Genomic DNA, 103,168 nt, shown 5'->3' on the forward strand with positions numbered 1-103,168 from the left:
CTTTGGCAGCGGCGACACCGGGGACGCGGCTCGTCGTCAACGGCCCGGCCGCGGCTTCGGAGCTCGTAGCGGCGTTGCTTTCGGACGTCGGCGTGCCGTCACGGGCGACGGAAGCGCGGCACTGCGCGGTGTCCGGCCTGCTGAGCCTGACCGAGCTCGTCGACGGCGGGCCCACGCTGCTGGTCTCGGTTTCCGAACACGGCCACCTCGCCGCACTCGCGATCAAATAAACTGAGCAAAAGGTTACGCACTATGGCGAAGGACATTTTGACCGCGTCATTCGCTGACGGATAAGCTGGCTTTATGACCACAACACTGGCCCCGGCGAAAACGCGACCGGCGCTGCTGCGGAAAATAGGCGGCTACGGTGCCGCCATCTCGGTGACACCGTATCTCGTCATCAAGATCGCGTGGACGTTCGGGCTTTTCCTGCCGACCGAGCAAATGGGCCAGGCGAATTGGCGCGCGATCAACGCGACCACCGCGCTCCTCACCCTCGTCGGGATCATGCTGGCGCTGGCGTTCAGCAGGCCCTGGGGTGAGCGGCTGCCCGCGTGGCTGGTGACCCTGCCGGTGTGGGTCGGCACCGGCCTGCTCGTGCCGATGCTGTTCCTGGTGCCGATCCTCGGCCCGGCGGCCGTGGTGCGCGACAAACAAGCGGGTGCCAGCACTGACACCTGGGCCTACGAACAGGTCTTCGTCATCGTGTCGCTGGTCGGCATCGGGATCGGCCTGCCGCTCGCGCTGGCCGGGTACGCCAGGGTCCGCTGGCCCGAGGCGCTGAGCGGGCCGCTCGACCGCGGCACCCCGCCCGGCGACACCCGCGAACTGCAGGTTCCGCTGGCCAGCCTGACCGCGGTGGGCTGTGTCCTGCTGGGCGTCACCAAGGTCTTCTGGACGCTGGGCGGCACGATCGGCCTCGACCCCTCCCGCCTCGGCAGCCGCGACCTCTGGTGGCGGCTACTGAGCCTGAGCACCGGCCTCTGGGCACTCGCCGGCGCCTGGGGCCTGCTCACCCTGGTCGCCCGGCGCGGATCGCGGCGGTTCCTGCCGCCGATGGCCCTGGCGTGGGTCTCGTCCGGAATGCTGTTCGCCTACAACCTGTTCTTCGCGATGCGCGCCGACTCCCAAGCCAGCCCGGAGCACCCGCTGGCCCGTGTCCTGACCACCGACGCGGGAATAGTCCTCGGCGTGCTGATGGCGATGCTCATCCTGCTGGTCCTCCACGACCGCCGCCGCGCCACCCACGCCGAATGACCCTGAAGGCCACCCTTGATGGCGCCCCCACGCGACGGCGTTAAACGCCGTCATGGTGGCCTTTCAGGGTCAGTCACGAAAGGCGGTGGCCGGGGCAGGCAGGGCGGAGATACGCCGGGGCAGCCGGTCCCACACCTCGGGCTCGTAGAAGTGCCCGCCGGGCAGCTCGGTCGCCTCGAAGTCGTTGTCCGCCAAGGCTTTCCACCCCTGCTCGATCTCCGCGAACGGCTCGGGCTCGGCGGTGCCGTAGAGGACTTGCAGCGGTACGGTGACCCGCCTGCCCGGTGTGTACCGGTAGGACTCGGTCACCACGAGGTCGGCCCGGAGCAGCTCGACCGCCAGGCCCCGCAAGTCCGGGTCGTGGGCGACCACCGGGGACATCTGGCCGAACTCCCGCATCCAGCGCACCAGCTCCACGTCGGAGTCACGCGCGTGCGGTGTCCGCGAGCCGGCGGGTTCGCGCAGGTTCGGGGCGGCGCCGCCGGACACCACGAGAGCCGCGGGCGGGGTGACGCCGAGCCGCTCGAGCCAGGCCGCGGTCTCGAACGCCACCCACGATCCCATGCTGTGGCCGAAGAGCACGTACGGCCGCTCGGCCAGCGGCGCGACCGCCGCCACGACGTCCTCGCACAACGCGCGCCAGTCCCGGGCGAAAGGCGTGGTGAACCGCGCCTCCCGGCCCGGGTAGCACACGAGGGCCAGTTCCACGTCCGGCGGCAGCTGGGTGGCCCACTTCCGGTACGGGGCGGTGCCGCCGCCGCAATAGCTCAGGCACACGAGCACCCGGCCGGCTTCCGGCCGCGGCGCCGGCCGGTGGATCGCGGCGGTGGCCCCCGTCTTCATGATCGTCCTCTCCGTTCGCCGGGTGCTGGGCCGTCCGATCAGGACGGCTGGGGGCTCGCGTCCATCTGGCGCACCAGACTCAGCGGCCGCATGTCGGTCCAGTTCTCGTTGATGTGGTCCAGGCAGGCCTGCCTGGTGTCCTGGCCGTGCGCCACGGTCCAGCCCGCCGGGATCTCGGCGAACGCCGGCCACAGCGAGTGCTGGTTCTCCTCGTTGACCAGCGCGTAGTAACTGGCTTCGTTGTCCTCGAAAGGATTGGTGGTCATACCCGTAGTCTCCATTCCTGTTCATGAAACACGACTCGCCCGGTCCACAGAATCAGTTCGGCCGACCTGTGTCCAGCCAAGAAATTTCATATAAGAATTCTCGATGTCCGGAGGAATCGTGAACCGCCCACACGGTCACGCTCCGGCGGTCCGCGCTAGACCGCGGACTGGCGGACCAGCGGCACCGGCGAGGAGCCAAGCTGGCCGCCGTACTGCTCGTCGGGCAGGTCCCGGATGTTGTCCATCAGCATCAGAACCGCGCGGACGGAGGACAGCACCATGCGTCCGTCGCCGGTCAGCCGCGCACCGCTGGGATGCCGGGTGAACAGCTTGAAGCCGAGGGACCGCTCCAGGCACTTGATCTGATAGGTGATCGCGGGCTGCGAATAGCCGAGCTGGCGCGCAGTGACGTCCATACGCCCGGTTTCCGCAATGGAGACGAAGGCCCTGAATTCACGTTCGTGCATTTTAACCCCCAGGTTAGAATGTTTTATGCGGCAAATATTTTAATAATCTTAGCAACCGGCAAGATACGAATACCTTGTTTTCAGGAAGCTGCATCCGCGCCGAATCAGATCAAACCCATTTGCGCGGCCAGCATCCCGGCCTGGAATCTGCTGCGCGCCTGCAGGGTGACCATGGACGAGGCGACGTCGTTGCGCACCGTCCGGACACTCACCCCGATCCGGCGGGCGATCGCCTCGTCGGTGAGCCCGTCGGCGAGCAGCCGCAACACTTTCTCGTTCCGCGCGCCGGACTGGTCCAGCAGCACCGGGCAGGTCGCGTGACGAAACTGCGTGCCACGTTCCCACAGCCGCAGGGCGTGCTCGACAAGCGAGTCGCGCTCCGGCGTGCGGCCCTGCACCACCCGGGCGGTGCCCCGGGGATCGATCATCACGACGACGCTGCGGTCGACGATCACCATGCGGTACGGGACATTCGGCAGTGTGCGCGGCGCGGCGTGGCGCGCGGCCAGCCAGCGTGCGTGCGTGACGACGTCCAGTCCGTCGAGCACCGCGGGCCCCCACACCTGACGCAGCACCGCCCCACGGCGCAGCGCCGCTTCGGCGATGTGCGGCGCGAACTCGAAGGAGCCCGCACGCCACCGCGGCACCACGAGCACGATCTCCCGCCGGACCGTGGCGACCAGCCGCTCGACGAGCGAGGTCACGGCGTCGGCGCTGTCGAGGTGGGCCTCGTCGCCCGTCCACTCGACGGCCCGCTCGTGCAGCGAGATGAACCGGGCCACCGCCGCGGGCTGCGGCATTTCCGCCGCACTCGCGTTGTCGCGAAGCCGCCGGATCGTCAGTGTCGGCAGCGCGAGACAAGGCTCGACGGCCCGGATCGCGTCAGTGTCGTCCGCCGACTGCGCCAGGACCCGTTCCCGGCGCAACTCCTCGGCGAGTTCACGGGCCGCGGGCTCGGGCATGGCCAGCTCGGCGGCCAGCTCCCCGAGCCGCCACCGCGGCCTGCTCAACGCCACCCGGTACATCAGCTCGGCCACCGGGTGCAGGCCGATGGCCCACTCCGCGACCGTCTCGACGCCCGGCTTGGACCTTTCTACTGCTGTTAGAACATTACTGACCATCGTCCCCATCCGAAGTCTTGAATGCTCGTACCACGAAAAGTGGTTCTGGAAGAAGATTACAACAGTAATAGATGCTAGGGAGCGTGGTGACTGAAGTCAACAGGTCTCCGCAAGCAAGTTGACTCCGGTCAACATCTCTGACCTGCAGGAATACAGAGAGGAGCGACCAATGACCAGTCAGTGAAGACTGCTGACAGCAGTCATGACAAGGTGGTGACGACACGGTGATGCTGGCACGGCGGTCATGGCACAGCGGCGCTGGCAGAACACTCAGTGCGAGCGGACCTCGTCGATCTCGCGCCAGATCTGCGACGCGAGCCGGTACAGGTCGAGCTCCTCGCAAAGGTTCGCGGCCGACCGGAAGGCCGTCACCGCCTCCTCGATCCGCTCGAGCCGGCACAACGCGCGGGCCCGGGTGATCCGGAGCCTGACCAGCGCCGAACCCGGCAGGTCGGCGGGCTCGCGGGTGCTGAGCTCCAGCGCCTTCGCCGGGTCGCCGACCGCCAGCGCGAACCGGGCCTCGACCAGCTGCATCTGGCTGGCCTCCCCCGGCACGTCGACCACGGAAAGCGTGGCCTGGGCGCCGCGCATGAACTGCTCGATCTCGGCGAGATCGGCTTCGGTGTCGGCGTCGAGCAGTGCCGACGCCGCGGCACGGGAGAACTTGGCCCACTCCCACAACGGCGTCGCGGGCGTCGCGAGCATCTCCTTGGCGTACCGGAAATGCCGCTCGGCCTGCTTGGGCTCGCCGATCCGCGCGAACGCGACGCTCGCGGCCCAGTGCGCGCGCCCGAGTACGGGCCGCCGGTCGAGCTTTTCCGCGATGTCGATCATCTGGTCGATGAGCTTCGGCAGCTCCGAGACGGCGCCCGACTCACACCGGATGGAGACCAGCACACCCAGCGCGCGCACGTGTTCGCTGGTGGAACCGAACGAGGTGGCCTTGATGTCCTCAGCGGCCTTCTCCGCGAGCTCGGACGCGTCACTCATCCGGCCGCCGTCACGGGCGGCCGAAGCGCGGTCGACCGCGACCTTCACCATCACCTCCGGTACGCCCACCTGCTCGGCGAGCACGGCGACGTCGGCGAGCAGGCGGCCCCGCTCCTGGTGCTCGGACTTGAGGACCAGCACCTCGTGCAACGCGATCCCGTACTCGAGCGCCGAAACGGTCGCCCCGTCCCGGTTCGCAGCCTCGTAGGCGTCACGGAACCGGACCTCGGCGTCATCGAGATCACCGAGGTCAAGCGCACTTTTGGTCATGATGTCGAGGACGAGCCGCCCAGCCAGGTCGCCGGAGTCCTCCGTGAACGGGGTCGTCGACCCGACCAGCTCCTGGAGCGGCACCTCGAGCGACTGCGCCAGCCGGACCGCCACCTCGAGGGTCGGCACCCTGGCGCCGGACTCGAGCAGCGAGATATAACTGGGGTTCACCACGCCGTCAGCGACGTCCCGCTGCGAGAGGGAGCGTCGTTCCCGCAGCTGACGCAGACGCTGACCAAACTCGGGCTGGCGAATGCTGCCCAGGCCCATCCTTTGCGCCCCCTCTGTAGACGTGAGAAACCTTCGGTCATGCGGCTCTTACTGTAGTCATAGCTGTCAACTCCGCCGACGCCCCTCACCGGTCACAGACCAGCTCGCGGCACTGTTCGCCGTCGAAGCAGGTCAGGACACCGTGCCCGAAGGCACGGAGCGGCCACCCACGGTCATGGGAAGCGCTCGGGAAAGGGGCCCCGGCCGGAGCGAGCTCAAGTTTCGTTCGGTGGCACGTTATTGGCCGGGACGTTCTTCGTCCCGGCCGGTAACGCCGCCACTTGAGGGTATCGGGTGGTCGTGGCTCTGTCAGCAGGAGATCTTCGACGAACACAGCCCCCAGGACTTGTTCGAGAAGGTGAGCAGGAACCGCGAAGATTCACGCCCCAGTCAACCGCACCGGGTTCCCGCTCGCTGTGCTGATCCCGCCGCCGACAGCCCCGTCGATCCACCGTTGAGCAGCGGACGAACGCGAGCCAGGTCATCACTCGGGTGATGACCGGTGGGTCAGTGCCCCCAAGGCCAGTCGCTGCCGGGTTGGTCCACGGACAGGGCCAGGGTCGCGTGCGGGCCGGGCTGCACGATCCACGGCCAGTCACTGCCCTCCACCTGGGCCACCACGTGACCGGCGGATGCCGCCGAGTGCGCGGCGGCCGGGCTCGCGGCGGCCGAGGCCGTTCCGGCTGTCCAGCTCAGGCCGGTCACCAGCAGAAGGGCCGCGGCCGTCGAGAGGGTGGCCGTGACTCCCCACATCGCGACGCGGCGGAGTGACTTACTCGGGTCATTTTCAATGTTTACTGAAGTCATAGTCATAGTTCTAGCCGACCGTTCCCCCGGTGGCAACACCTCTGCCGATCTGGCAGAAACTGTTGCGTGATTACCTGTTCAGCCGCAGATCCCAGCTGCACCGGGCAGCCAGGTTGAAACGCGCCGTACGGACGATCGGCACGTCGCCCGGCGACGGGCGGTGACCGGCTGTCAGCATCTCGACCGCGCCCAGCTCGTGCAGCGTGGCGACCACGCTCTCGGCACGGGCCGGCGTCATGCCCGGCCCCGGCTCGGACTCGGCGAGCGCGGTCACGCAGTCGTCCACTTGGCGGCCGCCGTCAAGACTCCGCCAGAGCCGGACGACCTCCTCGGTCGTCTGATAGCCCTGACCAGGGCCCAAGAGCGTCCAGGCGTCCGAAAACCGGACCGCGGTGAAGTAAGGGCTGCGGCGCGGGGCCCCCTCGGGCAGCACGCCGGTCGTCGCCGGGGGCGCGGGCAGCGTGGACGGTTTCTGCTCCCAGCCCTCGATCGAGCACCACGAGATGAGCAGGTTGGCCACCATCAGGCGTTCCTCGATGATGGCGCGCACCCGCGCGGGCGGGGGCGGCTGGTCGACCGGGAAGGACCAGTTGACCAGCCGCCACAGGTACGGGAACCACGGGACGGTCACACGGGATCTGGCGAGCATGCGGAACAGGAAATTGCCGTCGGTGACGAAATCGCCCGTCGCGGCGAGCGCGGCCTCGCAGCCGCAGAGCAGACCCGCGGTGGACATCGTCCATGCGGTGAAAAGATCACCGGAAAGCATCGACCGGAACGCGTCGGCGGCACAGGCCGCGAACGCGAGGGCACGGCGCGTGATCAGCATCTGCCGGACGGTGTCGTGGTCGATCGCGTCGAGTTCGGCCTGCCAGCGCGACGAGACGACCAGCCGGTGACCGGTGACCAGCTGGATGAGCTCACGCACCCGGTCGCCGTCCACGGCGAGCTGCGGGCTGCTCGTCGTCGTCGCGTGATAACCGGCCGTCAGCGAGACCAGCTCCGAAACCCGCGACTCGGAGAGCGCGGTGAACCGCAGCGGCATGCCGTCGACCTCGTACACGACGTCGGCCACGGGCAGCGAGTCACCGACGACGTAGAGGTCGATCGTCTCGTTGACCAGCCCGAGCCCCGCCGCGCGATCGCCGCCCACGAGCACCAGCTCGTCCATCCCGGACAGGTCCCGCACCGCGTGCGCGGCCGCGTCGAGCTGGGCCTGGGTGAAACCTACGTAGGGCGAGTGCCAAGGGTAACCAGACATGGAGAAGGGTGCATACCCCATCCGTAAAGCCCTCCGCTCGATCAACTAGACCAGGAGGCGGACGGCATGAGCCGCCCGCCTGATCCACCCCCAGGTGGAGATCTGGCGTGGTCCCTGCTGAGACCTGCCGGGCGAGCACCGGACGACGTGCTGGGTCGACGTGACGGCGGTAAACGGGGCGATCCGTAGTCGAGCATTTTGTTTGAAAAAGCAACAAAAGAACAAGACCTGAACGGAGTTATAACGGATTCATTCGTTGCCGTGCCTTACCAAACTGTGCCTTTACCGAACTGCGCCTTACCAAAGAGTGCCCCATGTCGCCGCCTTGCCGACTCAAAAACTCGCCAACACCAACCGACAGGGGCATGCTAGCACCCGATCAGCGCGGAGTCCGGCGGGCGGACGAAATACGCCACAGCCCTGCCCGTGCGGTGATGATCCGTGATCGGACGGGCACCCGGAGCCAACCCTGACCGGGGACTTCCTTGACTGTTCAACGATCACGGGCCGGCTCTTTACCGAGACGATATCCCGGCACGATGTATCGTTCCTTGCCGCCGGAAATGTGAAAGCAGTTCGCCGGTCGGCAAACACCTCTCCCCCGCACAAACGGGAACACCACACCGGCTCTCGGAATACACTCCGCTGCCACAAATCGGCCACTCGGCCGAAAGCGACGGGCGACGAGAACCCACGAATGGCCTACTCGGATCCGCTCCGCCGCTCGGGCACCGCGATCTCCACTACCCGCAGCAACCTGCCCGGCCACCGGATCACCCGGACGCCGGATCACCCGCCACGCTTGATCTTGCGCCAGCCACCGGCCCGGTTGTCGGCGATGATGTGCCGGAGCATCGCGGTCAACGCGGGGGCGTTGACCGGCTCGTCCCGCCGGTAGGCAACCGTCCTGGCGGTCTTGTTTTCGTGGCCCGCGGTGATGATCCCCTCCGGGTCGGGGACGATCGCGCCGTCGTAGAGGAACACGTTGACGTGGTCTTTCGCCGCCAGCAGGGCGCAGACGTTGCCCTGCAGCACAAAGTACGGGCGGTTGGTGCGCTTGATGGTCTCGACGACCTCGGGATCGGCGGCGTGCACCAGTTCGCGGACCTGACGGCAGAGGGCCTGCTGCCACTCGGGCAGGCCGTCGATGTAGTCGTCGACGCGCGGATCAGGGGTGTAGGTCACGGTGTTCCTCCTGACGATGGCGGGCCTGCCCGTGGTGGACATCCTCACCCAGGACGTCGCGGCGGGCCTGCCGGATTCGACATCCCGCCCCAGGAACCCGCCCCAGGAACCCGCCGCCAGGAAACCCCCGCCGGTTCAGCGCACGGCGGCCAGCACGTGGTCGTCGCCGACCTGCCACAGCGGCGCGACACCGCCGAACCCCGCGGACCGCAGCAGTTCGACGTGGTCGCCGACGGTGCACCCGTTGCCGTGGTGGCTCTGCTGCCCGCCCTCCCCCGCGGCGCGGGCGGCGCCCACGCGCTCGGCGCGGGCCCGTGCGAGGCCCGCGACCCGCGGGTCGGCGAGGACACCGCTCCACCAGTCGCGCCATTCCTCGTTGTCCTGGACGCCGGCCCTGGCGGCCCGGCGATCGCGGACGGTCGTCGCGAGCCGGTCCATCCGCTCGTCGCCGAACCCGAGGTGGTCGCCGTTGACCAGGACACCGCCGCGGGTGATCAGGGTCCCGAGCGTGCGGTAGAGCGCGGCCAGCCGGTCGGTCGGCAGCCAGTGCAGGGCGGTGGTGGACACGGCGGCGTGGACGGTCCGCGGCACCGCGTCCGGCCAGGTGGTTCCGCCGAGATCGGCGTCGACCCACTCGATCCGCTCGCCGTAGTGGGCGCGCGCCAGGCCGAGCAGCAGCGGATCCGAGTCGATGCCGATGATCCTGGCCGAGGGAAGCCGCTCGTGCAGGCGGGCGGCCAGCGAACCCGGGCCGCAGCCGAGGTCGAGCACGACCGGTTCGGGCACTTGCTCCAGCGCGGACTCGACGACGTCGCAGAGCACGGTGAAGCGCTCCTCGCGGTCGGCGACATAGCGCTCCTGCTGCACGTCCCAGCGGTGCAGCCAGGTCGCGGCCGCTTCACTCGATACGGTTGTGACGTTGACGGTGTCCACCATGACCACTCCAGTCACTGTCTATATGATGATTGCCAGTGACGACGCTAGAGCCCGATGAGGTAACTGGTCAAGTGAACTTCGACAGTCACACGAGCGACGTGGTCGCGACCACGGTCCTGGCGGTGAACCTGGTGACCCCCGGGCACGCGCTCGGCCGCGAGTACCGCCCCGCCGCCGCCGACGACGAGCTGCGAGAGCTGACGCGGGATTCCCGGCAGGTAGCGGAGGTGTCCGCGGACGAGCTCGACCGCTTCCGCGACTACGCCGTCCACCTGCGGTCGGTGTTCGCCGCGGTGGACGCCGGGCGGGTCGACGACGCCTGCGCGCTCACCAACGCACTGCTGCGGGAGACCCGGGCAGCCCCGGTACTGGCCAGGCACGACGACGAACCCTGGCACCTGCACTTCCACGCCACGGACGCCGGCTGGGCCCGCAGCTGGGCCGCGGCGATGGCGACCGCGCTCGCGGTCGTGCTCGGGAACCCCATGCAGGACAGGCTCGGGGTGTGCACCGCCCCCGCCTGCGACCGGGTGCTGGTCGACACCTCACGCAACGGGACCAAGCGATTCTGTTCCACCGCCTGCCAGAACCGCGTCAAGGCCACGGCTTTCCGGGCCCGGCGCCGGGACTGACCCGCCGCTCACACGGCCTAGACTGCGGGCACCGAAGACAGGGGTTCCGGATGGCTGTGCGCAGTGCCGTGTTCCACCGCGTGGTGGATGCGCTCGACGAGGTCGAGCGCGCGGAGGGCAACGAGTACACGGCGTTCAGCGTGCGCGGCAAGCGGTTCGGGTACTACTGGCCGCGGACCGAGACTGTCGGGCTGAAGCAGACGTTGACCGAACAGCAGGCGCTGGTCTCCGAGCGTCCCGCGGTCTTCGAGGAGCAGTTCAGCTCGGGCGGGTTCGGCTGGGTTGTCGTCCACCTGGCCGGAATCGACGCGGACGAGCTCGCCGAGCTGGTCTACGAGGCGTGGCGGCTCTCCGCGCCGGAGGAACTGGTCGCCGAGGCACCGTTCTCCCGCTGACACCGTCCCGCTCACTCGGAGCTAGCGCAGCCGGGTGAGATATCCGTTGTCCAGCAACCACAGCACGGTGAGCCGCGCCGGCGCGCCGGGCACGAGCGAGCCGACCAGCTGGTACTGCACACCGCCGCCGGTCTGGTAGAACCACGGCGCGATGGGCCCGGCGTCGACCTGGAACGCCTTGGCCACCTGGTAGACGTGGTAGTTGCACCCTTCGGCGGGGGTGCCGACGAGGTTCTGCGGCGGGATCGACCGGGTCGTGTACGGAAGTCCTTCCGGCGCAAGGAAAGCGCCGAATTCACTACCATAGCGGTCGATCCGGCGTCCCAGCCGCAGTGTCCGGTGCGCCTTGACCGGGTCGCCTGCCGGTGTCAGCACGTACCCGTCCTGGGGCGGGTACTTCCACGAACCCGCGACCGCGTCGTAGTAGACGGTGAAAAACTGTTCCGCGGGGCGGTTTCCCGTCCGGCTGTAGCCGAAGAGTTGCCTGCCGACCGGGCCTGCGACAGGAGTCTGCTCCGGGCCGAGTCTGCGGTCGCCGTGGTACAGCGAGGCGGAACATTCGTCGAGGCTGGCGGGCGCGGCCTGTGCGGGCGTGAACCCCACGAGGGTCGCGGTCAGCACCACGGCGGCCAGTGAGGCCAGTCGACGAGTCCATCTCATGGGAGACCTCCGGAGTCAGGCAACCTTGACGGTCGCTGACGTTAGCGTCGCCCGGCGTCTGCCCGGAATGCCCTCGAAGGCGGTTCACCTGTTCGTATTTCACGCGGGAACCGTTGGTAACACTGAGGATTCGCGACCGAGGGCCGGCTCACTCCGTCGAATGATCCACTGCTGCACCCGGGAAGACCGGGGTGAGGGCGCGCTCGCGGATCAGCTGCAGCGCGCTGGTCAGATCGTCGACCCAGGGAACGGCCAGCTCCGAGAACCGCGCCCAGCCGGGACCCGCGACGCAGACCTCGAACCCGCGGCGCTGGAGCCGCTGCACGAGCAGGTCGTCCGCGCTGTTCGCCGACATCGACCACAGCACCACCACGGCCGGGTCGAGCTTCAGTGCCATCCCGATCGTCGTCTCGGGCGGCACCATCTGGCGGAGGAACACCGCGGGCACGCCCTGGTCGACCAGGGCGGCCCGCAGCACCTCCATCGGCAGCGAGTGGCGCTCCTCCGGGCAGCAGGCCAGCAGCACGGAGCGCCCGGCCATCGTCTCGCGGAGCGGGCCGAGGTAACGCTCGAGCGCGCACGAGATCTCGTCGGTCAGCGCCCAGTCGGCCTCGAAACACAGGTCACCGCGTATCCAGCGCTCACCGAGGTTCCGCAGCACCGGCACCAGGACCTCGCTCCAGGTGGCGACCGGCCCGTTCATCGCGAACGACTCGTCGAGCAGCCCGGCCATGGAGGCGAACCTGAGCTCCTGTGCCGCGTCGGCAAGCTCGATGACGCTCTCCGAGGCCGACACGCCCTCGACCACGCGGCCCGCGAGCGCGACCGCGGCCGCCTCGCGTGCCTTCGCCCCGCGTTCGATGAGCCGCTGCATGTGCTGGAGCCGCTTGACGTCGACGTCGGAGTACCGGCGGTGCCTGCCGTCCGAGCGCACCGAGGGGCCGATCCCGTACCGGGCGTCCCAGCTACGCAAGGTGACCGGGGAGACGCCGAGCAGCTCGGCGACCTTCCCTGGCGTCCACAAACCGGGTACCGCGGTGGTGGCGGCATCGACGTCCATGAGCACCTACGATCCCTGACAGCTGGTCCACGGTGTGGCCAAGGTAGGAGCGTACCTCGGGTTTTGCCACCCGAGGGCGTTCGGTGCTCTGTGTCAGATGACGCAGACCACCGAGGCCGGACTCGGCATCGTGGACACATGAGCCCGACTTCGGCGAATCGCCCCGCGACGAAGCGGACCCGTTCTGTGCCCATGATTCCGGAGCACGGCCTGTTCGCGCTGCTGCTCGACCTCCTGCTCACCGTGGTCCCGGCGATGGCCGTGGCGATCGCGCTGACCACCCCGGGCGGTTTCCGCCTCAAAGAGAGTTCTTTCCTGATCACCGCGGTGATCGCCCTGCTCTTCGTGTCGTTCGTCCACCACGTGCTGGTGCAGCGGCTCCTGGGGGCGACCGTGGGCAAGACGCTGTTCGGGCTGCGGCCGATCGACCGCTACTTCGGAGACCGGCTGAAGCTCGGCGAGCTGGTTCAGGACGCGGGCGAGGGTGAGCCCGCCGAGTCCGGCGCCGACGATCATGATGGGGCGCTGGGTGGCCATGTGTCGCTCCTCGCGGGTGGCAGGGGGGTGTGCAGGATGCCGGTGATCAGCGTGTGGAGGCCCCACGAAAGCCGGTCCCCCGGCGCGCCCGAGATCAGCTGGGCGGACAGGGCGGCGACGTGCGGATGGGTGCGGGCGGACGCCTCGTGCAGCGTGCGGGCAAGGGTGTCCCACTCGTCTTGAGTGTCGGCGGACCGGTCGTGGCCGGCATGCTCGGCGGCCGTCGCCGTGGCGAGCTGCAGGAGCACATCGACGCCCCAGGCCGCCTGGTCGCCGGGGACGCCGCCCTCGGCGAGCAGCGCCAGCAGCGTCTCGATCAGGTTCAGGTAGTGCTCGCCGCTGGGACGGGCCGTGAGCGCGGCGCGGGCGAGGCCGGGATAGGCGAAAAGCATGGCGGTGTAGGCGGTGAGCAGCTTCTCGAGACGGACGCGCCAGTCACCTTCGGCCGTCACGGGCTCGACGGTGCCGAGCAGCTCGTCCAGGATCGCCGCGTGCAGCTGGGCGGTGTTGCGGAAGTAGACGTACAGCGAGGCCGGTCCCGTGTCGAGCTCCTGCGCCAGGCGGCGCATGGTCACCTTCTGCAGGTCCTCGGCCCGCAGCAGGTCAACGGCGGCGGCCACGATGCCCGCCCTGGTCAGCGCTGGTTTGGCAGGCCGCTCGCGGCGGCTGCGGGGGGTGGAAGGACCTGTCATGCCGCCAGTCTAGCGAACATGTTCGTGACGAACATGTTCGTCACTTCTCGCGCCGCGACGGGCCTACGATGCGAGCCGGGCAGTCACCAAGCCGAGGACCACACGAATGAGCGACGAACGGGCCGCCGCGCGGCTGCGGCCGTTGTACGCCGCCGGTTTCGTGACCGCGTTCGGCGCGCACAGCATCGCCGCCAGCCTGGGCACCTACACCCATGGCGAACACGCTTCCCTGCTGACGCTCGGCCTGCTGCTGGCCGTGTACGACGGCGTCGAAGTCGTCCTCAAACCCGTGTTCGGCGCACTGGCCGACCGCGTCGGCCCACGGCCGGTCCTGCTGGGCGGACTCGTCGCGTTCGCCGTCGCGTCCGCGGCCTTCGTGATCGCGGGGAACCCCGCCGCGGTCGGGCTGGCCCGGTTCGGCCAAGGCGCGGCGGCCGCGGCGTTCTCCCCGGCGGCGGGCGCGCTCGTGGCGCGACTCTCGCCGAAAACGGGGCAGGGACGGGCTTTCGGCGGCTACGGCGCGTGGAAGAGCATCGGGTACACCCTGGGTCCGCTGCTGGGCGGAGTCCTCATCACGCTCGGCGGATTTTCGTTGTTGTTCGGCACTCTCGCCGTACTCGCGTCGGCCGTCGCCTGCTGGGTGCTGCTGGCGGTCCCCGCGGCGGCGCCGTTGCCCCGCGCCCGCCAGACCGTGTTCGACCTCGCCCGCAGGCTGGGTCACCCGAGCTTCCTGCGGCCCACCGCCACGCTGGCCGGAACCACCGCCGCACTGGCCGCCGGAGTCGGTTTCCTGCCCGTGACCGGCGCCGCGACCGGGCTCGGCCCCGTGTCCACCGGCGCGGCCGTCTCCTTGCTGGCCGTGTGTTCCGCGCTGGTCCAGCCCTGGTCAGGACGCGCTCGCGACGCGGGACGCCTCCACGACGGCGCGGGGATGGCCACCGGACTCGCGCTCACCGCCGCCGGGATGGCACTGGCGGCCTTCGTCCCCGGCATCGGCGGCGTCCTGGCCGCCGCGGCGTTCATCGGCGTGGGGGTAGGCCTGGCCACCCCCCTCGGCTTCGCGCACCTCGCCACCGTCACCCCGCGGGAACGGCTCGGCCAGACCATGGGCGCCGCCGAGGTCGGCCGCGAACTCGGCGACGCCGGCGGCCCCCTGCTGGTGGGCGCCCTCGCGACGGCGGCGACCCTCGGCACCGGCTTCCTCGGACTGGCCGTGCTGCTGCTGGTGACAGCCGCCGCCGCGTCGGGCCTCCGCACACCACCCCGACCAGCCGACTGACACCCCGGTCTCGCCGTGGTCCCAGAAGTCCCTGAAGGCCACCATGAGGGCGTCTAGGTCCCTCATGGTGGCCTTCAGGGACAACCGCCAACGGCCGTGTCTCGTTCACCCGGTTCCAGCGGCGAAGGTTTAGGATCGCGGGGCCGGGGCTATCCTCACTGCGGCCCGCGCAACCCGGGATCCCGGTGGACGGCACCCGGAACGAACTGCCATCAGGAGCAGTCATGAGCACTGTCGAACCCGTGACAAACCCCTCGAACGGACGAGAGTTCACCTGGCTGTCCGCGGACCAGCCATCACCCGAAGCGGTGGCGGACCGGTGACCGGCGCCGCGCCTCGGTGGGTGTCACAGGACGTCGAAGTGCCCGAGCGGATGCTGACCCTGACGTACCGGGTCGCGACGAGCCTCGGCCGGTCACCCCGGCAGAGTGCCCGCTTGTACCACCGCGTCGTCGGCGCGCGGACCGGCCTGGCGACCGAGCGGGCCGGAACGGACTCCGGCCGCCGGACCCGGGCGCGGGTGCTGGTGGCCCTCGAGGCGGAACTGGCTCCCCACACCCAGCGTTCCCGGCTGGACGCGGCGTTGCACGACGCCGTCCTGCTCGACGAGCTGACCCTGCTGCCCCCGCGACAGCGGTTCACCCTGTGGTCCGCGGCGCTGGCCCACGACACGGTCGCCGACATCGCCACCCGCACCGGCTGGACCCCGGCCCAGGTCGCCCGCCTGCTGCGATCCGCGCTCAAGACCGTGACGGCGCACGCGCAGCCCTGAAGCAGCCTCAGGCGGGCGCGTAGACGTGCGCCCAGTCCACTTCGTATACCGCGGACCGCATCCCGGAGCCGAAGAAGTTGTCCAGCTGGATGGTCTGGTGCATCGACGGCGCGCACTGGATGCAGTCACGGACGCCGTTCGCACCACCGGCGAAGGAGAACCACTGCCTGCCGTCGACGAAGCCCTTGATACCCGCGGCGGTCCACTCGACCGCGATGTTGTGCCACTGGGTCAGGTCGACGCCGCACGACTGGGCGAACTCCTGCTGCACCGCGACGTCGGCATGGTGGGGATAGTGGATGTAGGCCTCCGTGCAGCTCTCCCCCGGCGCGCCGTTCTCCAGGTAGTCGTACTCCCCGTCCTGCGGCCACCGCTCCGAGTCGGGCCACAGGATCAGCAGCGGGTGGTACTGCCTGCCGTTGTCGCCGCCGGTCGCCTGTGACCGGACCCTGGCCTCCCACCGGCCGTACCGCTGGCCGAACTTGGAGGACAGCCAGCCCGAGTCCCCGGAGGAGGCACCGGTCTGGCGCAGCACGCCGCCGACGACCCTGGTGTTCGCGTCGCACCGGCGGCCGTTGCCGTTGTGGCCAGGCCAGCACTGGCCGACGCCGTCCCCTGCCAAGCTCCATTTCGCCTGGTCGGGGACGGCGGGGCTACTCGCAGTCCCGTAGTCGAACTCGTCGGACCACTGCGCCAGCGGAGCGCCCCAGTCGAACCGCGCTGCCGCGGTGCCCGCCGGGGCCGCACCGGCGTCGCCCCCGCAGATCGTGGTGGTCAAAAGCATCGCGACGGCACCCAGCCCGGCCATCGTGTGGCGCAATCCGCTCCGCATGTGAATCTCCCGCTCGTCGTCGTCCCAGTCCGTGAACCACTCTCACGCACACCGGGGTGACCGGGCCACAGCCTTGTCCGCTTGCTGCCGCCGGCGGCGCACGACCCTGGCTTCGGCCTGTCCGGCCCGCGGATTCCCGCTGGCTACGATGGGGCCGGTGACCGCAACGACCGACCTGCGTCTCCCCCCGTCCCGCCGCAGGACGGCAGGCAGGCGGGTGACGGTGTACTTCACCCTCGCGACGGTGTCGCTGATCAACCTCATCTCCTACGCGCCGCTGGAGCTCAACGCGCACGAGAAGGCCTGGGGCGACGCGCTGAACTACTACGCGATGTCCGAGCACACCGGCGCGCGGGTGGACAACCCGTTCGCGCTGCGGCTGCTCAGCCCGTGGCTGGTGCACGCAGGCAACCAGCTGACCGGGATCTCGCTGGACACGCTGTGGGTCGCGTTCACCTTCGTGGTCACGCTGGCCTGCACGATGGTGTTCTTCGAGTTCTGCTGGAAACACCTGAAGCTGCAGCTGTTCACGTCGGTGGTCGCCGCGATCGCACTGGCCTGCACCTTCTGGTACGCCCCCTACGCGTTGAGCAACCCGTTCCTGGTCGACCCGCTGAACAACCTGCTCTACCTCGTCGCGCTGTGGCTGCTGCTGCGGCGCAAGCTGGTCTGGTTCACCGTGGTCGTCGTGCTCGGCGCGGTCAACAAGGAGACCACCCTGCTGCTCGCGCCGCTGTACCCGCTGCTGGCCTGGACGCGCACGCGGTCGTTGCGTGACCGCGAGGTGCTCGGCGGGGTGGCGGCGGTGGTCGTCGCGGCGGTGGCGTACCTGGGGTTCCGGTTCGGCGCGCAGGCGTTGATCGGCGGCCACTACGCGCTCGGCGCGGGACAGGGCAACAAGGGCCTGCTGTCCAACATCTACTTCGCGCTGTCGTCGAACAAACGGGGCGAGCACGCGGCGTTGTTCGACACCTTCCATTTCTTCTGGTTCATCTTCGGCTACGGGCTCTACCGCCAGTTCCGCGAGCGCGGCCTGCGCGGCGACCTGTTCGTGACGGGCGTCTGGCTCACCCTGTGCTGCCTGGCGGGACGGCTGGTGGCGACCGACACCCAGCGGGTGTTCGTCATGCTGGCCCCGCTGGTCATCGGCCTGGTCGCCGTCGTGCTCGACGGACGGCGCTCGGAGGCGCGGCGGCTGTGGGCAGGCGTGCTGGCCTTCCTCTACGTCGCCCTCAACCTCCAGTTCGTCCCGGACGGGACGAAGTTCCTGGTCGAGGCGGGCGGGCTGATCCTGTTCGCGCTCCTGATGTCCCCGCCGTCGTGGTTGCCGCCGCACCGGCGACCGGACGGCAACGGCGGCCCGGCGACCGGGGAGTTCATCCCGCACCGCGATTCGCTCGAAGGGAACCGAAACGCACCAGTGGGCTGACGCTCCGCAGGAGGTCCCGTCGCCTGTTCACGCGGACCTTGCCCGGCCGCACGGGCTTCCGGCGCGGAGGCGTGATCAGCCCGGCCGCCCAGCGGTCGGCCCAGCCGGACGGCTGCTCGCGGGCGCCCGGCCTCATCGCTCGGCCAGCTGTTCCCGCAGTACCCGCAGGCCCGCGGTGATCCGGCTGGAAACGGTGCCGCGCGGGATACCGAGTTCGAGGGCGATCCTGGTGCGCGTGTACTCGTCGAAGTAGGCCAGCACCAGGGGTTCGCGCTGCTCGTCGGTCAAGTTCGAGAGCGCTCGGCGCAGCTGCGCGGCCGTCTGTTCCCCCTCGACGACGGCGTCCGGGGCGCCGCGCTGCTGCGGCAGGACCTGCGCACACAGCCGGACATAGCTCCGCTCACGATCCCGGGCCGCCTGCACCGATCGGACGCGGTCCACGGCGCGGCGGTGCGCGATGGTCATCAGCCACGGCAGCACTTCGCCGCGCGCGGGCACGTAGCGGCTCGCGGCGGTCGTCCACACTTCGATGAGGACCTCGTCGGTGGTGTCCTCGGCCCAGTGGTGGTCGCCCAGCACGGCCTGCGTCACCAGGTACACCGGCCGCCGCACCTGGGCGTAGAAGCGGGCGAACGCCAGCTCGTCGTGGCGGGCCACCGCGGCCAGGGCTTGACGCAGCTCCCGATCGCGCTCGGGCGCGGTGGTTCGGGCGAAAACGTCTGATGTCGTCACGGCTGCTCCCCCGAGGAGTAGGCCACCAGGTTCTGGAGCGGCTCGGATCATGTCCACGGTATTGCTCAAGATGATCATGGCAACTCGGCGCGCGGGCGAACTCACCCGTTCCGGGCGTCCCCGGAGGTTCTCCGGCTGTCACCGGTGGTTCGGCGGCCCCACCCCCGGCGGATTGCCCGGCCGGGAGCGGCCCCGGGCCCGGCCTTGTCGGCCGCGATGGCGCCGACCTGCGCTTCCAGCCCTCCCAGGCGTCGTAAGCCCTCGAAAGGACGACGACCACGTTCACCCGATCAGAGCAACGCCGCCGAGCCCCGCGGATGCGGCCCGGGTTTCCCGGAATGAAACCGGCGTGACTGGGTACCCGGGGTTCCCGCCATGTTCCCGCAGGAGGTCTCCATGCGTCTGCCCCAGTCCCGAGGGCCGGTGAGCGCCGCGATCGTCCACTTGCTGCGCCGGGCACCGTCCGAGGTGGACACCGCACCCGTCCCGGCGGGCCCGGCCGTGGTGCCGGTCCTGCACGACGAGGATCTGCAGCTCTCCCTGTGGTTGTGCTACGAACTGAGCTACCGCGGCTTCGACGACGTGGACGACGGGTGGGAGACGGCGCCATCGATAACCGGCGCGCGCCGCGGCCTCGAACGGCGCTGGCTGGCCGGGCTCGAACAGCTGGTTCCCGCCGCGGACGTCGACGCGCGGCACGTGCCACGGGCGCTGGCCGAGCTGGTCGCGGCCGACGACGGCCCGCCGCTGGCGAAATACCTGCAGCGCAGGGCGAGCCGGGAGCAGTTCCGCGAATTCGTCGCACAGCGATCGGTGTACCACCTCAAGGAGGCCGACCCGCACAGCTGGGCCATCCCCCGGCTCAGCGGCCGCGCCAAGGCCGCACTGATCGAGATCCAGGCCGACGAGTACGGCCACGGCCGCTTAGAGCGGATGCACTCGGAGCTGTTCCGCGCCACCATGCGCTCGCTGGGGCTCGACTCCTCCTACGGCCACTTCGTCGGCCAGGTCCCGGCAGTCACGCTCGCGGTGAGCAACCTGATGTCGTTCTTCGGGCTCAACCGCCGCTGGGTCGGTGCCGCGATCGGCCAGCTCGCCGCGTTCGAAATGACCTCCTCACTGCCGAACCGCCGCTACGGCAACGGGCTGCGCCGCCTCGGCGGGGACGCCGGCGCGACCAGGTTCTACGACGAGCACGTCGAAGCGGACGCCGTCCACGAGCAGGTCGCCGCGCACGATCTGTGCGGCGGTTTCGCACTCGAGAACCCGCACGCCGCGAACGACGTCATGTTCGGCGCGGCCTGCGGGCTGGCGGTCGAGGCGGAATTTGGCAGGTACCTGCTCGGGCAGTGGGAAAACGACGCGTCGAGCTTGCTCGCCGCGGTCGACACCGCGGCCTGACTCCGACACCGCGGCCTGACGGCGGACGTCAGGCCCGGCTCGGGGCGCGGAAGCCGCGCACCTTGTGGGTACCGTCGCAGAACGGTTTCACCGCGGACAGCCCGCACCGGCACAACGCGACGGTGTCGCGCCCCGGCTCGATGAGCCCGCCATCCTGGGCACGGATCTCGAAGGACCCCCGCACCAGGAGGGGACCGTCTTCGTACGGGGTGATCGTCACGGGTCGCGCGGCATCGTCGGTCATCCGGCCCGGGTACCCACTCACCGGGATCCCAAGCAGGATCCGCCCTTGACCTTGATCACCCGAAGCCGGACATGGGAGCGATTTCTCCTTGCCAGGCAAGGGAGGTGCCGATCATCGGGACATTCCGAACACCGCGCCGCCGAAGACTGTTCCCGGGAAAGGGAAAACCCTGTCCTCTCGACGGATCGGCCGGCGGCCGATCGGCGTGTTCACCGCGCGAGCGGCTACGTTCCCATCGCGCTCAGCAGGTCCGCCACGCCCGCGGCCGGGCCCGCTGCCCTGACCCGCTCGGTCAGTCCGGCCAGCTCCGGATGTGGGCGGGTGAGCAGGGAATCCACCGCGGCCGCGGCCAGTTCCGCGGTGAGCCGGTTCGGGTCGAGGCAGACACCGGCGGCGGCGAGCACCAGGTCGTGGGCGATGGAAAACTGGTCGCTGGAGAACGGCAGGACGAGCGCGGGCACACCGGCCGCGAGCGCCTCGGTGAACGAGTTGTTGCCGCCGTGGTGCACCATCGCGTCCACGTACGGCAGCAGCGCCCGCTGCGGGACGGTCGCCTCGACGAGCACCCGATCGGCGGCTCTGGTCAAGTCGGCCAACTCCGGTGCGCGGTCGCCCGCCGAGACGATCAGCGCCACGTCGTCCAGCAGCAGGATGCCCTCGGCGACCGTGCGCAGGACGTCGTCGCGGGCGGAGAGGAAGGTCCCGAAGGACACGAGCACCAGTTTCCGGCGGCCGCCGCCGGTGAGCCGGTCGACCTGGTGCCGCCAGGTTCGGGCCAGGGGAAGCGCGCCGCGGCGGTACGGACCGGCCGTGCCGCAGTGACCGAGGAAGATCTTGACCGGCTTACCCGGGAGCTCGGGAAGCCAGGGGAGATCAGTATAGTTGAGCACCACGGCCCGCGACGAGGTCAGCGCGAACGCACGTTCAGGGCGCGGCCGTCGCGGTGCGCACTCGGCGGCGACCTCGGCGAACAGCTTCGTGAACGCCCGGTCGTTGTCCCGCGCCGCCGCCTCGACGGCGGCCAGTTCCCCGGCACCGGGGCGAACCGCGTCGGGCCAATAGGCGGGCAGGCCGAACAGCTGGTCGTCACGGTGGACGAGGTAGCTCGGGTGGCCGGGGCAGAAGGTCGCCCACGGCCGGTCGAGGCAGTACAGCGCGAGCGTCACCGCGTAGGCCAGCTGATCCACCAGATACCAGTCCGGCCGGTAGCGCTCGTCGAGGACGCGCACCGCCCGCAAAGTGGCCTGTGGCTCGGAAAGCATGTCCGCGCCGCGGTGGCGGGCCTGGGTCAGCAGCGCGGGCCCGGCCCCCCGCCGGGTGGCGTCCAGGAACTCGGTCAGCCGGTCGCGTGCGTCGCCCGATTGGGTGGTGCGCTGCGCGATGCCGGTGTTGGCGCCGTCCCCGAACGTCAAGGCGGTGAACGGCACCCCGGCCGCCGCCGCGACCACACGGAACTCGGGCGCACAGGCGAAAACGACGTCGACACCCCGCGACGCCAGCGCCGCGGCGAGGGTCGCCATCGGTGTCGCGTGCGAGGCGAACGGGGGGCTGATCACCACGACCCTGGTCACGACGATCCGCCGGCGGTGTCCGCGGCGAGCCGGGCGTAGACCCCGGCGAACTTGGCCGCCACCTGCCGGATCCCGAACCGCTGCCGGACGGTTTCCCGGCCCGCTTCGGCGATCGCGCGATGCTCGGCGGGAGCTCGACCCGACCGCAGGACGAAGTCGCCGAGCGCGGGCGCGAGCGTGGCGGCCGAGGTCGTGTCGAGCAGGAAACCGTTGTGCCCGTCACGGATGTAGTGCCCGAGGCCGCCGCGCCGCGGCCCGCCGATGAGATAACCGGCGTCCATCGCCTCGAGCACCGCGATGCCGAATTCCTCCTTGGCACTGGGGCACACGTACAGATGGGGTGAGGACGCCGGCAGGAAGTGCTGGATACCGTGTTCCAGCATCCGCACCCCGGCGTTGCTCAGCGCGGGAATCACCGCCAGGCTGCCCGCGGCCGCGGGGTGGGCGGCGGCGAGCCCGAGAATCCTCGACAGGATCCGCGCCTCGTCGTCGTCGGGTTCGTCGAGCGCGCCGCCGATCAGGACCAGCGAGCAGTGGTCCGGCAGCTTCGCCGACAGCCAGGCCTCGACGAGCAGGTCCTGCTGCTTCACCGGATGCAGACGCCCGACGCAGAGCAACACCGGCAGCCCGCGGGCCGGGTCACCGAGCCGGGGCAGCACGGCGTGCGGCGCGAACAGGGAGGCGACCAGCTGACGCCGGGCCGGTTCGTCGGCGGGGACCCCGCGATAGGAGGTGATGCCCTCCTCGATCGGCAGCACCGGGCGGGAAACGCCGTCCGGGCGCAGCTGCGGGAGATAGGTCTCGAGTTCGTCGTCACCGCGCCGCCCGGGGATGGCGACGACCTGGTCGGCCAGCTCGATCAGGCGGTCGCCGACGTACATCCGGTGCAGATCGACGTCGAGGGCGTCGTGGTCGAGGGCGTCGTGGTCGATCTCGTCGGGGTCGTGGGCGTAGCGCGCCGCGATCGCCCGGTGGGGATCGGCGGTGGCCGTGAACACCAGCTTCGAGCCGCCCGCGCTGGCGGCCTCGGCCACCGCGAGCGCACCGTCGTCGGCGAAGCGCAGGTGGGTGACACCGGGAGTGAGGCCGGTCGCGGTGAGCAGCGCCGTGGTCCACCAGCGGAGGGCGGACCGGTGCTGTGCCATGCCTTCCAGCCGGGGCGGCGCCGCGGCGTCCACCGGGATCCGCAGGATGAGGTGCTCGCGCTCGTCGCCAGGTGACGCGGGGGCGACAAGCGTGCCGAGCGTCGCGAGTCGCGTCGACGGGCACAACACGATCGTGACGACCCTCGCCACCGAGTCGACCTCGGTCAGCGCGTCACCCAGCGACAGGAGCAGGACGCCGAGCCCGCCGCTGGCGCCCGCCCCCGGCCGGTCGGGCAGCCCGAGCAGCATCGGCTGCGCGACAGTACAGCCGGGCCCGGCCGGCGGCGCGACGGGTTCCGGCCACAGCGGATGGGTGGCGGACGGGTTCGCGCCCAGGCGGTGTAACGCGGCCGTGAGCAGCAGCTGCTCGTATCGGTCGGCGGTGCGGGAGCGATGTTTCACCAGCAGGGCCCTGGCGCCCGGATCGCCGGGGCGGCCGGACAGGTAACGCCACGCGGCGTGGCGGGCCACCCGATCGGAGTCCACCAGCTCGGCCAGCTCGACCGCCTTGGCGACGTCGAGCCCGTGTTGGTCGGCGAGGTCGAACAGGAAGGCCAGCAGCCCCTGGTCCGCCCGGGACAACGCCGCCCTGATGGCGGTCGCGGCCATCGACGTCGAGTTGTCGGCACACAACGCGAAGGCGTCCGCGACGGCGGTCCTCGCCGGACTGTCCAGCAGGCACCGGTATTCGGGCTGGGTGAGCATCGTCAGCAAAGTGGCCGGATGGCGCGGCAGCCGCCGCCGGACGTCGTGGCGGAGTGCGGCCGCCTTCCGGCTGTGCGCCCCGGCCACGCCGGGGCCGGGCAGCGGCGGCCCGCCGTACTCGCCGATGAGCAACTCCCGCAGCTCCGGGCGGATGGTGGCCAGGACGCTCTCGTCGGGACCGCCGGTCGCGCCCTCACCGAGGATCGCTCGCGCGCCGGCGACCGCGTCCAGGAGTCTCCGCCGGGTCAGCAGCGTCCGGCAGTGCCGGTGTTCGACGTCGTCAGTCATGGTTCTCCTGGGAGTTCACCGAAACCGCCGGCAGCGGGGGCTGGAACCTGCACGGACCATCCTGCGGGACCTGCATCGATTGCGCAACGGTTAGCCGGGGAATCGGCGGCGATATCGATGCAGCGGGGTAGCCTCGGACGCCGGTATCGTCACTTCGGTGTGGCATCCGCGCCCCCTATCCGCGAAACTCGCTCCGTGAGCAAGCTCAACGCGGAAGAACAGGCCATCGTCGACACCGTGCGCGAGTTCGTCGATCGGGACGTCCGCCCGGTGGTCCGCGAGCTGGAACACGCCGACGCCTACCCCGGGAAGCTCATCGAACAGCTGAAACAGCTGGGCGTCTTCGGACTGGCCGTCCCGGAGCCCTACGGCGAGGTCGCCGTGTCCACGCCCTGCTACGTGCAAGTCACCGAGGAGCTCGCGCGCGGCTGGATGAGCCTGGCCGGCGCCATGGGCGGGCACACCGTCGTCGCGAAACTCCTGCTCGCGTTCGGCACCGAGCAGCAGAAGCAGCGCTACCTGCCGAAGATGGCGACCGGCGAGATCCGCGCCACCATGGCGCTGACCGAGCCCGGCGGCGGCTCCGACCTGCAGGCGCTGACCACCCACGCCCGCCTCGACGGCGAGCACTACGTGGTCAACGGGTCGAAGACCTGGATCACCAACGCCCGCCGGTCCCAGCTCGTCGCACTGCTGTGCAAGACCGATCCGGGGGCGCGGCCGAGGCACCGGGGCATCAGCATCCTGCTGGTCGAACCGGGCGACGGGTTCACCGTGTCCAGGGACCTGCCCAAACTCGGCTACAAGGGCGTCGAAAGCTGCGAACTGTCCTTCGACGGCTACCGCGCCCCGGCCGAAGCGCTACTCGGCGGCGAAGAGGGCCGCGGGTTCACCCAGATGATGAAAGGCCTCGAAATCGGCCGCATCCAGGTCGCTTCCCGCGCGCTGGGCGTCGCCCGCGCCGCGCTGGACGACTCGCTGCGTTACGCCCAGGAACGCGAGGCCTTCGGCAAGCCCATCTGGAAACACCAGTCCATCGGCAACTACCTCGCCGACATGGCGACCAAATACACCGCCGCCCGCCAGCTCGTGTTCATGGCCGCCGAGCGTTACGACGCGGGCGAGCGGTGCGACATGGAGGCCGGGATGGCCAAGCTGTTCGCCTCCGAAACCGCGATGGAGATCGCCCTCGACGCGGTGCGCATCCACGGCGGTTACGGCTACTCGACGGAATTCGACGTCGAACGCTATTTCCGCGACGCCCCGCTGATGATCGTCGGCGAGGGCACCAACGAGATCCAGCGAGGCGTCATCGCCGCCCAGCTCGTCGCGCGCGGCGGGGTCGGCCGGTGAATCGGGAACCGGCGCGCTGATAACCTCGTTGTCCTCAGAGGTGGTGCCGCCCGCGAATGACGGGGAACAGTGTGATGAAAGACGACTCGCGGGTCGCCGAGGAAGTGACCGGCGAGAATGCCGACCAGCCCGGAATCGAGATCTACCGGCAGCTCTCGCGGTTTCTCCTGGTGTACAAGTTCGCCGTCGAGGAACTGATGACGAAACTGCGCATTCTCAGCGAGGAGTTCGACTTCGTCCACCGGCACGACCCCATCGAGCACATCGCCAGCCGGGTCAAACGCCCCGAGGCGATCCTGGACAAACTGCGCCGCAAGGGCCTCCCGGCGCGGCTCGAGGTGATCGCCGAGCAGCTGGACGACGTGGCCGGGGTCCGGGTGATCTGCCCGTTCGTCTCCGACGTCTACCGCGTCGCGGAAATGCTCAGCGGGCAGCACGACGTGGAGCTGCTCCTCAGCAAGGACTACATCGCCGAACCCAAACCCAACGGCTACCGGAGCCTGCACCTGATCCTGCGCATCCCGGTGTTTCTGTCCGACCGCGTCGAGCACGTCAAGGTCGAGGTGCAGCTGCGCACGATCGCGATGGACTTCTGGGCGACGCTGGAGCACAAGCTGTTCTACAAGTACGACGACCAGGTCCCCGCCGACTTCGCCGCCGAACTGGCCGGCACCGCGGCCATCGCCGCCCAGCTCGACAGCCGCATGCAGGCCCTGCACCAGCGCCTGCACTGAGTCACCCGCACTGAGACTTCGCGCGCGGGTCAGGCCAGGCAGTCACGCAAGGAAGTGGTCACGTTGCGTTCCGCGACGGGCAGGTTGTGCCCCGCCGCGGCGGTGTACGTCGACGACGAACTACCGCCGTAACCTGCATTGCTGTAGAGACACCAGAACGACGTGGCCCGCCGGTTCCACACGCTCTCGATCGTGTTGTTGAGCCCGGCCGGACCGGACGAGTCGGCCAGGTTGCCGTCACCGACGGTGAAGGCGCCGATCAGCCCGCTGCCGTTGAGACCGCTGAACACGCACATCCGAGCGGCCGGGCACCGGGCGTACCCGGTCGCCGCCGGCGCGGCCACCGCCGTGCCGGCCAGTGTCAGTGTGGCCGCAAGCGTGGCTCCCGCCAGCAAAACCGAACGTTTCCGCAGCACAGCACCGAACCCCATGTGGACCTCCTCGTTCCGCGCCACCCCCATGGACGCCGCGTGCGGGAATCCTAGCGGGTTTCGCCGCCGCGTGACTCCACTATGGACAGAACTGTGGACTCGACTGCGGACCCGACGAGCAGGGCCCCGTCAGCTGCTGCCGACGTGGATACCGGGACGGCGGGCCGGGTCCTCCTCGCTGGCGCGCAGGATTTCGCGGACGACCGGCGCGGTGTCGCCCCGGCCGAGGATGAGGTAGCGGAACAGGTGACCCAGCGGATTTCCCTCGGCCCACTCGAAGTGACACTGCGGCCGGACCCCGGTGGTGTCCCGCAGTGCCAGCAGGATCGCGGCGATCGCGTTCGGCGCGGCCGGGCTCTGCGCCCGCAGGATCCGGTAGCCGTCGATGTCGACCCCGCGGACCTGCAGCACGTTGCTGAACTCCGAGGGGTCGATGACGTCGATCTCCAGGAACAGCACGTCGGCCGAGCCCGGCACCGGGTTCATCCCGCGCTGCTCGACCTCCTTCGCCGAGTACTCGGCGAGGTCGCCGCCCTGACGGCGGTTGGCGATGATGTTCAGCGCGCCGTCGTTGGCGAGCGAGTCGGTGACGAACCGGCGGGCCGTCTCGTCGAACTCGATCCGGTCGGCTCGCAGCTCCGTGGTCCTCGACACCCGGGAGATCAGGGAAACGACCACGATCCCGAGGATGAACAGCGCGGAGATGGCGATGCCGTCGGGCTTCTCGATCACATTCGAGACCAGCGCGTAGAGCAGCACGAGCGTCAGCACCGAGAACGCGACGGTGGCGAACCGCTGGCGGCCGCGCAGCACCGAGATGGTCACCGCGACGGCGCCGGAGACCATCATCGCCAGTATCCCGGTCGCGTAGGCGCCGGCCTGCGCGTTGACGTCGGCGCCGAAGGCGATCGTGATGAGGATGCTGATCACGGTGTAGACCAGCACGACCGGCCGCACCGCGCGGCCCCATTCCGGGGCCATCCCATAGGTGGGCAGATACCGCGGCACGATGTTGATCAGCCCGGCCATCGCGGACGCACCGGCGAACCAGAGGATCAGCACACTGCTGACGTCGTAGACGGTCCCGAACGCCTCACCGAGCCGCTCGTGGGCGAGGTAGGCCAGCGCCCGGCCTGCCGCCCTGCCACCCTCCTTGAACTCGTTGGCCGGGATCAGCACGGTCGTGATGAAGCTCGTGGCGAGCAGGTACACCGACATGATCAGCGCGGCGACGGTCAGCAGCTTGCGGGTGTTCCGGATCCGCGACTCCAGCCGCTGCTCTGCCGTCTCCCCCTCGGCCGCGACCAGCGGCATCATGCTGACCCCGGTCTCGAACCCGGACAGGCCCAGCACGAGCGCGGGGAACGCGATGACCGCCGGGCCGAGCGCGCCGAAGAAACCGCCACCGCGCGACGTCAGCGCGTCGGTCCAGCGCGAAAGCGCGGCGGGCTCCGCGATCAGCTCGACGACCCCGGCCACCACGACGGCCGCGTTCAGCAGCAGGAAGATCGCGACGAGCGGGATCGCGACCTTGACCGCCTCGCTGAAGCCCATCAGGAAGACCCCGCCGAGGATCAGCAGCAGCACCACCGTGATCAGCACCGCCTGCCCGTGCAGGAATCCCGGCAGGTAAGGGTTTTCCAGCATGTGCACGGTCGCGTCCGCCGAGGACAGGGTGATCGTGATGATCCACGAGGTCGCGACGAAGCCGAGCAGGACGAGCACGAAGACCTTGCCGCGCCAGAACGGCAGCAGGTTCTCCAGCATCGCGACCGAACCCTGGCCGTGCGGGCTCTCCCTGGCGACCCTGCGGTACATCGGCAGCATCCCGAACAGGGTGAGCGCGACGATCAGCAGCGTCGCCAGCGGGGACAACGCCCCGGCGGCGAGGGCGGCGATGCCCGGCAGGTACGACAACGTCGAGAAGTAGTCGACGCCGGTGAGGCACATGACCTTCCACCAGGCCTGCGGTTCGGCGTGTGCCTCGGCGCTTTCCGGGCCGACCGGGGCGACCCGGTGCTCCAGCAGCCACCGGGCCAGGCCGGAGCCGGGTGCCTTCGGCTGGACCGGACTCTCGACACTGGCCGGAACGGCAAGCTCAGGTTCGGTGCTCATTGCGCCCTATCCCCCGCTGGATGATCTCGTCGGTACCCCTGGCACCGGCAAGAATGCCCGATCGGCCGGATCGGGTGACCGTCACCCCCGCTCGGTCGCGATCCGGCCGGGGAGAGCGGACACTGTCGCCATGGGCAGCGACTACGAGGACAACGCCGGCGGCGGTCAGCTCGACCCCGACGACACCCTGGAGGACCGGGGTGTCGAGGACGCACTGGACGAGGGCTACTCACCGCCGGAGCGGCCGTGGGCGGTCCAGGGCTGGGGCACCACGGAGCGGGAGGAGCGCGTCCGCGAAAGCTGGGACGGCCGTCTCGCGCGGGAGGTGCCCGAGGACGGCGAACCCGGCGGCGACCAGCTCGGCGACGTGGTGGGGGCCGAGGGCGAGCTCGTCGACCCCGAAGCCGGGGATCGGCGGGCGGGCAGGCTGATCGCGTTCGACGGCGGAGGGTGGTCCGCCTCCGACATCGGCATCGACGGCGGCGCCGCGTCGGCCGAGGAAGCGGCGATCCACATCGTCGGCCCACCAGACTGAGCGCGCTGCCGCCCCTCCGGTCCTGAAGTCTCTGAAGGCCACCATGAGGGCGTCTAAGTCCCTCATGGTGGCCTTCAGAGACTTCTGTAATCGGGCAAGCTTAAATCCCTGGCATTGGCGTCTGACGCCGTGCTGAAGGCCTTCCGAGCGTGACGGTCCCTGAAGGCCACCATCACGGCGTTAGACGCCGTCATGAAGGCCTTCAGGGGCAGACGACGACTGAGTGCAGCTCGCCCCACGTCGGGACGCGCGGTGCGAAGCGGAGCCGCATACCGGCTTCCTCCGGCAGCTTGTCGGCCTTGCGGGCGTTGCAGCTGCGGGAGGTCCCGCCGCACGCGGCGACGGTGTTGAGCCAGCAGGTGCGGGCGCCGCCGCGGCTGAGCGGCTTCACGTGGTCGATGGTGGTGGCGTGGCGGCCGCAGTACGCGCAGGTGTGGTCGTCGCGCTTGAGCACGCCGCGCCGGGACCAGCGGGGCTGGCTGCCGTAGCGCCATTTCATCACGACGTACCGCAGGAGGCGCACGACCCGCGGCCGGGGGAACAGCCCGAAATTGCTGTCCTGCTCGGCTTCGTGGATCTCCGCGACGTGCCGGACGAGCATTCTGATCGCGTGCGGGACGGAGACGGTGTGCAGGGGTTCGTAACCGGCGTTGAGCACGAGAACGGTCATGGCGGTGCGCACCTCCTTTCGAGTGTTCGCGGGTACAAAGGGTGAAAGAGAAGGAAAACGTTGCTTTTCCAGCATCACCGAAGACGGCCCGCGACGTCAAAAGAATTAGCGGCGAAGCGCAGGTGACGAGCTCAGTCCGCGTCCGCGGCGAGCCGGTCGCGCAGCCGCTCGAAGACCGCGCCGAGCAGGTCGAGCTCTTCGTCCGACAGCGGGTCGGCGAAGTAGCGGCGAACCGTCGCCACGTGTTCGGGGGCGGCGTTCTCGATGGCGGCGCGCCCGGCCGCGGTCAGCCGCACCATGGCTCCCCGCGCGTCGTCGGCGCAGTCCTCGCGGACCAGCAGGCCCCGCTTCGCCATGCGGCGGGCCTGGTGCGAAAGGCGGCTGCGGTCCCAGCCGATCCGCACGCCGAGGTCCCGCATCCGCAGCACGTCCCCTGACGCCTCGGACAGCGGCACCAGCAGCGCGTATTCAGCCGCGGACAGACCGGCGTCGCGGACCAGCTGCCGATCCAGCGCGGCCTGCAGCTCCTGCCCGAGCCCGCGGTAGGACCGCCACACGCGCGCTTCCCGCTCGTCGAGCCGCTGTTCCTCGAGCCGCTGTGGATCCGCCATGGCGGCAGCCTAGCAAAATATTTGTTGACACATCACTAAAGCTGGATGACCGCGCCGCCGGCTGATGGCCGCTCGTCAGGGTGCGACCACGCGGTTGACGGCCGCCGTCCAGCGCACCTGGGGCCGGAGCCGGTCGGGATTGACCCGCTGCTTGTTCGCGCCGACCAGGTCGAACATCGACTCGATGAGGGTCTCCGAAAGCAGGTGCGGTTCGAGGCCGAGGCCGACGAGGCCGGTGTGCTTGACGTTGTAGTAGTGCTCGGGGGCCTCGGTCCGCGGGTTGTCCAGATGCTCGATCTGGACCGGGCCGGGGAACCGCTCGGCGACCAGCTCGGCGATGCCCCGCACCGACCTGCTCTCGGTCATCTGGTTGAACACCCGGAACTCGCCCCGATCGGCGGGGTGCTCGACGGCGAGCCGGACGCACTCCACGGTGTCACGGATGTCGATCAGGCCGCGCATCTGCGTGCCCTGCCCGTAGACGGTCAGCGGCTGGCCCAGCACCGCCTGGATGACGAAGCGGTTCAGCACGGTGCCGAAAACGGCGTCGTAGTCGAACCTGGTGTCCAGCCGCGGGTCGAGCGCGGTCTGCGGGGTCCGCTGCCCGTAGACGATGCCCTGGTTGAGGTCGGTCGCCCGCAGGCCCCAGGCGCGGCAGGCGAACTCGATGTTGTGCGAATCGTGCACCTTGGTGAGGTGGTAAAACGACCCCGGCCGTTTCGGGAACAGCACGCGGTCGGTGCGCCCGTTGTGCTCGAGCTCGAGCCAGCCTTCCTCGATGTCGATGTTCGGCGTGCCGTACTCACCCATGGTGCCCAGTTTGACGAGGTGGATTTCCGGATTCGTCTCGGCGATCGCGTACAGCAGGTTGAGGGTGCCGATCACATTGTTGTGCTGGGTGTACACCGCGTGTTCCCGGTCGATCATGGAGTACGGCGCGGACCGCTGTTCGGCGTAATGCACGATGGCGTCGGGCGCGAAATCCGTGACCGCGTCAAACAGGAATGCGGCGTCGAGAAGATCGCCTTCGTAACAGCCGATCCGCTTTCCGGAGACCTCCCGCCAAGCCGCGACACGCTCGGCCAGTGTTCCGATCGGCACCAGGCTTTCGACCTCGAGTTCGACGTCGTAGCCTCGCCGTGCGAAATTGTCGAGGACGGCTACCTCGTGCCCTTTGTCCGATAAGTGCAACGCGGTGGGCCAGCCAAGATAGCCGTCACCGCCGAGAACCAGCACTCGCATTGTGCCGCCTTTCTTGCCTGTGTACGCGACTGAACAACGCTGATTCCACTGGGCACGTTGTTGCCTACTTTGCCGACGCTATCGACAAAGTACTGATAAAGGCCTGGCAACGAGCTGTGAATCTCCTATGCGTCCGGGGGCCGGACGGCGGGAGCAACGGCCGGAGTGGAGACTGGGGACATGTCGACGGTAACCAACGCGGTGAAACCTCGCACGACGGAGGAATCGCCCTGGCGCCGCCGCCTCGTGAGGCTGGCCCGCGCCGCCGCGAGTTCGGTGGTGGCCACCCTTGTCAGCCAGGCCGCACTGCTCACGATCCTGTGGGCCGGTGGTGCTCCCGCGCTGGCCAGCGCCGTCGCGTTCGCCGCGGGCGCGGTGCCCAACTACCTCGTGACACGCCGCTGGGTATGGGGCAGGCGGGGCAGGCCGCGGGTCCGGCGGGAACTCGCGCCGTATCTCGTCGTGATCGCCGTGTGCGGGCTCGTCGCAGTGGGGCTGACAACGTTGGCAGGGCACCTGATCGCGCCCTTGACACTGCCGCACGCGCTGTGGGTCGTCCTGCTCGACGGCGCGTACGTGGCCAGTTACGCGCTGGTGTTCGTCGTCAAGTTCACCCTGCTCGACCGGCTCGTGTTCGGCCGCGGCGCAGCACGTACCCCCGCCACCACGTCCCCGTCATGACGCGGGCGTAGTTCGCGCCGTAGACCAGGCTGCCGCCCTTCTTGCTCTTGCCAGCCTTGCGCAGCCGCATGCTCATCGGCAGCTCCAGCACCCGCGCGCCGTGGGCGGTCATACCGAGCATCAGTTCCGATGACTGGTACTGCGGTTCGCCCAGCGGGACGGCGCAGGCGAGCTCGGCGCGCATCGCGCGGAACCCGAACGACGTGTCGGTGATCCGGCGCCAGGTCAGCACCGAAGCCAGCGCGGCGAACACCCGCACACCCAGCCAGCGGACGCGGCTGTCGGCCTCCTCCTGCCCCAGCCGCCGGGAACCGGTGACGAAGTCCGCGGTCCCGTCCAGCAGCGGCGCGACGAGTCCGGCCAGCTCGCTGTTGTCGTACTGACCGTCGGCGTCGGTGGTCACGAGGTACTCGGCCCCGGCTCCGGCCGCCAGGTGGTAGCCGAGCCGCAGCGCCGCCCCCTGCCCGCGGTTGCGAGGCGCGACGCAGACGTAGGCGCCGTGGGCGACGGCGATCTCGGCGGTGTCGTCGGTGCCGCCGTCGACGACCACCAGGACGTGGACCGGCAGGCCGACGCACTCCCCCGGCATCTCCGCCAGTACCTGCCCGATCCCGCCGGCCTCGTTGTAGGCCGCGATGACCACCGTGAGCGGGGCCAGGCTCGCGCCGGGGTAACGCTCGTCGAACTCCCTGACCGCCTCCACGTCGACAGCGTCGGGGTACGCGGCGAGACGACGCCTGCTCGCGGCCGTCAGCGTGGTAAAGCCGAGCGCGCCGGCGAGCGGGAGCAGGACCAGCGCGGGCAACTGGTAGCGCCAGGAGAACTCGAACACCGCCGACGCGAACAGCAGGATCAAGCCGGACGCCGACGCGAACAAAGCTCCCGTTCTGGCTCTGTCGCGGGGTTTCCGGCGCCGGAACACGGTCAGCAACCCGAGCAGCGCGCCGAAACCGAGCACCGCGCCCGGCACGTATCCCCCACCGAGCTGGTAGCCACGCAGGAAAGACGCCAGCGGCGGGTTCACCTTCGGCGTCACGCCGTCGTACTGGACGGTGAGCTGGTCGACGATGCCGGTGTCCGCCCACAATGGATACGTCGGCTGGAACTGCCAGCGGTCGAGCGCGACGTCGGTCGGCGACTGCTGCCTGGCGAAGGCGAAGCTCTTCGCGAAGTCACCGAGGATGGCCTTCGGCACGTCCCACGGCTGCGCCTTGAGCACCGCGACGGCGAATTCGTGCGCCAGCTTCTGCCTGTCCGCGCCCGGGGGGAGCGGTCCCGGCCAGTTCGGATCGAGGTCGGCGTGGGTGTAGTTGTCCACGAGCCGCTGCTCGACGGGCTCGACGGGACAGAACACCCGCAACTCGGGCTGGAGGTCCAAAGTGGCGCAGTCCGCAACAGCCGCCGCGCGGCCGTAGAGCATGCTGCCGGAAGGGCCCGCCAGCGCCCAGTTCCCGGTTTCCGCGTGCAGGACCAGAACGTTGGGCAGGAGCACCACGACCATGCCGAGCACGCCGATCCCGGCTCGCAGCCACCCCTTCCAGTGCCGCCAAGCCCCGCCCGCCACGAGCACGTACCCGAGGAACGGGACGGCCACCGCGACTCCGATGAACCGCACGAGCACGGTCGCGCCGACGAGCAGACCAGCGGCGGCGACCCGTTTCCAGCCGGGTGCGCCGCGACGGGCGAGCAGCAACCACAGCAGGCCGAGCAGGAGGGCCTCGAAGACCACCTCGGACATGATGGTCTGCTCGATCTGCAGCTGGTACGCGTCGAGCAGCACCGGCGCCGCGGCCAGCGCGCCTGCCCACCGGCGGGCGCCCAGCTTCAGCGCGAGCGCGTACACGCCGACGGCGATCGCCAGCCCCGCCAGGTGCTGCACCGCCGCGACGAACGCGAGCCCGCCGAGCGCGAGCAGGGGCCGGAGCACGAGGTCGTAGCCGATGGGGTTGAGCTGATCCGCGCGCAGCGCGTGGAGGTTGTCGAGGTAGCGGAACGAGTCGATGTACAGCAGCGCGGGCCGGTAGGCCAGCCAGGTCACCACGCGCAACGCCGCCCCGGCGGCCAGCAGCAGGAGCAGGAACCCGTGGCGACGCAGGAAAAAGCTCACCTGGCGGGCCGCGCCAGCTCGGAGAAGTACTTCCACACGGAGGCGAGGCCGTCGGCGAGCGGGACCTCCGGGCGGTAGCCGATGGTCTCCGCGCTGGCGGCGATGTCGACGACCACCGCGGGCATCTCCCCCGCGGGCGCCGCGACGTGCTCGACCGGCAGCGCGGCGCCGGTCACCTGACGCACGGTCTCGACGAGGTCCAGCACCGAAACCGAATGCCCCGCGCCGACGATCGCGCGGCCGGAGTACCCACTGTCGAAGGCGAGCCCGATCGCGCGGACGACGTCGTCGAGATGGACGAGGTCGCGGCGCTGCTCGCCGTCGCCGTGGATCCGGACGCCGGTCCCGGCGAGCGCGGCACGCATCAGGCGGGGCACGAAACTGTCCTTATGGGACATTCCGGGACCGTAGACGTTGGTGAACCGCAACGCGCAGGTCGTCATCCCGTACGCGCCGGAGTAACCGGAAAGCAGCATCTCGCACGCCGCCTTCGTCGCACCGTAGGGCGTCAACGGCCGCGGCGGCAGGTCCACGGAGATCGTCGCGGTGCCGACGTCGCCGATCACCGCGTTGGTGGAGGCCAGTACGAACCGCGGCACCTCGTGGCGGCGGGCCAGTTCCAGCAGGTCCTGGGTCACCGCGACGTTGTCCGCGTAGGTCTCCACTGGCCGCTCGACCGAGCGCAGCACGGAGGTGAGCGCGGCGAGGTGGATGATGCCCGCGGTGCGCGCGGTCACCGCCGCTTCCCGGACCTCCGCGTCCCGGAGCTCGCCGACGACAACGTGGACGCCATCGTGGACGCCGTCGTCCCCGTCGTCCCCGGAAGCTCCGATGGGGAACGGAACGCGGTCCACCACGGTGACGGCCACACCCCGCGCGCGGAACGCGCGCACGACCGCACGGCCGATGAACCCGCTGCCGCCGGTCACCACCACGGATGTCCGTTCAGGACTGTGCGGGCCCCTCGGGCCGTCGGAAGGCATGGCGCCCAACCTACCGTCGCGGGGCTACTGGTTCCGTGAAGCCAATCCGGCGGGCGCGGCGGCGAGCGCGGTCTGGATCGCCGCCACCAGCGCGAGCGCGTCCTCCTCGGTCAGCTCGACCGCGACCCTGGCCGAGGGGCCGATCGCCGGGTTGAGGAAGTCGATGTTGACGGTGTGGGCGTAACCGGCGTGGACCGGGTGGTCGACGTAGACCGTCGCGTGGCTGAGCCCGAACCAACCCTGCGCGCCCTTTCCGCTGCCCTCGATGGCGATCTTCTCGGTGAGATAAGTACACATTTCCGGTGCTCCCGTTGAGCTCAGGCGGCGAGGTGGCGGCCGTAGAAGTCGAGGATCCTGGCCCAGCCGTCCGTCGCGGCCTCCGGCCGGTAGCTCGGCCTGTCGACGGAGAAGAACGCGTGGCCGGCGCCCTCGTAGGTGTGGAACTCGTGCGTCTTGCCGAGTTTGTCCAGCTCGGCCGCGAGTTTCGCGGTCTCTTCCGGGCCGGGGTACTGGTCGTCGCCGCCGAAGAGCCCGAGCAGCGGGCAGGACAGGTCGGGAGCGAGCCCGAGCAACGGCTTCATCGAGGACGGCATCCCCGGCGGCGGGTCGTTCACCACGAACGCGCCGTAGCAGTCGACGGCCGCGTCGAGCCGCAGCGAACACGCGGACAGGAACGTCTGCCTGCCACCGGAGCAGTACCCGATCACGCCGACCTTGCCGTTGGCGCCCTCCAGGCTCTTGAGATGCCGGGCCGCGCCGTCGACGTCGCCGACCAGCCGCTCGTCCGGGACACCGCCCGCCGCGCGCACGGCGGCCGACGCGTCGTCCGGGCTCGCGTCCGGCGCCTCGCGGGAGTACAGATTCGGGCACAGGGCGGCGAACCCGTCGACCGCGAACCGGCGGACGATCTCCTTCGTCGCGGCGTCGTAGCCGGGCATGTGGTGGATGACGACCACACTGCCGTGCGGGGCCGGGTCCAGCGGCCGTGCCAGGTAGGCCTCGATCTGGTCGCCCCCGTGACCGGTGATGGTCACGGACCCGGCGGTGATCGCGTCGCTCATGCGCTCCCCTTCAGTTGGATCAACCAGGCCAAGCTATACCGGAAGCCGGGATTCCGCTTGTACCCCCGCGGTGTTCTGGCCGCTAGGCGAGCTGGGTCGCGACCATCGTCACGCCGAGGGTCGTCATGGTGACGGCGATCAGGACGTCGAGCACGCGCCAGGACGCCGGACGCGCGAAGAGCCCGGTCAACCGGCGCGCGCCGAAACCCAGCGCGCTGAACCAGACCGCGCTGGCGAGCACCGCGCCGAGCCCGAACAGCCAGCGTCCGTCGCCGTGCCCGGCGGCGACGGAACCGAGCAGCAGCAGGGTGTCGAGGTAGACGTGCGGGTTGAGCCAGGTGAGGGCGAAGCAGGTGAGGACGGCCTTGCGGGGTGAGGTGTTTTCGGCCGCGCCGACCTGCAGGAAGGCCGGGCGGAACACCCGGCGTGCGGCGAGAAAACCATAGCAGATCAGGAAAGCGCCGCCGCCCAGCGCGATCACGCCGACCACGGCGGGCCACCGGTGCAGCACGGCGCCGACCCCGCTGACGCCCGCCACGATGAGGACCACGTCCGACAGCGCGCAGATGACGACCAGGTGCACCACCGCGCCGCCGCGAAGGCCGTGCTGCAGCAGGAAGGTGTTCTGGGCGCCGATCGCGACGATCAGGGAGAGGCCGGTGCCGAATCCGGCGGCGAGGACAGTCAGGACGTCAAGCACCCGTCCGACGGTACGGTCGCGCGCATCCTGAATCCAGCTAATGATTCTCAGGTATCATTAGCGATTGTGATGTGGGATCTCCCGCTGGACCAGGTCAGGACGCTGCTCGCCGTCGTCGACGAACAGTCCTTCGACGCGGCCGCGGAGGTACTGCACGTGACCCCGTCCGCGGTCAGCCAGCGGGTGAAGGCCCTCGAACAGCGGACGGGCCGGGTGTTGCTGCTGCGGTCGAGGCCGGTCCGGCTCACCGAGTCCGGCAAGGTCGTCGTCCGGTTCGCCCGCGTGCTGACCCGGCTGGAACAGGACACGCGCGCCGAGCTCGGCCTCACCGGCTCGCCAGAGCCGACCACGCTGCCGATAGCGGTGAACTCCGACTCACTCGCGACCTGGTTCCTGCCCGCGCTGGCCCAGGTCCCTGAGGAGCTCAAGATCTGTTTCGACCTCCGCTGCGACGATCAGGACCACACGACGGCGCTGCTGCGGGAGGGCCTGGTGATGGCGGCGGTGACGTCATCACCGGAACCGGTGCAGGGCTGCACCGCGCGCAAACTGGGCCGGATGCGCTACCGCGCGATGGCCTCCCCCGCTTTCGCCGAACGTCATCTCTCCGGCGGCCCCCTGCGGCAGACGCTGCCGGACGTGCCCGCCGTGGTCTTCGATCGCAAGGACGACCTCCAGGACCGGTTCCTGCGGGCCCTCACCCGCCGCCGCCGGTTCGGCCAGGTCCGCCACCACGTGCCTGCCTCGGAGGCCTTTACGGACGCGATCGCCGCGGGCCTCGGCTGGGGCATGGTCCCCGAGGCGCAGGCGGCGCACCGGCCCGGCGCACTGATCGACCTCGCCCCCGGCCGCCCGGTCGACGTCGAGCTCCACTGGCAGCAGTGGAAACTCGACTCGCCGGTGCTAGCGGCCGCGGCCGACGCGATCAGCCGAGCCGCGGCCCAAACACTAAGACACCGAGACACCGAGACACTAAGACACCGCCTTCGGCTGACTGCCCCTGAAGGCCACCTTCACGGCGTTTTACGCTGTCATGGTGGCCTTCAGGGACCTCACCGCTGCCGGACGATCGGCGAGCCGTGCCAGCGGCTGTGTCCCGGCACCGACTCGGCGGCCATCACCAGCGAACCGGCGCCCACGGTGGCCGAGACGCCGACGCGGCTCCCCGGCAGCAGGATGCTGCGCGGCCCCAGTGTGGCGTGTCGTTCCAGCCGGATCGGCTCGAGCCGCATCACGCGGTCGTGGAACAGGTGCGTCTGCAGCACGCAGCCGCGGTTGACGTTCGCGCCCGCCCCGATCTCGATGAGGTCGGGTTCGGGCAGCCAGTGCGATTCGCACCAGACGCCACGGCCGATGCGCGCGCCCAGGCTGCGCAGCCACCAGTTCAGCACGGGCGTGCCGAGGAACGGCTGCACGAGCCAGGGCACGGCCAGCGTCTCGACGAAGGTGTCGAACAGCTCGTTGCGCCAGACGAACGAGCTCCACAAAGGATGCTTCCCGGCCCGGAAACGCCCGATCAGCACCCATTTCGCCAGGGTGGTGATCACACCGGCGACAATCCCGGCCGCGAACAGGACCACTCCCCCGGCGGCCGCCGCCGGCCAGAAACCGGCTTGGTCGTAGACGGAGGCGAACGCGGCGAAGATCCCCGCGCCCAGCACACCGGCGACGAACAACGGCACCAGGCGGCACAGTTCGACGGCCGCGCGAGCCAGCCGCAGCCGAGGCCGGGGAGCGTATGTGCGGGCGGGATCGTGGTCCTCGGCCTCACGGCGCAGCCGCATCGCCGGACGGCCCAGCCACGACGAACCGTCGGGGACGTCGTCGGGCGCGTCCGAAAGCACCCCGATCAGCGCGCCTTCACCGACACCGCGGCCAGGGCCGACGATGCCGGAGTTGCCCACGAACGCGCGGGCGCCGATGTCCACCCGGCCCAGCCGCACCCAGCCGTCCCGCAGCTCGTAGGGCGCGGCGAGGACGTCGTCGGCGAGGAACGCCGAATCGTCCACCCGCAGCATCTTCGGCAGGGTGAGCACAGTGGACAGTTCGACCGAACGGCCGACCTTGGCGCCGAGCACCCGCAGCCACACCGGCGAAAACAGGCTGGCGTAGAAGGGAAAGAGCGTCTTCCGTGCCATGTTCAGCAGATCGTGCACGAGCCAGGCCGCCCAGCCCGAGCGGCTGTGCACCGGGTGCACGCCCGGTTCGATCGCGAGGCTCGCCAGCCGCACCCCGGCGGCCACCAGCAGCGCGTGGCTGACGACGCCCGCCACCACCATCAGCGGCATCCACCGCAGCACGTCCCCGGTCGCGCTGAACAGCGTCGTACCACTGGGCAGCACCAGGAACGCGATCACCGTCGCCGGCAGCGCGGCGGCCGCGAGCAGGACGCCACGCAGGGCCGCGCTCACCGCGTACAGCGCCGCCCAGGTCCGCGAACGCGGCGGCCGCGCCGAAGGCCAGCCCTGCCCCGAAAGCGCGGCAGCCGCGGGTGAGCCGCCCCAGGTTTCGCCGTCAGGCACGGCCCCGCCGAGGCAAGAACCGGGCAGGAGTTCCGCCCCAGCACCGAGTTCGGCACCCGGCAGGAGCGTGCTCCGGCCGCCGACGCGCGCACTGGCCCCGATCCGCACCTCGCCGACGCGCAGGACGTCGCCGTCCAGCCACCAGCCGTTCAGGTCGGCCTCGGGCTCGACAGCGCAGCCGTCGCCGAACGTCGCGAGTCCCGTGACGGGCGGCAGTGTGTGCAGGTCGATGTCCTTCCCCACCACGCAACCGAGCAGCCGGGCGTAACGGGCGGCGAGCGGGGTACCGACGATGGCACCCGGCCCGAACGAGACGACGAACCGTTCCGCCGCCCAGAGCCGCAGGTGCGTCCGGCCGCCACGGGGATACGCACCCGGGGCGATCCGGCCGCGCAGCAGCCGGGCGACGGCCGCCGCGACGAAGATCCGGCACGACGGGGTGAACAGCAGGAGCCACGCCGGGACCAGCACCCACCACGACATCGTCGGCAGCCAGCTTTCCGGCAGGAACAGCGAGAGCACGTTGCCCAGCAACGCGATCACCAGCAACCAGCGGATGCCGGAGAAGCAGAGCAGCAGTAGTTGCGCGGGCACCTGGATCCACCCGGCTCGCCGGGGCGTGGGCTTGCCCTCGGCAGGCGGCTCGGCGGGTTCGGCGCCACCGGCGGTCAGCACCGAGCGCAACGCGGCCGGGGTGGGGTTCCGGTAGACCTCGGCCACCGAAACGCCGGGATACCACTCGCGCAGGAGGGAAACGAGCCTGGCCGCAGCGAGGCTGGTGCCGCCGAGGTCGAAGAAATCGTTGTCCGGGCCGACGTCCGCGCCGAGCAACGTGCCCCAGATGTCCAGCAGCCGCGCCATTTCCTCATCGACGTCAGTGTTGACGTCAGTGTTGACGTCAGTGTTGACGTCAGTGCGGATCGCCGGTTTCGCCGGAGGCAGCGGCCACGGCAGCGCCTCGCGGTCCACCTTGCCCGAGGCGCGGGCCGGGAACTCGGGCAGCACGGCCAGCCGGGGCACGAGCGCGGCGGGCAGCCGGTCACGCAGGAGACGCGTGGCGGCGGCCCGGTCGAACCGCCCGGGATTCCCGTCCACCGGCACGAGATAGCCGATCAGGACGTCGATGCCGCCCGCGGTCCGGCGGACCATGCTGGTGGCCGCGGCCACCGACGGCAGGCTGAGCAGGGCCGCGTCGATCTCACCGAGCTCGACGCGACGCCCGCCCAGCTTCACCTGGTTGTCCGCCCTGCCGACGAATTCGAGGCCGCCGGGCAGTGCGCGCACCAGGTCACCGCTGCGGTACGCCCGCGACCAGCCGAGACCCGGCAGCGGCACGTACTTCTCGGCGTCTTTCACCTGGTCCAGGTAGCGGCCGAGGCCGACCCCGCCGATGACCAGCTCCCCGACCGCGCCCCAGCGCACCGGGATCCCGGCCGGGTCCGCCGGGTCGACGACGGCGAGCCGCCAGCCGTCGAGCGGCCGCCCGATCCCGACCGGCTCACCCGCGCGCAGCCGCGTCGCGCAGGCCACCACGGTGGCCTCGGTCGGGCCGTAGGTGTTCCACACCTCGCGTTCGCCATCGTCGAAGCGCCGCACGACCTCCGGTGGGCAGGCCTCGCCGCCGACGATCAGGAGCCGGACGGCGGCCAGGCTTTCGGCGGGCCACAACGCGGCCAGGGTGGGCACGGTCGACACCACGGTGATCCCCCGCTCGCGAAGCCACGGCCCGAGGTCGGCGCCGCTGCGCACCAGCGAGCGCGGGGCGGGCACCAGGCAAGCGCCGTGACGCCAGGCCAGCCACATCTCTTCGCAGGAGGCGTCGAACGCGACGGACAGCCCGGCGAGCACCCGATCGCCCGGCCCGATCGGCTCGTCGCGCAGGAACAGGCGGGCCTCGGCGTCGACGAAAGCCGCGGCAGAACGATGGCTCACCGCGACGCCCTTGGGCTTGCCCGTCGAACCCGAGGTGAAGATGATCCAGGCGTCGTCGGCGGGGTCCGGCGGGCCGGAACGGCCGGTCGACGAGACCTCGGGGCGGAGCGAGAGCTTCGCGTCGGCGCCGATCACCGCGCGGACACCGGCTTCGCGCCAGACCAGCTCGGCTCGCTCCTCCGGGTCGTCGGCGTCGACGGGGACGTAGGCGGCGCCCGCGGCGAGGACCGAGAGCACGGCCAGGTGGAGGTCCACCGTCCCGGCGGCGACGCGCACGCCGACCCGGTCACCGGTGCCCACCCCCGAGGCGCGCAATCCCGCCGCGCGCCTGCGCACTTCGGCGTCGAGTCCGGCGTAGGTCAGCGCGCGTTCGCCGTCGTCGAGCGCCGGCGCGGCCGGCCGGCGGGAAACCGAGTCTTCCAGTATTCGCAGAAGGGTGCGTGCCGCCGGAGCTTCGACTGCCGGGAAAACGGCGAGGCCGAGATCCGGTTCGAGACCGTCGCTAGGTTCACGCAGCCTGATTCCGCGCGCGTCAAGCGTCACGGATCACCTCCTATAACTCGGATTTACCCGGGAACCGAGTACGCCGTGTCCTTATCGGCGAAGACCGGATTTCACCGGGAATACATCTGGCGGAACAACCACTAATTTCACGGTAGCACCGGTTCCTGTGTCCGCGGCGGCGCGAAGTCGCCCGCGTCCGGCTCACACAATCCTTACTATGCACAAACGGGACCACTCAACGGATTACGCGGCGTAGACCGCCAGGTCACCCTTCCCCGTAGACGTGACGACGATCTCTAATAAGGTTCTCATGAGAATCGAAAGAGTGAACACACAGGTATCTCTCAACATTCTCACAGGAACGGCGTGAGATGCTCTCGGCGAGCACCTCAGAATCGCCACGCCAGAATCGCTGAACCCGTCTATTCGGTCAGCGCGCGGGTCATTCGTTCGATGGTGCGCAGGCCTTCACTCAGTACCGAAGCCGCGTCCCCGGCGTTTCCCCGCACGGCCATCAGATCGGCCAGGTCGAGCAAGGTCCTGGCCAGATCATGGCGTGGGCCGGTCCGCTCGAACACGCGCGCGGCCGTGTTCAGCCGGACTTCGGCGGTGCCGAGCTCACCCTCGTCCGCGGCGAGCAGGCCGAGCTGGCGGTGAGCGCGGGCGGCCACCCGGGATTCGGCCTCCCCCTCGGCGAGGACGTCGGCCAGCAGGGCTCGCGCGCTCGCCGCGTGGCCGAGCAGGCGGTGCACCCCGGCCAGTTCCGTGGCGACGTCGGCCGCCTCCGGCCGCCTGCCCTCGGCCGCCAAGATCGTCCGCGCCTCGTCGAGGTCCGTGACGGCGCCGGCGAGATCACCGGCGTCCCGGCGGACGTGGGCCCGCGCCTGGTGACACAGCGCGAGTTCCGGCCGCAGGCCGAGCTGCCGGTGCGCCGCGCGAGCCTGCGCCACGGCGAGCGTCGCGTCGTCGAAGCGGCCGTCCCGCACCAAGGTGCGAGCCAGCCGGAGGTTGAGCTCGCGGACGAGCTCCGGGCTCCGCATCGCCAGCGCGAGTGCCTCGACCGCCGCCGTGGAACCGTCATCACCGACCTGGACGTCGCACGCGGCAAGATGCGCGTCGACGAAGAAAAGCGCCGCCGGATCGGGATGGCCGGACCCGTGCAGCTCGTCCCGGACCGTGCGCAGCAGATGCCGGGCGTAGCGGAACTCGCCCGACCGCCGCAGGCAGACCGCGCGCCCGGCACTCGCCTCGACAGTCAGATGCGGCGGCTCCCCGGCGAGCAGGACGCCCGCCCGCGCGTACAGCTCCGCCGCCTGCTCGAGATCCTCGGTGAGGACGGCGAGGTCGATGATCGCCCGTGCCCGCAGCCGGGGCGGCCCCACCGCGGCCAAGGCCAGCCGTGCCCGGTCACCGGCCACGGCGGCTTCGAGCAGGACGAGCTCCTGCTCGACGACGTGATCCGAGCTCCGGCCGGTGGCCAGCTCCCCCACCCCGAGGCCGAGCCGGAGGGCGAAATGCTGCAGCGCCTCCGCCGACGGGGTGCGCCGGTCGCTTTCGACGGCGGAGATGTAGCCGGGGGTGTACCGGGGCTCGGCGAGCTCGCGCTGGGTCAGGCCGAGGCCGGTGCGCAGCCGGTGGATCCGGCGGCCCACCGTCTCGTCGTCCCGCTGCTTCATCGCCCGCTCCGCCCCGGCTAACCTGGTGGTTTCTCCCGCGCAGGATAACGGTGGTGACCATGGAGGGCTTGGGGCAGCGGCTCCAGCGGCTGCGCGTCGAGCGCGGCCTCACCCAGCAGCAGCTCGCCGCGCCCCAGTACACCCGCGGGTTCCTCGCGACCATCGAAGCGGGCACCCGGGTGCCGTCGGTGGAGGCGCTGGACTACTTCGCCCAGCGGCTCGGCGCCCAGGGGGACGACCTCCGGCACGGCAGGCCGGCCGGTGCCGCCGAGGAGCTGACGGCCGAGCTCGAGCGTGGCCGCAGGTTGTTGTCACGCGGGCAGATCAAGGCCGCGGTGGAGCTCTTCGCCGCGACAGAGCGCGTCGCGAACGGCTATCAGCTGCCGGTCGTGGAGTGCTACGCCCGATACTGCGCCGCCGAGTCGGAGTTACACCAAGGCAAGCTCCCCGAGGCCTTGCGCGCCTACGAGCACGCCGAACTGCTGGCGGCCGGAGCCCCGATCGCCCTGCGTGCCACGCTCGTCCGCCGCCGCGCGCAGTGCCTGCTGAACCTGGAGTCCGTCGCCGCGGCGATCACGTTGCTGGAGGAAGGGCTGGCGGAGGTCAGGGCGGGCACGCCGGTCGATCCCGACGCCGAGCTGCGGCTGCTCGCGGGACTGATCACGCCCTATCACGAACTGGGCGCCCTCGGCCGGATGCTTGACATCGTCGACGAGGGGCTGGCCGTGGCGCCGCGGGCCACCCGGCAGGAGTGGGTCGCCACCTTCTACGACCTCGCCGGGCAGCGTGTCCTCGAGAGCAAGGGTTTCGCCGAGGTCGACCGCTGGTGGGAAAGCGCGCGGCAGACCTTCGCCGCACTGGGCCTGGACAGCGACGCGGGCAGCGTCCACTGGTCCCGTGGCTACGCGCTGAGCCAGGCCGAACGACTTTCCGAGGCGAGGACCGAACTGGGTGAGGCGCTGGCGACCTTCGACGCGGTCGGCCGGGTCCAGGACGCCGCGGGGGTGGCGCTCGAACTGGCCGACGTCTGCCGCAGGCTGGGGGAAACGGCCGAGGCGACGGAACTGGCGAACCGGGCCGCGAAGGTCTGCGCACGGCACGACCTGCTGGCCTGGCTGGCCGAGGCCGACCGGATCCTGGGGCTGCTCGCCGGGGAGGCGGGCGATCTGCCCTCGGCCGGACGACTACTGGAACGCTCCATCGACCGCTATTCCCGCGCCGGGAGCGTGTACGACACGGGCAAGACCTGCCGGCTCTACGGCGATTTGCTGCTGCGCAACGGAAAGACCGACGAAGCCCTTCGGGTTCTCCGCCTCGGCGCGCAGAACATAGCTTCGCAGACCCGCGCGTAGAACGAACCCTCCGAAGGTCTGTTGACGAGTCCGTGCGGCTTGACCTTTACTGCGTATGCATCAACTTGGTTAACACGAGTCAACATCAATGCTGCTTTTTCTGACGGCGAACACGTTAACAGTTAATACGGTTTCGGCGCACCCGTTTCCATGCACATTGACCGAATTGCGGTTTTACGACACAAAACGGACTTTCCACCATTCCCCTTGCCACGCCCTCGAACCAGTGCGCGGCCGGTGAACCCCACAGGGAGCAACCCGATGAGGAAAAGATTCCAGGTACTGGCACTGGCGGTAGCGCCGTTGCCGATACTCGCCACGGCGTTCACCGGTTCGGCGCAGGCCGCCGACCCGCAGGTGGCACTGACGGACAATGTCAGCCCCGCGGTGGCGCACAGCCAGCGCGTCGGTGACCTGCCCGCGGCCCAGCAGGTCTCGGTCGCGGTGGCGCTGAAGCTGCACAACACCGCGCAGCTCGACCGGTTCGTCGCCGACGTCGCGAACCCGCGGTCGCCGATGTACGGCAAGTACCTGACCCCGCAGCAGTTCGCCGCGCAGTACGGCGCGACCAAGTCCGAGACCGACCGCGTCACGGCCTTCTTGCGGGACAAGGGACTCACGATCAACTCGGTCTCCGGTCAGGTCGTGGACGCCACCGGCACGAGCGCGCAGCTCGCCGGCGCGTTCTCCACCTCGATGGGTCTCTACGACGACGCCGCGCAGCACCGGCAGTTCTTCGCCAACGACCGCGCGCCGCTCGTCCCGGCCGCGATCGCCGGTGTCGTGCAGGGTGTCTCTGGCCTCGACAACTTCGCCGTCCGCCACCACAGCGCGGTCTCGGCCCCGAAGGCCAACCCGAACGTCTCGGGCCTCGGGCCCGACGCGCTGCGGTCGATCTACAACACCAACCCGATCGGCGCCGACGGCAGCGGCCAGACCGTCGCGCTCTACGAATTCGACGGGTACAAGCAGTCCGATATCGCCGCATACGACAAGAACTACAACCTGGGTTCGTCGGCGCCGGTCACCGTGCCGGTGAACGGCCAGAATTACGACTCCAACCCCGGCGGCGGCGAGGCCGAGGTGGATCTCGACATCGAGATCGTGCAGGCGATGGCGCCGAAGGCCTCGACCCTCGTCTACGAAGCCGCCAACGACGACAACGGCGAGCTGAACATGGTCAACCAGATCGTCAAGGAGAACAAGGCGCCGGTCGTCTCGATCTCCTGGGGCATCTGCGAGAAGGACATCTCGTCTTCGCAGATGACCAGTGTGGACAACGGCTACAAGCAGGGCGCGGCACAGGGCCAGAGCTTCTTCGTCGCCACCGGTGACGACGGCTCCAAGGGCTGCGCCCGCAGCCAGTCCGGCTCGGGCGTCGTGGCCGCGGGCTGGCCGGGCACCTCGCCCAACGTCACCGGCGTCGGCGGCACCACGCTGACCGTGGGCAGCAACAACAGCTACGGCTCCGAGCGCGGCTGGAGCGGTTCCGGCGGCGGCACCTCGATCCAGTTCAACGCCCCGACGTGGCAGACCGGCGTCAACGGCAAGCGCACCGAACCCGACGTCGCACTCGACGCCGACCCGCAGACCGGCTACGCGGTCTACACCGGCGGCAAGTGGGCGCAGTACGGCGGCACCAGCTGCGCGGCCCCGATGTGGGCGGGCTGGGCGGCGTTGTACAACCAGAAGGCCAAGGCCAAGCTGGGCAACCCCGACGCGGCGATCTACGGCATCGGCAAGGGCAGCAACTACGGCTCGGCCTTCCACGACGTCACCTCGGGCAGCAACGGCGACTTCTCGGCCAAGACCGGCTACGACCAGGTCACCGGCTGGGGCTCCTACAACGGCAACGGCCTGTACACCGCCCTCAACGGCACCCCGACCGGCAACACCGTGTCGGTGACCAACCCGGGCGACCAGACCAACAAGGTCAGCGAAGCGGTCAACCTGCAGGTCAAGGCCACCGACTCCGCTCCTTCGGCGAAGCTGACCTACTCGGCTTCCGGCCTGCCAGCCGGGCTGTCCATCGACTCGGGCAGCGGCCTGATCACCGGCACCACGACGACGCAGGCAGTCTCCAACGTGACCGTCACGGCCACCGACGAGACCAACGCCTCGGGCAACACCGGTTTCAAGTGGACAGTCGGCACCCCGCCGACCGGCACCGTCACGGTGACGAACCCCGGCAGCCAGTGGGGCTTCCGGAACTTCGCCCTGTTCCAGACGATCCAGCTCTCCGCCACGGCCAGTGACGGCGGCTCGGTCACCTTCTCCGCCACCGGCCTCCCGCCGGGCCTGTCGATCAGCGCGTCCGGCGCCATCACCGGCACGCCGAGCACGGGCGGCAACTACTCGGTGACCGCGACGGCCACCGAAGCCAACGGCGCACACGGCTCCGCCACGTTCGCCTTCCAGATCTACGGCTAAGTCCCCACCGGGAGGGGGCAACCCGGACACACCGGGCTGCCCCCTCCCCGCACGCAAACCGTCACCACCGTAGAACTCAGGCCCCCGAGCGTGGAACTCGCGCCCGCCAGTGTGGGACTCGCCGAGTCGCCCCGACCCCCCCGGCGAGTCCCACACTCGGGGGCGCGAGTTCGGCGGATGGGGGGTCCGTACCAACGCAACTCGTCGACGAGTTGCGGGAGGGGGGCGGCGGGCCGGGGCTCCTGACGACGGTGTCAGGAGCCCCGGCCCGCCTTTTTCAGTACCGCACCCTGGCCAGCGACTCGGCCAGGTGCGACGCGATGACCTCGACGTTGGGCGGGTCGAGGACCGACAGGTGGTGGCCGGAGACGGTGACCACCTCCAGGTCACGGCACACCGCGTCCCAGCCGCGCGCCGGATCGGTGCGGTCGAAGCGCGGATCGCGCAGGCCGCCCGGCACCTGCTGTGCCGCGCTGTAGAACACGGCCGGTCCGGAATACTCCTGCGGCCGGTAGCGCTCCAGCAGCCGGGCATCGAGGAACGAGCTGCGCTGGTGTTCGAGGATCGCGCCGCTCACCCGCTCGTCCACCAGCCCCGCCGCGAGGATGGTCGCGACCAGCAGGTCCGCCTGTCCCTCGTCGTCGAGCCTGGCCAGTTCGGCGTAGGGCAGCTCGACCGACCGGCCATAGCTGGTCTCCAGGAACTCGCCGAAGCGCTGGAAACGGTGCTCCAGCAGGTCCACTTCGGACAGTCCGGTCTCCTGCGGCAACGGCAGTGGCAGGATGGGGTCGACCAGGCCGAGCAGCTCGACCCGCTCGCCCGCGAGGTCCAGCTGCCTCGCCACCTCGAACGCCAGGAACCCGCCGAACGACCAGCCCGCCAGCCGGTACGGCCCGCTCGGCTGGATCCGCCGCAGTTCCGGCAGGTAGCGCTGGACGCGCTGCTCGACGGTGCCGGTCCCGTTCACCCGGTCGAACCCGTAGGCCGGGATGTCCTCGGGCAGCAGGTCGACCAGCTGACGGAACACCGCCGTGTCCCCGCCACCGGGGTGGAAGAAGAACAACGGCGTCCCGTCGCCGCTCTCCCGCAGCGACCGGACCGGGCCCCGCACCGCGACGAGCTCACGGACGAGGCCCGCCATCAGCTCCACCGTCGGCCGCTCGAACAACGTCGCCCGGTCCAAGGCCGTGGCGGTGCGGGTACTCAGAAGTCGCGTGACATGGTCGGCCTTTCCTTTGTTGCCACCGTAGGCGGCGAATTCCTGTGTGACGCCCACCGGCACCCCCAGCACCTCCTCCCAGGCCGCGGCCACCAGGCGCTCCGCCGCGTCGCGCGGTGGCACCCGGACCACACCGGGACGCCGTGGCCGCGGCAGGTTCGCCGTTGCCACGACGTCGAGCTCGCCGAAGAGCCAGTCCCGCAGGTCCGCCAGGCTCGCGCCTCGCAGCAGGAGCGAAACCGCCGGAACGGCCTCGAAGTCGTGCTGCAGCCCGTTGCGGATACGGACCGCGAGCAGCGAGTCGACGCCCAGGCCGGTCAGGGGGACGTCGTCGGCCAGCTCGGCCGCGGCCAGCCCCATCACCGAGGCGATCCGGCCCCGCAGCTGGGCGGCGGCGAGTTCGCGGATGTCCGCCGGGTCGCGGTCGCGCAGCGCCGCGAGCCCCGGCCAGTCCGTCGCCGGGCCGGGCGCCTCGGCGTGCTCGGCGAGCAGCGCCTCGAAGAACGGGACCGTGGTCAGGTCGGGGAAGGCCGCCGCGAGCCGGGCCGTGTTGAGCCGTACCGCCCCCGGGGAAACAGCACCGCCGCCGGACCCGAGAACCTCACCGATCAGTCCGAGCCCCTCAGCCGGGCTGATCGGCGTCATCCACGGAACCTCGAGTCCGGCGGCGGCGCCGACCTCGGCCCAGGTGCCCCAGTTGATCGTGGCGGCGGGCAGGCCGCTCGCCCGGCGGAGCGCGACCACGGCGTCCAGGTAGGCGTTCGCCGAGGCGTACGCCGGTTGCCCCGGCAGGCCGTGCAGCGCGGTGGCCGAGGAAAAGCCCAGCCACCAGTCGAGTTCGAGGTCCACAGTGGCCTCGTGCAGGCGCCAGGCGCCGTAGGCCTTGGGCAGCCAAGAGCGACGCAGCGTCTCGGCGTCCAAAAGGGACACTGTCCGGTCGTCGAAGACCGCGGCGGCGTGTACCACCCCTCGCGCGGCCGCGCCGGTTCCGGCCGCCGCGAGCAGGCGCTCCGCGGTGCCGGGTTCGGCGATGTCGCCGAGCACGACCTCGATCAGGGTGCCGGTGGCGGTGAGCTCGTCGATGACGGCCATGGCCGCCGCGTTCGGCGCGGACCGTCCATTGAGGACGATCTTGGCCGCGCCGAGACCGGCGAGCCAGGACGCCAGCGAAAGGCCGAGCCCGCCGAGTCCGCCGGTGACCACGTAGCCACCGTCCGGCCGGACGACCGGGGTGTCGGCGGACCCCGGAGCCACGCCCGGCACCAGCCTGGCGACATAGCGGTGCCCGCCACGCCAGGCGACTTCGTCCTCAGTGGACTGTCCAAGCACCTCTGTCACCAGGTCCGCGGCCGGATCGGCGGCGTCCAGGTCGAGCCAGCTCACCCGCGACGCCGGGTGCTCGAACGAGAGCACCCTGACCAGTCCGCGCAGCGCGGCGGGTCCGGGACGCCCGGTTTCCCCGGACAGCACCTGAGCGGCGGACGAGGTGACGAGCCACACCCGGGGCGGCTGACCGCCCGCGTCGGTGATGGCACGCACCAGCTCGACAGTGTCCCCGACCGCGCGCAGGCCGCTCTCGGGCCGCTCCGCGTGCTGATCGTCCACAAAGAACACGACACCATCCACACCAGACACCGATGTAGCGTCCACTTCGGACACCGCCCGGATCGCCACGCCCGCCTTGTCGAGCGCGGCACCCGCGCGCACGGCCAGCGGGTGACCCGGCGCGGCGACCAGCGTCATCAAGCCGACGGCCTGCGGCTCGGGTGCGTCGGACACCTGCCACTCGCGGTCAAGCAGCTTCTCCCGCAACGGTGCGGCGAGCTCGGATCGGCGCACCCTGCGCACGAACACGTCCGTGATTTCCAGCAGCACCCGCCCGTCGGCGTCCAGCAGCCGCAGCTCGCCCAGCACGCCACCGGCCGCGGGTTCCGGCGGGGTCACCGAAACGTGGCTGGTCACGCCCACGCGAGGGTCCCCGAAGACCCGCACCGTGCCGAACTCCATCGGCAGGTACGCGTCCTCCGAGTCCGCTGTGGACAGAGCGGCGGCGAAAGTCTGCAGGCACGAGTCCAGCAGCACCGGATGGACGAAGTAGCCCGCGGGACGGGCCCCTTCGGGCACCTCGACGGTCGCCACCGCGCTCCAGTCCCCCGCGCGGGCGTCGAGCACCCCGGCGAAGGCAGGTCCGTAGTCGACGCCCAGCGAGCGAAGCCGCTGGTAGAGATCCGCGGCGGCCAACGGGTTCTCCGGCTCGTTCACCGGACGCCATGCCGACTCGCTCTCGCCCCGCTCGGCCACGGTCAGGCTGCAGTGCAGGACCCAGCCGTCGTCTCCCCTGGTGTGCACGCGGATGCGGCCGTCGGCGGCGGTGAACGTCGTGGTGACCCGGGTGTGCGCGGTCAGCGGCAGGGGCTGGTGCAGCGAAAGCCCCCGCAGCTCCAGCAGTTCGGGCGGACGGCCGAGCGCGGTCGCCGCGGCGGTGAAGGCCATCTCGACGTAGCACGCGCCGGCCAGCACCGGACGGCCGTCGATCCGGTGGTCGGCCAGCCACGGCCGGTGCTCGGTGCCGAGATCGGCCTGCCACAGGTGGGTGTCCGCGTCGGGCAGCTCGAGATGGACCCCGAGCAGCGGATGCGCGCCACCGGCCGCGGACCGGACGATCTTCGGCGCCCAGTGCTCGCGGTGCAGCCACGGCGTGCTCGGCAGGTCCAGCAACCGGCCCGAAGTCCACCCCGCGGCGTCACCGGCCGCGAGCGAGGCGCCGAGATTGACGTGGAACTGACGGCTTTCGTCCTCGCCGCGGCGAAGCGTGCCGAGCACGGTCACCGAGCGGTCTTCGGCCGTTTCGGTGATCGCGTGGTGCAGCACCGGATGCGGCGAAATCTCCACGAAGGTCGAGTAGCCGTCGGTCAGCGCCTTTTCGACAGCCTGGGTGAAGCGGACGGGACGGCGCGCGTTGGCCATCCAGTACTCCGCGTCGAACCGGACTTCGCCGGACTCGACGGCCGTCGGGTAGATCGGCACCCGCGGCTCGTGCGCGACGACCTCGGCCAGCTCCTTGCCGAGCAGGCCGATGACCGGCGCGATCAGGTGGGAGTGGCTGGCGACGTCGACGTTGACCAGCTTGGCCAGCAGCCCGCGCCGCCCGACCATCCCCACCAGCGCCTCGATCTGCGCCGAGTCACCGGAAACGACCGTCTGGCCGGGTGCGTTGTACACCGCGAGATCGACCCCGGGGTAGTACCGCAGCAGCTCGCCCACCTCGGCGGCGGACAACTCCAGCAACGCCATCGCGCCGTTGCCCGCGGTCGTGGCCAGCAGCCGTGATCGGCGGACCGCGATCCTCGCACCGTCGGAAAGGGACACCGCACCGGCGACGACGGCGGCGGCCACCTCACCGAGCGAATGCCCGATCACCGCGGCGGGCTCGGCACCGTAGTGCCGCCAGAGTGCGGCGAGCGCCACCTGCACGCCGAACAGCACCGGTTGCAGATCGGCGAACCCGATCGGCTCGATCCCGCTCTCCAGCACCTCGCGCAGCGGACGGCCTTCCGCGCGCAGCGCCGCATCGACCTCATCCACCGCGGCGGCGAACGCCGGTTCGGTGCGCAGCAGACTCCGGCCCATGCCCGCCCACTGCGAGCCCTGGCCGGAGAACACCCACACCGGACCGGCCTGATCGCGGCGGCCGGTGGCGACGCCGGGCGACACCGTCCCGGCGACCAGCGCGCGCAACCCGGTCACCAGCTCGGCGCGGTCAGTCGCGGTGACGACCGCGCGGAACCGCCCACTGGCCCGCCTGGCCAAGGAATGCTCCACATCGGACAGTGGCAGCCGGTCGCCGGGACCGTCGAGCCAGTCGGCGAGCCGCACCGCCGAGCGGCGCAACCGGTCGGCAGAGCCACCCGCGAGCAGGTACTTGCGCGGGTGCCCGTCGACCGGCTCGTCGAGCCGCACCAGCGGCGCCTGCTCGGCGATCACGTGGGCGTTGGTGCCGCCGAAGCCGAACCCGGAGATCCCGGCGCGTGCGGTGTGGCCACCGCCGGGCCAGGGCTGCTGCTCGGCGACGACGGACAGGCCGAGGTCCTCGAACGGGATGTGCGGGTTGGGTTCGGTGAAGTGCAGGCTCGCCGGGATGCGGCGGTTGGCCAGCGCGAGGACGACCTTGATCAGCCCGGTGATTCCCGCCGCGGCCTCGAGGTGGCCAAGGTTGGACTTCACCGAACCGAGCAGCAGCGGCCGTTCGGCCGGGCGGCCATGGCCGAGCACCGCGCCGAGCGCGCTGGCTTCGATCGGGTCGCCGAGCAGGGTGCCGGTGCCATGCGCCTCGACGTAGTCCACATCGGACGGTGCGATCCCGGCCGCGGCGCAGGCCGACCGCAGCAAAGCCTGCTGTGCGATGGGATTCGGCGCGGTCAGCCCGTTGGACCGGCCGTCGGAGTTCACCGCCGACCCCTTGAGCACGGCCAGCACCCGGTCACCGTCGGCCAGCGCCTTGCCCAGCGGTTTGAGCACGACCACCCCGGCGCCCTCGGCGCGCGCGATCCCGTCGGCGGAGGCGTCGAACGGCTTGCACAGCCCGTCCGGCGAGGTGATGCCCATCTGGTCGAAGTTGACCGTGACCCCGGGGCTGAGCAGCAGGTTCGCCCCGGCCGCCAGCGCGACCTCGCTCTCCCCCGCGCGCAGGCTCTGCATCGCCAGGTGCACCGCGACCAGCGACGACGAGCACGCGCTGTCCACGGCGACACTCGGGCCGCGCAGGTCGAGCACGTACGACAGCCGGTTCGCGGCGATGCTCAGCGCCGAACCCGTCCCGCTCCAGGCGTCGATCTTGCTGACGTCGCCGAGCGTCAGCTGGCCGTACTCGTTGCCGCTGATCCCGACGAACACCCCGGTCGAGCTGCCGCGCAGGCGATCCGCGGCCAGCCCGGCGTGTTCCAGCGCCTCCCAGGCGACCTCCAGCAGCAGCCGCTGCTGCGGGTCCATGGCACTCGCCTCGCGGGGCGTGATGCCGAAGAACTCCGCGTCGAACTCGGAGATCGAGTCCAGGAAACCGCCCCAGCGAGTGGTCCGGCCCAGCGCCTCGGCCTGCTCCGGCGAGTCGTGCCCGAACTGCTCCCAGCGGTTGTCCGGCAGCCGCGAGATCGCGTTCTCGGCGGCGATCAGCAGTCGCCAGAAGTCGTCGGGACCGCGGATGCCGCCGGGCAGGCGGCAGCCGACGCCGATGACCGCGATCGGCTCGGCGAACGAGGCAGCCGAGGCGGCCGGAGCCGGGGCCCCGGCCGCCGACGAGCTGATGGAGGTGCCCTCCTCCTTGTCCCCGGTCAGTGCCGTGGCCAGCGCGCTGATAGTCGGGTGCTGCCACAGCAGTTCGGTGGGGAGCTCGCGATCGAGCTCGTCCTCGAGGTCGCCGGTCAGTTCGACGGCGTCGCGCGAGGTGAGGCCGTACTCGCGAAGCGGGCGGTCGGCGTCCACTTCGGACACCGCGATCCCGCAGACCTCGGCGATCCTGGCGGTCAGCCACTGGCGAAGCTGCGATCTGATCATGACAACTCTCCTGACAAGTACAGCGCGCGGGTCGCCGCACGGGCGATCTTCCCGCTGGAGGTGCGAAGGACGGTGCCCGGACGGGCGAGGACGAAGTCGGCGAGCCGCAGGTCGTGGTGCCGGGAGACGACCACGCGCACCGCGCGCTCGACCTCCGACGGCTCCCGATCCGCGGCGTCCACGTGGCTCGAGTACTCGGCGACCACCACGGGCGCCTCGCGGCCCTCGCGGGTCACGCTGAACACGGCGAGCCGGTCGCGCCGCAGGGCCGGGTGGGACTCCTGCACGGTCGCCTCGATGTCCTGCGGGTAATGGTTCTTCCCGTCGATGATGATGAGGTCCTTGAGCCTGCCGGTGATGAACAGCTCGCCGTCGTGGCGGACACCGAGGTCGCCGGTGCGCAGCCAGCCGCCTTCCGGGGACCCGCCGCCGAGCCGTCCGCCGAAGGTCTCGGCCGACCGTTCCGGCTGACGCCAGTAGCCGTCGGCGACGTTGGCCCCGTGCAACCAGATCTCGCCGACGTCGCCGTCCGCCATCGCGACGCCGCGATCGCCGTCGACGATCCGCAGCTGCTGGCCGACCGGGACCCCGGCGGAGACCAGGGTCAGCGCCCGGTCGTCGCCGGTGGCGACCTCGATCGCCCGTCCCGCGCTGAGCTCGGCGCGATCGAGTGTCACGACCCGCGGCGGTCGCGGCGGCGTCGTGCTGACGAAGACCGTCGCCTCGGCCAGCCCGTAGGACGGCCGGTGCGCGTCGGCGCGGAACCCGAGCGGCCCGGTGGCGGCCAGGAAACCCGCGATGGTCTCCGCCCGGACCGGCTCGCTGCCGTTGATCGCGACCCGCACCCCGCTGAGGTCGATCGGCGCACCACTGTCCTCCTTGGACAGTTTGGCGGCGGCGTACTCGTAGGCGAAGTTCGGCGCCGCGGTGATCACGTCCGGGTGCGCGCCCAGCATCCGCAGCCAGCGGACCGGGCGGCGGGTGAAGGCGAACGGGGTGGTGAAGACCGAGTGGCAGCCCGCGTACACCGGCAGGCAGACAAGCTGGACCAGGCGCATGTCGTGGAAGAACGGCAGCCACCCGACACAGGTGCTGTCCTGGTCGATGCCGAAACCCTCGACGACCTGGCGCACGTTCACCGCCAGCGCCCGGTGCGTGATCACCGCGCCCGCCGGTGTCCTGGTCGAGCCTGAGGTGTACTGCAGATACGCGGGCTGCTCCGGCGAAACGGGCACCGGCCGGTAGTCCGCGGCCAGCTCACTGTCCACAGTGTCTACCGCGACCAGGTGTTTTGGCCGGGGAACGGGATGGTTGTTCATCAACCCGCGGATGTCGGCCATCGCCGACTCCGAAGTCAGCCACACCTCGGGGTCGCAGTCGGCCAGCGCGCCGACCAGCCGCTCCCCGTGCGAGCTCACCTCGGGGGCGAACAGCGGGACCGCGATCACCCCGGCGTACAGCGCGCCGAAGAAGCCGACCACGTAGTCGAGGTTCTGCGGGCACAGCACGGCGACGCGCTCACCGGGCCCGGTGATCTGCGCCAGCCTCGCCGCGACGGCGCGGGCCCGGCGATCCAGTTCGGCCCACGACAGCGTCGTCTCCACCCCGTCGCGGTGCTCGCCGTAGTCGACGAACGTGAACGCGGGCCGATCGGAGTCCCAGCGGCTCGAGAGCGACGAGGTCAGCGGGCCGAACTCGGCGGAGAAATCGATTTCTGGGTTAGGCATGACGCTCCCACCTTGTGCGTGCTCGGGTACAAGTTCGTCTACTGATTTGAAGGCTCTTCGAAGCTCGCCCGGCCACCTTGCGGGACGATCAGTCTTCACCACGTAAGCGACCGTTCGCGGTCATTCCGGCCGACACTGCCGACCCGCCGCGAACGTTACCGCCAGTACTTTTGCCTCCGCAAGACCGTCACCATTGTGAGACGAGGCACTGCACGCTTAAAACCACAGTTCACCGGTCATAAGTACCCCGCACGGAGCCTTACCGGCGTTTTTCACACTTTTCACAGGTACGCGGTATTAACAGTTCGCCGGTGAATTCAAATACAGTTTCGCTCGCACTTCAACGACTCGACGAGAAACGGCCACGACCGCGACAGCGCGCGCTGCCAGGACGGCCAGTCATGGGTTCCCTCGCCGAAGCTGGTGAGTGCGGGCGACCCGAGCTCCACCAGCCGTTCGGCCAGCTCACGGCTGGCCGGGCCGATCAGCCTTTCCAGCAGCTGGTCTCCAGGCGCGGGCGGGTCTCCCGCCACCCGGTTCCCGTCCCCCGCGGCCAGGTAGACGGGCGTGCCGACCAGCCCGTCCGCCAGCCGGTACGGATCGTTGCTCAGCCAGGCCCGGCGGTGCGTCCAGCGACTGCCCCACATTCGCCCGATCCGCTCACCGACCGTGTACAGATATCGCCTGAGCAGCATGGGTGTGCCGAATCGCGTGGTGTGCACCAGGCCGCTGTAGGAGGCGACAGCCGCGAACAGCCCGGGGTTGCGGGCGGCGTAGACCAGGGCGCCGTAGCCGCCCATGGAGACCCCGGCGATCGCCCGCCTGCTGCCGCCGCAGTAGCGCCGCTCGATCAGTTCCCGCAGCTCCACCAGGTGAAACCGCGGCCAGTCAGGCGTCGTGCCACGCTGGTCGGGCTTGCGCCACTGGGTGTAGAACCCCGCCCGGCCGCCGTCCGGCAGCACCACGAGCACGTCGTCGGCCAGCGCCCTCGCCGCGATATCGGTGTGTTTCGTCCAGCATTCGGGACCGTCGTCACCGCCGTGCAATAAATAGAGCACCGGCCAGCGCCGGCGGCCACCGGGTTTCCAGTCACGCGGCGTCAGCAAACGCACGGGCACGGTTCTGCCCAGTGCCGTCGACCGCACCTGGAGATCGACCGAATTACACCGGCCGAGCAGTTCCGCGGTTACCTCGATTTCACCATGAAGATACATTTGTCCCTCGGCACTGTTTGCTGTTCTGTTTGCCCCGGCTATCGTGGGGTGAACCGGGTCGGCACGGGTGTGAATCCGTATTCCGCCGCCGCCCCTTCCAACCACACCCGATCGACGCCGGGAAGGCCTTTCCTATGAATTCTGCGTACCCCTTTCCCGATACCGGCGTCCGCCGCGGCGGGTGGACCCTGGTGGCCGTCTCACTCGGCGGGATGATGGTCGGCCTCGACGGCACGGCGCTGACCATCGCGGGGCCGGAGATCGCCCGCTCCACCGGTTCGTCGCTGGCCGATCTGCAGTGGATCACCAACGCGTACCTCCTTGCGCTGGCGGTGTTCCTGTTCCCGGCCGGCCGGTTCGCGGACCGGTTCGGCAGGCGGCGCCTGTTCCTGGCCGGCGTGCTCGGCTTCGGCCTGGTGTCGCTGCTCATCGCGTTCACCTCGACGACCGGGCCGCTGATCGCTTTGCGTGCGGCACAAGGGTTGTGCGGGGCGATGCTGCAACCGGCCGCGCTCGCGCTGCTGCGCGTCGCCTTCCCGCCGCACCGGCTTGAGCTGGCGCTGGGCATCTGGGGTGGCGCGGCCGCGGCGTCCATCGCGGCCGGGCCGATCGTGGCCGGGCTGCTCGTGCAGCGGTTCGGCTGGCAGGCGGTGTTCGCGGTCAACGTCCCGATCTCGGTGCTCACGGTGCTGCTCACCCTCGCCACCGTGACCGAGTCCCGGGTTCGGGGCGTACAGGGCAGAACCCGGGATCTGCTGCGTGCTCCCGGGGTGGTGATCGGCGCGACACTCACGATGCTGAGCTACTTCTCCCTGTTCGGCATCCTGTTCTTCCTGACCCTGTACCTGCAGAACGTGCGGGGCCTCGACCCGATCGGCGCCGGGGTGTGGCTGCTGCCGGTCACCGTGGTCGTCGTGCTCAGCGCGCCGCTCGGTGGCGCGCTGACCGCGAGGTTCGGCCCCCGGCTGCCCGCAGCGGGCGGGCTCGCCCTGATCGCCACCGGTCTGCTCGGCTTCACCCGGCTCGACGCCACCACCGGCTGGACCAGCGCGCTGCCCGCCTCGATCGTGCTCGGGCTCGGCACCGGGATCGCGCTGATCGCCTCGACCCAGGTGATCATCTCGGGGGCGCCGGTGGCGATGTCCGCGCTGGCGTCGGCGCTGCAGCAGGTGGCCACCCAGGTCGGCGGGGTGCTCGGGATCGTCGTGCTCGGCGCCGTGATGTCGTGGCGGGCCGGTTACTTCGTCGCCGACGAGTCCGTGACGCAGGGAACGGTGCCTCCGGGGGTGAGTCCGGCCGACGCGCATCTCGCCTTCCTGGCGGGCTTCGCGGCGACAGCGGTGGCCGCGGCCGCGGTCGTCGGGGCGGGAGCGGTGATCGCACTGCGGGTCCGCTCAGGCCGCGCCGGTGCGCAGCCGGCCGGGCCACCAGAGCGTACGTCCGATGTGGACAGTGAGCGCCGGCACCAGCAGTGAGCGGACGATCAGCGTGTCGAGCAGGACGCCGAAGGCGACCAGGAACGCGATCTGCGCCATGAACAGGATCGGCAGCACCGACAACGCGGCGAAGGTCGCGGCCAGCACCACCCCGGCCGAGGTGATCACCCCGCCGGTGACGGACAGCGCCTTGAGCGCGCCGGCCTTGGTGCCGAGGTGCCGCGCCTCCTCGCGGACCCTGGTCATCAGGAAGATGTTGTAGTCGATGCCCAGCGCCACCAGGAAGACGAACGCGTAGAGCGGCACCGACGGGTCCGAGCCGGGGAAGCCAAGGACGTCGTTGAACACCAGGGCCCCGACGCCCAGGGTGGCGGCGAACGACAGGACCACGGTCGCGATCAGCATCAGCGGGGCCAGCAGCGAACGCAGCAGCAGCGCCAGCACGCAGAAGATGACCAGCAGGACGATCGGGATGATGACCATCCGGTCGCGCTCGGCCGCGTCGTTGATCTCCTGCTGCACGGCGGTCTGCCCGCCCACCTTGGCCTGGGCGCCGGGCACCGCCCGCACGGCGTCGCGCAGCTTGCCGACGGTCGTGGCCGCGGCGTCGGAGTCCGCCGGGTTCCGCAGGGTCGCGTCGATCTCGACCAGCCCGTCGATCACCCGCGGCGCGTTCGTGCCCGCGGCGGCCGACACCTGGGCGCCCGCCACGCCGTCGACGGCGCCCGCCGCGGCGACCACCTGCGCCGCGGTATCCTTTGTGGACACGATCACGGCCGGATCGCCGGCGCCGCCGGGGAAATGCCGGGCCAGCGTCTCCTGCCCGGACACCGCTTCGACGCGGTTGAGGAACACGTCGGACTGGCTCACCCCGGTCGACTTCAGCATCGGCGCGAACGCGGCCAGCGCGGCCAGTACGAACGCGGTCACCACCCAGACCGTGCGGAACCGGCGGCCGACCAGCTTCGAAACCCGTTCCCACAGGCCGTCGCGCGGCTTGCTGGGCAGTCTCAGCGGCCAGAACGCGGCACGGCCCAGCAGGGCGAGCATGGCGGGCAGGAAGGTGAGCGACGCCAGCAGTGACGCCCCGATGCCGATCGCGGCGACCGGCCCGAGCCCCTTGTTGGACGTGAGCTCGCTGAAGAGCATGCACAGGAGGCCGAGCACGACCGTCCCCGCCGAAGCGGTGATCGATTCGACCGAGGCGCGCAGCGCGACCACGACGGCCACCCGCGGATCGCTCAGCTGCGTCAGTTCCTCCCGATATCGCGCGACGAGCAGCAGCGCGTAGTCGGTCGAGGCCCCGAAGACGAGAATGAACAGAATGCCCTGCGACTGCCCGTTGAGCGTCAGCGCACCGCCCGATGCCAGCGGATAGACCACGGCCGCGGCCGCGATGAGCGCGAGCCCGGCGGTGGCCAGCACGACCACCGGCAGCAGCGGGCTGCGGTAGACCAGCGCGAGGATGAGCACCACCGCGATCGCCGTGATCACCAGCAGTTTGCCGTCGATGCCGCCGAAAACCTCGCTGAAGTCGGCGTTGTACCCGCCCGGCCCGGTGACGGCGGCCGTGAGGCCCGCGGGCGCGCCGGCGTGGAGGATCTCCCGCACGGACTTCACCGTCTCACCGGCCGCGAAACCGTCCACACCGGACACCGGCACGACGAGCTGCACGGCTTTACCGTCCTGAGAGGACACCGGCGGACTCACCGGACCGGACAGGCCGCCGAGCTTCGCGATCCCCGCCGCGTCCCGGGTGATCGCCGCGCGGTCGGGCTCGGTGATCCCGCCGTCACGGCTGTAGATCACCAGCGCGGGCAGGACCTTGCCGCCCGCGAAGCGCTCCTGGAGATGGGCGACCTCGGTCGCCTCGGCGGAGGCGGGCAGGAAGGAGGCGCCGTCGTTGGTCTGCACTTTCGAGAGCAGGCCGGGGAAAGACGCACCCAGGACGCCGAAGACGAGCCACGCGAGCGCGATCAGCGCCGGGAGCAGCCAGCGGCGCCGCACCGGCGCCGGGGGATCTTCGGTCGACTTGTTGGCCAGCCGCAGGCTCATGGGACACCTCGGGGAGTGCGACAGAGAATGGACAGAATGGGACGCCCGTACAGGGCTCACCTAACTGACAACCACACCGGCGGGCAAGCATCGACCGGCGACTTTCGTTCACCCTGCGAACGGGTTCGCGACGCCAGGACCGGGCGAGTTCCCGGTGCCACGCGCTCTGCCAGGTGATTTGCCCCGCCCGGCGGGTGAAGTGAAATGTGAAAATCACCGGCTGTGGTCCGGCTCTCACTCAGCGATCCGAAGTGGACCCCGGTCCGAGGCCGAGCCGGACGAGCCACCAGAGCTCCGCGAGGTCCCCGGGTTCGTGCAGGTCCGCGCCGGTGAGTTCACTGAACTGGGCCAGCCTGCGCCGCAGCGTGTTGACGTGCACGTGTGACGCGGCGGCGGCCTCGTCCACCCGCAGGCGGTGCGCCAGGTGGACGACCACCGAACGCCAGATGTCTTCGCCGTAGGAACCCTTGTCCTGCAACGGTTTCAACAGCCGGTCGACGAGAATGCGGGTCAGGTCGGGGTCGGTCGCCGCCACCGCGGCCAGTCGCAACGTCTCCAGTTCGTGCGCGCCGGACAGGCCGAGTCGCGAAGCCGCCGCGAGCGCGCGGCCCGCCGAACGCGCGGACACGGACAGGTCCTGCGGCGCGCAAACCGGCCCGAGCCCGAACGTGCCGAGCCCGGCCGGGAGCCGGACTCCGGCGTCGAGCACGCCGAGCACGTCCTCCCTCCCCACCGCGGCCACCACCCCGCCGGACGGCATCGACTCGCGCAGCACGGAAACCGTCACGTCGGCGGCGAGCCTCCCGCGCAGCGCCGCGTACCGGCCGCCGGGGTCCAGCCCGAGGCGGGCGAGATGCTGGCGGCTCGCCGCGGCGGAACCCGGCCCGCCCAGCAGCGCCCGCAGCGACTCACCGATCCGCTGCTCGTCCTCCCTGGCGACGCGCAGCTCGACCTCGTGGTGTGCGGTGGCCGCGGCGACGGTGACGACGTCGAGCCAGCGCCACATCAGCTGGACCGTGACGAGCAGCTCCGAGTCGCCGGCGCCACGCTTGCGCGCCAGCGCCGCGACCAGCTCCCAGCAGTCCTCACCGGCCACCCGGTAGGCGGCGAGCACCGCGGCGAGGCTGACCCCCTCGCGAGCGCGCCCGGCGCCGATCTCGGTGATCCTCCGCAGTTCGGCGGGATCCGGCAGCCGGTTTTCCCGCAGGTGGGCCAGCGCGACGGCGATGATCCGGTGGTTCCCGGCCCGCAGGTCCTCGTCGGTGACGGCGTCGTACTCGGGGACCTCGGCGCGAATCCGCGCGACCAGCCGGTCGACGACCTCGTCCAGCCTGCCGGGTTCGCCCAGCAGCTCGTCCAGTACCGCGGCGGTCATGGTGGAAACCTCCAGCCGAACGTCCTCGGGACGCCCGATAAATACAGTGTCGACCCGGGTTCATTGTCGCAAACTCCCGCCTCCCGGATCATGGACCGATCCGGCCATCGCCGACCGGACGACGTCGCGACGGGAGACGCACCGCATGCAGCTCACCCCCTTGGCCAACCAGGTCGCCGCACTGGCCGAAGCCGATCCCGGCCGGCCCGCGATCACCTGCGAGGGTCACTCGATCGGGCGACGGGAGCTGGATCAGCGCAGCACCGCGCTGGCCCACGCGTACGCGGGACTGGGCGTGCGGCCCGGGTCGCTGGTGACGATCGCGCTGCCGAACGGGGGTCGAGTTCCTGCTGGCGACGGTCGCGAGCTGGAAGCTGGGCGCGGTCCCGCAGCCGGTGTCGTACCGGCTGCCCGCCGCCGAACTGGCCGCGGTGCTGGACCTCGCGGATCCCGCGCTGGTGGTCGGCCTTGACGTGCCCGGCCGCCGCTCGGTCCCGGCGGGCTTCACCGCTGCCCCGGACCACACGGACCTGCCCCGGGTTCCGCTCGCCGCCTGGAAGGCGCCCACCTCCGGCGGCAGCACCGGGCGTCCCAAGGTCATCGTGTCCGGCCAGCCCGCGGCAGCCGAGGTCCTCGCCGGGTTCGCGGCGCGGTTCCGCATGCCCGCCGACGGCGTGCATCTCGTCGCCGGGCCGCTCTACCACAACGCGCCGTTCATGATGTCGACCGCGGCGCTGCTCACCGGCAGCCACGTGGTCGTGCTGCCCCGGTTCGACGCCGGCGCGCTGCTCGACGCCGTCGGGACGCACCGGGTCGACTGGACGTTCCTGGTGCCGACGATGCTGCACCGGCTGTGGCGGCTGCCCGAAACCGAGCGGGCGGCCGCCGACCTGTCCAGCCTGCGCGTCCTGCTGCACGGCGCGGCTCCGTGCCCGGCCTGGCTGAAACACGCGTGGATCGACTGGATCGGGCCGGAGCGGATGTTCGAGCTGTACGCCAGCACCGAGGCGCAGGCGGGCTGCCTGATCACCGGCACCGAATGGCTCGCCCATCCCGGCAGCGTCGGGCGGGTGGCACTGGGTGAGATCCGGATCCTCGACGAAGCCCACCGCGAGGTCCCCGCCGGGCAGACCGGTGAGATCTGGATGCGTCCGGCCCCGGGTGACCCGGCGACCTACAGCTACCTCGGCGACACCGCGGCCACCCTGCCCGGCGGCTGGGAGTCACCCGGCGACCTCGGCCGGTTCGACGCCGAGGGCTACCTCTACCTCGCCGACCGCAAGCCGGACATGATCCTCGTCGGCGGCGCGAACGTCTTCCCCGCCGAGGTGGAAGCGGCGCTGGACGAGCACCCGTCGGTACTGTCGAGCTGTGTGATCGGCCTGCCGGACGACGAGTACGGCAACGTCGTGCACGCCGTGGTGCAGACCGAAGGACCACTGGACGAGGCCGGGTTGCTGGCCCACCTCAAGGAGAAACTGGTGCCTTACAAGCTGCCGCGCAGCTTCGAACGGGTTGCACAGCCGTTGCGCGACGACGCTGGCAAAGTGCGCCGGGCGAGCGTCAGGGCCGAACGGCTGGCGGCCCGTCGATGATCGGCGCGCGACCCGGCACCGGCCCGGCCGTCGTCTCGCGGCAGGTGCTGGGGCCTCGGCTCGTCGAGTACACTTTGGACTCCCCCGTACTCGGCGAGACCACCAGCCTGCGGATCCTGTTCCCCACTGGCTACGGAGCCGAACCGGACGTCCGTTTCCCAGTGCTGTACCTGCTGCACGGCGGGGACGACGACTACCGATCCTGGACGGACAAGGGCGAGGCGGCCGAAACGACCGAGCCGCTGCCAATGATCGTGGTGATGCCGGACGCGCGCAACGGGTTCTACTCGAACTGGGAGAAGGCGGGCCGCCACGGCCGGACCCCCTGGGAGAGCTTCCACCTCGGCGAGCTGCTCCCGTGGGTCGACCGGACCTTCCGGACGCTGGCACAGCGGGAGAGTCGTGCCGCCGCTGGACTGTCCATGGGCGGCTTCGGCGCTTTCTCCTACGCGGCAAGACATCCGGACCTGTTCGTCGCGGCGGCGAGTTTCTCCGGGGTGCTCGACACGAACCGGCACCCGTGGATCACCGAGATCGCCGGACGGCGCGACGGCGGCGGTTTCGGCGCGATCTGGGGTGACCGGCTCACCCGCTCCATACGCTGGCGCGCGCACAATCCCTGGGACCTGGCAGAGAATCTGCGCGGCTCGGTACTGTTCGTCCGGACCGGCAACGGGGTGCCCGGCGAGTTCGACCACGGGCTGGCGCCCGACCCCGTCGAGGCGATCGTGTTCCACCAGTCGACGCGCCTGCACAAGCGGCTCACGGCACTGGGCATCGACCACGACTGGCACCACGGCCGGGGAACGCACGACTGGCCGTACTGGATCCGCGACCTGCGCGAGACGGCGCCCCTGCTGGCCGGGGTGTTCGCCGACCCGCCCCCGGCACCGTCGCCGTTCACCTTCACCTCCGCGGAACCCGAGTTCGAGGCCTGGGGCTGGCGAGTGAGCTTTTCCCGCCAGCACAAGGAGTTCACCATTCTGTCCGATGTGGACGAACATGGCTTCGGACTTGCCCGGAGCGGCGCGCCGACCGTCCGCACCGCCCCCCGGTACGAGCCGGGCGAGGAGTACAAGGTGCGCGTCGACGATCCGTCCGGCAGCCGCTCGGCCACCTCCCGTGCCGATCGGGGCGGCCACCTGACGTTCCCGCTGAAACTCGGCCCTGGCGGCACGGCCAGGGTCGAGATCGGCGCGACCCGATGACCGCCACGCTCGACGAGCCGACCGTCCCGGTCACCGGGCGGTGGATCGCCGCGCTGTCGGCCGCGGTACTGGGCATGTCGCTGGCGGTGCTGCCGACGATCCAGGTGCTGCTTCCGTTGCAGGTCGAGGAGATCGACCCGGCGGGCAAGGTGACGAGTCTCGCCTGGATCACCCTGCTGGCGGCGGTGGTGTCGATGGCGGTGTGCCCGATCGCGGGCGCGCTGTCGGACCGCACCACCTCCCGGTTCGGCAGACGGCGGCCGTGGGTGCTCGGCAGCGGGGTCGTCTGCGCCGTGGCGCTGGTCGCGCAGAGCGGCCAGCACAGCCTCGCCGGTGTCGCGGTGACCTGGATGATCGTGCAGGCGGGCACGAACTCGCTGTACGCCGCGCTGACCGCGTCCGTGCCCGACCTCGTGCCGGTGCCGCAGCGGGGCACGGTCTCGGCGTTCGTCGGGTTGCCGACGCCGCTGGCGCTGATCCTCGGCAGCTTCCTGCTGAGTTCACTGGTGACCGGCCGGTTCGCCGGGTACTGCCTGCTGGCCGGGCTGCTGCTCGCGCTGATCGTCCCGTTCGTGCTGAACGCGGCGGACAGCCCGCGGCGCACGCCGCCCGCACGGACACCGCTGCGGTTCACCCACGACCTCGGCTGGGCGTTCGGGAGCAGGCTGGGCATCCAGCTCGCCAACGCGCTCGGCACGTTGTACCTGCTCTATTACCTGCGCGACATCGTCCACCATCCCGATCCGGCGAAGGCGGTCTTCCTGCTCATCGCCGTGTACACCGCCGGAATCGTGCTGACCAGCGTGGTCGCCGGGCGGTGGTCCGACCGGTCCGGACGGCGTAAGCCTTTCGTGGTCGCCTCGGCGGCGGTGGTCGCCGCCGCGATGGTCGTGCTGTCCGTGGCGCACACGTTCTCGTGGGCGCTCGTCGCGGCCGGGCTGATGGGCGTGGGCTACGGCGTCTACCTGGCCGTCGACAACGCGCTGATCACCCAGGTGCTGCCTGCCGCCGGCAGCAGGGCCAGGGATCTGGGCGTGATCAATCTGGCCAACACCGCGCCGCAGGCGCTGGCCGCCGCGATCGCCGGGCTGGTGATCAGCGAGCTCGGCGGCTACTCGCCGCTGTACCTGCTCGCGGCGGCCTGCGCCCTCGGTGGCGCCGTCGCGATCGGCCCGGTCCGGGCGGTGCGCTGAACCGCGTCAATCGCCTCAGTCGCCGAAGTACCAGCGGATCCCGAAATGGCCGGGACCGCAGTCGCGGCCGACCACCAGCACGGTGTTGGACATCCCGAGCTTGAGGCCATGGACGGTCTCGGCGATCCCGTCGCCGGGCGGTGCGATGAACTGCTGGCAGCGCTGGGGAACCGCCGCCGGGTCGAAGCAGACCTCGAGCAGGTACTCCCGCACGGACCGGCGGAACCGCCGGAAATAGGCTTCACTGACCGCGGAACGCGGGAACTCCCGGCGCGGGTTCTGGACTTCGAACTCGATCAGCACGGTTTCGCCCTTGCGCAGCGGACGCTCGAACAGCAGCTCGGCGGCGAACAGGCTGGTGACCGTGCTCGTGACCACCTTGCCGAGGCGGCAGTTGCGCAACCCGGTCACGATCGGCTGATCACCGGCTTCGCCACCGTCCCAGTCGCACACCAGCAGGGCCCGGTCGGGGCCGCCGCATTCGGCGCGCATCACCTGGGTGCACCGGACGGCGCGTTCCCGGCCGTCCGGGCCGACCAGCACCCGATCGTGCAAGGTGAGGCGGCGCAACGCGGTGTCCGGCACAGTGGGAACGTCACCGAGCAGCCCGGCGACGTCGGACCGCGACGGCCACAGGTCGGCGAGACCGGGCATCCCGTCGCCGCGGCGGCCACGGGGTGTCGGCGGGCCGAGCAGGTCGCGCAGCGAATGACGAGGTACCTCGAGCACCTCTTCGAGATGTCCGAGCGCCCGCAACGAGGTCGGCCGCTCGGGACGGCGCTGCCCGGACTGCCAGTAGCTCAAGGTCGCCAGGCTGATCTGGACGCCCTGTCTGCTCAGGCGATGCTGAATCCGGTCAAGACTGAGCCCCCTGGCCACGATGGCGGCCCGCAACGCGACGTCGAACGGACCGTGTTCGAGCAGCCGGTCCAGGTCGTCACGCTCTTCGAAAGCAGCAGCCATCCCGCCTCCTCACGTTCGAGATCCGGCGTGACACCAAAGTGTGTCGTGAGATGCGTACTGGTCAGTAGGGTACGGAATCCGTGACCGGCTGGCTACCTACTTACGACCCAGAATTCCGCCTGACGGCTTAGCCCATTACGCCATTCAGCGCAGCCTGGCCTAGCCCGATCGGCGATGATCGGCCAAATTCTCACGCTACGCACAGGTTCGCAGCCCCATCGTGAATATGTCACCACCAACGGGTTAATGTCTCGCCCTGGCGTTCAAGATCCCCCTGGTGGAGGAGTGTCAACGAGCCGATACGACACGGCGTCACCCACCTCCGGGGTGGTCGCCCACGTTCCGGAGTCGGCAGTCCAGGTCCGGCCGCCGAAAACCACCTGGCCGACCCCGAAGCCGACGGCATGCGCGACCAGCCAGCCGGCGAACGCCCAGCCCCGAGCCTCCGGCTGCGGCCGGCTGACGGTGACGGTCCCCAACTCCGCCTTCGCGGCGGCCACCAGGTCCGCACCCCGGGTGAGGGTGCCGAGACTCCGGCAGGTCAGCGACGCGGGAAACTGACCGGTCAGCGCGGCGGCCAGCGCCCTGGCCTCGGGCTCCCACTGCGCGTAGGCGTCCGGCGCCCCGGATCGCTGAACGCGCTGAGCCGCCACTTTTGCAAGGTTGAGTCGAGGGAAGGCCCCCTTCAGTCGCCACCCCAGGCTTGCCGTGTGCCCTGATGGGAGCCTTCACGGCGTTTAACGCTGTCATGGTGGCCTTCAGGGGCACGCATGAAACGGTCGTGGCGGTATGAAACGGGCAAATGGGCAGACTTTCTGTCCTTTGTGGAGGGTAGGCGGCTTCGAAGGACAGGCGCCCGAGGCTTCGAGCGGCGGCTGCTGCGTCAGTTCTCAGACGCGTTCGGAGGTTGGCTACAGCTCCAGTTCATGGTCGTGCGCGAGTACGGGGTGTGCGTCGCAGACTCGCCGTGGATGACGTTGTCCTCCGTGAGTTCGACGGCGTTCAGGCGGTTGTTCCCGCCAGCCACGATCTGCTGGGCCGGGCCACCGTCCGCAGGCAGGAAAACGAGGGAACCGTCACTGGTCGCGGTGCCGACGATCGCCCCTGCGGCGTTCATCGCGGAGATGGACCGCAACTCCGGCCAGGTGCGTGCGACAGTGCCGTCGAGATTCCACACGACGGCCGACTCGGCGCCGTAACCGCCGATCCGGCCACCACTGGCACCACCGTCAGCGCAAGTTATCCCGAGGCGAGATCCACCTGGACGGCCCGGTGATCACTGCCGGTCGACGGCAGCACCGAGTCCCCGGCACTCGTGAAACCCCGGCTCAGCACATGATCGGGCCTGGTCAGCGGGAAACCGGCGGGCCAGGTGAAGCCGAAGCCGGTTCGTGCCTCGGTCAGTGTCGTCGTCAGTGAGTCGAACCGGCGGTCGGTGGACGCGGTGTTGAAGTCGCCGAGCACCAGTGCCCTGGACGCCGGGTCGGCGTCGACGAGGGCCGCGAGCTCGGACAGCGCCCGGTCGCGGCCGTCGCTCTCGCCGATCCGGATCGACGCGAGGTGGACGACGTACACACTGACCGGCCCGTCCGGCGTCGACACCGTGGCCCGCAACGCCCGTGGCCAGCCCTGGGCGAGGTCGAGCCTGCGGACGTCGGCGACCGGGTAGCGGCTCCACAGCCCGACCGTGCCGACGATCGCCGTGTACGGATGTTCCCGATCCAGTGCGGGAGTACCGCCGGTGCGTTCCTGGACCGCGATCAGGTCCGCGCCCGACTTCGCCAGCGCGGACGTCGCGCTCATCGACCCGCCGAGGTTCTGCGTGACGACCCTGAGCCCGGCGCGGCCGCCGTCACCGCCGCTCACGAGCGTCGGCACGAACAGCACCGCCCAGGCGAGTACGGGCACCAGCACGGCCAGCGCACCCAGCTTCGTCCGCAGGACCGCCGCGAGTAGCAGCAGCGGGACGACGACCAGCCCGAGCCACGGCAGGAAGCTGTCCAGCGCCGTGCCGAACCCGCCGACGTCCGGGATGAGGCGGTGGCCGAGGAGCACCACGGCCAGCAGTACCGACAGGACGGCGAGCACCACGTCGCGAGTACGCCATCGAGTGAGCATGGCGCCCATCGTGGACGTCGTCGCTGAGAGATTTATAAGGACTGGCATGGGATGTGTCGAGCGTAACGGCGAAGCAACCTCAACGAGCGCGCTGCACGCGGGCCTCGGTCCACACGGGTTCGCCGGACTCCGTCACCCGCCCCGGGGCGGCGGTGAGCAGCAGGTCGCGGACCACCTGGTCGTCACGGACCGAGCCGATGAACTGGGGCATGAAGGCGTAGCCGCCCTGCACGCTCACGCTGCCGTCGACCGGTTTGATCTCACGGTTCAGCAGCCGGAGCAGCGTGGTCTTGCCCGCACCGTTGTCGCCGACCAGCGCGACAACCTGCCCCGCGGCCACCCGGAAGGACACGTCCTCGAACAGCTGCCTGCCATCGGCGAGCCGATAGGACAACCCCGTCGCTTCCAAGTAGCCCATCCGCGCAGTCTGACCGGTCACCCCCACCCGGCGCGACCGGTTTTCCGTGCGCCAACTGCCGCCACTCGTGATTGAACGGCGCACACGCGTGATTGGGCTGCGCACACGATGATGCCCCGCCAATCACGTGTGGCGGCAGTTCAATCACGGGTGTGGACCTTCTGATCACGTGTGGCGGCAGTCTGATCACGCCGGGGCGTCAGAGCCAGTCGTCGGGGCGGGGCCAGGACAGCAACGCCGCCAGGGAATCCGGGGCGGGCTCGGTGACGGTGTACCGTCCACAGTGGAATAGGAGGGGTCGGGCGTCGGAGGGTGGGCCCAGCGCGGTGACGCGGCCGATCACCACGTGATGGTCACCCGCGTCGTGGACGGCTTCCAGGTCGCAGTCGATCCAGGTCAGCGCGCCCTCGATCAGGGGGGCGCCGGACGGCGAAGGTGTCCAAGGGACCTGGGCGAACTTGTCGGCACCTCTCGCGCCGAAGACCGCGCTGATCTCCTGCTGGTCACCGGCCAGGACGTTGACGGCGAAATGTCCGGCGGCGGCCAGGATCGGCCAGGTCCGGGATTTCTTGGCCGGGCAGAACAGGACCAGCGGCGGGTCCAGGGACACCGCTGAGAACGACTGGCAGGCGAACCCGGCGGGCGCGGTGCCGTCGTGTCCGGTGACGACGGCGACACCGGTGCAGAAGTGGCCGAGCACCGACCGGAATTCGAGCTCCGACACCATCGCGGTCATGGCCGGGCGCCGACTGAGAAGTCGTGCCCCCACAAGGAAACCGCGGTACTTTCGCGGGCGATCCACGCCTCGTCGTCGACCTGACGGCCCTCGCAGCCGAACTCGACGTCGAAGCCGCCGGGCGTCTTCATGTAGAACGAAAGCATGAGGTCGTTGACGTGCCTGCCGAGCGTCGCCGACATCGGCACCTCGCGCCGGATCGCGCGATCGAGGCAGAGGCCGACGTCGTCGGTGTTCTCCACCTCGACCATCAGGTGCACGATCCCGCTCGGCGTCGGCATCGGCAGGAACGCCAGGCTGTGGTGACGCGGGTTGCAGCCGAAGAACCGCAGCCACGCCGGTGGCCCATCGGCGGGACGGCCGACGAACTGCGGCGGCAGGCGCATCGAGTCACGCAGCCGGAACCCGAGGACGTTGCGGTAGAACGTCAGCGACGCCTCGTCGTCCTTAGTGGACAAAACGACGTGGCCGAGTCCCTGTTCGCCGGTGACGAACCGGTGGCCGTACGGGCTCACCACGCGCCGATGCTGCAGGGCGACGCCGTGGAAGACCTCTTGCGTGTTTCCGGACGGGTCGTCGAACGACACCAGCCCGTCGACCTTGCGATCGGCCAGCTGCTCGGGCGTGCCTTCCTTGTACGGCAAGGAATGCGCGTCCAGACTCGCCCTGATCTCGTCGAGATCGCGGGCGTGCGCGACCTCCCAGCCGGTCTGCACCAGGCGATCCGCCGAACCGGGGACGATCACCAGCCGCGCCGGGAAATCGTCCATCCGCAGGTAGAGCGCGTCCGGATTCGTACCGGAGCCCTCGACCATGCCGAGCACCTTGAGCCCGTACTCGCGCCACGCGGCCAGGTCGGTGGCCTCGACGCGCAGATAACCCAGCGACCGGATACCCATCAGGACGCTCCGAGGAAGTCGAGGGCCAGCCGGTTGAACTCGTCGAACTTCTCCAGCTGCGCCCAGTGCCCGCAGCCGCCGAACACGTGCAGCTGCGCACGCGGGATCGTCTTGAGCGCGAGCAGCGCGCCGTCGAGCGGGTTGACCCGATCCTCACGGCCCCAGATCAGCAGCACGCGCTGGCGCAGCCGATGGGCCTCGCGCCAGAGCATGCCCTGCTCGTAGGTGTCCGGTCGCGCGAACGACATGCCCATCGCGCGCATCGCGGCCAGCGATTCGGGCGAGCTCGCGGCGGCGAACCGGTCGTCGATGAGCTCGTCGGTGATCAGCGACTGGTCGTACACCATTACCCGCAGGAACGCCTCGAGCTTCTCCCGCGTCGGCCCCGGTGGAGCGCCGAACCGGCCCAGGTTCTTGATGCCCTCGGTCGGGTCGGGCGAGAAAACGTTGACGCTCAAGCCGCCCGGCCCCATCAGCACCAGCCGCCCGGCCCGCTGGGGATGGTCCAAGGCGAGTCGAACGGCCGCGCCGCCGCCGAGCGAGTTGCCGACGAAGTGCGCGCGCTCGATGCCGAGCGCGTCCATCAGCCCGATGACGGCGTCCGCGCTGTAAGAGAAATACTGCGGATGCTCGGTGAGTTTGTCCGACCGCCCGAACCCCGGCTGGTCGACGGCCAGGGTGCGGTAGGACTTCGCGAACACCGCCACGTTACGGCCGAAGTTGCTCCACGCCGACGCGCCGGGCCCGCCGCCGTGCAGCAGGATCAGCGTTTCGTCGTGCTCGGCGCCGGCCTCGTGGTAGTGCAGGCGCAGGTCGCCAGCCTGGACGTACTTGCCTTCGGCCATCACACCATCGCATTCTCGACGGGCAGCCCGAAGGCGCCGGTGCCGAACATGACGTACGCGCGTTCGGCGTCGTTCGCCGCGTGCACCCGGCCCGAGTGCGCGTCGCGCCAGAACCGCTGGATCGGCGTCCCGACCCGCAACGCGCGGCCGCCGGAGTTCTCGAAGAGCCGGTCGATCGCGGCGATCGAGCGCTCGGTGCCGCGCACCTGGTCCCGCCGGACCCGCAGCCGGGTGGAGAACGGGAGCTTCTCCCCCTTGCAGGCCAGCTGGTAGAGCTCGTCGATGTTGTGTGTCAGCTGCAGCCAGGCCGCGTCGATCTCGCTGGCCGCTTCGGCGATCCGCACCTTGGCAAAGGGGTCCTCTTTGGACTGCTCGCCCGCGTACGCCGCGCGGACACGCTTGCGCTGATGCTCCAGGTGCGCGTCGTAGGCGCCCTGCGCCATGCCGATGATCGGCGCGGTGATCGTGCTCGGATGCACTGAGCCGTAAGGGAGTTTGTACAGCGGACCCGGATTGACGAGCTGCCCCGGCGTCCGGCACTTGGACGTCGCCATGAAGCTCAGCGCGCGGTGTTTCGGGATGAACACGTCGTTCACCACGATGTCGTTGGAGCCCGTGCCGCGCAGGCCGACGGTGTCCCAGACGTCCTCGATCGTGTAGTCCGCGATCGGAAGCAGGTACGTGCAGAAGTCGACGGGCTTGCCGTCGGCGAACGCCGGAGCGCCCAGCAGGACCCAGGTCGAATGGTCGCAGCCCGAGGAAAAGCTCCACTTTCCGGTCAGCCGGTAGCCGCCGTCGACGATCGTCGCCTTGCCCATCGGGGCGTACGAGGACGAGATGCGGACGTCGACGTCGTCGGCCCAGACGTCCTCCTGTGCCTGCGCCTCGAACAGCGCCAGGTGCCAGGGGTGCACGCCGAGGATCGACGCGACCCAGCCCGTCGACCCGCAGGCGCTCGCGATGTCCCGCACGGCGGTGTAGAACGTCACCGGGTCGGACTCGTAGCCGCCGTACGGCTTCGGCTGCAGGAGCTTGAAGAATCCTGTCTCCTGCAAGGACTTGATCGACGCCTCGGGGATGCGGCGGAGGTCCTCGGTCTCCTGCGCCCGTTCACGCAGCACCGGCAGCAGGTCGCGAACTCCGGCGATCACCTCATGGGTACTCATGCGCTGCCCTCTCTCACGATGAACGCTGAGGCAAGACTAGAACACGTTCTCGTTTTTGTCGAGAATGCCCCGCGCCAGCGCACTGTTCATCCCAGCCCTGCGGCCGGAAAACACGCAGTCGGCCAGGGACAGACCGCTGACATAGGACCTGGAACAGATTCCTGCCGCGGTCCGGCCCGCGGCGTACAGGCCGGGGATCGGCTGCCCGTCCGCGGCACGCACGGCGCCGGTCCGCTCGTCGACCACCAGGCCGCCGAGGGTGAGCATCGGGCACGGGAAGCCGAGATCGGGCCGGATGGAGACGTCGATGAGCGAGTACGGCGGCGTATCGAGCGGCCTGGCGAACTCGGCGGGCTTGCCCAGCGGGTCAGCGGTCCGGTACGCCTTGAGACTGCCCGCGAGACCGTCCGGATCGACACCGGCCCGGCGCGCCACGGCCTCCACCGAACTCGCGCTGACGCGGCCGCGTCGCAGCAGGTACAGCGCCTGAAGCCATTGGAACCATTGACTTTGCCCGCGTGCGTCGCGCCGGGCCTCCCGCACGATCGAGTCGTCGACGAGCAGCCAGCCGTTGCCCTGATGCCCGGTGATCATCCGCTCGCCGACGGCCGCGCCGTAGCGGGATTCGTCGATGATGCGCCGCCCGCCGGCGTCCACCAGGATCCCGCCGAGGAACGCGCTGGGCGGGGTGATGAACCGCCAGGCCGAGATCCGGCCCAGCTCGGCGGTCGCACCACCGGCCTCCACCCCGAGCAGGATGCCCGAGCCGTCGTCGGCCGAAGTCCCCAGCGCCAGCCCGCCCCGGTACGCGGGTGCGTGCTCACGCACCATCTCGCGGTTGGCGATGAAACCCCCGGCGGCCAGGATCACGCCGCGCCGCGCGGTGATCCGCAGCTCGCGGGCATGACGTCGTTCCAGTCGTTCGACGCGGCGGTGCAAGGCCTTGCGCAGCGCGGGCACGTAGATCCCGGGCTTCGCGGAGTACTTGGCCAGCAACCGATGCGCCAATCGCACCCGCGCGGGCGCGTCACGCAGCGAGGACACGACCACGCCCGTGACAGTCCCGTCTTCATCAGCCACGAGCTGCTGCGCCGACGTCTGCGGCAGCACCCGGACCCCTCGCCGCCGAACGCTCTCGGCCAGCCGCGCGAACAGGAGTTTCCCAGAAGTGCCTGGCCCCTTCACCCGATGTCCGCGGGGAGCGGGCTTCGCCGCATCGCGGAAACCGCCCGCCGCCTCACTGCCCGAGTAGTAGAGGTAGTGCTTGTCGCTCGGGTACGACGTCTTGTACGGGCACAGACTGCCTTCGAACGGGACGTCGTTGGCCTCCAGCCAGGTGATCATCTCGGTGCTCGACGCACAGAACCGCCGGAGCGTCTCCTCGGTCACCACGTCGCCGGTTTCCAGGCGCAGGTAGTCGTACATCGCGTCGGCGGTGTCCTCGACATCCGCCTCGCGCTGCTGGGCGGTCCCGCCACCGGCGTAGACCACCCCGCCACTGACCGCACTGGCCCCGCCACCGGCGAAACGGTCCAGCACCAGTACGTCGGCACCCGCGTCGGCGGCCTCGATCGCCGCACAAGCGCCCGCTGCCCCGAAGCCTACGATCACCACGTCCGCGACAAGCTCGTCCATTCCGCCACTCTAGAACTAGAACACGTTATCGTCTATGGTGGCCGAAGTGGCCACACGCTGGCCGTAAGCGCCCTGCAACACGTTCCAAACGAGGGGGCCGCGGAAGCCGGGCCGCGGCCACCCGAACAACCACGCACGCGCGCGCCCTTGGCCGAAGGCCTCGCTGTCCCGGCGGCAGGGCGCCCCCCGATACGGAGGTGACTTGACTCGTGGGCCCAAGCCCTGGCGACGAGATCGCGATTGCGCGCAAACCCGCGTCACCACAGTTCCAGGAGTTCGACGTCGTCGTGGCGGGGAGTGGGGCCGCCGGGATGACCGCCGCGCTGGCGGCCGCCCACCAGGGTCTCAGCGTTGTCGTGGTCGAGAAAGCGGCCCGGTTCGGCGGCTCCACCGCCCGTTCCGGCGGCGGGGTCTGGATCCCCGGCAACGAGGCGCTCGTCGCCGCCGGTATCGACGAACCACCCGAACGGGCGCGGGAGTACCTGCGGTCCATCGTCGGCGACGTCGTCCCCGCGATCCGCCGGGACACCTTCGTCGACCGGGGGCCCGAAGTCCTGGCCTTCGTCCGGCAGCACACGCCGCTGCGCTTCCGCTGGGTCCGCGACTACTCCGACTACCACCCCGAGGCGCCGGGCGGGCGGCCCGGCGGCCGATCGGTCGAGCCGGTGGCGCTGGACGGCCACGTGCTCGGCCCCGAACTCGCGAACCTCGAGCCGCCCTACAGCGCGCCTCCGCTCGGTGTGCCGATCACTCAGGCGGACTACCGCTGGCTCAGCCTGCTCGCCCGTCACCCGCGCGGGGTACTCCGCGTGTTCGGCCTCGGCGCGCGCTGGCTGGCGGGGCGGGTCACCGGCAAGCACCTGCTGTCCATGGGGCAAGCGCTTGCGGCCGGGCTGCGGGCCGGTTTGCAGCGCGCGGACGTGCCCGTCTGGCTCGACACCCCGCTCCGGGACCTGATCACCGAAGGTGACCGCGTGACCGGGGTCGTCGTTCACCGGAACGGCAAAGACGTCGAGCTGCGGGCCCGCCGGGGCGTGATCCTCGCCAGCGGCGGGTTCGAGCACAACGAGGAGATGCGGACCAAGTACCAGCGCTCCCCCATCGGCACCGCGTGGACCGTCGGCGCCGAGGCCAACACCGGCGACGGCATCACCGCCGGACTCAAGCTCGGCGCCGCGCTCGACCTGATGGACGACGCCTGGTGGGGCCCGACGATCCCGCTGACCGGCGGTCCGTGGTTCGCCCTCGCCGAGCGGTCGCGGCCGGGCTGCCTGATGGTCGACGCCCGGGGCGAGCGGTTCGTGAACGAGTCCGCGCCCTACGTCGAGGCCGTGCACGCGATGTACGGCGAAGGCGACGGCCCTGGCGAGCACATCCCGACCTGGCTGGTGTTCGACCAGCGCAACCGGAACCGGTACATGTTCACCGGGCTCGGCCCGCGCCAGCCGCTGCCGGGACGCTGGTTCAAGGCCGGGATCGCGGCCAAGGCGAGCACGCTGGCGGAGCTGGCGGCCCGCATCGAGGTGCCGACCGAGGCGCTGAGCAAGACCGTCGAACGCTTCAACGGCTTCGCCCGCACCGGCGTCGACGAGGACTTCGGGCGTGGGCAGAGCAAGTACGACCATTACTACGGCGACCCGCGCACCAAGCCGAACCCGAGCCTCGGGCCGCTCGACACCGCGCCGTTCTACGCGGTGAAGATCGTGCCCGGCGACCTCGGCACCAAGGGCGGCCTGCGGACCGACGAGCACGCGCGGGTCCTGCGCGAGGACGGTTCGGTCGTCGGCGGGCTGTACGCGGCGGGCAACACCAGCGCGGCGGTGATGGGCCGGACCTACGCCGGGCCCGGCGCGACGATCGGACCGGCGATGGTGTTCGGCTACCTTGCGGCCGAGCATCTCGCGCACCAAGATCAGACCGAGACTGGAGGCGGGCGATGAGCGAGACCATCCGGACGATCGACGTGGGCGAGCCGCCGTCGAGGTTCGCGCGCGGCTGGCACTGTTTCGGTCTCGCCGAGGGCTTCCGCGACGGGAAACCCCACGCCATCACCGCCTTCGGCACGAAACTGGTGGTGTTCGCCGACTCCGGTGGCAAGCTCAACGTGCTCGACGGTTACTGCCGCCACATGGGCGGCGACCTGACCCAGGGCAGTGTCAAGGGTGACGAGGTCGCCTGCCCGTTCCACGACTGGCGCTGGAACGGCACCGGGAAGTGCGTCGCGATCCCTTACGCCAAAAGGGTTCCGCTGCGAGCGCGGACCAGGTCGTGGCGCTGCCTGGAGGAGAACAAGCAGCTGTTCGTCTGGCACGACCCCGAGGGCAAACCGCCGCCGGAAGACATCGTCATCCCGCGGATCGAGGGCGTGTTCGACGGCGAGTGGAGCAACTGGACCTGGGACTCGGTGCTCATCGAGGGCGCGAACTGCCGCGAGATCATCGACAACGTGGTCGACATGGCGCACTTCTTCTACGTGCACTACGCCTTCCCGACCTACTTCAAGAACGTCTTCGAGGGCCACATCGCGACGCAGTACCTCAACACCAAGGGCCGCTCCGACGTCGGCATGCTGTCCAACTACGGCGGCGAGGAGAACCTGCTGCGTTCCGAGGCGTCGTACTTCGGGCCGTCGTACATGATCAACAGCCTGATCAACACCTACCACGGCCTCGAAGTCGAGAACATCCTGATCAACTGCCACTACCCGGTCAGCCCGACGTCGTTCGTGCTGCAGTGGGGCGTGCTGGTCAAGAAGCTGCCCGGGATCTCCGACGAGCACGCCGACAAGATCGCGGCGAAGTTCGCGAAGGGCGTCGAGTTCGGCTTCCTGCAGGACGTCGAGATCTGGCGGAACAAGAGCCGCGTCGACAACCCGCTGCTGTGCGAGGAGGACGGGCCGGTGTACCAGCTTCGCCGCTGGTACGACCAGTTCTACGTCGACGCCGCGGACATCACCGAGGACATGACCCGGCGTTTCGAGTTCGAGGTGGACACCACCCGCGCCAACGAGGTCTGGTCGGCCGAGGTCGCGGAAAACCTGGCCAGGCAGCAAAAAGAGCAGGCGGAGGAGGCCGGGGTGTGAAGCCCGAGGCCGTCGAGTTCCTCACCGCCGGGTTGCGGCCCGTCGACTGCCGGACGTGCGGCACCCGCGTGCTGGTCAAGAAGAACAGTCTCCAGCACACGAGCGTCCAATGGACCAGCGACGCGTCCCGCAGCTGCCCGGTGTTCGCCGAGCGGGTGGCCGCCGGGGCGCGGACGGCGTTGCTCGACTCCTGTGCGCGGCTGAGCGAGAGCATCGCCGCGGCGGTCGAGGACGGGCTGCTGGAGGTGGCGGATGGGTGAGGTCCACACGGTGACCGTCGCGGAGGTGATCGAGGAGACCGCCGACGCGTGTTCGGTCGTGTTCGAGATCCCGGCCGAGCTGGCGAAGGCGTTCGAGTACACGCCAGGTCAGTTCCTCACCCTGCGGATCCCCAGTGACCGCACGGGTTCGGTGGCCCGGTGCTACTCGCTGTCCAGCGCGCCGCACGAGAACCGCGTCCAGGTCACGGTGAAACGCACCGGCTTCGGTTCGAACTGGGTGTGCGACAGCCTGCACGCGGGCGCGCGGATCGAGGTGCTGCCACCGGCCGGGGTCTTCACGCCGCGCTCGCTCGACGGGGACTTCCTGCTCTTCGCGGGAGGCAGTGGCATCACCCCGGTGCTGTCGATCCTGAAGTCAGCGCTGGAGCACGGACGCGGCCGAACCGTGCTGGTGTACGCCAACCGCGACGAGCGGTCGGTGATCTTCGCCGACGAACTCACCGCGCTCGCCGTCCGTCATCCCGAGCGGCTGGTCGTCGTCCACTGGCTGGAAAGCATCCAGGGGCTGCCCGGCGTCGCGCAGCTCAGGGCGCTTGCCGCGCCCTACCAGGGACACGAGGCGTTCCTCTGCGGTCCGGGGCCGTTCATGGACGCCGTCCGGGAAGCACTGACCGCGCTGGGCGTACCGCGCCAACAGGTCCACGTGGAGAGGTTCGTGTCGCTCGACGGCAACCCGTTCGAGGACGCACCCGCCGTGGTGCCGACCGAAACCGGCTCGGGCAGCGTCATGGTGACGCTCGACGGCGAGACAGCCACGTTCGACTGGCCGAAGCAGACCAAACTGTTGGACCTGTTGCTGGACAAGGGACTCGACGCGCCGTACTCGTGCCGCGCGGGACAGTGCAGCGCGTGCGCTTGCCGGATCGTCGCCGGAGAGGTCAAGATGCTGCACAACGAGATCCTGGACCCCGAGGACATCGCCGAGGGCATCGTGCTGGCCTGCCAGTCGCTGCCGCTCACCGACGACGTCTCGGTCACCTACGAATAGGAGCGCGTGTGCCCATCGACCCCGCCGTCGCGATCGGTGCCGAACTCGGCGAAGTCGCCTTCGCCTGGACCCCGTCCGACGTACTCCTCTACCACCTCGCGCTGGGCGCCGGCGCGGATCCGACGAGCGAGCGGGAGCTGCGCTACACCTACGAGCAGGACCTGCGCGTGCTGCCGACGTTCGCCACGGTCGCGGCCAACCTGCGCGTGTTCGACCCACCGGCGGTTTCGTTCCCCGGCGTCGACATCGACCTGGCGAAGGTGTTGCACGGCAAGCAGGAGGTGATCGCGCACGGGCCGATCCCGGTGTCGGGCAAGGCTGTCGCGCATTCGCGGATCGTGGACGTGTTCGACAAGGGCAAGGCCGCGGTGATCGTCCAGGAGACCGAGGCGGTCGGCGAAGACGGGAGTCCACTGTGGACTTCGAGGTCGACCATCTTCGCCAGGGGCGAGGGTGGCTTCGGCGGCGAGCGTGGCCCGTCCGATCGGGTCGAGCCACCGTCCGGCGAACCCGACGCGGTCATCGACACACCGACACTCCCCCAGCAGGCCCTGCTGTACCGCCTGTGCGGCGACCGCAACCCGCTGCACGCCGACCCTGAGTTCGCTCGGCGCGCGGGCTTCGACACGCCGATCCTGCACGGCCTGTGCACCTACGGCGTCGTCGCCAAGGCCGTGACCGACGCCTTCCTCGACGGTGACCCCACCCGTGTCGGCTCGTTCGCCGCGAAGTTCGCGGGCGTCGTCTACCCCGGCGAGACGCTCCGCACGCGCGTCTGGCGCGAGGAGGACAGGCTCGTCGTCGCGACCACCATCCCCAGCCGCGACGACGCGCCCGTCCTCGCCGACGCCATCCTCACTCCCCGCCCCTGAGCCCTGGCGCGGTTCGCTGACTTGATAACGGAACGGTAACGGTGAGGTCGCGTTTTGAACCGGCTGCCGGGGACATCCGTACCAACCAATGTCGGAAACCTGTTCCCCGAAAACGGGTTTCCGATTCTTCCCGCATTCTTTTCCTCCCCCGTCAGCAGTTCTTGCCCGGACACCGCCTTCTTTGGTGTGCCCGGAGAATCGAACGAGGTGAGCTAGTCTATGGCCCCGAACAGACGCCGGTCCCCGGCTACGGGCAGGCACCGGATCACCCGCCGGACCAAGATCGCGACCGGTGCGATCGGCCTGGCGATCGCCGTCGGCGCACTGGCCGTGGTCACCACCACGGGCAGCACCGGCGACGCCAGCGCGGACCCCGCTGACCAGTCCTTCTTCCTCGACATCGCCAAGGTCCCTGCGGGCGTCAACGTCAACAAGGCCCTACTGGGAAAGGGCGCGAAAGGCACGTTCACCGTCAACTGCGGCAAGAACGAGAACGGCCACTTCAACCCCGACAACTTCATCGCGCAGCCCGGCATCCGCAACGGCGCGCAGCACCTGCACGACTACGTGGGCAACCTCTCGGCCAACGCCGACTCCAACAACAAGAGCCTGCTGAAGTCCGGCACCACCTGCAAAAACGGCGACAAGTCGGCGTACTTCTGGCCCGTGGTGCGGATCGACACCGGCGACGAAGAAAAGGCCGCCGCGAACTCCGCGGGCAAGGACCCGGTGGACGACCGCGCCGGCGCCGCCAAGGACGCCGTCGCCCCGCAGGTGGACTGCCCCGACGTCGCGAGCAAGCTCCCCGAAGTCCCCGACCAGGCCATGGACGAGGTGAACCAGAACCTCGACCAGATCGACACGCAGATCGACGAAGCGAACAAGCGGCTGGCCCAGGGCGACCTCAAGAACCAGGCCGACGTCCAGAACGCCGTCCTCGGGCCGCTGAAGGACAAGCTGAAGGCGATCGTCGACCGGATCGTCACCGCCATCGGCCGCAACGCCCCCCAGCCCGCCGACCTCGGCGACGTGGCGCGGTGCGCGGTGAAGAAGAACGGCAACGGCGGCCTCGACAACGGCGGCGCCAACAGCAACACGGACAAGGGCGCGACCGACGCACAGAAGAAGGAGAAGCAGCAGAACGGCAAGGCCCAGGAACTGCCGGGGGTGAACGACCAGAACGAACTGGCGGGCAACGACGGCGAGATCCAGCGCGTCCAGACCGCCAAGATCACCTTCCAGAGCGGCGGCGCGCGGAAGGTCGTCGCGATGCCCAAGTTCCTGCGCGTGCTCTACGGCGACGCGAAGGAGCAGGCGAACGGGCCCGCCAACGCCAGGGCGAGCTGGACCTGCACCGGCTTCGAGGACCGCCTCACCGACCACTACCCGATCTGCCCGAACGGCAGCAAGGTCGAGCGGATCCACGCCTTCCCGAACTGCTGGGACGGCAAGAACGTCGACAGTGCCAACCACCGCACGCACATCGTGTTCTCGGACCAGAACGGCACCTGCCCGCGCGGGTTCAAGAACGTGCCCCAGCTGAAGATCACCCTGGTCTACAACATCCCGCACGACATCCAGGTCAAGGGACAGTACAAAGTGGACGCCTTCCCCGAGGAGAGCCACAACCCGCGCTCGGATCACGACGACTTCGCCAACGTGATGAGCCAGTCCCAGATGACCAGGGTGGTGAGCTGCATCAACAACGGCAAACGATGCGCTGAGTAGAGGACCAACGCGCTGGAAGGCCACCTTGAGAGACTCTAACGCCCTCAAGGTGGCCTTCAGAGGCAACTGACTACAGGGTCTTCTCCAGGCGGGTCGCGAGGAGCTTGATGAAGCGGGACGGGTCGGTCAGCTCGCCGCCTTCGGCGAGCAGGGCCATGCCGTAGAGCAGCTCGGCCGTCTCCGCCAGCCCGGCGTCCTCGGCCCGCTCACCGTGGGCGGACTTGAGGCCGGTGACCAGCGGGTGCGTCGGGTTCAGCTCCAGGATCCGCTTGATCTGCGGCAGTTCCTGCCCCATCGCGCGGTACATCTTCTCCAGCGTCGGGGTGACGTCGTGGGTGTCACCGACGATGCACGCGGGCGACGTGGTGAGCCGCGACGAAAGCCGCACCTCCTTGACGCTTTCGCCCAGCGTCGTCGTCATCCACGAAAGGAGCTCGGTGAAGTCCTTCTGCTGCTCCTCGGCCGTCTTCTTCTCGTCCTCGGTGTCGAGGTCGACCTGGCCCTTGGCGATGGACTTGAACTGCTTGCCCTCGAACCCGGAAACCGCGTCGACCCACATCTCGTCGATCGGGTCGGTGAGTACCAGCACCTCGAAACCCTTGGCCCGCAACGCTTCCATATGCGGCGAGTTCTCGATGCTCGGCCGGGAGTCGCCCGTCATGTAGTAGATGTGCTCCTGGCCCTCCTTCATCCGCTCCACGTACTGCTTCAGCGCGGTCGGCTCCTCGGCGTCGTGCGTCGAGGGGAACGAAGAGATGTCGAGGATCGCGTCGCGGTTCTCGAAGTCGTCGAGCAGGCCTTCCTTGACCGCCCGGCCGAACTCCTTCCAGAACGTCGCGTACTTCTCGGCGTCGGCGGCCATCATGGTCTTGACCGTCGAGAGCACCTTCTTGACCAGGCGACGGCGGATCAGCTGGATCTGCCTGTCCTGCTGGAGGATCTCGCGCGACACGTTCAGCGACAGGTCCTGCGCGTCGACGACGCCCTTGACGAAGCGCAGGTACTCCGGCATCAGCGCTTCGCAGTCGTCCATGATGAAGACGCGCTTGACGTAGAGCTGCACGCCGCGCTTGCGCTCCCGCATGAACAGGTCCATCGGCGCCTGCGACGGGATGAACAGCAGCGCCTGGTACTCGAAAGTGCCCTCGGCCTGCAGCCGGAAGGTCTCCAGCGGGTTCTGCCAGTCGTGGCTGACGTGCTTGTAGAACTCGTTGTACTCGTCCTCGGTGACGTCACTGCTCGACCGCGCCCAGAGCGCCTTCATCGAGTTGATCGTCTCGACCTCGGGCGCGCCCTCTTCCGGCGACTCGACGGCCATCCGGATGGGCCAGGTGAGGAAGTCCGAGTACTTCTTGACGATCTCGCGGATCTTCGCCGTCGAGGTGTAGTCGAAGAGGTGGTCCTCCGCGTCCTCCGCCTTGAGGTGCAGCGTGACGGCGGTGCCCTGCGGCGCGTCCGCGGCGGGCTCGATCGTGTAAGTCCCCTCCCCCGCCGACTCCCACCGGACGCCCTCGTCCGAGCCTGCCCGGCGCGTCACCAGCGTGACCTTGTCGGCCACCATGAAGCTCGAGTAGAACCCGACGCCGAACTGCCCGATGAGGTCCTGGGAGGCGGCGGAGTCCTGGGTTTCCTTGAGCTTGCGCAGGAACTCGGCGGTGCCGGACTTCGCGATCGTGCCGATCAGGCTCACGACGTCTTCGCGGGTCATGCCGATGCCGTTGTCGCGCACGGTGAGCGTGCGCTGCTCGGCGTCCACCTCGATCGCGATGTGCAGATCGGCGGTGTCGGCGTCCAGCTCCTTGTCCCGGTACGACTCCAGCCGCACCTTGTCCAGCGCGTCGGAGGCGTTGGACACGAGCTCGCGGAGGAAGGTGTCCTTGTTCGAGTAGATGGAGTGGATCATCAGCTGCAGCAGCTGGCGTGCCTCGGACTGGAACTCGAGGGTCTCGATCGACGTGGTCACGGGATTCCTTTCAGGCGTTCGCTACCGACGGCCCCGGACCCGGCGTGACCCCGGACCGGCAACGTGCCGTGGTACATCGATGACGTGCGTCGATCCTACTTCCCGCCGCCGGGCGGTTTCAGGCGAAGTGCTCGACGTAGGGGGCCAGTTTCACGGTGAGGTCCCGGCGGTCGTCGCCCTCGGCGAACCGCGGGCGGGGATGCGCGGGGCTGCGCCCGGTGGTCACGGCCGCCACGAACTCGGCGACCTGGGCGGGTGACGGGACCAGCTCCTCGCCGAAGTACGCCACGAGCTTGGGGTGGTCCCCGTGCTCCTCCTCGACGGCCACGGCCCAGCCGTGCCGCTCGCTCCAGAACAGCATCAGATCCCGTTCGGGATGCCGCGGTGACCGCCGCGCCAGCGCCAGGTAGGCGGTGGCGGTGTCGCTGACCTCGTGCGTCACGCCGTCCGCCGTCACGCCGACCGCGTCGGCGACTCTCCGGATGTACCCCGCCAGCCCTCTTGTCATCGCCGACATACCGCCGGCTTGGGTGTCCATAGCAGCCAGGATAGGCACCGGAGGCACTCTCCCGGCGTAGCGACGCTTACATGTTGACAGTATCGCTGCTCTCAATCGCTTGATATCGTCGTTAACGTGAACGCGAAAACAGCGATACTCGAAGCGGCGGCGGAACTGCTCGCCACCTCCCCGATCGCGGACGTCTCGACCCGGGCCGTCTGCGAGGCGGCGGGGGTCGGCGCGCCGACGTTGTACCGGCATTTCGGGGACAAGGAAGGGCTGCTCTCGGCGGTCGTCGACCACGGTTTCGAGCAGTACCTGTCCGGCAGACGGGCGGCGAAACCGTCCGCGGACCCGGTCAGCGACCTGCGCGCCGGGTGGGACAGCCACGTCGCGTTCGCGCTCTCACACCCGAGCTACTACCGGCTCATGTACTCCCCCGCGGTCCGGACGCCGCCCGAGGCGGCCGCGGAGGCCCAGCGGCTGCTGCTGCTGACCCTCGAACGGTGCGCGAGCGCCGGGCGGCTGCGAGTCGCCCCCGCCGTCGCCGCCCAGCTGGTGATGGCGGCGAACGTCGGGGTCGCGCTGATGCTCATCACGCATCGCGACCTCTACAGCGAGGACGTCTCCCCCCGGGTCCGCGACGCCGTCCACGCGGCGATCCTCACCCCCGGCGCAGCGGCCGCGGGCCCGGCCGGACTGTCCACGGCGGCGACCCAGCTTGGCGCACTACTCGGACAGTCCACATCGGACGGAGCGGACACCGGCGGGCTCAGCAGGGCCGAGCTCGCGCTGATGCGGGAATGGCTGCTCCGGCTGTCCACGCCCTGAGTCAGCCACACCGAGACACCGACCACGGTCGCCGCGTCCGCGACGACCGGCTTCGCGGTCGTCGTCAACTACGCGGGCTGACGCAGGACGTGAGCCGGAAGCTGGCGGAGATCACGCCGCCGGTCGCCGACGTCGCCGCTGTCGCGACGGAACTGACGCGGGTCGTGGACCTGCCCAAGGGCGCGCGCCCGTTCCGCACGCACATCGACCCGTCGCAGGACGGCAGCGCGGTGGTCAGCGCGGTGGCGGACCTGCTCAGCCCGGCCGCCGGCTGAACCAGGTGAGCAGGACGTGGTCCTTCGCCGGACCGGTCACCGCCCACTCCTGCCGCCAGCGGTCCGCGGCCAGCACCCGGTAGCCGCCGCGATAGACGTCGTCGCGGCAGGGGTGGGTGCTGTCCCACCGGCCTTCTCGCAGGTCGACGTCGTGGAAGAAACCGCCGTGATCGAAATGCACGCTCGCCCGGCCGGGCCCGTCCGGGCGGTAGTGCAGTTCCCGCGTCACCGGCCCCTGGTAGCCGCCCATCTCGAGGGTGCCTGCCTCGCGGTAGACGAGCACGGAGTCCTCCATGACGAACGTCGCCGAACCGGCCACCGTGCCGGTCGTGGCGCCGGACGCGTCGAGGATCTCCCGCTCCAGCCGCCAGTTCCCGGTGAGGTAGGCCACGAGATCGGGCACCGGAAAGAGCTCCACACCGGCCATTGTGCCCGCCGGGGCGGTGCGGCAGGCTCGCCCCATGGGGAAACGGCGCCGGACACGGGTTTTCGCGGGGGTGGGGGCGGTGCTCGCCAGCCTGGTCGTGCTCACGACCGTGGTGTTGACCCGTGCCGATCGCCATCCAGAACCGGGAACGCTCATGGTCGTTTCGGTCACCGCCACGGCGATGACCGCGTTGAAGCCGGACATGCCGCTGCGGCCCGCGCCCGTCCCGAGCGCTATCGCGAAACTGCCGAAACCCACGCTCACCGCCGACACCGGCTGCCGGATCGGCCGTGGCTCCGCGGAGCTGCCCGCGGTCCCGGCGGCGGTGAGCAGGAGGGTGGACGAGGCCTGGGACCGGCTCGAACGCTGGCTTTCCGGCCATGCCCCGAAGTCGGCGAAGGCGTTGCCCCCGGCCGCGTCCCCGGCCGCGATCGCCAAGCTGCAGAAGGACATCGGCGTCCCGCTGCCACCGGAGCTCGTCGCGTCGCTCGAGCGGCACGACGGCTCCGGACCGGTCGAGCTCCTGCCCTCCTACACCCCGGCTTCGGCGGACGGAATCGCGTACGACGCGAAGATGATGTGCGACATCATGGCGGGCCTGGCCAACGAAAGTGCGGGCTACTGGTGGGACGGGCAGGTGGTGCCGTTCGCCGTGGACGGCGCGGGCAGTCTGCTGGTGCTGGACCAGCGGCCCGGTCACGGCGGGCAGGTCGGCGAGCACCACGAGGACGGCGAGCTGGAGTTCGGCGGCCGGCCCACCTCGTTGACGGACCTGCTCGAGCAGACGGCCACCGCGCTCGAAACCGGCCGTCCGCTGCGGGACTTCCTCCCGAACGCCGAAAAAGGCGAGCTGGACTGGGTGTTCATCCGCTGACGGGTCGCCGCGCGCGGGACTGTCGGACCACCGCCCTACAATCGGCCGGGTGTCAGCACTCGAAACAGAGCCCGGCGTAAGCGGCGCGCTGGACACCCTGCACCGGGTGTTCGGCTACGACTCGTTCCGCGGCGAGCAGCACGAGATCGTCGAGCATGTGATCAGCGGCGGTGACGCGCTGGTCCTGATGCCCACCGGCGGCGGGAAATCGCTGTGCTACCAGATCCCCGCGCTGGTGCGCGAGGGCGTCGGCGTGGTCGTCTCGCCGCTCATCGCGCTGATGCAGGACCAGGTCGACGCGCTGCGCAACGTGGGCGTCCGGGCCGGGTTCCTCAACTCGACGCAGGACTACGCGGAGCGCAACCAGGTCGAGGCGGACTTCGTGTCCGGCGAGCTGGACCTGCTCTACCTGGCGCCGGAACGGCTGGCGGTGGAGTCCACCGTGCGGCTGCTCGACCGCGGCAAGATCTCGTTGTTCGCCATCGACGAGGCGCACTGTGTCGCCCAGTGGGGCCACGACTTCCGCCCCGACTACCTGATGCTCTCAGCGCTGCACGAGCGCTGGCCGGACGTGCCGCGCATCGCGCTGACCGCCACCGCGACCAAGGCCACGCACGCCGAAATCGCGTCCCGGCTGAACCTCGACGGGGCTCGCCATTTCGTGGCCAGCTTCGACCGGCCGAACATCCAGTACCGCATCGTCGGCAAGAACGAGCCGAAGCGCCAGCTGCTCGAACTGCTCACCACCGAGCACAAGGGTGACGCGGGAATCATCTACTGCCTGTCCCGCAACTCCGTCGAGAAGACAGCGGAGTTCCTGGTGGCCAACGGAATCCCGGCCGTGCCGTACCACGCGGGCCTCGACAAGAACGTCCGCGCGCGCAACCAGTCGCGGTTCCTGCGGGAAGACGGCCTGATCGTGGTCGCGACCATCGCGTTCGGCATGGGCATCGACAAACCGGACGTGCGGTTCGTCGCGCACCTGGACCTGCCGAAGTCGGTCGAGGGCTACTACCAGGAGACCGGCCGCGCCGGGCGTGACGGCCACCCGTCGACGGCGTGGCTCGCGTACGGGCTGCAGGACGTCGTGCAGCAGCGCAAGATGATCGACACCTCCGAGGGCGACGACGCGCACCGCCGGCGGCTGGGCGCGCACCTCAACGCGATGCTGGCGCTGTGCGAGACGGTCGAATGCCGCCGGGTGCAGATCCTCGGCTACTTCGGCCAGCAGGGCACTCCTTGCGGGAACTGCGACACCTGCCTGGCCCCGCCGGAGAAGTGGGACGGCACGATTCCCGCACAGAAGCTGCTGTCCACCGTGGTGCGGCTGCAGAACGAGCGGCGCCAGAAGTTCGGCGCCGGGCAGATCATCGACATCCTGCTGGGCAAGTCGACCCCGAAGGTCACCCAGCACGGGCACGAGACGCTGAAGGTGTTCGGCATCGGCGCCGACCTGCGCGACACCGAATGGCGCGGAGTGGTCCGCCAGCTGCTGGCACAGGGCCTGCTGGCGGTCGAGGGCGACTACGGCTCGCTGGTGCTCACCGAGGGCAGCGCCGAGGTGCTGGGCGGCAAGCGCGAAGTGATGCTGCGCCGGGAGCCCGAGCGAGCGGCGAAGGCCGCCCGGACGTCCCGGCGCGCTGCCCCGGTCGACATGCCCGCCGAGCTGGCGCCGGTCTTCGAACGGCTGCGGGCCTGGCGGGCCTCGGCCGCGAAGGAGCAGGGTGTGCCCGCGTACGTGATCTTCCACGACGCGACCCTGCGCCAGATCGCGACGATGCGGCCCAAGAACCTTTCGGACCTCGGCACGGTCAGCGGGGTCGGCGAGAACAAGCTGGCCAAGTACGGCCGGGACATCCTCGACACCCTGGAAGCCGAGTAGCTACTGGCCGGGCTTGCGCCGTCCGGTCGCGTCGTCGACCTTGCGGACGGCGCCGTCGATCTTGGTGTGGTACTTGCCCTTCGTCTGCTGGTCGACGAACCGGGCCGCCTTGTCGACGGCCTGGCCGACCTTCTCCGGGTTCTTGCGCGCGTAGGCACGCGCCGCCCCGGCAACGCCGGCAAGCGCGGTCAGTTTCCGCAGAAACGCCACGGGTGCTCCTCTCGTCGGACTGTCGTCACCCACCCCAACGCGGCGGGCCGGGCGAAGAGTTCCCCGGACCGGCCGACTCCACCCTTTTCGGACACCGGCCGAGCGGCTGGATGTGGTTGTCCGGCGCGTCCCTGAAGGCCACCTTCACGGCGTTTTACGCCGTGAAGGTGGCCTTCAGGGACATCCGCGAACCGGCGAGGCGGGGTGGCGGCACTAGCTTTCGGCGATCCGCTTGATCAGGTCGAGACGCCGGGTCCACTGGTCGGCGACCTGGTTCATCCACCGCGCGGTGTCCACGAGCCGGTCCGGGCGGACCTGGTAGCGCCGCTCCCGGCCGTCACGGTGACCTTCGACCAGCCCTGCCCGATCGAGGACCCCCAGGTGCTTGACCACCGCCTGCCTGCTCACGGGCAGTTCTTCGGCGACCCTGGTCGCGGTCGCGTCCCCCAGCGCGGCGAGCCGGTCCAGGATGAGCCGCCGGGTCGGATCGGCGAGAGCGGTCAGCACCTCGTCGGTGGCACCTGGCCCGGCGGTCACGAGGGGAGCTTCTCCGCGTATGTCCGCAGGTTGGCCACCATCGCGGTCCAGCCCTCCGAGTTCTGCCCGAGGCTGAACCCGGACCCCGCCGGGATGGTCAGGGTGGCGAAACCACTCTCGACCAGCCGGAGCCGGGTCCCCGTCCCCTCGGCGTCGAGGGTGAACTCGACCAGCGTCGAGTTGTCCTCCGTGGCCTCGACGCCGGGGTACGCGCCCGCCCAGAGATAGGAGAAGTAGCGTGGCTCGTCCACCTTCACGATCTTGGTCGGGAACTGACCATGGTCGCCGTGGTCGAGGTGCATGATGCCGCCGGGCCGCAGCTCGATCGGGACCGGCTTGCCCTGGCAGAACCACTGGCCGATGTGCTCGCCCTCGGTCAGCACCGACCACACCTTGCTCACCGGTGCCTCGATGAAGATCTCTCGTTCGATCCGGTCGTCGCTCATGACTGTCCTTCCATCGATTTGATGTGCAACCCCACAGTTGCACATCAACCGCCCACGCGCAACCTCAGGGTTGCACGTAAATTTCGCGGGCACCGCCCCGCCCCGCCCGCTAGGTTCACCTCATGCGGGACCTGACCACACTGCCGAAGGCCCATCTGCACGTCCACCTGGAGAGCACGATCCGGCCGGGGACCCTGCGGGAGATCGGCGAGGCGAACGGTGTCAGCCTGCCAGGACAAGCTCCGGTGTTCGACGGTTTCCGCGCCTTCGCCGACTACAACTCGCTCATCCGCGACTGCCTGCGGCGCCCGGAGGACTTCGAACGGATCGCCCGGGAATTCTGCGAAGACGAAGCGGCACAAGGAACTCGCTATGCCGAGGTCACCTTCACCGCCGCCTCCCACGGGGAGCGGCTCGGCGATCTCGACCTGCCACTCGAATCCGTCCTCAAAGGACTCAAGGCGGGCGGTGCCGCCCACGGCATCGACTGCCGCGTACTGCTCGACCACTCACGACGACGCTCGGTCGACCGCGCACGCCAGACCCTGGACCTGGCCCGGCGTCACGCCGCGGACGGCGTGCTCGGCCTGGGCATGGCAGGCGAAGAGAAGCACTCACTCACGCCGTTCGCCGCGATCTTCGACGAAGCCCGGGAAGCGGGTCTGCACCTCGTCCACCACGCGGGTGAGGACTGCGGGCCGCCGAGTATCCGCGAGGCGCTGGAAATCGGGCACTCCGAGCGGCTCGGGCACGGAATCCGCATCCTGGAGGACCCGGCGCTGGTCGCCGAGATCCGCGAACGCGGGATCGCGCTGGAAGTGTGCCCGTCCTCCAACGTCATCCTCGGCCTCGTACCGTCGTTCGCCGAGCACCCGCTGCCCCGGCTCGTCGACGCCGGGCTGGTCGTCACGGTGAACACCGACGTCCCTTCGGTCACCGGCACCACCCTCACCGACGAGTACACCCGCATCCGCGAGACGTTCGGCTACGACGACCACGCGCTGGCCGTGCTGGCCGCCGCCGGAGTCGACGCGTCCTTCGCTTCCGCGAGCACGAAAACGGCGCTCCACCAGGGCATCAAAGCCTGGCTGGGCTAGACAGGCAGCAACCTGGCCACCAGCGTGCTCAACTGCTGTGCGGTACGGCACTCGTGCATCTCGACGAGCTCGGCGTAGGCCCGCGCGGCGGAGTCGCCGGTGGACCACAGGTCGCGGCGTTCCGGGTTGAGCCAGTGGACGTGCCGCGCGCGGTCCCGGATCCGCCGGACCGCGGCCAGGTTCGGGTCGCCGCCGTTCGTCCTGGCGTCGCCGAGGATCAGCAGGGACGTCCGCGGGCCGATCGCGTCGAGGTAGCGGTCGACAAAGCCCTGTAGCGCGTTGCGGTAGTCACTGTGTCCGTCCCAGCGGGTCACCTCGGCCTCGCTCAGTATCCGCGCGCCGAGCTCTTCGGGGTCGGCGGCGCCGCCGGTGATCAGGTGGGTGACCTCGTCGGTGCTGTCGACGAAGGCGAACACGCGGATCTTGCTGAACTGGTCTCGCAGGGCCTGCACCAGCAGCATGGTGAAGTTCGCGAACCCGGCGACCGAGCCGGAAAGATCGCACAGCAGCACGATTTCCGGCCGCCCCGGATGCCGCCGCCGATACGCGGGGCGCAGCGGGACGCCGCCGGTGGACAGCGAGCGCCGCAACGTGCGGCGCAGGTCGATCTGCCCGCGCGCGTGCCGCCTTCGCCGGGCGGCGAGCCGCGTCGCGAGCTTGCGGGACAACGGCTGGACGGCCCGGCGCAGCTCGGCGAGCTGGCTGCGGCTGGCGATCAGGAAGTCCACCCGGTCGGCGGCGGGCGCGATCGCGTGCCGGGCGACCCGCTCCCGGCCGCGGACCTCGGACACCCGGCGCCGCGCCTCGGTGCGCACCAGGGCGCGGAACCCGTCGATCCGGCGCCGGATCTCGTCGCGGTCCAGCCGATCGGTGAAGCTCTCGTCGACGATTCCCGCGCGCATCGCCGCCAGCACGCGCACCAGCAAGGTCTGCGGCTGCAACCGGTCGAGCGTCTGGTGGGCCGACCAGCCCCCGCCCGGTCCGGACATCTCCCCGTACTGCCCGAGCAGGTCGACCGACAACCCGGCGAGCTGCTCCAACGCGGCCGCGTCGCCCTGCGCGAGCGCCGCGGCCAGCTCGTCACGCAGCCCGGCGACGTCGGCCGGACCGTCCTCCCGCGCCCGTTCGGGAACGCCCACACCGAGCGGGAAGTAGAGGTCGAAGGTCGCGTCGAACACCGCGCGCTGGCCGCCGCGGCGCACCAGCGCGGCGGCGAGTCCCTCCCTGGCGAGGGTGCGGTCTTCGAGGCCGAGCACCTCGAGCGCCGCGGCCGCGTCCACGGTCTCGCTCGAACCCGCCTGGATCCCGTGTGCCCGCAACGCGCGCACGAACGCCGTCAGCCGCTCCGCCAGCCCCGCGGTGCCCTCCGTCACGACGCGCCCAGGACCTTGTCCAGCTCCAGGCGCGCGCCTGCCTTCGTGATGTCGTCCTGGTGCTTGAGGATCACCCCGAGGCTTTCCCCCACGACCCGCTCGTCGAGCGTGTCCGCGCCGAGTGCGAGCAGGGTGCGGGCCCAGTCGATGGTCTCCGCGACCGACGGCGCCTTGCGCAGGTCCATCGCGCGCAGGGCGGCGATCACCCGGACGATCGAGGTCGCCAGGACCTCGTCGACCCCGGGCACCTTGAGCCGCACGATCCGGCGTTCCAGGTCCTCGTCGGGGAAGTCGATGTGGAGGAACAGGCAGCGGCGGCGCAGTGCCTCCGACAGCTCGCGGGTGGCGTTGGAGGTCAGCACCGCGAACGGGCGGCGGGCCGCGGTGATCGTGCCCAGCTCCGGCACGGTGACCTGGAAGTCGCCGAGCACCTCCAGCAGCAGGCCCTCGACCTCGACGTCGGCCTTGTCGGTCTCGTCGATGAGCAGCACGGTCGGCTCGGTACCGGTGATCGCGGTGAGCAGCGGGCGGCGCAGCAGGAACTCCTCGCCGAAGATGTCCGTGCGGGCCTCCTCCCAGCGCTCGTCGCGCCCGGCGGTGATCCGCAGCAGCTGTTTGGCGTGGTTCCACTCGTAGAGCGCGCGGGACTCGTCGATGCCCTCGTAGCACTGCAGCCGGACCAGCCGCGAGCCGCTGACCTGTGCGACAGCCTTCGCCAGCTCGGTCTTGCCGACCCCGGCGGGACCCTCCACCAGCAGTGGCTTGCCGAGTTTGTCGGCGAGGAACACCGTGGTGGCGACCGCCGCCGAAGCGAGATACCCCGTCTCGGCGAGCTTCGCCGTCACCTCGTCCACGGACTCGAAGAACCCGGTCCCCTGCACCTGACCACCCGCCTCATCACTCGTTCTCGCCCGATTGTCGCTCAGTATTCCCCGGCGACACGCCCCAGTGTGCTGTGGAGCTCATCGAGCGCCCGACCTCGGCACCGCCGCTGCTCACCACGGGCCGGACGACGGCGTTGTCCCGGCTGACCGGCGAGAGGGCGAAAGCGTTCTCTCGAAGCTAGGCTCGCGGCCGTGACCTATGTTGCGGCGGACAGCCGATACGACTCGATCCCCTACCGGCGCTGCGGCCGCAGCGGGCTGAAACTGCCCGCGATCTCGCTCGGGCTGTGGCACAACTTCGGCCACGACCGGCCGCTCGGCACCCAGCGCGCCATCGCGCGGCGGGCGTTCGACCTGGGCATCACCCATTTCGACCTGGCCAACAACTACGGCCCGCCCTACGGCTCGGCGGAGGAGAACTTCGGCAGGCTGCTGGCTTCGGACTTCAAGCCCTACCGCGACGAACTCCTCATTTCCACCAAGGCGGGCTACGACATGTGGCCCGGCCCGTACGGCGAGTGGGGCTCGCGGAAGTACCTGCTGTCCTCACTGGACCAGTCACTGGGACGGCTGGGGCTCGACTACGTCGACATCTTCTACTCGCACCGGTTCGACCCCGAAACCCCACTGGAAGAGACGGTCGGCGCGCTCGACACCGCCGTCCGGTCCGGGCGCGCCCTCTACGTCGGGATCTCGTCCTACTCCTCGGAGAAGACCGCGGAAGCCACGCGGCTGCTACGGGAACTCGGCACCCCGCTGCTGATCCACCAGCCGTCGTACTCGATGTTCAACCGGTGGCTCGAAGACGACCACCTGCTCGACACCCTCGAGGCCGAGGGCTCGGGCTGCATCGCGTTCTCGCCGCTGGCACAGGGCCTGCTCACCAGCCGGTACCTCGACGGCGTGCCGGAGGATTCCCGTGCCGCGCAAGGGAAGTCGCTGAACCCGGACACCATCGACGAGAACACCCTCGGCAAGATCCAGGCGCTCAACAAGCTCGCCGAGCGCCGCGGTCAGAGCCTCGCCCAGCTCGCGCTGGCCTGGGGCCTGCGTGACCCGCGGATGACGTCGATGCTGATCGGCGCGAGCAGCGTCAAGCAGCTGGAGGACAACGTCGGCGCGCTGCGCAACCTCGACTTCACGGCCGAGGAGCTGACCGAGATCGACCGCTACGCCACGGAAGCGCACATCAACCTCTGGAAGGCGTCCTCCGACGGTTAGTGGTCGCTGAAGGCCACCATGAGGGACTCCAACGCCCTCATGGTGGCCTTCAGCGCACGTCAGGGGCAGGCCGGGAAGAGGGCCCGGGTGCCATCCGTGGCGGCCTTGTCGGTGAAGCGGCAGCCGTACGTCGGCGACGCCACGACCTTCGGGTCGCTGACGACGTCGGCGGCCGGGCGCTTGCCGCGGTCCACCCAGGTCACCAGGTCGTCCCAGGCCGAGCCGATCTCCTTCGCGTCGAACTCGCAGTGGTTGGCGGTCCGGATCGCGCGCTGGGCGAGCAGGCCCGTGCGCCCGTGCCGGGCCACGTCCTCGCGATAGGTCTGCTCCATCGAGAACGGCACGAACAGGTCACCGATGCCGTGCACGCTCAGCACCGGCACGGTCGGTGTGCCCTGGATCTGCGGGTTCTGCGTCAGCGCCGGGGAGAACCGGCCCACGACGTCCTTGGGCACGATGCGCTGCACCGTCCGGTTGACATCGGCAGGCGCGTTCGGGCTGTAGCGGGTGAACAGGTTCGTCGCGGCCCGGTCGGGGTTCTCGGCGAGGTCACCCGTCCCCGTGCTCAGCGCCGCGATACCGAACAGGAAGTCCTTCCAGAACACGAAGGACGCGTCCGAACCGGGCCGCGGGCCGCCTGACAGGTTCGTGGTGATGGCCCGCAGCTGGTTGCCGAGCGCGTTCAGCGTGTCCGGGCCGCCCGGCTTCAGCTTGTCCAGCCCGAGCGCCTGCTGGATCCGCGGCACGGCGTTGGTCGCGTAGTCGGCCGGGAACGGGTACGCCGGGCCGTCGGCGAGATCCTGCGCGAGCAGGTTGTACCCGGCGAAGTAGTCGAACAGCGTGTGGTCGCCCATCGCCCCGCACACCGGCAGCGCGCCCGCGTACAGGCCCGGGTACTCCTCCAGCGACCGGCCGATGATGTGACCGCCCATCGAGGCCCCGGCGATGAACACCTGCTTCGGCCGCTTCACGAGCTTGCCGAACAACGAGACGAGTTCCTTCGTCGTCACGACGCCGGCACGCACGTCGTAGCCGTTGTCGTAGTACGACGAGGCCGCCCAGGCGTAGCCCTGGTCGAGCAGCCGCTGGCGCAACCCGAACGCGGGCTCCTGGACGCCGAGCACCTTGCCCTGCCCGGCGAAACCGTGCGACCACATCGTGAGCTTGCCGTTCCAGTTCGGCGGCACCTCGATGGTGTACCCGGCGTGCGTGTGCACGCCCTGCAGGACACTGGCCGGTTTGCCGCCGACCGTGGCCGGGGTCAGTGGCGGGTTGACGATCGTGTACCCGGGCAACGGCTGGTCGTCCGGCGTGTGGCCGCCGGACGCCGCCTGGGCGGGTACCACGGAAACGAGGGTGAAGCCCAGTGCGAGAACAAGAGCCATGCGGAGAAAGCGCATGCGACACCTCCAGGGCGCTCACGCTATCCCGCGTCAGGGCGGGGTGTCGACGACCTGATCGAGGTACGGCCCCAGCACGAGCGCCATCTCCGCGCCGGTCTCCGCCGGGGTGCCCTGCGGCGAGGCGGCGTGGCTGATCCCCAGCCGCACGAGGTACTGGGCGACCAGCGCGAGCGAACTCGGCGCGGAGCCGGGCCACAACCCGATCAGGTAGCCGGTGAGCCGTTCGGTGGCTCCCGCCAGCACCGGGCCGGCGTGGTTGGTGACGAGCGAGAGCAGCCCGTCGCTGTCGTCCCCGGCCACGATGGCCTTGATCAGCGGTTCTTCGGCGGCGGCGGTGAGGAAGACCTCGATCGCGGCGGCGAGCGCGCGCCGCGGGTCGGCCCGGTTCGCGGCGACCGCCCGCTCGACGGCGGACAGGAAGACATCCGCCTCGCGCAGGATGTACACCTGGGCGAACCCCTGCCGCGAGCCGAACTCCTTGTAGAGCGTCTGGCGGCTGACTCCGGCGGTGGCGGCGATGTCCGCCATCTTCAGGTCCTGCCAGGACCTGGTCCGCAGCAGCTCACCTGCCGCGTCGAGCAGGGTCTCCCGGAGAAGCACCTTCGCCGCTTCGGCGAACGGAACCCGTGTTTTCGCCGATGCCATGTCCATCACGTTGGCAGCGGCACCCATCGGTGTCAACGTGATGGACACGGCAGGCCCGCTCACGCGCGCTCCACCTCGACCATCACGAAGTCCGCCTTCGCCGCCCCGCAGTCCGGGCAGGACCAGTCGTCCGGGATGTCGTCCCACCTCGTGCCGGGCGCGATGTCCTCGTCGGGCCAGCCCAGCGTCTCGTCGTACTCGAACCCGCAGACTTCGCAGCGGTAGACCTTCATGCCTTCGTCTCCTGTTCGAAATCGATCTTCTCCCGGACCCCGCAGTCGGGGCAGCACCAGTCGTCGGGCACAGCGGCCCAGGCGGTGCCCGCGGGGAAGCCCTCCCGCGGCTCGCCCGCGCTCTCGTCGTAGACGTATTCACAGACGGGACAACGGAAACGGCTCACTCCGCACCGCCGTAGCGAGCCAGCACCTTCGCGCGGTTGCGCGGGTTGACGTTGGCGAGCGTGACTTCGCCGTCGTAGTGCGCGAGCACCCGCTTGTCCATCACCCGGCGCCACAGCGGCGGGAAGTAGGCGAGCACGATCATCGACGCGTACCCGGCTGGCAGCTGCGGCGCCTGCTCGAAATGACGCAGCGCCTGGTACCGGCGGGTCGGGTTGGCGTGGTGGTCGCTGTGCCGCTGCAAGTGGTAGAGGAAGACGTTGGTGCAGACGTTGTTGCTGTTCCAGCTGTGCCGCGGCGCGGGACGCTCGTAACGGCCCTTCGGCTCCTTCTGCCGCTTGAGCCCGTAGTGCTCCAGGTAGTTGACGGCCTCCAGCAAGGCGAAGCCGAAAACGGCTTGAACGAGCAGGTACGGCGCCACGGACCAGCCGAACACCGCGATCAGCACGCCGAAGAGCACGACGCTCATGGCCCAGGCGTTGACGACGTCGTTGCGCGGGTTCCACGGCTTCTTGCCGAGCCGCTCCATCCGCGTCTTCTCCAAACCCCAACCGGATTTGAGGCTGCCGTAGACCGAACGCGGCAGAAAGCCCCAGAAGGTCTCACCGAGCCGGGAGCTGGCCGGGTCCTCGGGCGTGGCGACGCGCACGTGGTGACCGCGGTTGTGCTCGATGAAGAAGTGCCCGTAGGCGGACTGCGCGAGCGCGATCTTCGAGAGCCAGCGCTCCAGCTGGTCCTTCTTGTGCCCCAGCTCGTGCGCGGTGTTGATACCGATCCCGGCGACCATGCCCACGGTCACCGCCAGGCCGATCTTGTCTGCCACGGAGAGCGGGTGCGTGGTCCACAGCCAACAGGCGACCACCAGCGAGACGTACTGGATCGGCAGGTAGAGGTAGGTCACCCAGCGGTAGTACCGATCCCGCTCCAGCCACTCGATCAGGTCGTCGGGCGGGTTCTCCGCGTCGACGCCGACGATCGCGTCGATGAGCGGGATGAGCACGAAGACGATGAGCGGACCGCTCCACCAGAACAGCCCGAGCCCGGTGGCCGACACGAGCCCCCAGGCGATGAACGGCGCGGTCGGGATGATCAGGCCCAGCAGCCACGCGTAGCGCTTGCCGTCACGCCAGGTGACTTCCTCCTGCATGGCGTCTCCGCCCACGGCCGACGTCATCACATGCCTCCTCGCTCCGCTGTCCACGGTGACAGCACGACCAATTACGTACCAGAATTGGACACGGAGACGTTCCGTGTCAAGTCTATGGACCTCAATGGACTAGCTGTCCGGGTCGCCTCGCGGGCACCCCGGAGCGCACCTCGGCCCGCGACTTCGAGCCGAATCCCGCAAGCGGCAAGAAAAAGTGGTAGTCGAGTCTTACCTGAACGGGTGACGAATCGAACAAATGTTCGGATAGAATGAGGATGTGAGTGTCGCTGAGATGGTGCCGGTGTGGCAGCTTTCCGATGGGGAGCTGACCGCCGGGCTTCTTGCTGCCGAGCGGGACTTGTGTCGTGCGTATGCGCGGATGCTGGACCTTGTCGGAGACTGTGACAAGCGCGGTTTGGGCGTGGAAAAGGGCTGCCGCGGGACTGCCGCCTTCTTGATGCTGTCGTTGCGGGTGTCACAGAAGGAAGCCAAAGCCCGCGTCGCCCAAGCCAACGCCGAACTCCCTTTGCTGCGCAAGGCTTTGGAGTCCGGGGAAATCAATCGGGAGCACGCGAACGAGATCGAACATGTCCTCTCCCAGGCCCCCGACTCGGTCTCCGACGAGGAACTCTCGGCCAACGAGGCCAGTCTGGTGGAGCTGTCCCAGCAGGCACCCCCATCGACGGTACGGAAGGTCGGTCGGCGGATACTGGGATACTGGGATCTCGAAGACAAAAATCCCGACGACCGCGAACGAGACCTCTCCCAGCCGAACCGCGAGTTCAGCTACCGATGGCTGCGCGACGGCCGAATGAAATACACCGGTACCTTCGATGCCGAAACCGGACACCTCGCCGAAAACCTGCTCGCCCCGCTGGCCAAGCCGAACCCGGTCGACGAGTTCGGCAACCCCGACCCACGGACCCAGGAGCAGCGCAACGGTGACGCCGTCGCGGCGATCTTCGACCTCGCCGCCCGGTCGCCCGACCTGCCGGTCAAAGCCGGTGAACGGGCTGTCGTCACCGTGACCATCAGCCTGGAAGAACTCGAACGCCGCGCGGGAACCGCCATGCTCGACGGCTACGGCGCAGTCAGCGTGAGCCAGCTGCGACGTATCTGCTGCGACACCCGAGTCGTCCCCGCGGTGCTGAACGGTGCCGGTGAGGTTCTCGACCTCGGCCGCGCGGTCCGCACCGCGACACCCTCGCAACGGCGAGCATTAGCCTTGCGGGATAACGGTTGCACGGGCCCGGGCTGCTCGCGAGGTCCAAAATGGTGCATCCCGCACCACATCCGATTTTGGACCGATCCCCACGGCCCCGGAGGACCCACCGACCTGGTCAATCTCGGCCTGACCTGCGAACGCTGCCACCACCTGCTCCATCATGGCGGGTGGGAAATGCGGCTACGCAACGGAATCATCGAATGGCTACCCCCGACCTGGCTGGATCCGGAGCGAAGACCCATCCGCAACACCGCACACGACCCACCCCGCTAGGGTGCGTCTGCCAAGGGCTCGCGCCTCGGAACAGCTGATCTTGTCGGATCGGTGTTGCGTTGTTGCCGTGACTCGGGGACTGCTCGATCGCGATCGTCGGTCCCCAGGTGACGCGACCTTGTGCCACTCACGACAGACACGATGTCGATCTTTGCCGTGTCATGACACCGTGGACCGATGACCTGTGGGTTGTGGACTCCACGCCGGTCGGGTGTGCCGACCCTCCGCGCGTCGACGCGGAGTAATCGTGTCGCGTCATCTCTGTCACCGGGTGACGCTGAAGGCCGCCTTGAGCGGTTTGGCCCAAGACGGCCTTCGGCGCCTTCGGTGTCAGGCGAACTTGGTCTTCGGACGCTCCTGCCGGACGTCGTCGACGTAGACGTCCACCTTCTCGTCGAGGAACGCGACCAGCCCGGCGACCTTGAGGCTCTCCGGCAGCGGCGTGCGATAGCTCCAGGCGAGATCGGTGTGCAGTTCGCCGCCCGCCCGCACCGAGAAGTACTCGGTGCTGCCCTTGTACGGGCAGTGCGTCACGAGCTCGCTGTGCTCCAGCAGGTCGAGGCGGACGTCGGTCTTGGGCAGGTAGTACCGGGTCGGCAGGCCGGTCTCGAACAGCAGGTGCGGGCGGACCGTGTCGGCCACGGTCACCCCGGCCACCTCGATCCGGACGTGCCGGGAGCTCGCCAGCACGTCGACGCGCACGCCGGGATCACGCGGGTGCACGAAGATCTCCTCGTCCTCCTCGAACCAGGTGTCCAGCGCGGCGAAGTCCAGCCGGACGTGGCCGCGGAGCTCCTCGATCGGGGAATCCGGGTACGCCAGCGCGGCGTCCACGGCTTCCCGTTCGCCGACCTTTATCGTCGACAGCACGCCGTCCCCCCGGCTCGGCGAATGGGCCGTCCCGCCGGAGGCGGCGAAGAACTCGGCCACCAAGTCCGACTGGGGGAAGTAATACGTTGGATAGTAAGGAACTTCCCACACCAGCAACGGGTGAACGGTGTCCGCGACGACGCGGCCCGCGAACAGCGCGCGCACCCGTTTGGCTCCATGCTCAACGCGGATCCGGCCGCGACCGACAGTGCTCATGGAGTGTCCAACCCGCCGGGCGGTCCGGGTATTTCGTCACTCGGACGGGCTAAAAGAAAACCTTCCTGCCCATCGCGGGCCGGGCCCGGATAGCTTGGTCGGGTTCTGCATACTCAAAGAACGGCATACTCGAGGCTCTGCACACTTTCAGGAAGAGGCACTGGTGGTTGGCGCGGTGGTTGGCGCGGAAACTCCGCCGGTCGGTACTCCGGCCGGGATGCGCAAGATCAATCAGCGGGCGGTGCTCGATCTGCTGCGGCGCACCGGCCCGGCGACGCGGCCGCAGGTGGCCAAGGAAACCGGGCTGTCGAAGCCAACGGTGAGCCAGGCGCTGCTCGCGCTGGAGGCCGCCGGGCTCGCCAGGGCGACCGGCCACACGTCGACCGGCACCGGCCGCTCGGCCGTGCTGTACGAGGCCGATCCCACGGCGGGCTACGTGCTGGGCATCGACATCGGGCGTGAACACATCCGCGTCGCCGTCTCGGATCTGGGCCACACGGTCGTGGCCCGCCGCGACGCGCGCAACACCTCGCGCTCGGGCAGTTCCCTCGTCGCCGCGGTCGGCGCGCTGGCCGCGGACACCGTGGCCGAGGCCGGGCTCAGCCAGGCCGACGTCGTCGTGCGCGTGCTCGGCTCACCCGGCGTCGCCGACCCGGACCGCCGCTGTTTCCGGCACGCGCCCAACCTGCCGGGCTGGGGTAAAGCCGGTTTGCTCGACGAGCTCGAAGCCCTGCTGGGCCCGGATCTCGTGGTGGAGAACGACGCGAACCTCACCGCCGTCGGCGAGGGCGAACGGGGGGCCGCGCGCGGGGTTTCGGTGTTCGGCTGCATCACCATCGGCACCGGCGTCGGCATGGGCCTGATGGTGAACGGCCAGGTCTTCCGCGGCGCCAGCGGCGCGGCGGGCGAGATCGGCTACCTGCCCTACGGCCAGCTCCGTTCGGCCGACCGCGGCACGAGCGAGCCTCCCGCACGCGGCCATCTCGAAGAGGCGACAGCCGCGCAGTCGGTCGTGCGGGGCGCCCGCGAACTCGGTCTGGGCACGGCGAAATCGGCACGCGAGGTCTTCCGCCTGGCCCGCGAGGGCGACGAACTGGCGCAGGCCGCGGTGGAGGCCGAGGCCGACAGGCTGGCCTACACCATCGCGTCGGTGGCCGCGGTGGTCGATCCGGAGCTGATCGTGCTCGGCGGCGGCATGGGCGCCAACGCCGACCTGCTGCTCGCTCCGATCGACCGCGCGCTACACGCGTTCACCCCGCTCGTGCCCGCGATCGTGCAGGGCGAACTCGGTGAGGACGCGGTGCTCGCCGGGGCGATCAGCGTGGGCCTGCGCACCGCCGAAGGACTCGTGTTCGAACGCCGCGTCGGCGCCTGACCGGCTCACCGATCCGGGCGACGCCAGGACTCGCCGCCGGTGCTCAGTCGCCACGGTGTCAGCCGCAGCACGGTGATCCCTTGGTCGAGCGCGTCGTCGCCGCCGAGCATCTTCGGGTCGTACCCGAGCGGCTCGGCGGCTTCGGCGAACAGGCTCCACACATGCCGTCGCGAGGTTTCGTCGTCCGCGTAGACCGCGCCGCACTCGGCGACGGCGACCTCGTTCGCGGAGTCCCAATAGGAGCAGGAAACGTACGGCGTGCGCGCGAGGTGCGCCTGCTTGAGCGGGGTCGGCCGGGTGAACACCCAGCCGGTCAGCCCGGCGCCCTCGCGTTCCCAGTACGGGTGGACCACCCGGGACCGTGGCCTGCCCCGCCGGTCGACCGTGGCCAGGCTGCACCACACGATCCGATGGGCGACGCGGACGAAGCCGTCCAGCAAGTCGGCCGGTGCCGTGCTATTTTCCACAACCATGGTTGTGCATCCTAGACCGGCAGCCCTCGAACTGTCACTGCTCTCGTTGTTCGCGGGCTGGGCACTGACCGACGAGCTCCAGCGCAGGCTCGCCGAGGAGGGCTTCGACGACCTGCGGATGAACGACGGTGTGCTGTTCCAGCATCTGATCGACGGCCCGCTGTCGATCTCGGCGCTGGCCGAGCGGATGGGGGTCACCCAGCAGGCGGCGTCGAAGGCCGTGGCCGATCTGGAACGTCGCGGCCTGCTCCGCGGCGAGCCGGACCCGGCCGACGCGCGCACCAAACTGGTCCGCCCGACCCGCCAAGCCGTGCGCGCCATCAAGGCCACCCGCGCCCACCGGCGGACACTGGACGCCGAACTGGCCGCCGAGTTCGGCGCGGAGCGCGTAGCCGACGCCCGCGCCCTGCTGGCCGCGATCCTCGATCGGTTCGGCGAGCAGGACGCCGTGCGCGGCCGCCGGGTCCGTCCACCTCGCTGAGAGGGCGTCCGGAAACTGATGTCATGGCGTCCAGTTTGGCGCCTAGGAGACTGCTGAATAACAGCGTTCGGATGATTGATCAAATATGAAAGCGCTGGTCAGGCGACTTCAATTGATCTTCAGATCGACTTATTCAGCGGTCTCCTAGGGCCGC

90 protein-coding genes and 3 pseudogenes are annotated in these 103,168 nt (G+C 70.0%); 35 read left to right on the forward strand and 58 right to left on the reverse strand.

All coding sequences use genetic code 11. The features are described from left to right. The coding region (locus QMK34_RS13975; protein ID WP_326414335.1) for a hypothetical protein at nucleotides 1–230 on the forward strand (230 nt) is incomplete at its 5' end. Nucleotides 231–303: 73 nt separating this feature from the next. Continuing rightward, the gene (locus tag QMK34_RS13980; RefSeq protein ID WP_326414336.1) at nucleotides 304–1,257 is read left to right on the forward strand and encodes a hypothetical protein; all 954 of its coding nucleotides are present in this window, start codon (nucleotides 304–306) and stop codon (nucleotides 1,255–1,257) included. A gap of 69 nt (nucleotides 1,258–1,326) precedes the next feature. On the opposite strand, the gene QMK34_RS13985 is transcribed toward QMK34_RS13980, so the two are convergent. From QMK34_RS13985 to QMK34_RS14025, 9 genes are all read right to left on the reverse strand, one after another. Continuing rightward, nucleotides 1,327–2,100, reverse strand: coding sequence for a thioesterase II family protein (locus tag QMK34_RS13985; RefSeq protein ID WP_326414337.1), 774 nt, complete (start codon nucleotides 2,098–2,100; stop codon nucleotides 1,327–1,329). Between the two features lie 38 nt (nucleotides 2,101–2,138). Next, the gene (locus QMK34_RS13990; protein ID WP_326414338.1) at nucleotides 2,139–2,366 is read right to left on the reverse strand and encodes an MbtH family protein; all 228 of its coding nucleotides are present in this window, start codon (nucleotides 2,364–2,366) and stop codon (nucleotides 2,139–2,141) included. A gap of 155 nt (nucleotides 2,367–2,521) precedes the next feature. Next, a complete protein-coding gene (locus tag QMK34_RS13995; RefSeq protein WP_442785150.1) occupies nucleotides 2,522–2,782 on the reverse strand; it encodes a LysR family transcriptional regulator in 261 nt (86 codons plus the stop codon). Nucleotides 2,783–2,937: 155 nt separating this feature from the next. Next, the gene (locus QMK34_RS14000; RefSeq protein ID WP_326414341.1) at nucleotides 2,938–3,963 is read right to left on the reverse strand and encodes a helix-turn-helix transcriptional regulator; all 1,026 of its coding nucleotides are present in this window, start codon (nucleotides 3,961–3,963) and stop codon (nucleotides 2,938–2,940) included. A 261-nt stretch (nucleotides 3,964–4,224) separates the two neighbouring features. Then, a complete protein-coding gene (locus tag QMK34_RS14005; RefSeq protein WP_326414342.1) occupies nucleotides 4,225–5,484 on the reverse strand; it encodes a helix-turn-helix domain-containing protein in 1,260 nt (419 codons plus the stop codon). A gap of 507 nt (nucleotides 5,485–5,991) precedes the next feature. Next, complete coding sequence (locus QMK34_RS14010) at nucleotides 5,992–6,291, reverse strand: hypothetical protein (RefSeq protein ID WP_326414343.1); 300 nt, start codon at nucleotides 6,289–6,291, stop codon at nucleotides 5,992–5,994. A 70-nt stretch (nucleotides 6,292–6,361) separates the two neighbouring features. Further along, nucleotides 6,362–7,552, reverse strand: a complete 1,191-nt coding sequence (locus QMK34_RS14015; RefSeq protein WP_326414344.1) for a hypothetical protein — start codon at nucleotides 7,550–7,552, stop codon at nucleotides 6,362–6,364. Between the two features lie 789 nt (nucleotides 7,553–8,341). Then, nucleotides 8,342–8,737 carry a DUF1801 domain-containing protein gene (locus QMK34_RS14020; protein WP_326414345.1) on the reverse strand — a complete coding sequence of 132 codons (396 nt, stop codon included), beginning with the start codon at nucleotides 8,735–8,737 and terminating at the stop codon, nucleotides 8,342–8,344. A 135-nt stretch (nucleotides 8,738–8,872) separates the two neighbouring features. Further along, complete coding sequence (locus QMK34_RS14025) at nucleotides 8,873–9,673, reverse strand: class I SAM-dependent methyltransferase (protein WP_326414346.1); 801 nt, start codon at nucleotides 9,671–9,673, stop codon at nucleotides 8,873–8,875. Nucleotides 9,674–9,744: 71 nt separating this feature from the next. Here QMK34_RS14025 and QMK34_RS14030 point away from each other — a divergent pair, with 71 nt between their 5' ends. Further along, nucleotides 9,745–10,305: a CGNR zinc finger domain-containing protein gene (locus QMK34_RS14030; protein ID WP_326414347.1), complete on the forward strand. Its 561-nt coding sequence runs from the start codon at nucleotides 9,745–9,747 to the stop codon at nucleotides 10,303–10,305. A gap of 50 nt (nucleotides 10,306–10,355) precedes the next feature. Next, entirely contained in the window at nucleotides 10,356–10,700 is a 345-nt protein-coding gene (locus QMK34_RS14035) for an MmcQ/YjbR family DNA-binding protein (protein WP_326414348.1), read from the forward strand. Between the two features lie 21 nt (nucleotides 10,701–10,721). Here QMK34_RS14035 and QMK34_RS14040 read toward each other — a convergent pair whose 3' ends face one another. Beyond that, entirely contained in the window at nucleotides 10,722–11,360 is a 639-nt protein-coding gene (locus tag QMK34_RS14040) for a TNT domain-containing protein (RefSeq protein WP_326414349.1), read from the reverse strand. 148 nt (nucleotides 11,361–11,508) lie between these two features. Continuing rightward, a complete protein-coding gene (locus QMK34_RS14045) occupies nucleotides 11,509–12,420 on the reverse strand; it encodes a MerR family transcriptional regulator (protein WP_326414350.1) in 912 nt (303 codons plus the stop codon). A 255-nt stretch (nucleotides 12,421–12,675) separates the two neighbouring features. On the opposite strand from QMK34_RS14045, the pseudogene QMK34_RS47830 reads away from it, so the two are divergent. Next, nucleotides 12,676–12,804: pseudogene (locus QMK34_RS47830) on the forward strand (hypothetical protein); the annotation flags it as partial. 128 nt (nucleotides 12,805–12,932) lie between these two features. Here the strand turns inward: QMK34_RS47830 and QMK34_RS14055 are convergent. Next, on the reverse strand, nucleotides 12,933–13,649 hold the full coding sequence (locus tag QMK34_RS14055) for a TetR/AcrR family transcriptional regulator (RefSeq protein WP_326414352.1): 717 nt from the start codon (nucleotides 13,647–13,649) through the stop codon (nucleotides 12,933–12,935). A gap of 106 nt (nucleotides 13,650–13,755) precedes the next feature. Between QMK34_RS14055 and QMK34_RS14060 the strand changes: the two genes are divergently transcribed. Together QMK34_RS14060 and QMK34_RS14065 are read left to right on the forward strand one after the other, a co-directional pair. Continuing rightward, nucleotides 13,756–14,928: an MFS transporter gene (locus QMK34_RS14060; RefSeq protein WP_326414353.1), complete on the forward strand. Its 1,173-nt coding sequence runs from the start codon at nucleotides 13,756–13,758 to the stop codon at nucleotides 14,926–14,928. 319 nt (nucleotides 14,929–15,247) lie between these two features. After that, nucleotides 15,248–15,700 (forward strand): hypothetical protein, encoded by a 453-nt coding sequence (locus QMK34_RS14065; protein ID WP_326414355.1) that lies wholly within the window; start codon nucleotides 15,248–15,250, stop codon nucleotides 15,698–15,700. A 7-nt stretch (nucleotides 15,701–15,707) separates the two neighbouring features. Here the strand turns inward: QMK34_RS14065 and QMK34_RS14070 are convergent, their stop codons facing one another. After that, the gene (locus tag QMK34_RS14070) at nucleotides 15,708–16,532 is read right to left on the reverse strand and encodes a glycoside hydrolase family 16 protein (RefSeq protein ID WP_326414357.1); all 825 of its coding nucleotides are present in this window, start codon (nucleotides 16,530–16,532) and stop codon (nucleotides 15,708–15,710) included. 157 nt (nucleotides 16,533–16,689) lie between these two features. Between QMK34_RS14070 and QMK34_RS14075 the strand changes: the two genes are divergently transcribed. After that, nucleotides 16,690–17,961, forward strand: coding sequence for a hypothetical protein (locus tag QMK34_RS14075; protein WP_326414358.1), 1,272 nt, complete (start codon nucleotides 16,690–16,692; stop codon nucleotides 17,959–17,961). Between the two features lie 132 nt (nucleotides 17,962–18,093). Here QMK34_RS14075 and QMK34_RS14080 read toward each other — a convergent pair whose 3' ends face one another. Then, nucleotides 18,094–18,693, reverse strand: a complete 600-nt coding sequence (locus tag QMK34_RS14080) for a sigma-70 family RNA polymerase sigma factor (protein ID WP_326414359.1) — start codon at nucleotides 18,691–18,693, stop codon at nucleotides 18,094–18,096. A 396-nt stretch (nucleotides 18,694–19,089) separates the two neighbouring features. Between QMK34_RS14080 and QMK34_RS14085 the strand changes: the two genes are divergently transcribed. Continuing rightward, a complete protein-coding gene (locus tag QMK34_RS14085; RefSeq protein WP_326414360.1) occupies nucleotides 19,090–20,094 on the forward strand; it encodes an iron-containing redox enzyme family protein in 1,005 nt (334 codons plus the stop codon). A 28-nt stretch (nucleotides 20,095–20,122) separates the two neighbouring features. On the opposite strand, the gene QMK34_RS14090 is transcribed toward QMK34_RS14085, so the two are convergent. The 3 genes from QMK34_RS14090 to QMK34_RS14100 all read right to left on the reverse strand — a co-directional run bounded on the left by QMK34_RS14090 (nucleotide 20,123) and on the right by QMK34_RS14100 (nucleotide 24,047). Further along, on the reverse strand, nucleotides 20,123–20,338 hold the full coding sequence (locus QMK34_RS14090; protein ID WP_326414361.1) for a CDGSH iron-sulfur domain-containing protein: 216 nt from the start codon (nucleotides 20,336–20,338) through the stop codon (nucleotides 20,123–20,125). A 224-nt stretch (nucleotides 20,339–20,562) separates the two neighbouring features. Then, nucleotides 20,563–21,909 carry a glycosyltransferase gene (locus QMK34_RS14095; RefSeq protein ID WP_326414362.1) on the reverse strand — a complete coding sequence of 449 codons (1,347 nt, stop codon included), beginning with the start codon at nucleotides 21,907–21,909 and terminating at the stop codon, nucleotides 20,563–20,565. Then, a complete protein-coding gene (locus QMK34_RS14100) occupies nucleotides 21,906–24,047 on the reverse strand; it encodes a glycosyltransferase family 4 protein (RefSeq protein ID WP_326414363.1) in 2,142 nt (713 codons plus the stop codon). The genes QMK34_RS14095 and QMK34_RS14100 overlap by 4 nt, the downstream gene beginning before the upstream one ends. Before the next feature lie 195 nt (nucleotides 24,048–24,242). Between QMK34_RS14100 and QMK34_RS14105 the strand changes: the two genes are divergently transcribed. Together QMK34_RS14105 and QMK34_RS14110 are read left to right on the forward strand one after the other, a co-directional pair. Beyond that, nucleotides 24,243–25,400 (forward strand): acyl-CoA dehydrogenase family protein, encoded by a 1,158-nt coding sequence (locus tag QMK34_RS14105; RefSeq protein ID WP_326414364.1) that lies wholly within the window; start codon nucleotides 24,243–24,245, stop codon nucleotides 25,398–25,400. 74 nt (nucleotides 25,401–25,474) lie between these two features. Beyond that, nucleotides 25,475–26,134, forward strand: a complete 660-nt coding sequence (locus tag QMK34_RS14110; protein WP_326414366.1) for a GTP pyrophosphokinase — start codon at nucleotides 25,475–25,477, stop codon at nucleotides 26,132–26,134. A gap of 29 nt (nucleotides 26,135–26,163) precedes the next feature. Here QMK34_RS14110 and QMK34_RS14115 read toward each other — a convergent pair whose 3' ends face one another. Both QMK34_RS14115 and QMK34_RS14120 read right to left on the reverse strand, forming a co-directional pair. Further along, a complete protein-coding gene (locus QMK34_RS14115; RefSeq protein WP_326414367.1) occupies nucleotides 26,164–26,565 on the reverse strand; it encodes a peptidase inhibitor family I36 protein in 402 nt (133 codons plus the stop codon). Nucleotides 26,566–26,694: 129 nt separating this feature from the next. Further along, entirely contained in the window at nucleotides 26,695–28,680 is a 1,986-nt protein-coding gene (locus QMK34_RS14120; RefSeq protein ID WP_326414368.1) for an amino acid transporter, read from the reverse strand. A 130-nt stretch (nucleotides 28,681–28,810) separates the two neighbouring features. Between QMK34_RS14120 and QMK34_RS14125 the strand changes: the two genes are divergently transcribed. After that, nucleotides 28,811–29,215, forward strand: a complete 405-nt coding sequence (locus tag QMK34_RS14125) for a DUF5709 domain-containing protein (protein WP_326414369.1) — start codon at nucleotides 28,811–28,813, stop codon at nucleotides 29,213–29,215. Between the two features lie 202 nt (nucleotides 29,216–29,417). On the opposite strand, the gene QMK34_RS14130 is transcribed toward QMK34_RS14125, so the two are convergent. From QMK34_RS14130 to QMK34_RS14140, 3 genes are all read right to left on the reverse strand, one after another. Next, nucleotides 29,418–29,885, reverse strand: coding sequence for an HNH endonuclease (locus QMK34_RS14130; protein ID WP_326414370.1), 468 nt, complete (start codon nucleotides 29,883–29,885; stop codon nucleotides 29,418–29,420). Between the two features lie 131 nt (nucleotides 29,886–30,016). Further along, the gene (locus tag QMK34_RS14135) at nucleotides 30,017–30,496 is read right to left on the reverse strand and encodes a MarR family winged helix-turn-helix transcriptional regulator (protein ID WP_326414371.1); all 480 of its coding nucleotides are present in this window, start codon (nucleotides 30,494–30,496) and stop codon (nucleotides 30,017–30,019) included. Between the two features lie 75 nt (nucleotides 30,497–30,571). Continuing rightward, a complete protein-coding gene (locus QMK34_RS14140; protein WP_326414372.1) occupies nucleotides 30,572–31,738 on the reverse strand; it encodes an NAD-dependent epimerase/dehydratase family protein in 1,167 nt (388 codons plus the stop codon). Between the two features lie 180 nt (nucleotides 31,739–31,918). On the opposite strand from QMK34_RS14140, the gene QMK34_RS14145 reads away from it, so the two are divergent. Beyond that, entirely contained in the window at nucleotides 31,919–32,419 is a 501-nt protein-coding gene (locus QMK34_RS14145; protein WP_326414373.1) for a GtrA family protein, read from the forward strand. Here QMK34_RS14145 and QMK34_RS14150 read toward each other — a convergent pair. From QMK34_RS14150 to QMK34_RS14170, 5 genes are all read right to left on the reverse strand, one after another. After that, nucleotides 32,349–34,526 (reverse strand): glycosyltransferase family 2 protein, encoded by a 2,178-nt coding sequence (locus tag QMK34_RS14150; protein ID WP_326414374.1) that lies wholly within the window; start codon nucleotides 34,524–34,526, stop codon nucleotides 32,349–32,351. The genes QMK34_RS14145 and QMK34_RS14150 overlap by 71 nt on opposite strands. Beyond that, entirely contained in the window at nucleotides 34,523–35,509 is a 987-nt protein-coding gene (locus QMK34_RS14155) for an NAD-dependent epimerase/dehydratase family protein (RefSeq protein ID WP_326414375.1), read from the reverse strand. Before QMK34_RS14155 ends, QMK34_RS14150 begins: the two co-directional genes overlap by 4 nt. A 24-nt stretch (nucleotides 35,510–35,533) precedes the next feature. Then, on the reverse strand, nucleotides 35,534–35,806 hold the full coding sequence (locus tag QMK34_RS14160) for a DUF6295 family protein (RefSeq protein ID WP_326414376.1): 273 nt from the start codon (nucleotides 35,804–35,806) through the stop codon (nucleotides 35,534–35,536). A 20-nt stretch (nucleotides 35,807–35,826) separates the two neighbouring features. Further along, nucleotides 35,827–36,570, reverse strand: coding sequence for a dienelactone hydrolase family protein (locus tag QMK34_RS14165; protein ID WP_326414377.1), 744 nt, complete (start codon nucleotides 36,568–36,570; stop codon nucleotides 35,827–35,829). 82 nt (nucleotides 36,571–36,652) lie between these two features. Continuing rightward, nucleotides 36,653–37,270, reverse strand: coding sequence for a LysE/ArgO family amino acid transporter (locus tag QMK34_RS14170; protein WP_326414378.1), 618 nt, complete (start codon nucleotides 37,268–37,270; stop codon nucleotides 36,653–36,655). Nucleotides 37,271–37,339: 69 nt separating this feature from the next. Here QMK34_RS14170 and QMK34_RS14175 point away from each other — a divergent pair. Further along, a pseudogene (locus tag QMK34_RS14175) lies at nucleotides 37,340–38,221 on the forward strand (LysR family transcriptional regulator ArgP); the annotation flags it as partial. 101 nt (nucleotides 38,222–38,322) lie between these two features. On the opposite strand, the gene QMK34_RS14180 reads toward QMK34_RS14175, so the two are convergent. Then, on the reverse strand, nucleotides 38,323–42,267 hold the full coding sequence (locus QMK34_RS14180) for a Pls/PosA family non-ribosomal peptide synthetase (RefSeq protein WP_326414379.1): 3,945 nt from the start codon (nucleotides 42,265–42,267) through the stop codon (nucleotides 38,323–38,325). Nucleotides 42,268–42,650: 383 nt separating this feature from the next. Beyond that, a complete protein-coding gene (locus QMK34_RS14185; RefSeq protein WP_326414380.1) occupies nucleotides 42,651–43,904 on the reverse strand; it encodes a helix-turn-helix transcriptional regulator in 1,254 nt (417 codons plus the stop codon). A gap of 59 nt (nucleotides 43,905–43,963) precedes the next feature. Between QMK34_RS14185 and QMK34_RS14190 the strand changes: the two genes are divergently transcribed. Together QMK34_RS14190 and QMK34_RS14195 are read left to right on the forward strand one after the other, a co-directional pair. Beyond that, entirely contained in the window at nucleotides 43,964–45,256 is a 1,293-nt protein-coding gene (locus QMK34_RS14190) for a helix-turn-helix domain-containing protein (RefSeq protein ID WP_326414433.1), read from the forward strand. Nucleotides 45,257–45,517: 261 nt separating this feature from the next. Beyond that, complete coding sequence (locus tag QMK34_RS14195) at nucleotides 45,518–47,686, forward strand: protease pro-enzyme activation domain-containing protein (protein WP_326414381.1); 2,169 nt, start codon at nucleotides 45,518–45,520, stop codon at nucleotides 47,684–47,686. 277 nt (nucleotides 47,687–47,963) lie between these two features. Here QMK34_RS14195 and QMK34_RS14200 read toward each other — a convergent pair whose 3' ends face one another. The 3 genes from QMK34_RS14200 to QMK34_RS14210 all read right to left on the reverse strand — a co-directional run bounded on the left by QMK34_RS14200 (nucleotide 47,964) and on the right by QMK34_RS14210 (nucleotide 57,396). Beyond that, the gene (locus tag QMK34_RS14200) at nucleotides 47,964–54,455 is read right to left on the reverse strand and encodes a polyketide synthase (protein ID WP_326414382.1); all 6,492 of its coding nucleotides are present in this window, start codon (nucleotides 54,453–54,455) and stop codon (nucleotides 47,964–47,966) included. Next, nucleotides 54,452–56,182, reverse strand: coding sequence for a fatty acyl-AMP ligase (locus tag QMK34_RS14205; RefSeq protein WP_326414383.1), 1,731 nt, complete (start codon nucleotides 56,180–56,182; stop codon nucleotides 54,452–54,454). The genes QMK34_RS14200 and QMK34_RS14205 overlap by 4 nt, the downstream gene beginning before the upstream one ends. Before the next feature lie 317 nt (nucleotides 56,183–56,499). Further along, entirely contained in the window at nucleotides 56,500–57,396 is an 897-nt protein-coding gene (locus QMK34_RS14210) for an alpha/beta hydrolase (RefSeq protein ID WP_326414384.1), read from the reverse strand. A gap of 134 nt (nucleotides 57,397–57,530) precedes the next feature. On the opposite strand from QMK34_RS14210, the gene QMK34_RS14215 reads away from it, so the two are divergent. Further along, a complete protein-coding gene (locus QMK34_RS14215) occupies nucleotides 57,531–58,871 on the forward strand; it encodes an MFS transporter (RefSeq protein ID WP_326414385.1) in 1,341 nt (446 codons plus the stop codon). Here the strand turns inward: QMK34_RS14215 and QMK34_RS14220 are convergent. After that, complete coding sequence (locus tag QMK34_RS14220; protein WP_326414387.1) at nucleotides 58,791–60,887, reverse strand: MMPL family transporter; 2,097 nt, start codon at nucleotides 60,885–60,887, stop codon at nucleotides 58,791–58,793. The two genes, QMK34_RS14215 and QMK34_RS14220, sit on opposite strands and share 81 nt — an antisense overlap. Before the next feature lie 238 nt (nucleotides 60,888–61,125). Next, nucleotides 61,126–62,262, reverse strand: a complete 1,137-nt coding sequence (locus QMK34_RS14225; RefSeq protein ID WP_326414388.1) for a PucR family transcriptional regulator — start codon at nucleotides 62,260–62,262, stop codon at nucleotides 61,126–61,128. A 395-nt stretch (nucleotides 62,263–62,657) separates the two neighbouring features. Between QMK34_RS14225 and QMK34_RS14230 the strand changes: the two genes are divergently transcribed. From QMK34_RS14230 to QMK34_RS14240, 3 genes are read left to right on the forward strand one after another with little or no spacing between them, the layout of a single operon-like run. Continuing rightward, nucleotides 62,658–63,857, forward strand: coding sequence for an AMP-binding protein (locus QMK34_RS14230; protein WP_326414389.1), 1,200 nt, complete (start codon nucleotides 62,658–62,660; stop codon nucleotides 63,855–63,857). Then, the gene (locus QMK34_RS14235) at nucleotides 63,854–65,065 is read left to right on the forward strand and encodes an alpha/beta hydrolase (RefSeq protein ID WP_326414391.1); all 1,212 of its coding nucleotides are present in this window, start codon (nucleotides 63,854–63,856) and stop codon (nucleotides 65,063–65,065) included. The genes QMK34_RS14230 and QMK34_RS14235 overlap by 4 nt, the downstream gene beginning before the upstream one ends. Then, nucleotides 65,062–66,258 (forward strand): MFS transporter, encoded by a 1,197-nt coding sequence (locus QMK34_RS14240; protein ID WP_326414392.1) that lies wholly within the window; start codon nucleotides 65,062–65,064, stop codon nucleotides 66,256–66,258. The genes QMK34_RS14235 and QMK34_RS14240 overlap by 4 nt, the downstream gene beginning before the upstream one ends. A 15-nt stretch (nucleotides 66,259–66,273) precedes the next feature. Here the strand turns inward: QMK34_RS14240 and QMK34_RS14245 are convergent, their stop codons facing one another. The 10 genes from QMK34_RS14245 to QMK34_RS14290 all read right to left on the reverse strand — a co-directional run bounded on the left by QMK34_RS14245 (nucleotide 66,274) and on the right by QMK34_RS14290 (nucleotide 75,038). Further along, nucleotides 66,274–67,221, reverse strand: a complete 948-nt coding sequence (locus QMK34_RS14245; RefSeq protein WP_326414393.1) for a hypothetical protein — start codon at nucleotides 67,219–67,221, stop codon at nucleotides 66,274–66,276. 263 nt (nucleotides 67,222–67,484) lie between these two features. Then, nucleotides 67,485–67,874, reverse strand: a complete 390-nt coding sequence (locus tag QMK34_RS14250; RefSeq protein ID WP_326414394.1) for a hypothetical protein — start codon at nucleotides 67,872–67,874, stop codon at nucleotides 67,485–67,487. 230 nt (nucleotides 67,875–68,104) lie between these two features. After that, on the reverse strand, nucleotides 68,105–68,398 hold the full coding sequence (locus QMK34_RS14255; RefSeq protein WP_326414396.1) for a hypothetical protein: 294 nt from the start codon (nucleotides 68,396–68,398) through the stop codon (nucleotides 68,105–68,107). Between the two features lie 62 nt (nucleotides 68,399–68,460). After that, nucleotides 68,461–69,339, reverse strand: a complete 879-nt coding sequence (locus tag QMK34_RS14260; RefSeq protein ID WP_326414397.1) for an endonuclease/exonuclease/phosphatase family protein — start codon at nucleotides 69,337–69,339, stop codon at nucleotides 68,461–68,463. A 79-nt stretch (nucleotides 69,340–69,418) separates the two neighbouring features. Beyond that, nucleotides 69,419–69,757, reverse strand: a complete 339-nt coding sequence (locus tag QMK34_RS14265) for an ATP-binding cassette domain-containing protein (RefSeq protein WP_326414398.1) — start codon at nucleotides 69,755–69,757, stop codon at nucleotides 69,419–69,421. Nucleotides 69,758–69,956: 199 nt separating this feature from the next. Next, nucleotides 69,957–70,493 (reverse strand): 3-hydroxy-9,10-secoandrosta-1,3,5(10)-triene-9,17-dione monooxygenase reductase subunit, encoded by a 537-nt coding sequence (gene hsaB, locus QMK34_RS14270; RefSeq protein WP_326414399.1) that lies wholly within the window; start codon nucleotides 70,491–70,493, stop codon nucleotides 69,957–69,959. Next, nucleotides 70,490–71,392, reverse strand: coding sequence for an iron-dependent extradiol dioxygenase HsaC (gene hsaC, locus QMK34_RS14275; protein ID WP_326414400.1), 903 nt, complete (start codon nucleotides 71,390–71,392; stop codon nucleotides 70,490–70,492). The genes hsaB and hsaC overlap by 4 nt, the downstream gene beginning before the upstream one ends. Beyond that, on the reverse strand, nucleotides 71,392–72,237 hold the full coding sequence (gene hsaD / locus QMK34_RS14280) for a 4,5:9,10-diseco-3-hydroxy-5,9,17-trioxoandrosta-1(10),2-diene-4-oate hydrolase (protein WP_326414401.1): 846 nt from the start codon (nucleotides 72,235–72,237) through the stop codon (nucleotides 71,392–71,394). Before hsaD ends, hsaC begins: the two co-directional genes overlap by 1 nt. Next, on the reverse strand, nucleotides 72,237–73,403 hold the full coding sequence (gene hsaA, locus QMK34_RS14285) for a 3-hydroxy-9,10-secoandrosta-1,3,5(10)-triene-9,17-dione monooxygenase oxygenase subunit (RefSeq protein ID WP_326414402.1): 1,167 nt from the start codon (nucleotides 73,401–73,403) through the stop codon (nucleotides 72,237–72,239). The genes hsaD and hsaA overlap by 1 nt, the downstream gene beginning before the upstream one ends. Before the next feature lie 36 nt (nucleotides 73,404–73,439). Beyond that, nucleotides 73,440–75,038 carry an FAD-binding protein gene (locus QMK34_RS14290; protein ID WP_326414403.1) on the reverse strand — a complete coding sequence of 533 codons (1,599 nt, stop codon included), beginning with the start codon at nucleotides 75,036–75,038 and terminating at the stop codon, nucleotides 73,440–73,442. Between the two features lie 239 nt (nucleotides 75,039–75,277). Between QMK34_RS14290 and kstD the strand changes: the two genes are divergently transcribed. From kstD to QMK34_RS14320, 6 genes are all read left to right on the forward strand, one after another. After that, on the forward strand, nucleotides 75,278–76,978 hold the full coding sequence (gene kstD / locus QMK34_RS14295; RefSeq protein WP_326414434.1) for a 3-oxosteroid 1-dehydrogenase: 1,701 nt from the start codon (nucleotides 75,278–75,280) through the stop codon (nucleotides 76,976–76,978). Continuing rightward, entirely contained in the window at nucleotides 76,975–78,120 is a 1,146-nt protein-coding gene (locus QMK34_RS14300; RefSeq protein ID WP_326414404.1) for a Rieske 2Fe-2S domain-containing protein, read from the forward strand. The genes kstD and QMK34_RS14300 overlap by 4 nt, the downstream gene beginning before the upstream one ends. Beyond that, nucleotides 78,117–78,380: a hypothetical protein gene (locus QMK34_RS14305; protein ID WP_326414405.1), complete on the forward strand. Its 264-nt coding sequence runs from the start codon at nucleotides 78,117–78,119 to the stop codon at nucleotides 78,378–78,380. The genes QMK34_RS14300 and QMK34_RS14305 overlap by 4 nt, the downstream gene beginning before the upstream one ends. Beyond that, nucleotides 78,373–79,389 (forward strand): ferredoxin--NADP reductase, encoded by a 1,017-nt coding sequence (locus QMK34_RS14310; protein ID WP_326414407.1) that lies wholly within the window; start codon nucleotides 78,373–78,375, stop codon nucleotides 79,387–79,389. The genes QMK34_RS14305 and QMK34_RS14310 overlap by 8 nt, the downstream gene beginning before the upstream one ends. Before the next feature lie 8 nt (nucleotides 79,390–79,397). Beyond that, the gene (locus QMK34_RS14315) at nucleotides 79,398–80,261 is read left to right on the forward strand and encodes a MaoC/PaaZ C-terminal domain-containing protein (RefSeq protein ID WP_326414408.1); all 864 of its coding nucleotides are present in this window, start codon (nucleotides 79,398–79,400) and stop codon (nucleotides 80,259–80,261) included. A gap of 219 nt (nucleotides 80,262–80,480) precedes the next feature. Beyond that, on the forward strand, nucleotides 80,481–81,989 hold the full coding sequence (locus QMK34_RS14320) for a DUF1996 domain-containing protein (RefSeq protein WP_326414409.1): 1,509 nt from the start codon (nucleotides 80,481–80,483) through the stop codon (nucleotides 81,987–81,989). A gap of 70 nt (nucleotides 81,990–82,059) precedes the next feature. On the opposite strand, the gene htpG is transcribed toward QMK34_RS14320, so the two are convergent. Together htpG and QMK34_RS14330 are read right to left on the reverse strand one after the other, a co-directional pair. Beyond that, nucleotides 82,060–83,952, reverse strand: a complete 1,893-nt coding sequence (htpG, locus tag QMK34_RS14325; protein WP_326414410.1) for a molecular chaperone HtpG — start codon at nucleotides 83,950–83,952, stop codon at nucleotides 82,060–82,062. Nucleotides 83,953–84,070: 118 nt separating this feature from the next. Further along, a complete protein-coding gene (locus QMK34_RS14330) occupies nucleotides 84,071–84,490 on the reverse strand; it encodes a DUF6292 family protein (protein WP_326414411.1) in 420 nt (139 codons plus the stop codon). Between the two features lie 96 nt (nucleotides 84,491–84,586). Between QMK34_RS14330 and QMK34_RS14335 the strand changes: the two genes are divergently transcribed. Together QMK34_RS14335 and QMK34_RS14340 are read left to right on the forward strand one after the other, a co-directional pair. Continuing rightward, nucleotides 84,587–85,282 carry a TetR/AcrR family transcriptional regulator gene (locus QMK34_RS14335; protein WP_326414412.1) on the forward strand — a complete coding sequence of 232 codons (696 nt, stop codon included), beginning with the start codon at nucleotides 84,587–84,589 and terminating at the stop codon, nucleotides 85,280–85,282. 89 nt (nucleotides 85,283–85,371) lie between these two features. Next, nucleotides 85,372–85,557 (forward strand): hypothetical protein, encoded by a 186-nt coding sequence (locus QMK34_RS14340; RefSeq protein ID WP_326414413.1) that lies wholly within the window; start codon nucleotides 85,372–85,374, stop codon nucleotides 85,555–85,557. On the opposite strand, the gene QMK34_RS14345 is transcribed toward QMK34_RS14340, so the two are convergent. Beyond that, nucleotides 85,538–85,975 (reverse strand): DUF6314 family protein, encoded by a 438-nt coding sequence (locus tag QMK34_RS14345; protein WP_442785151.1) that lies wholly within the window; start codon nucleotides 85,973–85,975, stop codon nucleotides 85,538–85,540. The two genes, QMK34_RS14340 and QMK34_RS14345, sit on opposite strands and share 20 nt — an antisense overlap. A 43-nt stretch (nucleotides 85,976–86,018) precedes the next feature. On the opposite strand from QMK34_RS14345, the gene QMK34_RS14350 reads away from it, so the two are divergent. Then, nucleotides 86,019–86,858, forward strand: coding sequence for an SMI1/KNR4 family protein (locus QMK34_RS14350; RefSeq protein WP_326414414.1), 840 nt, complete (start codon nucleotides 86,019–86,021; stop codon nucleotides 86,856–86,858). 49 nt (nucleotides 86,859–86,907) lie between these two features. After that, the gene (gene recQ / locus QMK34_RS14355; protein ID WP_326414415.1) at nucleotides 86,908–88,740 is read left to right on the forward strand and encodes a DNA helicase RecQ; all 1,833 of its coding nucleotides are present in this window, start codon (nucleotides 86,908–86,910) and stop codon (nucleotides 88,738–88,740) included. On the opposite strand, the gene QMK34_RS14360 is transcribed toward recQ, so the two are convergent. The 3 genes from QMK34_RS14360 to QMK34_RS14370 form a co-directional block, all read right to left on the reverse strand. Then, nucleotides 88,741–88,950: an antitoxin gene (locus tag QMK34_RS14360; protein ID WP_326414416.1), complete on the reverse strand. Its 210-nt coding sequence runs from the start codon at nucleotides 88,948–88,950 to the stop codon at nucleotides 88,741–88,743. It lies immediately after the preceding gene. A 213-nt stretch (nucleotides 88,951–89,163) separates the two neighbouring features. Further along, nucleotides 89,164–89,487: an ArsR/SmtB family transcription factor gene (locus QMK34_RS14365; protein ID WP_326414417.1), complete on the reverse strand. Its 324-nt coding sequence runs from the start codon at nucleotides 89,485–89,487 to the stop codon at nucleotides 89,164–89,166. Further along, entirely contained in the window at nucleotides 89,484–89,933 is a 450-nt protein-coding gene (locus QMK34_RS14370) for an SRPBCC family protein (RefSeq protein WP_326414418.1), read from the reverse strand. The genes QMK34_RS14365 and QMK34_RS14370 overlap by 4 nt, the downstream gene beginning before the upstream one ends. A gap of 122 nt (nucleotides 89,934–90,055) precedes the next feature. On the opposite strand from QMK34_RS14370, the gene add reads away from it, so the two are divergent. Beyond that, nucleotides 90,056–91,030 carry an adenosine deaminase gene (gene add, locus QMK34_RS14375; protein WP_326414419.1) on the forward strand — a complete coding sequence of 325 codons (975 nt, stop codon included), beginning with the start codon at nucleotides 90,056–90,058 and terminating at the stop codon, nucleotides 91,028–91,030. On the opposite strand, the gene QMK34_RS14380 is transcribed toward add, so the two are convergent. Together QMK34_RS14380 and QMK34_RS14385 are read right to left on the reverse strand one after the other, a co-directional pair. Then, on the reverse strand, nucleotides 91,027–92,403 hold the full coding sequence (locus tag QMK34_RS14380) for a vWA domain-containing protein (RefSeq protein WP_326414420.1): 1,377 nt from the start codon (nucleotides 92,401–92,403) through the stop codon (nucleotides 91,027–91,029). The genes add and QMK34_RS14380 overlap by 4 nt on opposite strands. After that, a complete protein-coding gene (locus QMK34_RS14385) occupies nucleotides 92,400–93,284 on the reverse strand; it encodes an AAA family ATPase (protein ID WP_326414421.1) in 885 nt (294 codons plus the stop codon). Before QMK34_RS14385 ends, QMK34_RS14380 begins: the two co-directional genes overlap by 4 nt. A 195-nt stretch (nucleotides 93,285–93,479) precedes the next feature. Between QMK34_RS14385 and mgrA the strand changes: the two genes are divergently transcribed. Continuing rightward, nucleotides 93,480–94,508 (forward strand): L-glyceraldehyde 3-phosphate reductase, encoded by a 1,029-nt coding sequence (gene mgrA / locus QMK34_RS14390; protein ID WP_326414422.1) that lies wholly within the window; start codon nucleotides 93,480–93,482, stop codon nucleotides 94,506–94,508. Nucleotides 94,509–94,567: 59 nt separating this feature from the next. Here the strand turns inward: mgrA and QMK34_RS14395 are convergent, their stop codons facing one another. The 4 genes and pseudogenes from QMK34_RS14395 to QMK34_RS14415 all read right to left on the reverse strand — a co-directional run bounded on the left by QMK34_RS14395 (nucleotide 94,568) and on the right by QMK34_RS14415 (nucleotide 98,128). Then, the gene (locus QMK34_RS14395) at nucleotides 94,568–95,893 is read right to left on the reverse strand and encodes a hypothetical protein (protein ID WP_326414423.1); all 1,326 of its coding nucleotides are present in this window, start codon (nucleotides 95,891–95,893) and stop codon (nucleotides 94,568–94,570) included. A 48-nt stretch (nucleotides 95,894–95,941) separates the two neighbouring features. Then, a complete protein-coding gene (locus QMK34_RS14400) occupies nucleotides 95,942–96,619 on the reverse strand; it encodes a TetR/AcrR family transcriptional regulator (RefSeq protein WP_326414424.1) in 678 nt (225 codons plus the stop codon). Next, the gene (locus QMK34_RS14405; protein ID WP_326414425.1) at nucleotides 96,616–96,789 is read right to left on the reverse strand and encodes a rubredoxin; all 174 of its coding nucleotides are present in this window, start codon (nucleotides 96,787–96,789) and stop codon (nucleotides 96,616–96,618) included. The genes QMK34_RS14400 and QMK34_RS14405 overlap by 4 nt, the downstream gene beginning before the upstream one ends. Beyond that, nucleotides 96,786–98,128, reverse strand: a pseudogene (locus QMK34_RS14415) (fatty acid desaturase). Before QMK34_RS14415 ends, QMK34_RS14405 begins: the two are co-directional and overlap by 4 nt. A gap of 250 nt (nucleotides 98,129–98,378) precedes the next feature. On the opposite strand from QMK34_RS14415, the gene QMK34_RS14420 reads away from it, so the two are divergent. Beyond that, nucleotides 98,379–99,599 (forward strand): HNH endonuclease signature motif containing protein, encoded by a 1,221-nt coding sequence (locus QMK34_RS14420; protein WP_326414428.1) that lies wholly within the window; start codon nucleotides 98,379–98,381, stop codon nucleotides 99,597–99,599. Nucleotides 99,600–99,929: 330 nt separating this feature from the next. Here the strand turns inward: QMK34_RS14420 and QMK34_RS14425 are convergent, their stop codons facing one another. Next, nucleotides 99,930–100,685, reverse strand: coding sequence for a DUF427 domain-containing protein (locus tag QMK34_RS14425; RefSeq protein WP_326414429.1), 756 nt, complete (start codon nucleotides 100,683–100,685; stop codon nucleotides 99,930–99,932). 175 nt (nucleotides 100,686–100,860) lie between these two features. Here QMK34_RS14425 and QMK34_RS14430 point away from each other — a divergent pair, with 175 nt between their 5' ends. Then, entirely contained in the window at nucleotides 100,861–102,060 is a 1,200-nt protein-coding gene (locus QMK34_RS14430) for an ROK family transcriptional regulator (protein WP_326414430.1), read from the forward strand. 5 nt (nucleotides 102,061–102,065) lie between these two features. Here QMK34_RS14430 and QMK34_RS14435 read toward each other — a convergent pair whose 3' ends face one another. Next, nucleotides 102,066–102,533: a pyridoxamine 5'-phosphate oxidase family protein gene (locus QMK34_RS14435; protein ID WP_326414431.1), complete on the reverse strand. Its 468-nt coding sequence runs from the start codon at nucleotides 102,531–102,533 to the stop codon at nucleotides 102,066–102,068. Between QMK34_RS14435 and QMK34_RS14440 the strand changes: the two genes are divergently transcribed. Next, nucleotides 102,532–103,014 (forward strand): MarR family winged helix-turn-helix transcriptional regulator, encoded by a 483-nt coding sequence (locus QMK34_RS14440; protein WP_326414432.1) that lies wholly within the window; start codon nucleotides 102,532–102,534, stop codon nucleotides 103,012–103,014. The two genes, QMK34_RS14435 and QMK34_RS14440, sit on opposite strands and share 2 nt — an antisense overlap. Nucleotides 103,015–103,168: the final 154 nt, after the last annotated feature.

This window comes from Amycolatopsis sp. H20-H5, from assembly GCF_035828755.1.
Taxonomy (GTDB): Bacteria; Actinomycetota; Actinomycetes; order Mycobacteriales; family Pseudonocardiaceae; genus Amycolatopsis.

Coding starts and splice junctions, on each gene's coding strand:
- QMK34_RS14220 (WP_326414387.1), bottom strand. CDS start 60,887: ATGAGCCTGCGGCTGGCCAACAAGTCGACCGAAGATCCCCCGGCGCCG.
- QMK34_RS14300 (WP_326414404.1), top strand. CDS start 76,975: ATGAGCGAGACCATCCGGACGATCGACGTGGGCGAGCCGCCGTCGAGG.
- QMK34_RS14015 (WP_326414344.1), bottom strand. CDS start 7,552: ATGTCTGGTTACCCTTGGCACTCGCCCTACGTAGGTTTCACCCAGGCC.
- QMK34_RS14405 (WP_326414425.1), bottom strand. CDS start 96,789: ATGAAGGTCTACCGCTGCGAAGTCTGCGGGTTCGAGTACGACGAGACG.
- QMK34_RS14320 (WP_326414409.1), top strand. CDS start 80,481: ATGGCCCCGAACAGACGCCGGTCCCCGGCTACGGGCAGGCACCGGATC.
- QMK34_RS14195 (WP_326414381.1), top strand. CDS start 45,518: ATGAGGAAAAGATTCCAGGTACTGGCACTGGCGGTAGCGCCGTTGCCG.
- QMK34_RS14125 (WP_326414369.1), top strand. CDS start 28,811: ATGGGCAGCGACTACGAGGACAACGCCGGCGGCGGTCAGCTCGACCCC.
- hsaB (WP_326414399.1), bottom strand. CDS start 70,493: ATGACCGCGATGGTGTCGGAGCTCGAATTCCGGTCGGTGCTCGGCCAC.
- QMK34_RS14205 (WP_326414383.1), bottom strand. CDS start 56,182: ATGCCTAACCCAGAAATCGATTTCTCCGCCGAGTTCGGCCCGCTGACC.
- QMK34_RS14260 (WP_326414397.1), bottom strand. CDS start 69,339: ATGCTCACTCGATGGCGTACTCGCGACGTGGTGCTCGCCGTCCTGTCG.
- QMK34_RS13980 (WP_326414336.1), top strand. CDS start 304: ATGACCACAACACTGGCCCCGGCGAAAACGCGACCGGCGCTGCTGCGG.
- QMK34_RS14435 (WP_326414431.1), bottom strand. CDS start 102,533: ATGGTTGTGGAAAATAGCACGGCACCGGCCGACTTGCTGGACGGCTTC.
- QMK34_RS14100 (WP_326414363.1), bottom strand. CDS start 24,047: ATGACTGACGACGTCGAACACCGGCACTGCCGGACGCTGCTGACCCGG.
- QMK34_RS14110 (WP_326414366.1), top strand. CDS start 25,475: ATGAAAGACGACTCGCGGGTCGCCGAGGAAGTGACCGGCGAGAATGCC.
- QMK34_RS14370 (WP_326414418.1), bottom strand. CDS start 89,933: ATGAGCGACGACCGGATCGAACGAGAGATCTTCATCGAGGCACCGGTG.
- QMK34_RS14310 (WP_326414407.1), top strand. CDS start 78,373: ATGGGTGAGGTCCACACGGTGACCGTCGCGGAGGTGATCGAGGAGACC.
- QMK34_RS14190 (WP_326414433.1), top strand. CDS start 43,964: ATGGAGGGCTTGGGGCAGCGGCTCCAGCGGCTGCGCGTCGAGCGCGGC.
- QMK34_RS14135 (WP_326414371.1), bottom strand. CDS start 30,496: ATGGCGGATCCACAGCGGCTCGAGGAACAGCGGCTCGACGAGCGGGAA.
- QMK34_RS14115 (WP_326414367.1), bottom strand. CDS start 26,565: ATGGGGTTCGGTGCTGTGCTGCGGAAACGTTCGGTTTTGCTGGCGGGA.
- QMK34_RS14240 (WP_326414392.1), top strand. CDS start 65,062: ATGACCGCCACGCTCGACGAGCCGACCGTCCCGGTCACCGGGCGGTGG.
- QMK34_RS14160 (WP_326414376.1), bottom strand. CDS start 35,806: ATGTGTACTTATCTCACCGAGAAGATCGCCATCGAGGGCAGCGGAAAG.
- QMK34_RS14395 (WP_326414423.1), bottom strand. CDS start 95,893: ATGGCTCTTGTTCTCGCACTGGGCTTCACCCTCGTTTCCGTGGTACCC.
- QMK34_RS14090 (WP_326414361.1), bottom strand. CDS start 20,338: ATGACCGACGATGCCGCGCGACCCGTGACGATCACCCCGTACGAAGAC.
- QMK34_RS14045 (WP_326414350.1), bottom strand. CDS start 12,420: ATGGACGTCGATGCCGCCACCACCGCGGTACCCGGTTTGTGGACGCCA.
- QMK34_RS14060 (WP_326414353.1), top strand. CDS start 13,756: ATGAGCGACGAACGGGCCGCCGCGCGGCTGCGGCCGTTGTACGCCGCC.
- QMK34_RS13995 (WP_442785150.1), bottom strand. CDS start 2,782: ATGGACGTCACTGCGCGCCAGCTCGGCTATTCGCAGCCCGCGATCACC.
- QMK34_RS14245 (WP_326414393.1), bottom strand. CDS start 67,221: ATGGCTGCTGCTTTCGAAGAGCGTGACGACCTGGACCGGCTGCTCGAA.
- QMK34_RS14425 (WP_326414429.1), bottom strand. CDS start 100,685: ATGAGCACTGTCGGTCGCGGCCGGATCCGCGTTGAGCATGGAGCCAAA.
- QMK34_RS14200 (WP_326414382.1), bottom strand. CDS start 54,455: ATGATCAGATCGCAGCTTCGCCAGTGGCTGACCGCCAGGATCGCCGAG.
- QMK34_RS14025 (WP_326414346.1), bottom strand. CDS start 9,673: ATGGTGGACACCGTCAACGTCACAACCGTATCGAGTGAAGCGGCCGCG.
- QMK34_RS14155 (WP_326414375.1), bottom strand. CDS start 35,509: ATGCCTTCCGACGGCCCGAGGGGCCCGCACAGTCCTGAACGGACATCC.
- QMK34_RS14035 (WP_326414348.1), top strand. CDS start 10,356: ATGGCTGTGCGCAGTGCCGTGTTCCACCGCGTGGTGGATGCGCTCGAC.
- QMK34_RS14140 (WP_326414372.1), bottom strand. CDS start 31,738: ATGCGAGTGCTGGTTCTCGGCGGTGACGGCTATCTTGGCTGGCCCACC.
- QMK34_RS14225 (WP_326414388.1), bottom strand. CDS start 62,262: ATGACCGCCGCGGTACTGGACGAGCTGCTGGGCGAACCCGGCAGGCTG.
- QMK34_RS14265 (WP_326414398.1), bottom strand. CDS start 69,757: ATGGGCTACTTGGAAGCGACGGGGTTGTCCTATCGGCTCGCCGATGGC.
- QMK34_RS14290 (WP_326414403.1), bottom strand. CDS start 75,038: ATGGACGAGCTTGTCGCGGACGTGGTGATCGTAGGCTTCGGGGCAGCG.
- QMK34_RS14070 (WP_326414357.1), bottom strand. CDS start 16,532: ATGCGGAGCGGATTGCGCCACACGATGGCCGGGCTGGGTGCCGTCGCG.
- QMK34_RS14000 (WP_326414341.1), bottom strand. CDS start 3,963: ATGGGGACGATGGTCAGTAATGTTCTAACAGCAGTAGAAAGGTCCAAG.
- add (WP_326414419.1), top strand. CDS start 90,056: ATGCGGGACCTGACCACACTGCCGAAGGCCCATCTGCACGTCCACCTG.
- QMK34_RS14145 (WP_326414373.1), top strand. CDS start 31,919: ATGTCGACGGTAACCAACGCGGTGAAACCTCGCACGACGGAGGAATCG.
- QMK34_RS14210 (WP_326414384.1), bottom strand. CDS start 57,396: ATGTATCTTCATGGTGAAATCGAGGTAACCGCGGAACTGCTCGGCCGG.
- QMK34_RS14005 (WP_326414342.1), bottom strand. CDS start 5,484: ATGGGCCTGGGCAGCATTCGCCAGCCCGAGTTTGGTCAGCGTCTGCGT.
- hsaC (WP_326414400.1), bottom strand. CDS start 71,392: ATGGGTATCCGGTCGCTGGGTTATCTGCGCGTCGAGGCCACCGACCTG.
- QMK34_RS14330 (WP_326414411.1), bottom strand. CDS start 84,490: ATGGACACCCAAGCCGGCGGTATGTCGGCGATGACAAGAGGGCTGGCG.
- QMK34_RS13985 (WP_326414337.1), bottom strand. CDS start 2,100: ATGAAGACGGGGGCCACCGCCGCGATCCACCGGCCGGCGCCGCGGCCG.
- QMK34_RS14215 (WP_326414385.1), top strand. CDS start 57,531: ATGAATTCTGCGTACCCCTTTCCCGATACCGGCGTCCGCCGCGGCGGG.
- QMK34_RS14350 (WP_326414414.1), top strand. CDS start 86,019: ATGGGGAAACGGCGCCGGACACGGGTTTTCGCGGGGGTGGGGGCGGTG.
- QMK34_RS14185 (WP_326414380.1), bottom strand. CDS start 43,904: ATGAAGCAGCGGGACGACGAGACGGTGGGCCGCCGGATCCACCGGCTG.
- QMK34_RS14085 (WP_326414360.1), top strand. CDS start 19,090: ATGCGTCTGCCCCAGTCCCGAGGGCCGGTGAGCGCCGCGATCGTCCAC.
- QMK34_RS14010 (WP_326414343.1), bottom strand. CDS start 6,291: ATGACTTCAGTAAACATTGAAAATGACCCGAGTAAGTCACTCCGCCGC.
- QMK34_RS14235 (WP_326414391.1), top strand. CDS start 63,854: ATGATCGGCGCGCGACCCGGCACCGGCCCGGCCGTCGTCTCGCGGCAG.
- QMK34_RS14040 (WP_326414349.1), bottom strand. CDS start 11,360: ATGAGATGGACTCGTCGACTGGCCTCACTGGCCGCCGTGGTGCTGACC.
- QMK34_RS14120 (WP_326414368.1), bottom strand. CDS start 28,680: ATGAGCACCGAACCTGAGCTTGCCGTTCCGGCCAGTGTCGAGAGTCCG.
- QMK34_RS14440 (WP_326414432.1), top strand. CDS start 102,532: ATGGTTGTGCATCCTAGACCGGCAGCCCTCGAACTGTCACTGCTCTCG.
- QMK34_RS14165 (WP_326414377.1), bottom strand. CDS start 36,570: ATGAGCGACGCGATCACCGCCGGGTCCGTGACCATCACCGGTCACGGG.
- QMK34_RS14055 (WP_326414352.1), bottom strand. CDS start 13,649: ATGACAGGTCCTTCCACCCCCCGCAGCCGCCGCGAGCGGCCTGCCAAA.
- hsaA (WP_326414402.1), bottom strand. CDS start 73,403: ATGAGTACCCATGAGGTGATCGCCGGAGTTCGCGACCTGCTGCCGGTG.
- QMK34_RS13990 (WP_326414338.1), bottom strand. CDS start 2,366: ATGACCACCAATCCTTTCGAGGACAACGAAGCCAGTTACTACGCGCTG.
- QMK34_RS14130 (WP_326414370.1), bottom strand. CDS start 29,885: ATGACCGTTCTCGTGCTCAACGCCGGTTACGAACCCCTGCACACCGTC.
- hsaD (WP_326414401.1), bottom strand. CDS start 72,237: ATGGCCGAAGGCAAGTACGTCCAGGCTGGCGACCTGCGCCTGCACTAC.